Source organism: Streptomyces sp. HPF1205, from assembly GCF_020400825.1.
GTDB lineage: Bacteria > Actinomycetota > Actinomycetes > Streptomycetales > Streptomycetaceae > Actinacidiphila.
The window spans coordinates 1-114,439 of record NZ_JAINVH010000004.1; the positions used below are offsets into that span (position 1 = coordinate 1).

General features: G+C 73.3%; 98 protein-coding genes, 7 tRNA genes and 2 pseudogenes (1 of these 107 cut by a window edge). 29 read left to right on the forward strand and 78 right to left on the reverse strand.

The annotated features are described in order from the left end of the window. From K7G61_RS36865 to pyrR, 13 genes are all read right to left on the reverse strand, one after another. The coding region (locus K7G61_RS36865) for an S-adenosylmethionine synthetase N-terminal domain-containing protein (protein WP_225845865.1) at positions 1-79 on the reverse strand (79 nt) is incomplete at its 3' end. A 271-nt stretch (positions 80-350) separates the two neighbouring features. After that, the gene (gene coaBC / locus K7G61_RS05895; RefSeq protein ID WP_225845590.1) at positions 351-1,553 is read right to left on the reverse strand and encodes a bifunctional phosphopantothenoylcysteine decarboxylase/phosphopantothenate--cysteine ligase CoaBC; all 1,203 of its coding nucleotides are present in this window, start codon (positions 1,551-1,553) and stop codon (positions 351-353) included. Positions 1,554-1,709: 156 nt separating this feature from the next. Further along, positions 1,710-1,985, reverse strand: a complete 276-nt coding sequence (gene rpoZ, locus K7G61_RS05900; protein WP_225845591.1) for a DNA-directed RNA polymerase subunit omega — start codon at positions 1,983-1,985, stop codon at positions 1,710-1,712. 60 nt (positions 1,986-2,045) lie between these two features. Further along, on the reverse strand, positions 2,046-2,669 hold the full coding sequence (gmk, locus tag K7G61_RS05905; RefSeq protein ID WP_225845592.1) for a guanylate kinase: 624 nt from the start codon (positions 2,667-2,669) through the stop codon (positions 2,046-2,048). A gap of 61 nt (positions 2,670-2,730) precedes the next feature. Continuing rightward, positions 2,731-3,054, reverse strand: coding sequence for an integration host factor (locus tag K7G61_RS05910; RefSeq protein WP_031515413.1), 324 nt, complete (start codon positions 3,052-3,054; stop codon positions 2,731-2,733). A gap of 269 nt (positions 3,055-3,323) precedes the next feature. Further along, positions 3,324-4,238: an orotidine-5'-phosphate decarboxylase gene (gene pyrF, locus K7G61_RS05915; RefSeq protein ID WP_225845593.1), complete on the reverse strand. Its 915-nt coding sequence runs from the start codon at positions 4,236-4,238 to the stop codon at positions 3,324-3,326. Continuing rightward, positions 4,235-5,344, reverse strand: coding sequence for a quinone-dependent dihydroorotate dehydrogenase (locus K7G61_RS05920; RefSeq protein WP_225845594.1), 1,110 nt, complete (start codon positions 5,342-5,344; stop codon positions 4,235-4,237). The genes pyrF and K7G61_RS05920 overlap by 4 nt, the downstream gene beginning before the upstream one ends. A 1-nt stretch (position 5,345) precedes the next feature. Beyond that, positions 5,346-8,666, reverse strand: a complete 3,321-nt coding sequence (carB, locus tag K7G61_RS05925) for a carbamoyl-phosphate synthase large subunit (RefSeq protein WP_225845595.1) — start codon at positions 8,664-8,666, stop codon at positions 5,346-5,348. Further along, a complete protein-coding gene (carA, locus tag K7G61_RS05930) occupies positions 8,659-9,801 on the reverse strand; it encodes a glutamine-hydrolyzing carbamoyl-phosphate synthase small subunit (RefSeq protein WP_225845596.1) in 1,143 nt (380 codons plus the stop codon). The genes carB and carA overlap by 8 nt, the downstream gene beginning before the upstream one ends. Next, positions 9,798-10,490, reverse strand: coding sequence for a hypothetical protein (locus K7G61_RS05935; RefSeq protein WP_308190593.1), 693 nt, complete (start codon positions 10,488-10,490; stop codon positions 9,798-9,800). Before K7G61_RS05935 ends, carA begins: the two co-directional genes overlap by 4 nt. After that, a complete protein-coding gene (locus tag K7G61_RS05940; protein ID WP_225845597.1) occupies positions 10,487-11,779 on the reverse strand; it encodes a dihydroorotase in 1,293 nt (430 codons plus the stop codon). The genes K7G61_RS05935 and K7G61_RS05940 overlap by 4 nt, the downstream gene beginning before the upstream one ends. After that, the gene (locus K7G61_RS05945) at positions 11,776-12,813 is read right to left on the reverse strand and encodes an aspartate carbamoyltransferase catalytic subunit (protein ID WP_225845598.1); all 1,038 of its coding nucleotides are present in this window, start codon (positions 12,811-12,813) and stop codon (positions 11,776-11,778) included. Before K7G61_RS05945 ends, K7G61_RS05940 begins: the two co-directional genes overlap by 4 nt. A 103-nt stretch (positions 12,814-12,916) precedes the next feature. Next, positions 12,917-13,573, reverse strand: a complete 657-nt coding sequence (pyrR, locus tag K7G61_RS05950; RefSeq protein ID WP_225845599.1) for a bifunctional pyr operon transcriptional regulator/uracil phosphoribosyltransferase PyrR — start codon at positions 13,571-13,573, stop codon at positions 12,917-12,919. 197 nt (positions 13,574-13,770) lie between these two features. On the opposite strand from pyrR, the gene bldD reads away from it, so the two are divergent. Both bldD and K7G61_RS36870 read left to right on the forward strand, forming a co-directional pair. Further along, the gene (gene bldD, locus K7G61_RS05955) at positions 13,771-14,277 is read left to right on the forward strand and encodes a transcriptional regulator BldD (RefSeq protein WP_225845600.1); all 507 of its coding nucleotides are present in this window, start codon (positions 13,771-13,773) and stop codon (positions 14,275-14,277) included. Between the two features lie 180 nt (positions 14,278-14,457). Continuing rightward, complete coding sequence (locus K7G61_RS36870) at positions 14,458-15,357, forward strand: nucleic acid/nucleotide deaminase domain-containing protein (protein ID WP_225845601.1); 900 nt, start codon at positions 14,458-14,460, stop codon at positions 15,355-15,357. Between the two features lie 80 nt (positions 15,358-15,437). On the opposite strand, the gene nusB is transcribed toward K7G61_RS36870, so the two are convergent. The 19 genes from nusB to K7G61_RS06055 all read right to left on the reverse strand — a co-directional run bounded on the left by nusB (position 15,438) and on the right by K7G61_RS06055 (position 34,045). Beyond that, a complete protein-coding gene (gene nusB, locus K7G61_RS05965; protein WP_225845602.1) occupies positions 15,438-15,863 on the reverse strand; it encodes a transcription antitermination factor NusB in 426 nt (141 codons plus the stop codon). Positions 15,864-15,865: 2 nt separating this feature from the next. Continuing rightward, on the reverse strand, positions 15,866-16,432 hold the full coding sequence (gene efp, locus K7G61_RS05970) for an elongation factor P (protein WP_225845603.1): 567 nt from the start codon (positions 16,430-16,432) through the stop codon (positions 15,866-15,868). A 52-nt stretch (positions 16,433-16,484) separates the two neighbouring features. Further along, positions 16,485-17,594 carry an aminopeptidase P family protein gene (locus K7G61_RS05975; protein WP_225845604.1) on the reverse strand — a complete coding sequence of 370 codons (1,110 nt, stop codon included), beginning with the start codon at positions 17,592-17,594 and terminating at the stop codon, positions 16,485-16,487. A 64-nt stretch (positions 17,595-17,658) separates the two neighbouring features. Continuing rightward, positions 17,659-18,468, reverse strand: coding sequence for an AAA family ATPase (locus K7G61_RS05980; protein WP_374204076.1), 810 nt, complete (start codon positions 18,466-18,468; stop codon positions 17,659-17,661). A 43-nt stretch (positions 18,469-18,511) separates the two neighbouring features. Beyond that, a complete protein-coding gene (aroQ, locus tag K7G61_RS05985; RefSeq protein ID WP_225845605.1) occupies positions 18,512-18,952 on the reverse strand; it encodes a type II 3-dehydroquinate dehydratase in 441 nt (146 codons plus the stop codon). Continuing rightward, on the reverse strand, positions 18,949-20,076 hold the full coding sequence (gene aroB, locus K7G61_RS05990; protein WP_225845606.1) for a 3-dehydroquinate synthase: 1,128 nt from the start codon (positions 20,074-20,076) through the stop codon (positions 18,949-18,951). Before aroB ends, aroQ begins: the two co-directional genes overlap by 4 nt. Further along, complete coding sequence (locus K7G61_RS05995) at positions 20,073-20,615, reverse strand: shikimate kinase (protein ID WP_225845607.1); 543 nt, start codon at positions 20,613-20,615, stop codon at positions 20,073-20,075. Before K7G61_RS05995 ends, aroB begins: the two co-directional genes overlap by 4 nt. Then, on the reverse strand, positions 20,612-21,796 hold the full coding sequence (gene aroC / locus K7G61_RS06000) for a chorismate synthase (RefSeq protein WP_225845608.1): 1,185 nt from the start codon (positions 21,794-21,796) through the stop codon (positions 20,612-20,614). The genes K7G61_RS05995 and aroC overlap by 4 nt, the downstream gene beginning before the upstream one ends. Before the next feature lie 112 nt (positions 21,797-21,908). Further along, positions 21,909-22,760: a shikimate dehydrogenase gene (locus tag K7G61_RS06005; protein ID WP_225845609.1), complete on the reverse strand. Its 852-nt coding sequence runs from the start codon at positions 22,758-22,760 to the stop codon at positions 21,909-21,911. Continuing rightward, the gene (gene mltG, locus K7G61_RS06010) at positions 22,757-24,691 is read right to left on the reverse strand and encodes an endolytic transglycosylase MltG (RefSeq protein ID WP_225845610.1); all 1,935 of its coding nucleotides are present in this window, start codon (positions 24,689-24,691) and stop codon (positions 22,757-22,759) included. Before mltG ends, K7G61_RS06005 begins: the two co-directional genes overlap by 4 nt. 101 nt (positions 24,692-24,792) lie before the next feature. Then, positions 24,793-25,257, reverse strand: coding sequence for a Holliday junction resolvase RuvX (gene ruvX, locus K7G61_RS06015; RefSeq protein ID WP_225845611.1), 465 nt, complete (start codon positions 25,255-25,257; stop codon positions 24,793-24,795). A 23-nt stretch (positions 25,258-25,280) separates the two neighbouring features. Further along, the gene (alaS, locus tag K7G61_RS06020; RefSeq protein WP_225845612.1) at positions 25,281-27,950 is read right to left on the reverse strand and encodes an alanine--tRNA ligase; all 2,670 of its coding nucleotides are present in this window, start codon (positions 27,948-27,950) and stop codon (positions 25,281-25,283) included. Beyond that, positions 27,950-28,321: a DUF6167 family protein gene (locus K7G61_RS06025; RefSeq protein ID WP_225845613.1), complete on the reverse strand. Its 372-nt coding sequence runs from the start codon at positions 28,319-28,321 to the stop codon at positions 27,950-27,952. The genes alaS and K7G61_RS06025 overlap by 1 nt, the downstream gene beginning before the upstream one ends. Before the next feature lie 5 nt (positions 28,322-28,326). Further along, the gene (locus K7G61_RS06030; protein WP_225845614.1) at positions 28,327-28,767 is read right to left on the reverse strand and encodes a DUF948 domain-containing protein; all 441 of its coding nucleotides are present in this window, start codon (positions 28,765-28,767) and stop codon (positions 28,327-28,329) included. Positions 28,768-28,901: 134 nt separating this feature from the next. Continuing rightward, positions 28,902-29,513, reverse strand: coding sequence for a 30S ribosomal protein S4 (rpsD, locus tag K7G61_RS06035; protein ID WP_225845615.1), 612 nt, complete (start codon positions 29,511-29,513; stop codon positions 28,902-28,904). Between the two features lie 336 nt (positions 29,514-29,849). Beyond that, positions 29,850-31,205 (reverse strand): replication-associated recombination protein A, encoded by a 1,356-nt coding sequence (locus K7G61_RS06040; RefSeq protein WP_225845616.1) that lies wholly within the window; start codon positions 31,203-31,205, stop codon positions 29,850-29,852. 66 nt (positions 31,206-31,271) lie between these two features. Then, positions 31,272-31,931 carry a vitamin K epoxide reductase family protein gene (locus tag K7G61_RS06045; RefSeq protein ID WP_225845617.1) on the reverse strand — a complete coding sequence of 220 codons (660 nt, stop codon included), beginning with the start codon at positions 31,929-31,931 and terminating at the stop codon, positions 31,272-31,274. Positions 31,932-32,060: 129 nt separating this feature from the next. Further along, positions 32,061-33,323 (reverse strand): histidine--tRNA ligase, encoded by a 1,263-nt coding sequence (hisS, locus tag K7G61_RS06050; RefSeq protein WP_225845618.1) that lies wholly within the window; start codon positions 33,321-33,323, stop codon positions 32,061-32,063. 11 nt (positions 33,324-33,334) lie between these two features. Then, the gene (locus tag K7G61_RS06055) at positions 33,335-34,045 is read right to left on the reverse strand and encodes an MBL fold metallo-hydrolase (RefSeq protein ID WP_225845619.1); all 711 of its coding nucleotides are present in this window, start codon (positions 34,043-34,045) and stop codon (positions 33,335-33,337) included. 401 nt (positions 34,046-34,446) lie between these two features. Between K7G61_RS06055 and K7G61_RS06060 the strand changes: the two genes are divergently transcribed. Together K7G61_RS06060 and K7G61_RS06065 are read left to right on the forward strand one after the other, a co-directional pair. Further along, the gene (locus K7G61_RS06060; RefSeq protein ID WP_225845620.1) at positions 34,447-35,304 is read left to right on the forward strand and encodes a peptidylprolyl isomerase; all 858 of its coding nucleotides are present in this window, start codon (positions 34,447-34,449) and stop codon (positions 35,302-35,304) included. Positions 35,305-35,507: 203 nt separating this feature from the next. Further along, positions 35,508-36,737 (forward strand): DUF349 domain-containing protein, encoded by a 1,230-nt coding sequence (locus K7G61_RS06065; RefSeq protein ID WP_225845621.1) that lies wholly within the window; start codon positions 35,508-35,510, stop codon positions 36,735-36,737. Positions 36,738-36,864: 127 nt separating this feature from the next. Here the strand turns inward: K7G61_RS06065 and K7G61_RS06070 are convergent, their stop codons facing one another. The 15 genes from K7G61_RS06070 to pgsA all read right to left on the reverse strand — a co-directional run bounded on the left by K7G61_RS06070 (position 36,865) and on the right by pgsA (position 52,501). Further along, the gene (locus K7G61_RS06070; RefSeq protein ID WP_263983969.1) at positions 36,865-39,330 is read right to left on the reverse strand and encodes a bifunctional (p)ppGpp synthetase/guanosine-3',5'-bis(diphosphate) 3'-pyrophosphohydrolase; all 2,466 of its coding nucleotides are present in this window, start codon (positions 39,328-39,330) and stop codon (positions 36,865-36,867) included. A 204-nt stretch (positions 39,331-39,534) separates the two neighbouring features. Next, complete coding sequence (locus tag K7G61_RS06075; RefSeq protein WP_225845622.1) at positions 39,535-40,095, reverse strand: adenine phosphoribosyltransferase; 561 nt, start codon at positions 40,093-40,095, stop codon at positions 39,535-39,537. 140 nt (positions 40,096-40,235) lie between these two features. Continuing rightward, complete coding sequence (gene secF / locus K7G61_RS06080; protein WP_225845623.1) at positions 40,236-41,423, reverse strand: protein translocase subunit SecF; 1,188 nt, start codon at positions 41,421-41,423, stop codon at positions 40,236-40,238. Beyond that, positions 41,423-43,213, reverse strand: coding sequence for a protein translocase subunit SecD (gene secD / locus K7G61_RS06085; protein ID WP_225845624.1), 1,791 nt, complete (start codon positions 43,211-43,213; stop codon positions 41,423-41,425). The genes secF and secD overlap by 1 nt, the downstream gene beginning before the upstream one ends. A gap of 77 nt (positions 43,214-43,290) precedes the next feature. Then, positions 43,291-43,800, reverse strand: a complete 510-nt coding sequence (gene yajC / locus K7G61_RS06090; RefSeq protein ID WP_225845625.1) for a preprotein translocase subunit YajC — start codon at positions 43,798-43,800, stop codon at positions 43,291-43,293. Positions 43,801-43,962: 162 nt separating this feature from the next. Next, positions 43,963-45,048 carry a Holliday junction branch migration DNA helicase RuvB gene (gene ruvB, locus K7G61_RS06095; RefSeq protein WP_225845626.1) on the reverse strand — a complete coding sequence of 362 codons (1,086 nt, stop codon included), beginning with the start codon at positions 45,046-45,048 and terminating at the stop codon, positions 43,963-43,965. A 176-nt stretch (positions 45,049-45,224) separates the two neighbouring features. Continuing rightward, positions 45,225-45,839, reverse strand: a complete 615-nt coding sequence (ruvA, locus tag K7G61_RS06100) for a Holliday junction branch migration protein RuvA (RefSeq protein WP_225845627.1) — start codon at positions 45,837-45,839, stop codon at positions 45,225-45,227. Continuing rightward, entirely contained in the window at positions 45,836-46,381 is a 546-nt protein-coding gene (ruvC, locus tag K7G61_RS06105) for a crossover junction endodeoxyribonuclease RuvC (RefSeq protein WP_225845628.1), read from the reverse strand. The genes ruvA and ruvC overlap by 4 nt, the downstream gene beginning before the upstream one ends. Positions 46,382-46,508: 127 nt before the next feature. Further along, entirely contained in the window at positions 46,509-47,264 is a 756-nt protein-coding gene (locus K7G61_RS06110; protein ID WP_225845629.1) for a YebC/PmpR family DNA-binding transcriptional regulator, read from the reverse strand. Between the two features lie 69 nt (positions 47,265-47,333). Continuing rightward, complete coding sequence (pdxT, locus tag K7G61_RS06115) at positions 47,334-47,927, reverse strand: pyridoxal 5'-phosphate synthase glutaminase subunit PdxT (RefSeq protein WP_225845630.1); 594 nt, start codon at positions 47,925-47,927, stop codon at positions 47,334-47,336. 4 nt (positions 47,928-47,931) lie between these two features. Beyond that, entirely contained in the window at positions 47,932-48,843 is a 912-nt protein-coding gene (gene pdxS, locus K7G61_RS06120; RefSeq protein ID WP_225845631.1) for a pyridoxal 5'-phosphate synthase lyase subunit PdxS, read from the reverse strand. Between the two features lie 172 nt (positions 48,844-49,015). Beyond that, positions 49,016-49,579, reverse strand: coding sequence for a hypothetical protein (locus K7G61_RS06125; RefSeq protein ID WP_225845632.1), 564 nt, complete (start codon positions 49,577-49,579; stop codon positions 49,016-49,018). Positions 49,580-49,668: 89 nt separating this feature from the next. After that, entirely contained in the window at positions 49,669-50,829 is a 1,161-nt protein-coding gene (locus tag K7G61_RS06130; protein ID WP_225845633.1) for a glycosyltransferase family 4 protein, read from the reverse strand. Continuing rightward, a complete protein-coding gene (locus K7G61_RS06135) occupies positions 50,826-51,806 on the reverse strand; it encodes a phosphatidylinositol mannoside acyltransferase (protein ID WP_263983995.1) in 981 nt (326 codons plus the stop codon). Before K7G61_RS06135 ends, K7G61_RS06130 begins: the two co-directional genes overlap by 4 nt. Before the next feature lie 20 nt (positions 51,807-51,826). Then, positions 51,827-52,501, reverse strand: coding sequence for a phosphatidylinositol phosphate synthase (pgsA, locus tag K7G61_RS06140; RefSeq protein WP_225845635.1), 675 nt, complete (start codon positions 52,499-52,501; stop codon positions 51,827-51,829). A 292-nt stretch (positions 52,502-52,793) separates the two neighbouring features. On the opposite strand from pgsA, the gene K7G61_RS06145 reads away from it, so the two are divergent. Next, positions 52,794-55,025 (forward strand): elongation factor G-like protein EF-G2, encoded by a 2,232-nt coding sequence (locus tag K7G61_RS06145; RefSeq protein WP_225845636.1) that lies wholly within the window; start codon positions 52,794-52,796, stop codon positions 55,023-55,025. 224 nt (positions 55,026-55,249) lie between these two features. Beyond that, positions 55,250-56,899, forward strand: a complete 1,650-nt coding sequence (locus K7G61_RS06150; RefSeq protein WP_225845637.1) for a hypothetical protein — start codon at positions 55,250-55,252, stop codon at positions 56,897-56,899. Between the two features lie 37 nt (positions 56,900-56,936). Here the strand turns inward: K7G61_RS06150 and K7G61_RS06155 are convergent, their stop codons facing one another. Then, positions 56,937-57,494, reverse strand: a complete 558-nt coding sequence (locus tag K7G61_RS06155) for an HIT domain-containing protein (protein WP_225845638.1) — start codon at positions 57,492-57,494, stop codon at positions 56,937-56,939. Between the two features lie 66 nt (positions 57,495-57,560). Between K7G61_RS06155 and K7G61_RS06160 the strand changes: the two genes are divergently transcribed. Continuing rightward, positions 57,561-58,223 carry a potassium channel family protein gene (locus K7G61_RS06160; RefSeq protein ID WP_225845639.1) on the forward strand — a complete coding sequence of 221 codons (663 nt, stop codon included), beginning with the start codon at positions 57,561-57,563 and terminating at the stop codon, positions 58,221-58,223. A 47-nt stretch (positions 58,224-58,270) separates the two neighbouring features. Here K7G61_RS06160 and thrS read toward each other — a convergent pair whose 3' ends face one another. Beyond that, positions 58,271-60,253, reverse strand: a complete 1,983-nt coding sequence (gene thrS, locus K7G61_RS06165; protein ID WP_225845640.1) for a threonine--tRNA ligase — start codon at positions 60,251-60,253, stop codon at positions 58,271-58,273. A 563-nt stretch (positions 60,254-60,816) separates the two neighbouring features. On the opposite strand from thrS, the gene K7G61_RS06170 reads away from it, so the two are divergent. Beyond that, the gene (locus K7G61_RS06170; protein ID WP_225845641.1) at positions 60,817-61,548 is read left to right on the forward strand and encodes an exonuclease domain-containing protein; all 732 of its coding nucleotides are present in this window, start codon (positions 60,817-60,819) and stop codon (positions 61,546-61,548) included. Between the two features lie 97 nt (positions 61,549-61,645). On the opposite strand, the gene K7G61_RS06175 is transcribed toward K7G61_RS06170, so the two are convergent. The 3 genes from K7G61_RS06175 to K7G61_RS06185 all read right to left on the reverse strand — a co-directional run bounded on the left by K7G61_RS06175 (position 61,646) and on the right by K7G61_RS06185 (position 62,431). Further along, positions 61,646-61,717: transfer RNA gene (locus K7G61_RS06175), tRNA-Val, on the reverse strand. A gap of 37 nt (positions 61,718-61,754) precedes the next feature. Continuing rightward, on the reverse strand, positions 61,755-62,306 hold the full coding sequence (locus tag K7G61_RS06180; protein WP_225845642.1) for an SRPBCC family protein: 552 nt from the start codon (positions 62,304-62,306) through the stop codon (positions 61,755-61,757). A 50-nt stretch (positions 62,307-62,356) separates the two neighbouring features. Further along, positions 62,357-62,431: transfer RNA gene (locus K7G61_RS06185), tRNA-Val, on the reverse strand. 381 nt (positions 62,432-62,812) lie between these two features. Here K7G61_RS06185 and K7G61_RS06190 point away from each other — a divergent pair. Continuing rightward, positions 62,813-63,226 carry an SsgA family sporulation/cell division regulator gene (locus K7G61_RS06190; protein WP_003959770.1) on the forward strand — a complete coding sequence of 138 codons (414 nt, stop codon included), beginning with the start codon at positions 62,813-62,815 and terminating at the stop codon, positions 63,224-63,226. Between the two features lie 228 nt (positions 63,227-63,454). After that, a complete protein-coding gene (locus K7G61_RS06195) occupies positions 63,455-64,012 on the forward strand; it encodes a CGNR zinc finger domain-containing protein (RefSeq protein WP_225845643.1) in 558 nt (185 codons plus the stop codon). Between the two features lie 100 nt (positions 64,013-64,112). On the opposite strand, the gene K7G61_RS06200 is transcribed toward K7G61_RS06195, so the two are convergent. Both K7G61_RS06200 and K7G61_RS06205 read right to left on the reverse strand, forming a co-directional pair. Beyond that, positions 64,113-64,481, reverse strand: a complete 369-nt coding sequence (locus K7G61_RS06200; RefSeq protein WP_225845895.1) for a hypothetical protein — start codon at positions 64,479-64,481, stop codon at positions 64,113-64,115. A gap of 241 nt (positions 64,482-64,722) precedes the next feature. Further along, complete coding sequence (locus K7G61_RS06205; RefSeq protein ID WP_225845644.1) at positions 64,723-65,190, reverse strand: hypothetical protein; 468 nt, start codon at positions 65,188-65,190, stop codon at positions 64,723-64,725. A 265-nt stretch (positions 65,191-65,455) separates the two neighbouring features. On the opposite strand from K7G61_RS06205, the gene K7G61_RS06210 reads away from it, so the two are divergent. Continuing rightward, positions 65,456-65,965, forward strand: a complete 510-nt coding sequence (locus tag K7G61_RS06210) for a DsbA family protein (protein ID WP_225845645.1) — start codon at positions 65,456-65,458, stop codon at positions 65,963-65,965. 72 nt (positions 65,966-66,037) lie between these two features. On the opposite strand, the gene K7G61_RS06215 is transcribed toward K7G61_RS06210, so the two are convergent. The 3 genes from K7G61_RS06215 to K7G61_RS06225 form a co-directional block, all read right to left on the reverse strand. Beyond that, positions 66,038-66,859 carry a GNAT family N-acetyltransferase gene (locus tag K7G61_RS06215; protein WP_225845646.1) on the reverse strand — a complete coding sequence of 274 codons (822 nt, stop codon included), beginning with the start codon at positions 66,857-66,859 and terminating at the stop codon, positions 66,038-66,040. 141 nt (positions 66,860-67,000) lie between these two features. Further along, positions 67,001-67,822 carry an aminotransferase class IV gene (locus tag K7G61_RS06220; RefSeq protein ID WP_225845647.1) on the reverse strand — a complete coding sequence of 274 codons (822 nt, stop codon included), beginning with the start codon at positions 67,820-67,822 and terminating at the stop codon, positions 67,001-67,003. Next, positions 67,819-68,961, reverse strand: a complete 1,143-nt coding sequence (locus K7G61_RS06225; RefSeq protein WP_263984000.1) for a chorismate-binding protein — start codon at positions 68,959-68,961, stop codon at positions 67,819-67,821. Before K7G61_RS06225 ends, K7G61_RS06220 begins: the two co-directional genes overlap by 4 nt. Positions 68,962-69,170: 209 nt before the next feature. Here K7G61_RS06225 and K7G61_RS06230 point away from each other — a divergent pair. From K7G61_RS06230 to K7G61_RS06250, 5 genes are all read left to right on the forward strand, one after another. After that, positions 69,171-69,243: transfer RNA gene (locus K7G61_RS06230), tRNA-Gly, on the forward strand. 36 nt (positions 69,244-69,279) lie between these two features. After that, a tRNA-Cys gene (locus K7G61_RS06235) sits at positions 69,280-69,353 on the forward strand. 1 nt (position 69,354) lies between these two features. Further along, positions 69,355-69,426 (forward strand) — tRNA-Val (locus K7G61_RS06240). Between the two features lie 53 nt (positions 69,427-69,479). Next, positions 69,480-69,551, forward strand: a tRNA-Val gene (locus tag K7G61_RS06245). Positions 69,552-69,592: 41 nt separating this feature from the next. Further along, positions 69,593-69,664 (forward strand) — tRNA-Val (locus tag K7G61_RS06250). Positions 69,665-70,136: 472 nt separating this feature from the next. Here K7G61_RS06250 and K7G61_RS06255 read toward each other — a convergent pair. Next, entirely contained in the window at positions 70,137-70,445 is a 309-nt protein-coding gene (locus tag K7G61_RS06255) for a hypothetical protein (RefSeq protein WP_225845649.1), read from the reverse strand. Positions 70,446-70,659: 214 nt separating this feature from the next. Between K7G61_RS06255 and K7G61_RS06260 the strand changes: the two genes are divergently transcribed. From K7G61_RS06260 to K7G61_RS06275, 4 genes are all read left to right on the forward strand, one after another. Beyond that, the gene (locus K7G61_RS06260; RefSeq protein WP_225845650.1) at positions 70,660-72,024 is read left to right on the forward strand and encodes a serine/threonine-protein kinase; all 1,365 of its coding nucleotides are present in this window, start codon (positions 70,660-70,662) and stop codon (positions 72,022-72,024) included. 185 nt (positions 72,025-72,209) lie between these two features. After that, on the forward strand, positions 72,210-73,430 hold the full coding sequence (locus tag K7G61_RS06265) for an acyl-CoA dehydrogenase family protein (RefSeq protein ID WP_225845651.1): 1,221 nt from the start codon (positions 72,210-72,212) through the stop codon (positions 73,428-73,430). Next, the gene (locus tag K7G61_RS06270; protein ID WP_225845652.1) at positions 73,427-74,566 is read left to right on the forward strand and encodes an acyl-CoA dehydrogenase family protein; all 1,140 of its coding nucleotides are present in this window, start codon (positions 73,427-73,429) and stop codon (positions 74,564-74,566) included. Before K7G61_RS06265 ends, K7G61_RS06270 begins: the two co-directional genes overlap by 4 nt. Positions 74,567-74,656: 90 nt before the next feature. Then, positions 74,657-75,238: a dienelactone hydrolase family protein gene (locus K7G61_RS06275; RefSeq protein WP_225845653.1), complete on the forward strand. Its 582-nt coding sequence runs from the start codon at positions 74,657-74,659 to the stop codon at positions 75,236-75,238. A gap of 4 nt (positions 75,239-75,242) precedes the next feature. Here the strand turns inward: K7G61_RS06275 and K7G61_RS06280 are convergent, their stop codons facing one another. From K7G61_RS06280 to K7G61_RS06300, 5 genes are all read right to left on the reverse strand, one after another. Next, the gene (locus K7G61_RS06280) at positions 75,243-76,049 is read right to left on the reverse strand and encodes an RNA methyltransferase (RefSeq protein WP_225845654.1); all 807 of its coding nucleotides are present in this window, start codon (positions 76,047-76,049) and stop codon (positions 75,243-75,245) included. Further along, entirely contained in the window at positions 76,042-77,274 is a 1,233-nt protein-coding gene (cobA, locus tag K7G61_RS06285; protein ID WP_225845655.1) for a uroporphyrinogen-III C-methyltransferase, read from the reverse strand. Before cobA ends, K7G61_RS06280 begins: the two co-directional genes overlap by 8 nt. A 273-nt stretch (positions 77,275-77,547) precedes the next feature. Further along, positions 77,548-81,411 (reverse strand): nicotinate-nucleotide--dimethylbenzimidazole phosphoribosyltransferase, encoded by a 3,864-nt coding sequence (gene cobT / locus K7G61_RS06290; protein ID WP_225845656.1) that lies wholly within the window; start codon positions 81,409-81,411, stop codon positions 77,548-77,550. A gap of 527 nt (positions 81,412-81,938) precedes the next feature. Next, the gene (cbiE, locus tag K7G61_RS06295) at positions 81,939-83,165 is read right to left on the reverse strand and encodes a precorrin-6y C5,15-methyltransferase (decarboxylating) subunit CbiE (protein WP_225845868.1); all 1,227 of its coding nucleotides are present in this window, start codon (positions 83,163-83,165) and stop codon (positions 81,939-81,941) included. Between the two features lie 160 nt (positions 83,166-83,325). Further along, a complete protein-coding gene (locus K7G61_RS06300; protein WP_225845657.1) occupies positions 83,326-83,985 on the reverse strand; it encodes a GNAT family N-acetyltransferase in 660 nt (219 codons plus the stop codon). Between the two features lie 208 nt (positions 83,986-84,193). Here K7G61_RS06300 and K7G61_RS06305 point away from each other — a divergent pair, with 208 nt between their 5' ends. The 3 genes from K7G61_RS06305 (at position 84,194) to K7G61_RS06315 (ending at position 86,019) form a co-directional block, all read left to right on the forward strand. Next, entirely contained in the window at positions 84,194-84,991 is a 798-nt protein-coding gene (locus tag K7G61_RS06305; protein ID WP_225845658.1) for a class I SAM-dependent methyltransferase, read from the forward strand. Between the two features lie 175 nt (positions 84,992-85,166). Further along, complete coding sequence (locus K7G61_RS06310) at positions 85,167-85,535, forward strand: hypothetical protein (protein WP_225845659.1); 369 nt, start codon at positions 85,167-85,169, stop codon at positions 85,533-85,535. Next, on the forward strand, positions 85,528-86,019 hold the full coding sequence (locus tag K7G61_RS06315; RefSeq protein WP_225845660.1) for a hypothetical protein: 492 nt from the start codon (positions 85,528-85,530) through the stop codon (positions 86,017-86,019). Before K7G61_RS06310 ends, K7G61_RS06315 begins: the two co-directional genes overlap by 8 nt. A gap of 78 nt (positions 86,020-86,097) precedes the next feature. Here K7G61_RS06315 and K7G61_RS06320 read toward each other — a convergent pair whose 3' ends face one another. Both K7G61_RS06320 and K7G61_RS06325 read right to left on the reverse strand, forming a co-directional pair. After that, complete coding sequence (locus K7G61_RS06320; protein WP_225845661.1) at positions 86,098-86,601, reverse strand: GNAT family N-acetyltransferase; 504 nt, start codon at positions 86,599-86,601, stop codon at positions 86,098-86,100. A gap of 203 nt (positions 86,602-86,804) precedes the next feature. Next, a complete protein-coding gene (locus K7G61_RS06325; RefSeq protein ID WP_308190594.1) occupies positions 86,805-87,470 on the reverse strand; it encodes a sigma-70 family RNA polymerase sigma factor in 666 nt (221 codons plus the stop codon). A gap of 258 nt (positions 87,471-87,728) precedes the next feature. On the opposite strand from K7G61_RS06325, the gene K7G61_RS06330 reads away from it, so the two are divergent. Together K7G61_RS06330 and K7G61_RS06335 are read left to right on the forward strand one after the other, a co-directional pair. Beyond that, the gene (locus K7G61_RS06330; protein WP_225845662.1) at positions 87,729-88,400 is read left to right on the forward strand and encodes a 1-acyl-sn-glycerol-3-phosphate acyltransferase; all 672 of its coding nucleotides are present in this window, start codon (positions 87,729-87,731) and stop codon (positions 88,398-88,400) included. A 99-nt stretch (positions 88,401-88,499) separates the two neighbouring features. Further along, positions 88,500-89,522 carry a glutamate ABC transporter substrate-binding protein gene (locus K7G61_RS06335; RefSeq protein ID WP_225845663.1) on the forward strand — a complete coding sequence of 341 codons (1,023 nt, stop codon included), beginning with the start codon at positions 88,500-88,502 and terminating at the stop codon, positions 89,520-89,522. 112 nt (positions 89,523-89,634) lie between these two features. Here the strand turns inward: K7G61_RS06335 and argH are convergent, their stop codons facing one another. The 7 genes and pseudogenes from argH to K7G61_RS06370 form a co-directional block, all read right to left on the reverse strand. Next, a complete protein-coding gene (gene argH / locus K7G61_RS06340) occupies positions 89,635-91,083 on the reverse strand; it encodes an argininosuccinate lyase (protein ID WP_225845664.1) in 1,449 nt (482 codons plus the stop codon). Positions 91,084-91,232: 149 nt separating this feature from the next. Beyond that, a complete protein-coding gene (locus K7G61_RS06345) occupies positions 91,233-91,763 on the reverse strand; it encodes an arginine repressor (protein WP_225845870.1) in 531 nt (176 codons plus the stop codon). A 20-nt stretch (positions 91,764-91,783) separates the two neighbouring features. After that, positions 91,784-92,947 carry an acetylornithine transaminase gene (locus K7G61_RS06350; RefSeq protein WP_263984004.1) on the reverse strand — a complete coding sequence of 388 codons (1,164 nt, stop codon included), beginning with the start codon at positions 92,945-92,947 and terminating at the stop codon, positions 91,784-91,786. A gap of 173 nt (positions 92,948-93,120) precedes the next feature. Beyond that, positions 93,121-94,041, reverse strand: a pseudogene (gene argB, locus K7G61_RS06355) (acetylglutamate kinase); the annotation flags it as partial. Beyond that, positions 94,038-95,210 carry a bifunctional glutamate N-acetyltransferase/amino-acid acetyltransferase ArgJ gene (gene argJ / locus K7G61_RS06360; protein WP_225845665.1) on the reverse strand — a complete coding sequence of 391 codons (1,173 nt, stop codon included), beginning with the start codon at positions 95,208-95,210 and terminating at the stop codon, positions 94,038-94,040. The gene argJ and the pseudogene argB, both read right to left, overlap by 4 nt. Next, positions 95,207-96,235: an N-acetyl-gamma-glutamyl-phosphate reductase gene (gene argC / locus K7G61_RS06365; RefSeq protein ID WP_225845666.1), complete on the reverse strand. Its 1,029-nt coding sequence runs from the start codon at positions 96,233-96,235 to the stop codon at positions 95,207-95,209. The genes argJ and argC overlap by 4 nt, the downstream gene beginning before the upstream one ends. Positions 96,236-96,365: 130 nt before the next feature. Then, entirely contained in the window at positions 96,366-97,559 is a 1,194-nt protein-coding gene (locus K7G61_RS06370; protein WP_225845667.1) for a methyltransferase, read from the reverse strand. 64 nt (positions 97,560-97,623) lie between these two features. Between K7G61_RS06370 and K7G61_RS06375 the strand changes: the two genes are divergently transcribed. After that, a complete protein-coding gene (locus K7G61_RS06375; RefSeq protein ID WP_225845668.1) occupies positions 97,624-98,568 on the forward strand; it encodes a LysR family transcriptional regulator in 945 nt (314 codons plus the stop codon). Between the two features lie 95 nt (positions 98,569-98,663). Here K7G61_RS06375 and K7G61_RS06380 read toward each other — a convergent pair. Continuing rightward, positions 98,664-100,084: pseudogene (locus K7G61_RS06380) on the reverse strand (arabinofuranosidase catalytic domain-containing protein). A gap of 797 nt (positions 100,085-100,881) precedes the next feature. Here K7G61_RS06380 and K7G61_RS06385 point away from each other — a divergent pair. Continuing rightward, entirely contained in the window at positions 100,882-102,972 is a 2,091-nt protein-coding gene (locus tag K7G61_RS06385) for a cellulose binding domain-containing protein (RefSeq protein ID WP_225845669.1), read from the forward strand. A 95-nt stretch (positions 102,973-103,067) separates the two neighbouring features. Here the strand turns inward: K7G61_RS06385 and K7G61_RS06390 are convergent, their stop codons facing one another. Then, a complete protein-coding gene (locus K7G61_RS06390; RefSeq protein ID WP_225845872.1) occupies positions 103,068-104,348 on the reverse strand; it encodes a glycoside hydrolase family 10 protein in 1,281 nt (426 codons plus the stop codon). Positions 104,349-104,621: 273 nt separating this feature from the next. Between K7G61_RS06390 and K7G61_RS06395 the strand changes: the two genes are divergently transcribed. Both K7G61_RS06395 and K7G61_RS06400 read left to right on the forward strand, forming a co-directional pair. Beyond that, positions 104,622-107,393: a cellulose binding domain-containing protein gene (locus K7G61_RS06395; RefSeq protein WP_225845670.1), complete on the forward strand. Its 2,772-nt coding sequence runs from the start codon at positions 104,622-104,624 to the stop codon at positions 107,391-107,393. Between the two features lie 178 nt (positions 107,394-107,571). Next, positions 107,572-108,429, forward strand: a complete 858-nt coding sequence (locus tag K7G61_RS06400) for a 3-hydroxybutyryl-CoA dehydrogenase (protein ID WP_225845671.1) — start codon at positions 107,572-107,574, stop codon at positions 108,427-108,429. Between the two features lie 116 nt (positions 108,430-108,545). On the opposite strand, the gene K7G61_RS06405 is transcribed toward K7G61_RS06400, so the two are convergent. From K7G61_RS06405 to pheS, 4 genes are all read right to left on the reverse strand, one after another. Continuing rightward, on the reverse strand, positions 108,546-109,352 hold the full coding sequence (locus K7G61_RS06405; protein ID WP_225845873.1) for an ABC transporter ATP-binding protein: 807 nt from the start codon (positions 109,350-109,352) through the stop codon (positions 108,546-108,548). Positions 109,353-109,766: 414 nt separating this feature from the next. Further along, entirely contained in the window at positions 109,767-110,987 is a 1,221-nt protein-coding gene (locus K7G61_RS06410) for a PP2C family protein-serine/threonine phosphatase (RefSeq protein ID WP_225845672.1), read from the reverse strand. Positions 110,988-111,282: 295 nt separating this feature from the next. After that, positions 111,283-113,817: a phenylalanine--tRNA ligase subunit beta gene (pheT, locus tag K7G61_RS06415; protein ID WP_225845673.1), complete on the reverse strand. Its 2,535-nt coding sequence runs from the start codon at positions 113,815-113,817 to the stop codon at positions 111,283-111,285. After that, positions 113,817-114,439: the 3' portion of a phenylalanine--tRNA ligase subunit alpha gene (pheS, locus tag K7G61_RS06420; RefSeq protein WP_225845674.1), read on the reverse strand. The gene runs 499 nt beyond the window's last position; 623 of the gene's 1,122 nt are visible here — the last part of the coding sequence; its start codon lies off the right edge, out of view — the gene reads right to left on this strand; the stop codon is at positions 113,817-113,819. The genes pheT and pheS overlap by 1 nt, the downstream gene beginning before the upstream one ends.

Consider the following 114,439-nt stretch of genomic DNA (forward strand, 5'->3'; position numbering starts at 1 on the left):
TGGTGTCGCTGATCTGGTCGGCGATCTTGTCTGGGTGTCCCTCGGTGACGGACTCCGAGGTGAACAGGCGGCGGGACACATCGCTCCCTGGGGTCGCAGCGGCTGCTGACTGATTCTGGGTGGGGTGCGTGGGGCTGCGCCCAGCACTCCGCGGTTAGTTTATCGTTCGCGCCGATCGGGCGGAGGGGACATCTCGCTCCTTGGATGGCCCATGACGTGCGTCACTCGGCTCCCGGGCCCTGTCGTCAACCCCGGCAGGGCCCGGCGATGTCCCACTTCCGGGTGGTATTCGCGTGCGGGCGGAGACCATTCGTCAGCGTGTCGACGAGTTGACTCCATTTCGGGTGAATTTAGGTCAACCGAGTGACGACCAGGTCCCAGACGCGGTCGGCGAGGGCCTCCTTGGGTCCGTACGGCACCGAGGTCTCGCTGCCGTCGGCGGCCAGGATCACCGCCTCGTTCTCCTCGCTGCCGAACGCCTTGCGCTCCCCCACCTCGTTGACGACCAGCAGGTCGCAGCCCTTGCGGGCGAGCTTTGCCCGGCCGTTGGCGAGGACGTCGTCGGTCTCGGCGGCGAAGCCGACCACCAGTTGCCCGGGGCGCGGGCGGCTCGCCGACAGCTCGGCGAGGATGTCCGGGTTGCGGACCAGGGCCACGGGCGCCGGGTCCTCGCCGTCCCTCTTCTTGATCTTGCCGGGCGCGTACGCGGCGGGGCGGAAGTCGGCGACGGCCGCCGCCATCACCACGGCGTCGGCGTCGGCCGCCGCCTTGAGGACGGCCTCCCGCAGCTGCTCGGCGGTGCCCGCGGTCACCACGTCGGCGCCCGCAGGATCGGGCAGGGCGGTGTTCGCGGCGACAAGGGTGACTCGCGCGCCGCGGGCGACAGCGGTACGTGCCAGCGCGTAGCCCTGCTTGCCGGACGAGCGGTTGCCGAGGTAGCGCACCGGGTCCAGCGGCTCGCGGGTGCCGCCGGCGCTGATCACCACGTGGCGGCCGCGCAGGTCGGGCGGCAGGACGCCGCGGGCCAGCACCCGGCGGCAGACCTCGTGGATCTCGGCGGGCTCCGGCAGCCGGCCCTTGCCGGTGTCGGCGCCGGTGAGCCGCCCGACGGCGGGCTCGACGACGACGCAGCCGCGGCGGCGCAGGGTGGCCACGTTCTCCTGGGTGGCGGGGTGCTCCCACATCTCGGTGTGCATGGCGGGGGCGAAAACCACCGGGCAGCGCGCGGTGAGCAGGGTGTTGGTCAGCAGGTCGCCGGCGAGGCCGTGGGCGGCCCTGGCGAGCACGTCGGCGGTGGCGGGGGCCACCACGACCAGTTCCGCGCCCTGGCCGATGCGCACGTGCGGCACCTGGTGGACGTCGTCCCAGACCCGGGTGGACACGGGGTTGCCGGACAGCGCGGACCACGTGGCCTCGCCCACGAAGTGCAGCGCCGAGTCCGTGGGCACCACACGCACGTCGTGCCCGGACTCGGTGAGCCGCCGCAGCAGCTCGCACGCCTTGTAGGCGGCGATGCCGCCGCTCACCCCCAGGACGACCTGTGGCCTGGCCATCGTCTCTCCCGCCGCCGTCGGACCTTCCTCATCCATGACACACCCATGACACACCACGGGGCCCGGCGGACGAACCGCCGGGCCCCGATCGGTGTGGTGCCGGGTGCTCCGCCGTGAGCGCGGCCGCCCGGACCCCGCGTCAGTGCGCGGGCGGGGTCAGTGCGTGGGCGGGGCGTCGACCGCCTCGGAGGTCAGCAGGCCCGCGTTGATCTCGCGCAGGGCGATGGACAGCGGCTTCTCGTGCACGTGGGTGTCCACCAGCGGGCCGACGTACTCCAGCAGGCCCTCGCCGAGCTGGGAGTAGTAGGCGTTGATCTGGCGGGCGCGCTTGGCCGCGTAGATCACCAGGCTGTACTTGGAGTCCGTGGCCTCCAGCAGCTCGTCGATCGGAGGGTTGATGATGCCCTCGGGTGTGGTGATGGAAGAGGACACGCTCTGCCTACCCCTACTTCTGGACGATTTGTGGACGACCGGGATTGCGGAACAGTCACCTCAGTCGATTGCCATCAAGGCTAGCAGTTCGTGCGCCACAGCCTCGACGGAGGTGTTGACGAGGGTCCGGTCGAACTCGGACTCGGCCGCCAGCTCGACCTTGGCGGTGGCCAGCCGCCGCTCGATCACCTCGGGCGACTCGGTACCCCGGCCGGTGAGCCTGCGGACGAGTTCGTCCCAGCTCGGCGGGGCGAGGAAGACCAGGTGGGCCTCCGGCATCGACTCCCGGACCTGCCGGGCGCCCTGGAGGTCGATCTCCAGCAGTACCGGCTCGCCCGCCGCGATCCGGTCGAGGACGGCGCGGCGCGGCGTCCCGTACCGGTTCCCGGCGAACTCCGCCCATTCGAGGAGTTCACCGTTGGCGACGAGCTTGTCGAACTCGTCGTCGTCGACGAAGAAGTACTGGACGCCGTGCTTCTCGCCGGGGCGCGGCCTGCGGGTCGTGCAGGACACCGAGAGCCAGACCTCGGGGTGCACGGTGCGCAGGTGGGCGACCACCGTGCTCTTCCCGACCCCGGAGGGTCCGGAGAGCACGGTCAGCCGCGGATGTCTGTCCGGGTGGGCCGGTGAGGCCCCCTGCGGTGCGAGGGGACGGGCCGCCCCCCGGGAGACTGCAGAGCTCATGGAGCGATTATCCCCGGTTCTCCGGTGTGCCGGGACCGCTGCCCCGGCACACCGGTGGGGGTCAGGCGGCGGTGCCGCCGAACTCGCGCTCCAGGGACGCGATCTGGTTCGAACCCAGGCCGCGCACTCGGCGGCTCTCGGAGATGCCGAGCCGCTCCATGATCTGCTTGGCGCGCACCTTGCCGACACCGGGGAGGGACTCGAGGAGGGCGGAGACCTTCATCTTGCCGATGACATCGTTCTCCTGGCCCTGCTTGATGACCTCGTGCAGGGAGGCGCCGGAGTGCTTGAGCCGGTTCTTGACCTCGGCGCGCTCCCGGCGAGCCGCGGCGGCCTTTTCGAGCGCGGCAGCGCGCTGTTCAGGGGTAAGGGGCGGAAGAGCCACGCCTACGTCACCTCGGAAGTAGAGCAATCGGATATGGACCGTGTGGAACTTGACGCCGCCCCGTGGTCACGGAGCGGCGAGCGGCGCCTGTGGAGGGCCCCGCTCTTGTCGGAGACTAGCGGTCCGAACGGCTCAAGTCAGCGAGAACAGACGAAAAGTCCTGGTCAGCCTTGATCCGAGGGGATATATAGGGCAAAGCGGAACAGGTTTGGCGGCCAATGGGGCCGATGGTTGAATCCGGCCCTTTTTTGCGCCGTTTTTCGCTCGCATTACCGAAGGACATTGCCGTCGGCTTTCCCCGCCCCGGCGAGCGCCTCCGCCAGCCGCTCCGCATATGCCGCCGCCGCATTCCGCAAGGCCGCGGCGTCCGGGCCGTGCCGCAGCACGTCCCGGCTGACGCTCGGCACGACGTCGCCGGCCGCGGCGCCGAACAGCCCCGGGAGGTCCTCGGGGGTCGCTCCCTGGGCGCCGATGCCGGGGGCCAGCAGCGGCCCGCCCACGGCCAGGTCCGCGCCGGCCCGGCCGAGCGTGGCGCCGACCACCGCGCCGACCGACCCCAGCGGCCGCGCGCCCGCGGTCCCGGCAGCGATTTCGCCGGCGTTCTCGGCCGCGATGTGGTCGAGCACCACCTGCGCCACCGACCGCCCGTCGGCGCCGGCCGCCCGCTGCACCTCGGCGCCCTCGGGGTTCGAGGTCAGCGCGAGGACGAACACCCCGGCGCCGGAGATCCGCGCCGCGTCCAGGGCGGGCCGCAGCGACCCGAAGCCCAGGAAGGGGCTGAGGGTGACCGCGTCGGAGAACAGCGGGGAGTCCTTGTCCAGGTACGTGGCGGCGTAGGCGGCCATGGTGGAGCCGATGTCGCCGCGCTTGGCGTCCATCAGCACCAGGGCGCCCGCCTGCCGGGCGGCGGCGACGGCCCGCTCCAGTACGGCGACGCCGCGCGACCCGAACCGCTCGAAGAACGCGGACTGCGGTTTGAGCACCGCGACCCGCTCCCCCAGCGCCTCCACCACGGTCATGGCGAACCGCTCCAGGCCCGCCACGTCGTCGCCCAGCCCCCAGGCGGCCAGCAGAGAGGCGTGCGGGTCGATGCCGACGGACAGCGGCCCGCGCGTGTCCATGGCGCGGCGCAGCCTTGCGCCGAAGGGCTCCGGGGCGTCGCCGCCCGTTCCAGGTGTGGTCATGCCGCTGCCCTCCGCAGGTCGGCGCCGACCGCGTCGGCCAGCGTGGCGTACGGACTCGCGGCGAGGCGCGCCGCCAGCCCCTTGTGCACCGCGCGCGGCCACAGCGGCCCGCGGTAGATGAAGGCGCTGTAGCCCTGGACGAGGGTGGCCCCGGCCAGGATCCGCCGCCAGGCGTCCTCGGCGTCCTCGACCCCGCCGACGCCGACGAGCGTGACCCGGTCGCCGACCCGCGCGTACAGCCGCCGCAGCACCTCCAGCGACCGCTCCTTCAGCGGCGCCCCGGACAGCCCGCCCGTCTCCTGGACCGCGGCGGGGTCGGAGCGCAGGCCCAGGCCCTCGCGGGCGACGGTCGTGTTGGTGGCGATGATGCCGTCGAGGCCCAGTTCCAGGGCCAGGTCGGCCACCGCGTCCACGTCCTCGTCGGCCAGGTCGGGCGCGATCTTGACCAGCAGCGGCACCCGGCGGCCGGCCACCGTCCGGTCGGCGGCCTCGCGCACCGCGGTCAGCAGCGGACGCAGCGCCGAGGTCGCCTGCAGGTCGCGCAGGCCGGGGGTGTTCGGCGACGACACGTTCACGACCAGGTAGTCGGCGTACGGGGCCAGCCGCTCGGTGGACGTCACGTAGTCGGCGACGGCCTCGGCCTCCGGTACGGCCTTGGTCTTGCCGATGTTGACGCCGACGGTGACCGGGAACACCGCGCGGCGGTCCGCGAGCCGCCGCGCGACGGCCGCGGAGCCGTCGTTGTTGAATCCCATCCGGTTGATCAGGGCGCGGTCGGCGACCAGCCGGAACAGCCGCTCGGGCGGGTTGCCCGGCTGGCCCCGCCCGGTCACGGTGCCGACCTCGACGTGGTCGAAGCCGAGCATCGCCAGCCCGTCGATCCCCGCCGCGTTCTTGTCGAACCCGGCGGCCAGGCCGAACGGACCCGGCATGCGCAGGCCCAGCGCCTCGGTGCGCAGCTCCTCGTACCGGGGCGCGAGGAAGGCCGCGGCCAGCGTCCGCAGGCCGGGGACGCGGGCGGCCAGCCGGATCCAGCCGAAGGCCAGGCGGTGCGCCCGCTCCGGGTCCATCCGCGCGAACAGCAGCCGGAAGAGCAGCCCGTACACGTCACCCCTCCCGCGCGGCGATGAGGTGGCCGGCGTGCTCCTGCAGCGACCGCACGCCGATCTCGCCGCGGCCGAGGGCGTCGATGCCCTGGACCGCCGCGGCCAGAGCCTGGACGGTGGTCAGGCAGGGGATGCCGCGGGCGACGGCGGCGGTGCGGATGTCGTAGCCGTCCAGGCGCCCGCTGGTGCCGAAGGGCGTGTTGACGATCAGGTCGACCTCGCCCTCGTGGATGAGGGTGACCACGGTGGGCTCGCCGTCCGGGCCGACGCCCTCGCTGTTCTTGCGGACCACCCGGGCGGGGATGCCGTTGCGGCGCAGGACCTCGGCGGTGCCGGACGTGGCCAGCAGCTCGAAGCCGTGCTCGGTCAGGGCGCGCGCGGGGAAGATCAGGGCCCGCTTGTCGCGGTTGGCCACCGACACGAACGCCCGGCCCTTTGTGGGCAGCGCGCCGTAGGCCCCGGCCTGGGACTTGGCGTAGGCGGTGCCGAAGACCGCGTCGATGCCCATCACCTCGCCCGTGGAGCGCATCTCCGGGCCGAGGATGGTGTCGACGCCGCGGCCCTGCGGGTCGCGGAACCGCGACCAGGGCAGGACGGCCTCCTTGACGGAGATCGGCGCGTCCATGGGCAGGGTCCCGCCGTCACCGGTGGCCGGCAGTATCCCCTCGGCCCGCAGCTCGGCGATGGTGGCGCCCAGCGAGATGCGGGCGGCGGCCTTCGCCAGGGGCACGGCGGTCGCCTTGGAGGTGAACGGCACGGTCCGCGAGGCGCGCGGGTTGGCCTCCAGGACGTACAGGATGTCCCCGGCCAGCGCGAACTGGATGTTGATCAGGCCGCGCACGCCGACCCCGCGGGCGATCGCCTCGGTGGAGGCGCGCAGCCTCTTGACGTCGTGGCCGCCCAGCGTGATGGGCGGCAGGGCGCACGCGGAGTCGCCGGAGTGGATGCCGGCCTCCTCGATGTGCTCCATCACGCCGCCCAGGTACAGCTCGTGGCCGTCGTAGAGGGCGTCCACGTCGATCTCGATGGCGTCGTCGAGGAACCGGTCGACCAGCACCGGCCGGGTCGGGCTGATCTCGGTGGACTCGGCGATGTACGCGGCCAGGCGCGTCTCGTCGTAGACGATCTCCATGCCGCGGCCGCCCAGCACGTACGAGGGGCGGACCAGGACGGGGTAGCCGATCTCGTCGGCGATGGCCTTCGCGGCGGGGAAGGAGGTGGCGGTGCCGTGCTTGGGGGCGGGCAGGCCGGCCCGGTCCAGCACCCGGCCGAAGGCGCCGCGGTCCTCGGCCAGGTGGATGGCCTCCGGCGAGGTGCCGACGATCGGCACCCCGTTGTCCTTCAGTGCCTGGGCCAGGCCCAGCGGGGTCTGGCCGCCGAGCTGCACGATGACCCCGGCGACGGGGCCGGCCTTGGTCTCGGCGTGCACGATCTCCAGGACGTCCTCAAGGGTGAGCGGCTCGAAGTACAGCCGGTCGGAGGTGTCGTAGTCGGTGGAGACCGTCTCGGGGTTGCAGTTGACCATCACCGTCTCGTACCCGGCCTCGTGCAGCGCGAAGGAGGCGTGCACGCACGAGTAGTCGAACTCGATGCCCTGCCCGATCCGGTTGGGCCCGGAACCGAGGATGATCACCGCCGGCTTCTCGCGGGGGGCGACCTCGCTCTCCTCGTCGTAGGAGGAGTAGAAGTACGGGGTGCGGGCCGCGAACTCGGCCGCGCAGGTGTCCACGGTCTTGTAGACCGGCCGGACCCCCAGCGCGTGCCGCACCTCGCGCACCACGTCCTCGCGCAAGCCCCGGATGCCGGCGATCTGCGCGTCGGAGAAGCCGTGCCGCTTGGCCTCGGCCAGCAGGCCGGCGTCCAGCCGGTCCGCGGCGGCCAGTTCGTCCGCGTACTCCTTGATCAGGAAGAGCTGGTCGACGAACCACGGGTCGATCCTGGTGGCGGCGAAGACCTCCTCGGGGCCGGCGCCGGCGCGGATGGCGGCCATGACGGTGTTGATCCGGCCGTCGGTGGGGACGGCCGCCTTCGCCAGCAGCTCGTCCTTGGTGCCCAGTTCGGCGACGGGCGTGGCGAAGTCGAACTGCGAGCCCTTCTTCTCCAGCGACCGCAGCGCCTTCTGCAGCGCCTCGGTGAAGTTGCGGCCGATGGCCATCGCCTCGCCGACCGACTTCATGGTGGTGGTGAGGGTCGCGTCGGCGGCCGGGAACTTCTCGAAGGCGAACCTCGGCACCTTGACCACGACGTAGTCGAGCGTGGGCTCGAAGGATGCCGGGGTCTGCTCGGTGATGTCGTTGGGGATCTCGTCGAGGGTGTAGCCCACGGCCAGGCGGGCCGCGATCTTCGCGATGGGGAAGCCGGTGGCCTTGGACGCCAGCGCGGAGGACCGCGACACCCGCGGGTTCATCTCGATCACGATCACCCGCCCGTCGGCCGGGTTGACCGCGAACTGGATGTTGCATCCGCCGGTGTCGACACCCACCTCGCGGATCACCGCGATCCCGATGTCCCGCAGGATCTGGTACTCGCGGTCGGTCAGCGTCATCGAGGGCGCGACGGTGATGGAGTCACCGGTGTGCACGCCCATGGGGTCGAGGTTCTCGATGGAGCAGACGACGACCACGTTGTCGTGCCGGTCGCGCATCAGCTCCAGTTCGTACTCCTTCCAGCCCAGGATGGACTCCTCCAGGAGCACCTCGGTGGTGGGCGACAGGGCCAGTCCCTGGCCGGCGATGCGGCGCAGTTCCTCCTCGTCGTGGGCGAAGCCCGAACCCGCGCCGCCCATGGTGAAGGAGGGCCGGACGACCACCGGGTAGCCGCCCAGCGTGTCCACGCCCGCGAGCACCTCGTCCATGGAGTGGCAGATCACCGACCGGGCGGACTCGCCGTACCCGATCTTGCGGCGCACCTCCTCCACGACGGCCTTGAACTGGTCGCGGTCCTCGCCCTTGTGGATGGCCTCGACGTTGGCGCCGATCAGCTCGACGCCGTACTCGGCGAGCACCCCGCCCTCGTGCAGGGCGATGGCGGTGTTGAGCGCGGTCTGGCCGCCGAGGGTGGCGAGCAGCGCGTCGGGCCGCTCCTTGGCGATGATCCTCTCCACGAACTCCGGGGTGATCGGCTCCACGTACGTGGCGTCGGCGATCTCGGGGTCCGTCATGATCGTGGCCGGGTTGGAGTTGACCAGGATCACCCGCAGGCCTTCGGCCTTCAGCACCCGGCACGCCTGGGTGCCGGAGTAGTCGAACTCGGCGGCCTGACCGATCACGATCGGGCCCGAGCCGATCACGAGAACCGACTGGATATCGGTGCGCTTAGGCACGCTGGGCTCCTTGTTCTGCCATGAGCTGGACGAAGCGGTCGAACAGGTACGCGGCGTCGTGCGGGCCCGCCGCCGCCTCGGGGTGGTACTGGACGCTGAACGCCGGCCGGTCGAGCAGCCGCAGGCCCTCGACCACGTCGTCGTTCAGGCAGACGTGGCTGACCTCGGCGCGGCCGTAGGGGGTGTCGCTCACCCGGTCGAGCGGCGCGTCGACGGCGAAGCCGTGGTTGTGCGCGGTGACCTCGACCTTGCCGGTGGCCCGGTCCTGGACCGGCTGGTTGATGCCGCGGTGGCCGTACTTGAGCTTGTACGTGCCGAAGCCCAGGGCGCGGCCGAGCAGTTGGTTGCCGAAGCAGATGCCGAACAGCGGGGTGCCGCGCTCCAGCGCCGCCCGGATGACGGTGAGGTCGGCGGTGGCCGGGTCGCCGGGGCCGTTGGACAGGAAGACCCCGTCGGGGTCCACCGCGTACACGTCCTCGACGGTCGCGGTGGCGGGCAGGACGTGCACCTCGATGCCGCGCTCGGCCATGCGGTGCGGGGTCATGCCCTTGATGCCGAGGTCGAGCGCGGCCACGGTGAACCGCTTGGCGCCGATCGCGGGCACCACGTACGGCCGCTCGGTGGCGACCTGCGCGGACAGGTCGGCGCCGGTCATCTGGGGGGCCTGCCGTACCCGCGCGAGGAGGGTGCCGTCGTCGGCCAGCGCGTCGCCGGAGAAGATGCCGACCCGCATCGCGCCGCGTTCGCGCAGGTGCCTGGTCAGGGCGCGGGTGTCGATCCCGCTGATGCCGACCACGCCCTGGGCGGCCAGCTCCTCGTCGAGGGAGCGGCGGGAGCGCCAGCTGGAGGGGACGCGGGCGGGGTCGCGCACGACGTATCCGGCGACCCAGATCCGGGAGGACTCGGGGTCCTCGTCGTTGACGCCGGTGTTGCCGACGTGCGGGGCGGTCATGACGACCACCTGGCGGTGGTACGAGGGGTCGGTGAGGGTCTCCTGGTAGCCGGTCATCCCGGTGGAGAACACGGCCTCGCCGAAGGTCTCCCCGACGCTCCCGTAGGCGCGGCCGCGGAAGGTGCGGCCGTCCTCCAGGACGAGTACGGCGGGCGCGGTGGCCGCCCGGGCGGAGGTCGTCATTGTGCGCCTTCCTTGTCGTGCTGCTGGGGGTGCGGGGTCCGCGGACCGCGCGGGCCGGCCTCGCCGGACCCGTCGCGCCGCGGGTCGGGAACGGGGGCGGGGGCGGCGCCCGCGGGGGCCGGGGCGTCCCGCCGTCCGCCGAGTTCGTTGATGAGGGCCACCCAGCGCGGGTGCTCGGCGGCGTGGTCGGAGCGGAAGCCGGAGTCGAGGAGGGTCCCGCCGTGCTCCCAGGTGACGACGAGCAGGCCGCCCTCGGGGAGCACCTTTCCCGCGATGGCCCGGTCGAGCCGGGCGCCGCGCAGGGCCGCGGCCGGCACCAGGAAGCCGGGGGCGCCGACGCGGTCGACCACCAGCCCCTCCTCGGCGAGCGACAGCCGGACCCTGCTGCGTACGCCCAGGCCGTGCGCCACGATGCGGTCGAGCCACTGGCCCGCGGTGGTGCTGCCGTGGTAGCGGCCGTCGGACTCCAGCAGGGCGGGGCCGGGCCGCTCGGGGATCGGGGGGAGGGCGGGCAGGCCGCCCTGGAGGGTGCGCCGCCACTGCCAGCCCTGCCGCATCAGCCAGTAGACGAGCGCGACCACCAGAAGGAGGCCGATGATCCAGCCGATCCGGTCGGTCCAGTCGGTGACCTTCGCGGAGTGCTTGCCGCCCTGCGCGGTGACCGCCGCCAGAAGTGTCTCAGGTGTCATGCGAGCTTCCCGTCCATGACCGTGGCACGGCCCCGCAGGAAGGTGGCGACCACCCGGCCCGGCAGCTCACGGCCCGCGTAGGGCGTGTTGCGGCTGCGGGAGGCCATCTCCGCGGGGTTGACCACCCCACGGTATGCGGGATCGACCAGGACGAGGTTGGCGGGCTCGCCGGGGGCCACCGGCCGTCCGTGGCCGGACAGGCGTCCGATGGCCGCGGGCCGCGCCGACATGCGGTCGGCGACGCCCGCCCAGTCCAGCAGCCCGGTGTCGACCATGGTGTGCTGCACCACGGACAGCGCGGTCTCCAGGCCGATCATGCCCATGGCGGCCGCGGCCCACTCGCAGTCCTTGTCCTCGTACGGGTGCGGGGCGTGGTCGGTGGCGACGCAGTCGATGGTCCCGTCGGCCAGCGCCTCGCGCAGCGCCATGACGTCGGCCTCGGTGCGCAGCGGCGGGTTGACCTTGTAGACCGGGTTGTAGGAGCGGACCAGCTCGTCGGTGAGGAGCAGGTGGTGCGGGGTGACCTCGGCGGTGACCGCCCAGCCCTTGGACTTGGCCCACCGTACGATCTCCACCGAGCCGGCCGTGGACAGGTGGCAGATGTGCACCCGGGAGCCGACGTGCGCGGCCAGCAGCACGTCGCGGGCGATGACCGACTCCTCGGCGACGGCGGGCCAGCCGGTGAGGCCGAGCTCGCCGGAGACCGTGCCCTCGTTCATCTGTGCGCCCGCGGTCAGCCGCGGCTCCTGGGCGTGCTGGGCGACGACGCCGTCGAACGCCTTCACGTACTCCAGCGCCCTGCGCATGATCACCGCGTCGTCCACGCACTTGCCGTCGTCGGAGAACACCCGCACGTGGGCTGCGGAGTCGGCCATCGCGCCCAGCTCGGCGAGCTGCTTGCCCTCCAGCCCGACGGTGACCGCGCCGACCGGCTGGACGTCGCAGTAGCCGGACTCCTTGCCGAGCCGCCACACCTGTTCGACCACGCCGGCGGTGTCGGCGACGGGGAAGGTGTTGGCCATCGCGTGCACGGCCGTGTAGCCGCCGGCCGCGGCGGCGCGGGTGCCGGTCAGCACGGTCTCGGAGTCCTCGCGGCCGGGCTCGCGCAGGTGGGTGTGCAGGTCGACCAGGCCGGGCAGCAGGACCAGCCCCTCGGCCTCGACGACGGCCGCTCCCGCCGGGTCGAGCCCGGGCCCGACCGCCTCGACGGTCCCGCCGCCGATCAGGACGTCCACCGGGTCGCCGCCGAGGAGCCTCGCCCCGCGGATGAGCGTCTTGCTGCTGGTCACTTGGTCTCCTCGCTACGGGGGCGGTCGGCGTCACGGGTACGGGGGTCGTCGCTGCGGGGCTCGTCGCTGCCGGGCTCGTCCGTACGGGCGGCGGACAGGGCGGGCTCGGAGCCGCCGAGCATCAGGTAGAGGACGGCCATGCGGGTGCTGACGCCGTTGGCGACCTGCTCGACCGCGGTGCAGCGCGGCGAGTCGGCGACCTCGGCGGTGATCTCCATGCCGCGGTTCATCGGTCCGGGGTGCATGACGATGGCGTGCCCGGGCAGTGCGGCCATCCGGATCGCGTCCAGGCCGTAGCGGCGGGCGTACTCGCGCTCGGTGGGGAAGAACGCGGCGTTCATCCGCTCGCGCTGCACCCGCAGCATCATCACGGCGTCGGTCTTGGCGAGGACCGCGTCCAGGTCGTAGGAGACCTCGCACGGCCACCGCTCGACGCCGATGGGCAGCAGGGTGGGCGGGGCGACGAGGGTGACGCGCGCGCCGAGGGTGGCCAGCAGCAGCACGTTGGAGCGGGCGACCCGGCTGTGCAGCACGTCACCGACGATCGTGACGTGCCGGCCGGACAGGTCGCGGCCGGGTCCCGACAGGTGGCGGCGCATGGTGAAGGCGTCCAGCAGGGCCTGGGTGGGGTGCTCGTGGGTGCCGTCGCCGGCGTTGACCACCGAGGCGTTGATCCAGCCGGAGGTGGCCAGCCGGTGCGGGGCGCCGGAGGAGTGGTGGCGGACCACCACCGCGTCGGCGCCCATCGCCTCCAGGGTGAGCGCGGTGTCCTTCAGCGACTCGCCCTTGGAGACCGAGGAGCCCTTGGCGGAGAAGTTGATGACGTCGGCGGACAGCCGCTTGGCGGCGGCCTCGAAGGAGATGCGGGTCCTGGTCGAGTCCTCGAAGAAGAGGTTGACGACGGTACGGCCGCGCAGGGTGGGCAGCTTCTTGATCGGCCGGTCCGCGACCCGGGCCATCTCCTCGGCGGTGTCGAGTACGAGGAGTGCGTCGTCGCGGGTGAGGTCGGCGGCCGAGATCAGGTGGCGCTTCATGCGGTCACTTCCGGGAGGGCGTGGGCGGGCGCGGGCGCGCGGGAGGGCAGGCGGCAGCGCCGGGCGGGTACGCGGGGGGCGTACGGACCGGCGTGCGGGGGCGCTACTCGTCCGGCTGGGAGTCCGTGTGCCGGGCCCGGCCGTCGGCCGCGCGGCCGGCGGCGGAGCCGAGCAGGACGCTGTCGCGGCCGTCCTCCTCGGTCAGCAGGACCTTGACGGTCTCGCGCAGCGACGTGGGCAGGTTCTTGCCGACGTAGTCGGCCCTGATCGGCAGCTCCCGGTGGCCGCGGTCGACCAGGACGGCGAGCTGCACGGCGCGCGGGCGGCCGATGTCGTTCAGCGCGTCGAGCGCGGCGCGGATGGTGCGGCCGGAGAAGAGCACGTCGTCCACGAGGACGACCAGGCGGCCGTCGATGCCGTCACCGGGGATCTCGGTGCGGGCGAGCGCCCGCGGCGGGTGCAGCCGCAGGTCGTCGCGGTACATGGTGATGTCCAGGGAGCCGACCGGGGCGGAGCGTCCGGTGATCCCGGCGAGCTTGTCGGCCAGCCGGCGGGCGAGGAAGACCCCGCGGGTGGGGATGCCGAGCAGGACCACGTCGTCGGCGCCCTTGGCGCGTTCGACGATCTCGTGGGCGATACGGGTCAGCACCCGGGCGATGTCCGGGGCCTCCAGCACCGGACGGGCGTCCGCCGGCGCGGTGGACGCGGACGGCTGTGCGGACGGCGGCGGTGCCGCCACGGTGTCGCGGTCGTCGACCATGGGTCGGGGACCTCCTTCCCCGCCTCACGGGACGGGCATTAAAGGACGTCTGGGGTACCCCGCCACCGTACCAGGTGACGTACCAGGTGACAGCGACGGCCCAGGTCAGGGACCGGTCGGACCTTTTCGGCTTGACGAGGGCGGATTACGCTGCGTAACCTCACAGTGAGTCACCGAGTTTCCGTCCGGGGAGCCATATGTCCAGCGATTACGCCAAACAGCTCGGAGCCAAGCTCCGGGCCATCCGCACGCAGCAGGGCCTTTCCCTGCACGGCGTCGAGGAGAAGTCCCAGGGCCGCTGGAAGGCAGTGGTCGTGGGCTCCTACGAGCGCGGCGACCGCGCCGTGACCGTGCAGCGTCTCGCCGAGCTCGCCGACTTCTACGGGGTGCCGGTGCAGGAGCTGCTGCCGGGGACGACGCCCGGCGGCGCCGCCGAGCCCCCGCCGAAGCTGGTCCTCGACCTGGAGCGCCTGTCGCAGGTCCCGCCGGAGAAGGCGGGCCCCCTGCAGCGGTACGCGGCGACGATCCAGAGCCAGCGCGGCGACTACAACGGCAAGGTGCTCTCCATCCGCCAGGACGACCTGCGCACCCTCGCCGTGATCTACGACCAGTCGCCGTCCGTCCTCACCGAGCACCTCATCTCGTGGGGCGTGCTCGACGCGGACGCCCGCCGCGCGGTCCAGCAGCACGAGGAATCCGCCTGACGACCGTCCCGGACCAGCAGAAACGTCCCGCCGCCCGTGGCACCTCCCGTCGGGGGGCCGCGGGCGGCGGTGTGCGTGCGGCGGGTGTCCGCGCGGGGAGGCGCGCGGCCGGGTCCGGGCACCGCATACCTTAGAGCTCCGAACAGATACGCAATCCACCGCGCGAGGAGCGCCCACCCGGTGACTGACGACGGACTCTCGCGGACCTTCGGACCGGCAACCGCCGCCGAGGACACCGCAGGAACGGCCGCACCCCAGACCGCATCCCCCTCGGAACCCCCGGCATCCGGTCCGTCCGCCTCCGACGCCCCGGCCGTGCGGCGCCTGGCGGGGCTGAAGGTGCCCCGGCAGGTGGGGCCGTACTTCGCCACCGCGCCCGAGGACCCGGTGCCGCTGGGCGACTTCGCCGCCGCGAGCGGGCGGCGGGTGGCACGGGCGCGGTGCGCGCACTGGGCCCGGCTCGGCGGCGACAGCGGTTACGAACTGTGCGCCGACGAGGAGGGCACCGTCCGGGCGGTGCTGCTGGACTTCGACGAGGACGAGCGGTTCGTGAGCTCCTCCCCGGAGGCGTTCGCCGCGGGTCTGAGGGAGCTGGACCGGGCGCTGCGCGCCATCGTCGGCACCGACCGGCCGCAGGCCGCGGCGGCGGCCCACGACCGCCTCGCGGAGCGGCTGCGGGCCGCGGACCCGGCGGCGTTCGCCGACGACGAGCACTGGTGGCCGCTGGTCCTCGACGACATCCGCGACACCGCGAGCGCCGAGAACTACGCGGCCTTCGAGTACGTCGACCCGGTCGAGGGCAAGCGGATCGTCACCCGCGCCGGCGCCGTCGCCCTGCACCCCGAGGAGCGGCTGTGGGCGAGCCTGCGGGCCGCCGGCGTCGAACCGGAGCAGGTGCTGCGCGTCCACACCGACCTGGAGCCGTGCTTCCTGCCCGGCCACTACTGCTCGATGTGGCTCGCCCAGGTCTTCCCGGACGCCGAGATGACGCACAGCTTCCCGTACGGCGAGACGGCCGCCTCCCGCGCCGAGGGCGTCCGGCAGCTGCGCGAGTACGCCGAGCGGTCCGCGGACGCCTGAGGAACGCGCGGGGCCCGGCGGCGCAGGATCCCCTCCTGTGCCGCCGGGCCCGGCGCGTGCCGCGTCGCGGCGCGCTGCCGTCAGCGCTTCAGCGTCGGCTTCAGCTCCAGCAGCCGGCCGAGCAGCCCGTTGACGAAGGACGGCGACTCGTCGGTGGAGAACTCCTTGGCGAGCTGCACGGCCTCGTCCAGGGCGACCGCGTCGGGGACGTCGTCCTCCCAGATCAGCTCGTACGCGCCCAGCCGCAGCACATTGCGGTCCACGACCGGCATACGGTCCAGGGTCCAGCCCACCGCGTAGCCGGACAGCAACTCGTCGATCCGCTCGGCGTGCGCCGCGCAGCCCTCCACGAGCTGCATCGTGTACTCGGTGACGGGGGGCTGCCGGTCGTCGGTCCTGGCGAGCCGGATCCAGTCCGCCATGACGGTCAGCGGGTCGGCGCCCCGCTGATCCGCTTCGAACAGGATCTGGAAGGCCCGTTTCCGGGCCTTGTTGCGGGCAGCCACGGTTAGCTGTTCACCCGGCCGAGGTAGTCGCCCGTACGAGTGTCGACCTTGACCTTCTCACCCGTGGTGATGAACAGCGGGACGCCGATCTCGTGGCCGGTCTCCAGCCGGGCCGGCTTGGTGCCGCCGGTGGAGCGGTCGCCCTGCACGCCGGGCTCGGTGTACTCGATGACCAGCTCGACGGAGGCGGGCAGTTCGATGTACAGGGGCGCGCCCTCGTACATCGCCACGACGGCGTCGTTGCCCTCCAGCAGGTAGTGGGCGGCGTCGCCGACGACCTCGGGGGTGATGGTGATCTGGTCGTACGTCTCGGTGTCCATGAAGACGAAGTCGGCGCCGTCCTTGTAGGAGAACTGCATGCCGCGCTTGTCGACATTGGCGGTCTCGACCTTCAAGCCCGCGTTGAAGGTCTTGTCGACGACCTTCCCGGACAGCACGTGCTTCAGCTTGGTGCGCACGAAGGCGGGGCCTTTGCCGGGCTTGACGTGCTGGAACTCGACGACGGTCCAGAGCTGGTCGCCGTCGAGCTTGAGCACGAGGCCGTTCTTGAGGTCGTTCGTGGTGGCCACGGTTGCGGAATCTCCTGAAAGTGCTGCTTGGGGACCAGGGAAGGGGCGCCGGTCACAGCGCGAGCAGTTCCTTGGTCGTGATGGTGAGTAGCTCGGGCCCGCCGTCCGCCGTGGGACGTACGACGAGTGTGTCGTCGATGCGGACACCGCCGCGGCCCGGAAGGTGGACCCCCGGCTCGACGGTGACCGGCACGCAAGCGTCCAGTTTACCCATGGCCGCCGGCGACAACTGCGGGTCCTCGTCGATTTCGAGGCCCACCCCGTGCCCGCTCCAGGGGGCCAGCCCCTCGGTGTGGCCGGCCGCGGTCAGCGGCTGCCGGGTCGCCCGGTCCACGTCCCGGCAGGCGACGCCGGGCGCGAGGGCCTCCCGGCCGGCCCGCTGGGCGTCGAAGACCAGCTCGTACAGCTCGATCTGCCAGGGCGCGGGAGCGGTGCCGATGACGAAGGTGCGGCCCACCTCGCAGCGGTAGCCGCGGTAGCAGGCGCCGAGCCGGACGGTCAGGAAGTCCCCCTCCTCGACGCGGCGGTCGGTCGGCACGTGGCGGGCGGTGCCCGAGTGCGGGCCGGTGCCGACGGAGGTGGGGAAGGCGGGTCCCTCAGCGCCGTGGTCGACGAGGCGGCGCTCCAGCTCCAGGGCCAGGTGCCGCTCGGTGCGGCCGACCAGGATGGACTCCAGCAGCTCGCCGAGGGCCTGGTCGGTGATCTCGGCGGCGATGCGCAGGGCGCCGATCTCGTGCTCGTCCTTGATCAGGCGCAGTTGTTCCACGGCGCCGCCGAGGTCGGACAGCCGCAGCCCGTCGGCGACCGAGGAGACGGCGCGGTGCCGGCTGACGGTCAGGTGGTGCTCCTCCACGGCGAGCGAGTCCGCGTGCCGCTCCCGGGCGAGCTCGGCGGCGGCGACGGCGGCGTCGCCCTCCGGGGAGGGCAGCACGAGCGAGCGCAGGTCGTCGGGCGGCCCCGCCTCGTTCCCGTCGTCGGGCGGCGGCCGCAGGTGCACCAGGACGTCCTCGCCGGCCGGTCCGATCAGGAGCGCCGCGCCGGCGGGCGCGCTGCCGGTCAGGTAGCGCACGTTGGCCGGGCGGGTCACCAGGGCAGCGCCGATCCCGGCCGCGGTACACCGGTCGCGCAGCCGTTCCCTGCGGATCGCATGCACTTGCGCCATGCCGCGAGCTTAGGTCGGGAAGCGGTCCGGCGCCCCTTTTAGGCGTCCGCCGGCGACGGGCGCCTCACCGGACGGGCGGGCCCTGGACGCTGCGGGCCACCACCCGGTCCAGCGCGGCGGCCGCGGCGGGCACGTCGAGCTGGGAGTTGTCGATGATGGGCAGTCCGGAGCCGTACCAGCCGGCCATGCGCCCGTGGATGCGGGCGACCTCCTCGTCGGACAGTCTGCGGTTGCCGCTGCGCTCGGCGTTGCGGGTCAGCACGACGTCCAGGCCGGGCAGCAGGACGACCGGGAGCAGGCCGGGGCCGACGTGCCGCTTCCAGCCGCCGAGGCCGACGGCGGGCCGGTCGGGGAAGACGGCGTCGTCGATGATGCAGGACACGCCGTTGGCCAGGAAGTTGCGGGCGGCGAAGCCGCAGGTGCGCCGGGCCAGGCGGTACTGCGCCTCGGAGTGCTCGTTCCATCCCGCCTGCGGGTCGGCGAAGCCCGCGCGGACCCATTCGCGCACGTCGTCGAGGCTGATGTGCGCGGTCGGGGAGCCGCGGTGGTCGGCCCAGTACCGGGCGATGGTGGTCTTCCCTGCGCCCGCCGCGCCGATCAGCAGGACCGCGACGGGGCCGTGGGCGGCGCCGGACAGTGAGCCGCCGCCGGGAGGCGCGGGCACCTGTACGGGGCCGGGTGCGGGCAGCGGGAACTGCCCCGTGTTGCTGCCCGGCCCCGAGCCGGGTCCCGGCTGCGGCGCCCCCACAGCGTGCGGCGTCAAGGTCCACTCCAAGGTTCGCGTCGCGACCGGCGGGTAGCTGGCCGTTCGAGGGAACGGTACCCGATCGCCGTCCTCGGGGTGGGTGGCGGTTCGCCGTCGCGGGCAAGGCAGTTCACCCGGTGGCGCGCCAAGTCGCGACCCGGACGCGGCCGGCCTAGGCGGGACCGTCCTGCGCCACGGCGCGCAGCGCGAGGTGGTAGGAGGCGAGACCGAAGCCCGCGATGGTGCCGGAGGCGACGGAGGCGATGACGGAGGTGTGCCGGAAGTCCTCGCGGGCGTACGGGTTGGAGATGTGGACCTCGATGAGGGGGGCCGTGCGCTGGGCGGCGGCGTCGCGCAGTCCGTACGAGTAGTGGGTGAAGGCACCGGGGTTGAGGACGACGGGCAGGCCGCCGTCGGCGGCCTCGTGGAGCCAGCGGATGAGCTCGCCCTCGTCGTTGGTCTCGCGGACCTCGACGTCGAGGCCGAGTTCGGCGCCGAGCTTCGTGCACGACTCGACCAGGCCGGCGTAGGAGGTGGAGCCGTAGACGTCCGGTTCGCGGGAGCCGAGGCGGCCGAGGTTGGGGCCGTTCAGGACGAGCACGCGGCGGGTCACGCGGACACCTCCCCGTATGCGGCGAGCAGGACGGCGGGGTCGGGGCTCTCCAGGACGGCGGGCTTGGCCAGGCCGTCGAGGACGATGAAGCGGAGCCGGTCGCCGCGGGACTTCTTGTCCACCTTCATGGTCTCCAGCAGCTTCGGCCACTGGTCGCCGCGGTAGGTGAGCGGGAGGCCGACGGATTCCAGGACGGCGCGGTGGCGGTCGGCGGTGGCGTCGTCCAGCCGGCCCGCGAGGCGGCCGAGTTCCGCGGCGAAGACCATGCCCACGGAGACGGCGGCACCGTGCCGCCAGTTGTAGCGCTCGTTCTTCTCGATGGCGTGCGCGAGGGTGTGGCCGTAGTTGAGGATCTCGCGCAGTCCCGATTCCTTCAGGTCGGCGGAGACGACGTCGGCCTTGACGCGGATGGCGCGCTCGACGAGTTCGGCGGTGTGCGGCCCGCCCGGGGTGCGGGCGGCGGCCGGGTCGGCCTCGACGAGGTCGAGGATGACCGGGTCGGCGATGAAACCGGCCTTGATGACCTCGGCGAGCCCGCTGACGTAGTCGTTGACCGGCACGGTTTCGAGGGCGCCGAGGTCGCACAGGACGCCGGCCGGCGGGTGGAAGGCTCCGACGAGGTTCTTGCCCTCGGCGGTGTTGATGCCGGTCTTGCCGCCGACGGCCGCGTCGACCATGCCGAGCAGCGTGGTGGGCACGGCGATCCACCGCACCCCGCGCAGCCAGGTGGCGGCCACGAACCCGGCGACGTCCGTGGTGGCGCCGCCGCCGACGCCCACGACGACGTCGGTGCGGGTGAACCCGCTCTGTCCCAGCGCCTTCCAGCAGTAGGCGGCGACCTCGGCGGTCTTGGCCTCCTCGGCGTTGGGCAGCTGGATCGCGATGGCCTGGTACCCCTGCTCGGCCAGGTCCTCGCGGATCGCCTCGCCGGTCCCGGCGAGCGCCTCCGGGTGCAGTACGGCCACCCGGCACCGCTCCCCCGCCTGCCCGCCGATCAGCCCGGGCAGCTCGCCGAGGAGCTGGTGGCCGACGAGCACGTCGTACGGGGCGGTGCCCGCGGTTCCGCCGACGCGGATGCGGGTCGGGGGTGTGTCCGCGGTCCAGGACTGGGAGTTCTCGCTCATGCGTCCTTCAGTTGGAGTGCGTCGAGTACGGCGTCGGCCACGGCCTCGGGGGTGCGGTCGTCGGTGCCGACCACGGCCCGGGCGACCTCGGTGTAGAGCGGCCTGCGCTTGTCCATCAGCTCGCGCCAGCTCTGCCGGGGGTTGACGGCGAGCAGCGGGCGCGGCGCGTCCAGCCCCACCCGGTGGACGGCCTGCTGCAGCCCGACGTCGAGGAAGACCACGGGCAGCCCGGCGAGCAGGGCCCGGGTGCCGGCGTCCATGATCGAGCCGCCGCCGAGCGAGAGGACCCCGGCGTGTCCCGCGACGGCCGCGCGCACCGCGTCCCGTTCCAGCTCGCGGAAGTAGGGCTCGCCCTCGTCGATGAAGATCTCCGGGACGGTCTTGCCGGCCGTCTCCTCGATGTCGGCGTCGGTGTCGCGGTACGTGGTGCCCAGCCGCTCGGCGAGCAGCCGGCCGATGGTCGACTTGCCGGCCCCGGGGGGGCCGACGAGGACGACGGCGGGCGGTCCGCCGGCGGCGGCGCCGTCCCGGGCGCTCACCGGATCCCCAGGTTGTCGAGGAAGCCGCGGACGTTGCGCCGGGTCTCGGTGACCGAGTCGCCGCCGAACTTCTCGGCGACGGCGTCGGCGAGCACCAGGGCGACCATGGCCTCGGCGACGATGCCGGCGGCGGGGACCGCGCAGACGTCGGAGCGCTGGTGGTGGGCCTGGGCGGGTTCGCCGGTGGTCACGTCGACGGTGGCCAGCGCGCGCGGCACGGTGGCGATGGGCTTCATGGCGGCCCGCACGCGCAGCGTCTCGCCGGTGCTGATGCCGCCCTCGGTGCCGCCGGAGCGGCCGGAGGCGCGCCGGATGCCCTCGGCGGTGGGCAGGATCTCGTCGTGCGCCTGAGAGCCGGGCACGCGGGCGAGTTCGAAGCCGTCGCCGACCTCGACGCCCTTGATGGCCTGGATGCCCATGAGGGCGCCGGCCAGCCTGGCGTCGAGCCGCCGGTCCCAGTGCACGTGCGAGCCCAGGCCCACCGGCACCCCGTAGGCGAGCACCTCGACGACGCCGCCGAGGGTGTCGCCGTCCTTGTGGGCCTGGTCGATCTCGGCGACCATCGCCTCGCTCGCGTCGGCGTCGAGGCAGCGCACCGGGTCGGCGTCCAGCCCCTCCTCGTCGCCGGGCACGGGTACGACGCCTCGGGGCGCGCTCGCGCGGCCGAGTTCCACCACGTGCGAGACGATCTCGATGCCCGCCGTCTCCTTGAGGTAGGAGCGGGCGACCGCGCCGAGCGCGACCCGGGCCGCCGTCTCACGGGCGCTGGCCCGCTCCAGCACCGGGCGGGCCTCGTCGAGGCCGTACTTCTGCATGCCGGCCAGGTCGGCGTGACCGGGGCGGGGGCGGGTCAGCGGGGCGTTGCGGGCCAGGCCGGCCAGGATCCGCGGGTCCACCGGGTCGGCGGCCATGACCTGCTCCCACTTGGGCCACTCGGTGTTGCCGACCATGATCGCCACCGGGCTGCCCATGGTGAGGCCGTGCCGTACCCCGCCGATGAAGGTGACCTCGTCGCGCTCGAACTTCATCCGCGCGCCGCGTCCGTAGCCGAGCCGCCGCCGGGCGAGCGCGTCGGCGACCAGATCCGTGGTCACGGGCACGCCCGCGGGCAGCCCCTCCAGCGTCGCGACGAGTGCGGGGCCGTGCGACTCCCCCGCGGTCAGCCAGCGCAACCTGCTCAACGGTGCTCCCTCGTTCTCCGCCGGGGTACGTACGGTCCGGCGACGCGTGCTCCGATCCTGCCACGAACGGCGGGCCGGGCCGGCCCGCGTCCAGCGTGCGGACCGCGCCTCCTCACGGCTCCCGGGGGGCCGCCGGGCGCAGGGCTGCCTCGCCCGCGGCGCGCATCGCGGCAAGGGGTGCCGGGGCGCGGCCGGTGTGCTGTTCGACCTGGAGAACGGCCTGGTGGACCAGCAGGTCGAGGCCGCCGACGACGGGGGCGCCGCGGCCGGCCCAGGCGGCGGCCAGGGCGGTGGGCCAGGGGTCGTAGAGGACGTCGAACAGAGTGCCGGGGGCGGCGGGCACGGCGGCGGCCAGGTGGTCGGTGGCACCGGCCGGGGTGGTGGCCACGACCAGGGGGGCGGTCAGGGCGTGGGCCGCGTCGGCCCAGTCGGCGGTGCGTACGCTCACCCCGAGCCGCTCGCCCCACTGCCGCATCTCGGCGGCGCGGGCGGGTCCGCGTACGTAGGCCGTGACGTCGCCCGGGCAGAGCCGGGACAGGGCGGCCAGGGCGGAGGAGGCGGTGGCGCCGGCGCCGAGGATCGCCGCGGCGGGCACGGAGGTGATGCCGCGCTCGCGCAGGGCGGCGAGCATGCCGGGGATGTCGGTGTTGTCGCCGGTACGTGTGCCGTCGGGCCGGAACACCACGGTGTTGACGGCCTCCACCGAGGCGGCGGTCGCACTGACCTCGTCCAGCAGCGGGATGACGGCCCGCTTGAGGGGCATGGTCAGCGACAGCCCCGCCCATTGCGCCGGATCGAGCTTGTCGACGAAGCCGGGCAGCGCCTCCTCGTCCACCTCGAACCGGTCGTACCGCCAGTCGTCGAGCCCGAGCGCGGCATAGGCGGCGCGGTGCAGCACGGGCGAGAGCGAGTGCGCGATGGGCGAGCCGAGCACGGCCGCCCGGTGCGCGCCGCGGGGGGTCATCCGCCGTGCTCCCTCTGGTACGCGTTGAACGCCTGGACGTTCTTCTGGTGCTCGGCGTAGCTGTTCGTGAAGCGCGTGTCGCCGGGTTTGACGGTGACGAAGTACAGCCAGTTGCCCGCGGTGGGGTTGAGCGCGGCCTCGATGGCCTGGTGACCGGGGTTGTCGATGGGGCCGGGCGGCAGACCCTTGTGCAGGTAGGTGTTGTACGGCGAGGCGTACTGCGTGTCCTTGTTCGTCGTGTTCAGCGTCGAGCGGCCCATGGCGTAGTTGAGCGTGGAGTCGAAGCCGAGCGCCATGTTCTGGTCGAGCCGGTTGTATATCACCCGGGAGACCTTGCCGAAGTCGGCGGCCTCCTGCGCCTCGGCCTGCACCAGGCTCGCGATCTTCAGGATGTCCTCCGGCGACTTCCCGAGCTTGGTCGCGCTGTTCTCCAGACCGTCCTTCGTGTACTCGGCGTTGGCCTGGTTGACCATCTGCCGGACGACGTCGGCCGGTTTCATCGACTGGGCGATGCTGTACTTGGCCGGGAAGAGGAATCCCTCCAGGTTCCCGTGCGCCCACGACGGCAGCCCCACGTTCGCGCCCTTGACCGCCGATGCGGTGGTACCCGCCTTGACGTGGAGCTTGGCGTCGATCGCCTGGTAGATGCGGGTGGCTCGCCAGCCCTCGGGGATGATCATCGCGTTCTGCGACTTCGGATCGAGCATCATCGTCACGGCGTCGGCGGCCGACATCTGGCGGTGCAGGACGTAGATCCCGGCCTGGATCGTGCGGCCCTTGGGGTTCTTGCCGGCGGCGGACGTGAAGGCCTCCACGCTTTTGACGACGTCGGCCTTCTTGAGGATGTTGCCCATGGTGGTCAGCGTGGAGCCCGTGGGGATGTCCACCTGGACGTCGCCTGTGCCCTGGCCGGAGTAGTCGGGGGCGGGGCCGAAGTGGTTCTCGTAGAAGTGGTAGCCGAAGTACGCGGCGCCGCCGAGGCCGCCGGCCAGGACGACGGCCACCACCAGGCAGGCGCAGCCACTGCGGCGCTTCTTGCCCTTCTGCGGGGCCGCGCCCGCGCGCCGCCCGGTTCCGGCCGAGGGGGAGTCGTCGTCATGGTCGTCCTCGTCGCGATCGGCGAAGAACGCGTGCTCGCGCGGGTTCTCCTCGTGCTCGGGTTCCCAGGAGCCGGTCTCCTCGGGCGCCGCGCGCAGCGGTCCCGCCCCGGCTTCCTGCGGGTGGCCCATGCCGTGCCCGGGGTCCTGGCCGGGGCCGGGACGGCCGGCGTCCTGCCGGCGGCCGGGGCCCATGCCCTGCCCCATGTTCTGACCCTGGCCCTGGCCCATGTCCTGGCCCGGGCCCATGCCCTGCCCCATGTTCTGGCCCGGGCCCATGCCCTGGCCGGGCCCGGTTCCCATCGGCCCCTGGCCGGGGCCCTGCCCCATGCCCTGCCGCCGGAACTGCGGCTGCTGCGGGGGCGGGTAGCCGCCCTGCCCGTAGAAGTCGTGCCCGCCGGTGGCGTACGGGTCCTGCGGCTGCTGCCCGCCGTAGGGGTCCTGGTGGCCGAAGGCGCCGGTCCGGTGCGATCCCGTGTCGTAGCCGTCGTAGTGCCCCTGCGGGTACTGCTGCTGGTGCTGCTGTTGGTGCTGCTGCTGGTGCTGCTGGGGGTACGGCTGCTGCTGAGGCTGCTGTTGCTGCTGCGGCTGCTGGGGATACGCCTGCTGCTGGGGGTACTGCTGCTGCGGGTACTGCTCCTGGGGGTAGCCCTGCTGCGGGTAGGGCTGCTGCCGGCCGGTGGCGTACGGGTCCTGCCAGCCGTCCTGCTGCTGGGGGTACGGCTGCTGCTGCGGTGGCTGCTGGTATCCCTGGCCCTGGTCGTACACGTCACCGAAGAGCGGGTCCTCGGGGTGCCACGGTTCCGAGCCGGAGCCCCGGCCATAGTCAGTCATCGGTCCCCTTGGTACGCGGCCGGCAGCCGGCCTGCCGACCTTGCGAAACGGGCGGCGCCCCAGGGCGCCGCCGTGTCGCGCGGAACGTTACCGTACCGCGATCAGGTGGCCACTTCGACGGTCTCGCCCGGAGCTTTGCCGGACACCCGTTCGGCCTCCAGCGCGCTCTGGAGGATGATGACGGCCGCCGCCTGGTCCACTACGGAGCGTCCCTTCTTCGCCTTGACGCCGGATGCCCGCAGGCCCTGAGTGGCCGTCACGGTGGTCATCCGCTCGTCGACGAGGCGGACCGGGACCGGTGCGATGACTTTCGCCACATTCCCCGCGAAGGTCCGGGCCTTGGCCGCCGCCGGGCCCTCGGAGCCGTTCAGCGACCGCGGCAGCCCGACGACGACCTCAAGGGGCTCGTACTCCGCCACGAGGGCGGCGAGGCGGCGCAGCGCGGCGGGCACGTCCCGCCCGGGCACGGTCTCCACGGGTGTGGCCAGGATCCCGTCGGGGTCGCACGAGGCCACCCCGATCCGGGCTTCCCCGACGTCCACGGCGAGCCGCCGTCCGCGCCGCATCGTTCCTCCCTCGCCCCCTCGCGTCACGCCTTGTCCGCCACCAGGCGCTGGACGGCCTCGATCGCCTCCGGTACGGCAGCCGCGTTCTGGCCGCCGCCCTGGGCGACGTCGTCCTTGCCGCCGCCTCCGCCGCCGAGGGTCTTGGCGGCGGTACGGACCAGCTCACCGGCCTTGATGCCGCGGTCGCGGGCGGCCTCGTTGGTGGCCACGACGGTCAGCGGACGCCCGCCCGACACCGTGAACAGGGCGACCACGGCGGGGCGGCCGCCGGTGATGCGCCCGCGGACGTCCAGGACCAGCTTGCGCAGGTCGTCGGCGCTCGTACCGTCCGGCACCGCGCCGGTGACGAGCGCGACGCCCTTGACGTCGGCGGCGGATCCGGCGAGCCCGGCGGCGGCCTGGAGCACCTTCTCGGCGCGGAACTGCTCGATCTCCTTCTCGGCGTCCTTGAGCCTGGTCAGCATCCCGGCGATCTTCTCGGGCAGTTCCTCGGGGCGGCCCTTGACGAGGTCGGTCAGCCGGGAGACGAGGGTGTGCTCGCGGGCCAGGAAGGAGTAGGCGTCGACGCCGACCAGGGCCTCGACCCGGCGCACGCCGGAGCCGATGGAGGACTCGCCGAGCAGCTTGACCAGCCCGAGCTGGGCGGTGTTGTGCACGTGGGTGCCGCCGCACAGCTCCTTGGAGTAGTCGCCGATGGTGACCACCCGCACCCGGTCGCCGTACTTCTCGCCGAACTCGGCGATCGCGCCCTGCTTCTTGGCCTCGGCGATCGGCATCACCTCGGCGGTCACGTCGAGTTCGCGGGCCAGCACCTCGTTGATCTTCTGCTCGACGTCGGTGAGGACCGTGCCGGGGACGGCGGTCGGCGAGCCGAAGTCGAAGCGGAAGCGGCCGGGCGAGTTCTCGGAGCCGGCCTGGGCCGCGGTGGGGCCGAGCGCGTCGCGCAGCGCCTGGTGGGTGAGGTGGGTGGCGCTGTGGGCGCGGGCGATGGCCCGGCGGCGCACCAGGTCGATCTGCGCCAGGACGTTCGCGCCCACGGTGACCTCGCCGACCTGGACGACGCCCTTGTGGACGCTCAGCCCGGACACCGGCTGCTGGACGTCGCGGACCTCGACGACGGCGCCGCCCTCCACCCTGATCCGGCCGGTGTCGGCGAGCTGGCCGCCGCCCTCGGCGTAGAAGGGGGTGCGGTCCAGCACGACCTCGACCTCGTCGCCCTCGGTGGCGGCGGGCGAGGGCACGCCGTCGACCAGCAGGCCGACGACGGTGGCCTCGTTGCTGTCGCGGGTGTAGCCGGTGAACTCGGTGGTGCCCGACCGGTCGGCGACCTCACGGTAGGCGGACATGTCGGCGTGGCCGGTCTTCTTGGCGCGCGCGTCGGCCTTGGCGCGGTCGCGCTGTTCCTTCATCAGCCGGCGGAAGCCGTCCTCGTCCACGGACAGGCCCTGCTCGGCGGCCATCTCCAGGGTGAGGTCGATGGGGAAGCCCCAGGTGTCGTGGAGCAGGAACGCCTGCTCGCCGGGGAGCACGCGGGAGCCGGCCGACTTCGTCTCGGTGACGGCGGTGTCCAGGATGTTGGTGCCGGCGGCCAGCGTCTTCAGGAAGCGGGCCTCCTCGGCGAGCGCCACGGACTCGATGCGCTTGCGGTCGGTGAGCAGTTCCGGGTACTGCTCGCCCATGGTGGTCAGGACCACGTCGATGAGTTCGGCGGCCACCGCCTCGTGCGCGCCCAGCAGCCGCATGTTGCGGATGGCGCGGCGCATGATGCGGCGCAGGACGTAGCCGCGGCCCTCGTTGCCGGGCACGACGCCGTCGCCGATGAGCATCATGGCGGTGCGCATGTGGTCGGCGACGACGCGCAGCGAGACGTCGCTGTCGTGGGCTTCGCCGTAGCGCACGCCGGTCAGTTCCGTGGCCTTGTCGATGACGACCCGCAGGGTGTCCGTCTCGTACATGTTGTGCACGCCCTGCAGGATCATCGCGAGGCGTTCCAGGCCGAGACCGGTGTCGATGTTCTTGGCGGGCAGGTCGCCGAGGATCGGGAAGTCCTCCTTGCCCTCCCCCGGCCCGCGCTCGTACTGCATGAAGACCAGGTTCCAGATCTCCACGTACCGCTCGTCGTTGACGGCCGGGCCGCCCTCGGGGCCGAACTCCGGGCCGCGGTCGTAGTTGATCTCGGAGCAGGGGCCGCAGGGGCCGGGCACGCCCATGGACCAGAAGTTGGGGCCCATGCCGAGGCGCTGGATCCGCTCGGCGGGCACGCCGATGACGTCGCGCCAGATCTGCTCGGCCTCGTCGTCCTGTTCGTAGACGGTGATCCAGAGCCGGTCCGGCTCCAGTCCGTAGCCACCCTTGTCCTGGGGCGTGGTCAGCAGCTCCCAGGCGTACTTGATGGCGCCTTCCTTGAAGTAGTCGCCGAAGGAGAAGTTGCCGCACATCTGGAAGAACGTGCCGTGCCTGGTGGTCTTGCCGACCTCGTCGATGTCCGGGGTGCGCACGCACTTCTGGACGCTGGTGGCGCGGTCGAAGGGCGGCTTGACCTCGCCGAGGAAGTACGGCTTGAAGGGGACCATGCCCGCGGGAACCAGGAGCAGCGTCGGGTCGTCGGCGATGAGCGACGCCGACGGCACGACGGTGTGCCCGCGCTCCTCGAAGAAGCGCAGCCAGCGGCGGCGGATTTCTGCCGACTCCATCAGTGTTCGTCCTTCCGGTTCTCGTACCCGTCGTACGTCAGGCCCCGGCGCTGCGCCGGGAGGTCGCCGTCCCGGGCGGGCAGGCCCGGGCCGTGGTCGGGGGCGGTCAGGCCCTTGGGTTCCGCGCCGCCCGGGAGGGCGGCGCCGGTGCGCAGGCCCAGCGCGTCGTGCAGTTCGCCCTCCCGCTGCGCCATGCCGGCCCGCACGTCCTGGGCGAACAGCCGCAGCCGCGCGCCGGTCTCCAGGGCGCGGTCGGCGGCGGTCGCGGCGAGGCTGTCCGGGCTGAGCCGGCGCATCGCGCGGCGCACCTTGGCGGTGGCCCACACTCCGGTGGCGGCGCCGGTGAGGAACCAGAACAGGCGGCGGAACATGGGCCTCAGTCCTTGGAGCGGTTGCGTCGGCCGCCGCGCCTGCTGGCGGGCAGCGTTTTGCCTGCCGCGGCGGTGCCGGTCCCGGCCCGGCCCGCGTCGCCGGTCCGCAGGCCCACCGCGCGCCGCACCCCGTAGCCGAACGCGGCGACCTTCACCAGGGGGCCGCCGAACGCCGTTGCGACCGTGGACGACAGCGCGGAGGCGTTGGCGGTCACCTCGGCCACCTCCGCGGTGATGGTGTCCACCCGGTCCAGCTGGGTGTGCGCCTCGCGCAGCGCGGCGCTCGCCTCGCCGAGCAGCGGGACCGCCTGCTCGGTGATCCCGGCGACCAGCTCGGTGGTGCGCCTGAGCGTCTGGGCGAGCCGTACCAGCGCGACGGCCAGGAACGACACCAGGATCGCCCAGAACACCGCAACGATGAGGCCGGCCACCTCTCCACCGGACACGCGCCGCTCTCCCTCGCCTTCGAGACCCGCCGACAGGACTCCGACCCTATCGCGCCGGACCTGCGCACCCGTACCGCATTGCCGCCCCGTTCCCTCGGGGGCCCGGCGGAGCGGCGGTCGTGACCCGGCGAAGGTCAGCGGGCGTAGAACTCGACGACCAGCTGCTCGTCGCAGACGACCGGGACCTCGTGGCGGTTGGGGTCGCGGTCGAGGCGGAAGGCGAGCAGCGGCAGGTTGACCTGCAGGTAACGGGGGGTCTCGCCGTCACCGGCCCAGCCGCCCTCGCGGGCCACCAGGAACGGGGTCTTCTCGCGGGACCGCTCGCGGACCTGGACGACGTCCTCGGGGCGCACCCGGTAGGACGGCTTGTCGACCTTGCGGCCGTTGACCTCGATGTGGCCGTGCACGACCATCTGCCGCGACTGGTAGATGGTGCGGGCCAGCCCGGCGCGCAGCACCAGCGCGTCCAGCCGGCGCTCCAGCTCGACGATCAGCGCCTCACCGGTCTTGCCCTGGACCTTCTTGGCGCGCTCGTACGCGCGCAGCATCTGCCGCTCGCTGATGTCGTACTGCGCCCGCAGCCGCTGCTTCTCCAGCAGGCGGGTCTTGTAGTCGCTGGTCTGCTTGCGGCCGCGGCCGTGCTCGCCCGGCGGGTAGGGACGGGCCTCGAAGTACCTGACCGCCTTGGGGGTGAGCGCGATGCCGAGCGCCCGCGACTTCTTGACCTTGGGACGCGACTGATTCACGTGCGTCGAACCTCCGTGTAATTAGGTAAGGCTTACCTTAGCCGAAGAGGGTGCGTGGTTCGGCCCGGGAACCCCATGCCCGACGTGCGGGCCCTGGTCAGCCGCGTCCCGTAGCTGAGGAAACGCCGCGCCGGCCCTCGGCCGCGCGGCGTGCGCACACTCCTTGACCACAGTAACCCGCCTCCCGCGCCGGCCATTCCCGGCCGCGGGGCGGCCGACCGCCGTGCCGGGCGGCCGGCGCGGGCTCACCGCCCGGGCCCACTCGGCGCGCTCATTCCTCGGGTCCACTCCGCGCGCTCACTGCACGGGTCCACGGCACGGGCCCGCTCCGCGCGCTCATTCCTCGGTGCCGGCCAGCCGCTCGCGCACCCGCTCCAGCACGTCGGCGTACCGCGCCTCCGCGCCGTAGCGCGTCGGCTCGTAGTACTGACGGCCGGCGAGTTCCTCGGGGAGGTAGCGCTGGGCGGCGATGGCCCCGGGCACGTCGTGCGGGTAGACGTACCCCTGGGCGTGGCCGAGTTTCGCCGCGCCCTTGTAGTGGCCGTCGCGCAGGTGCGGCGGCACGGGGCCCGCCTTGCCGTCGCGTACGTCGGCGAGCGCGGCGCCGATCGCCGTGGTGGCGGCGTTGGACTTGGGGGCCAGGGCGAGGGCGATGGTGGCGTGGCTGAGGATCAGCGACGCCTCGGGGAAGCCGATCATCGCCACGGCCTGCGCGGCGGCCACGGCGGTGGGCAGCGCGGTCGGGTCGGCCAGCCCGATGTCCTCGCTGGCGGAGATCATCAGCCGCCGGGCGATGAAGCGCGGGTCCTCGCCCGCGACGATCATCCGCGCCAGGTAGTGCAGCGCGGCGTCCACGTCCGAGCCCCGGATGGACTTGATCAGGGCGCTCGCCACGTCGTAGTGCTGGTCGCCGTCCCGGTCGTAGGCGACCGCGGCCCGGTCGACCGACTCCTCCAGGGTCGCCAGGGTGATGGTGGTCGCGCCCTTGGCCAGCGCCGCTCCCGCGCCGGCCTCCAGGGCGGTCAGCGCGCGGCGGGCGTCACCGCCGGCGATCCGCAGCAGGTGCGCCTCGGCGTCCTCCGGCAGCGTCACCGCCCCGCCGAGGCCCCGCTCCTCGCTCAGCGCCCGGCGCACCACGTCGCGCACGGCGTCCTCGCCGAGCGGTTCGAGGGTCAGCAGCAGCGAGCGGGACAGCAGCGGGGAGATCACCGAGAAGTACGGGTTCTCGGTGGTGGCCGCGATCAGCGTCACCCAGCGGTTCTCGACGGCGGGCAGCAGGGAGTCCTGCTGGGCCTTGCTGAAGCGGTGGATCTCGTCCAGGAACAGCACGGTCTCCCGCCCGTAGCCGCCGGACTCGCGCTTGGCGCTCTCGATGACCGCCCGGACCTCCTTGACCCCGGCGGTGATCGCGGACAGTTCCACGAAGCGCTTGTTGGTGGCCTTGCTGACCACGTACGCCAGGGTGGTCTTGCCCGTGCCCGGCGGACCCCACAGGATCACCGACGAGGGGCCGGCGGGACCACCGCCGCCCTCCCCCACCAGGCGCCGCAGCGGCGAACCCGGGCGCAGCAGGTGCTGCTGCCCCACGACCTCGTCCAGCGTGCGCGGACGCATCCGGACGGCGAGCGGGCTGGCCCCGGGATCACGCTCCTGACGGGCTTCGGCGGCGGCGGTGAACAGGTCTGGCTCCACGTACTGCAGCGTAAGCCACACCTGTGACAGCCCGGCCGGGCCGCCGGGCCCGCGGGGGACGGCCGGTCAGACCAGCGTCTTCCAGTACGACCACCAGCGGGCCAGGATCAGCGTGGCAATGATCCCGTACCACAGCACGGGGACCACCCAGTGGAACTCCAGCACCAGCGCGCGGGCGCCGGCCGGGATCTTGATGACGCGGTGCTTGATGTTGTGGACCAGCGTGTACCAGAAGACGGCGATGGTGACGACCCACGCCAGGCTGCACCACAGGCACAGGGAGCCGATGTTGTACAGCGTCTGGTACTGCAGCCAGGAGCAGAAGACGACGCCGAACAGGCCGCCGGCCTGCAGGCCCAGCCAGTACCACGTCTTGTAGCGGGCTCCGGCGAAGGCGCCCATGGCGACGGCGATCACCACGGGGAAGGCGACCAGGCCGATGATCGGGTTCTGGAACCCGAAGACGTGGGCCTGCGGGCTCTGCATGACGTTGCCGCAGGAGATGATCGGGTTCAGGCTGCACGCGGGGGTGTAGGTCTTGCCCTCGACCTTGGCCTGCAACAACTTGAACTTGTCGTCGGTGATCACGAAGGACGCGACGAGGCCCAGGGCGCCGCAGATCAGAAGCAGCCAGGTGTAGGCGCGTCCTGCCGCGATCCCCTCCGGCTCGTGCTGCTCGCTGCCGCCGTCCGTTCGTGTCTCGTCGTCAAGCGCGGATGTCGTCATGGCCGCCGTTCTTCTCGGTCCGTGGGGGTGAGCGGGCTTCCCCAATTGTGCACGAGCACCCTGTGGACGCTATAAGGCCGAAAGGCCCCCGTACACGTACGAGAGCCCTTCTCTACCCGTTCGAGCGGATCAGCGCAGCCGTTCCTTGACGGTGGCGACGAGCTCGTCGAGCCGGACCGGCGTCTGCTCCCCGCTGTCGAGGTCCTTGAGCTGGACCACGCCGTCGGCCAGGTCGCGTTCGCCGGCCACCAGGGCGAACCGGGCACCGGAGCGGTTGGCGGACTTCATGGCGTTCTTCATGCCGCGGCCGCCGTACGCGAGGTCGGCGGCGACCCCGTCCCGGCGCAGCGCGGTGACCGCGGTGAACAGGGCGCGGCGGGCCTCCTCGCCCAGCGGCACCGCGTAGACGTCGGTGGCCCGGGGCAGCGGCAGCTCCACGCCCTCCGCCTTGAGCGCGAGGACCGTGCGGTCCACGCCCAGCGCCCAGCCGACCGAGGGCAGCTCGGGGCCGCCGATCATCTCCGACAGCCCGTCGTAGCGCCCGCCGCCGCCCACCGCGGACTGCGAGCCGAGCCCGTCGTGCACGAACTCGAAGGTGGTGCGGGTGTAGTAGTCGAGCCCGCGGACCAGGTGCGGGTCGTCCTCGTACCGGACCCCGGCCGCGGTGAGCTGCTCGCGCACCTGCTCGTGGTACGCCTTGCACTCCTCGCACAGGTGGTCGGCGATCCGCGGAGCGCCCGTGAGCTGGGCACGTACCGCCGCGCGCTTGTCGTCCAGCACCCGCAGCGGGTTGATCTCGATCCGCTTGCGGGTGTCCTCGTCCAGGTCGAGGCCGCGCAGGAAGTCCTGAAGGGCGGCCCGGTAGGCCGGGCGGCACGTCTTGTCGCCGAGGGTGTTCAGCAGCAGCCGGAAGTCGCTGAGGCCCAGCGACCGGTAGGCGTCGACGGCCAGCACGATCAGCTCGGCGTCCAGCAGCGGGTCCTCGGCGCCGATCGCCTCGGCGCCGACCTGGGAGAAGTGGCGGTAGCGGCCGGCCTGCGGGCGCTCGTAGCGGTAGTAGGAGCCGCTGTACCACAGCTTGACCGGCAGGTTCCCGGCCTTGTGCAGGTTGGCCTCCAGGGCCGCGCGCAGGACGGACGCGGTGCCCTCGGGCCGCAGGGCGAGCCGGGTGCCGCCCTTGGTGGTGAAGGTGTACATCTCCTTGGTCACGATGTCGGTCGACTCGCCGACGCCGCGGGAGAAGAGTTCGACGTTCTCGAAGCCGGGGGTCTCCACGTAGCCGTATCCGGCGCGGCGCAGCGGGGCGGCGATCGCCTCGCGCACCGCGAGATAGACGGCGGAGTCGGGCGGCAGCAGGTCGTAGGTGCCCTTGGGGGCCTGGAACGTGCTCACGGCAGGTCTCGTCACAATCCTCGTCGTGGAGCCGCGTCGGCGGCTCCCGCGCCGCGGGCCGCCTCCGCCAGGTAGGGGTTGGCGGCGCGTTCGCGGCCGATGGTGGTCTGGGGTCCGTGGCCGGACAGCACGACGGTCGAGTCGTCGAGCGGCAGGCACACGCGGGCCAGCGACTCGTACAGCTCGGCCGTGGAGCCGCCGGGCAGATCGGTGCGTCCGACGGAGCCGGCGAACAGCAGGTCGCCGGAGAACAGCACCGACGGGATGTCGGCGGCCTCGGGCAGCCTGTACGTCACCGACCCCTTGGTATGGCCGGGCGCGTGGGAGACCTCGAACTCCAGGCCCGCCAGGGACAGGCGGGCGCCGTCCGTCAGCTCCCTGAGGTCGTCGGGCTCGCCGACGGTCAGGTCGCCCAGGAGCTGCTGCCCGACCGCGCGGCCGAGCCCCTTGGCCGGGTCGGTGAGCATGTCCCGGTCCCCGGGGTGGATCCAGGCGGGCACGCCGTGGGCGCCGCACACCGGGATCACCGAGGCGACGTGGTCCAGGTGGCCGTGGGAAAGGATGACGGCGACGGGCTTGAGTCGGTGCTTGGCGAGCATGTCCTCGACGCCCTGGGCCGCGAGGTGGCCCGGGTCGACGATCACGCACTCCTCACCGGCGGCGGGGGCGACCACGTAGCAGTTGGTGCCCCAGGCCCCGGCGGGGAACCCGGCGATCAGCACGTTCGTCCTTCGGTAGTCCTGGTCCGGGGCGGTGGCCCCGGGGGCGGTGTCGGCAGGTCGAAAGCCTACCGGCGGGCGTGCGGCGGCGGCGAACCCGTATCGCGCACAGCCGCGCCTCGTATCGTGCGGTGCGGCGGGCTGGACGGCACGCGCGCGGGACGCGAAGATCTGCGCACACGGCGCGTCGGCCCCGCACGGCACGTGCCCGGCCACGGGGCACGGCCGACGGCAACGAAAACAGTGGCAGCAACGACAGCACTGGCGAGCAGTGGCAAGCACTGACAGCACCGACAGCACTGGCAAGCACCGGCAACAGCGACAGCACTGACGGCGAACGACAGCAGCAACACCAACGGCAACGACATCACCGGCATCAACGATTCAACGACGGAGACGGCGAAGTGGTCACCAAGGAACAGCGGCGGCGGCAGCTCGCCCGGGAGAAGTTCGAGCGGCAGCAGCAGCGCAGGCTGGAGCAGCGGCGCAAGGCCCGGGTGCGCAATTCGGTGATCGCCGCCGTGGTGGCGGTCGCCGTGGCGGGCACGGGCGCGGCCTTCGCGGCAGGGGCGTTCAAGAGCGACAAGAAGAAGAGCGGCGACAACGCGGCCGCCACCCCGTCGGCCTCCACCTCCCCGTCCGCCTCGGCCGGCGCGAAGGCGCCCGACCCGTGCGCCAAGCCCGCCAAGGGCGCCCCGGGGACCCAGCAGTGGCACTCCGCGCCGGCCCTGTCGATCGACAAGTCCGCCACGTACACGTTCACGCTGCGGACGACCTGCGGCACGATCCCGCTGACGCTGGACGCGGCGAAGGCGCCGCAGACCGTCAACTCGTTCGCCTTCCTGGCCGGCCAGGGCTTCTTCGACCACACCAAGTGCCACCGGCTGACCACGGACCACATCTACGTCCTGCAGTGCGGCGACCCGAAGGGGGACGGCAGCGGCGGCCCCGGCTACACCATCCCCGACGAGAACCTGTCGGCGTTCGGCAAGGCGTCCGCCGACGGCAAGGTGGTCTACCCGGCGGGCACCGTCGCGATGGCGAACACGGGCGCGCCCCACTCCGGCGGCAGCCAGTTCTTCCTGGTCTACAAGGACAGCCGGCTGGCGCCCTCGTACACCCCGTTCGGCACCATCGGCGCGGACGGCATGAAGGTGCTGGACAAGATCGCCAAGGCGGGCGAGAACGACAGCAGCGGCCCCGGCGACGGCGCCCCGAACGCCACCGTGGTGATCGACAAGGCGACCGTGACCAAGTCCTGACCGCCGCCGCCCACCGCCCCGGCCTCCCGCAAGGTCGCTGATCGGCACCAATTCCGATTGGGGCGGTATCGGATGCGGACAGCCGGGTCACTGGTCGCCTATGTTGGCGGTTGGACCGGTCGGGGCCGTCGGCCAGACCGGAGGAAACTGTGGACGATGCCCGCCGGGCGCGCTTCGGCGGGGCATCACGTGGAGGAGGCGCTGTGAGCAGCGACCCGTGGGGCCGCGTCGATGAGACGGGGACCGTGTACGTGCGTACGGCCGACGGCGAGAAGGAGGTCGGCTCGTGGCAGGCGGGCGCTCCTGAGGAGGCCCTGGCCTACTTCGAGCGCAAGTACGAGGGGCTCGTCGTGGAGATCGGCCTCCTGGAACGGCGGGTGCGGACCACCGATCTCGCGCCCAAGGAAGCCCTGACGGCCATCGAGCACCTGCGGGCCGCGGTGGCCGAGGGCCACGCGGTCGGCGACCTGGCGGCGCTGGACGCACGGCTGGACGCGCTGGTGGCGCTGGTGGACAGCCGGCGTGAGGAGCGCAAGGCGGCCAGGGCCAAGCAGCACGAGGAGGCCAGGACCGCCAAGGAGCAACTGGTCGCCGAGGCCGAGCAGCTCGCGGAGAGCGAGCAGTGGCGGTCCGCGGGCGAGCGGCTGCGCGCGCTGGTGGACACCTGGAAGGGCCTGCCGCGCCTGGACCGCAAGGCCGACGACGAGCTGTGGCACCGCTTCAGCCACGCCCGCTCGGTGTTCTCCAAGCGGCGCAAGGCGCACTTCGCGTCGCTGGACGCGCAGCGCGAGGAGGCGCGGCGGACCAAGGAGAAGCTGGTCGCCGAGGCGCAGGCGCTGTCGGACTCCACGGACTGGGGGCCGACCGCAGCCCGCTACCGCGAGCTGATGGCGGAGTGGAAGGCCGCGGGCCGCGCCCAGCGCGAGGCCGAGGACGATCTGTGGAACCGCTTCCGCGGCGCCCAGGACGTGTTCTTCGCCGCCCGCTCGGCGGTGTTCGCCGAGCGGGACAGCGAGCAGCGCGACAACCTGGCCGCCAAGGAGGAACTGGTCGCCGAGGCGGAGAAGCTGCTGCCGGTGACGGACCTGAAGTCGGCCCGGGCCGCGTTCCGTTCGATCAACGAGCGCTGGGAGGCGATCGGCCACGTGCCGCGCGACGCCCGGCCGCGGATCGAGGGGCGGATGCACGCCGTCGAGCGGGCCCTGCAGGAGGTCGAGGAGAACGAGTGGCGGCGCACCAACCCGGAGGTACGGGCCCGTGCCGCCGGGCTGACCGGCCAGCTCCAGGCCGCGGTCGACAAGCTGCGGGCACAGATCGACGCGGCGCGCGCGGCCGGCAACAACGCCAAGGCCGACAAGCTCCAGTCCGAGCTGGATGGCCGGCAGGCGCTGCTGGACCAGGCGCTCAAGGGGATGCGGGAGTTCGGCGGCTGATCCGGTCGACCGGCTGACGGCCCGCGCCGGTCCGGGGTCCGCCCCGGGCCGGCGTCCGCGCGAGACGCCGGACGGACCTTCGTGGCCCGTCCGGCGTTTTCCGTGCGTTCGCCGTGCGCCGCGGCGCCTACCGCTGCTGCTGCCGGCCCGAGGTGACCCGGTAGACGTCGTACACGCCCTCCACTCCCCGTACCGCCTTCAGGACGTGGCCCAGGTGTTTGGGGTCGCCCATCTCGAAGGTGAAGCGGGAGGTGGCGACCCGGTCGCGGGAGGTCTGGACGGCCGCGGACAGGATGTTGACGTGCTGGTCGGACAGCACCCGCGTGACGTCGGACAGCAGGCGGGAGCGGTCGAGGGCCTCGACCTGTATCGCGACGAGGAACACCGAGGACTGGGTCGGCGCCCACTCGACGTCGATGATCCGCTCCGGCTGCTGGGACAGCGACTCGACGTTGACGCAGTCGGCGCGGTGCACCGAGACGCCGTTGCCGCGGGTGATGAAGCCGATGATGGGGTCGCCCGGTACGGGGGTGCAGCACCGGGAGAGCTTGACCCACACGTCGCTCTCGCCCTTGACGATGACGCCGGGGTCGGCGGTGGCCCGCCGCTTGCTGCGGCCGGGCGAGGGGGTGGTGATCTCCGCGATGTCCTCGGTGGCGCCGTCCTCGCCGCCGAGCGCGTCCACCAGTTTCTGCACGACGGACTGCGCGGTGATGTGGCCCTCGCCTATCGCCGCGTAGAGCGCGGAGATGTCGGGGTAGCGCATCTCGTGCGCGAGGGTGACCAGCGAGTCGCCGGTCAGCACCCGCTGGATGGGCAGGTTCTGCTTGCGCATCGCGCGGGCGATGGCGTCCTTGCCCTGCTCGACGGCCTCCTCGCGGCGCTCCTTGGAGAACCAGGCACGGATCTTGTTGCGGGCCCGCGGCGACTTGACGAAGCCCAGCCAGTCCCGGGAGGGTCCGGCGCCGGGCGCCTTGGAGGTGAAGACCTCCACGGTGTCGCCGTTGTCGAGGGTCGACTCCAGCGGTACGAGACGGCCGTTGACGCGGGCGCCTATCGTGCGGTGGCCCACCTCGGTGTGCACGGCGTACGCGAAGTCCACCGGGGTGGCGCCCGCGGGCAGCGCTATGACGTCGCCCTTGGGCGTGAAGACGAAGACCTCGCTCTGCGACAGGTCGAACCGCAGCGACTCCAGGAACTCGCCGGGGTCCTCGGTCTCCTTCTGCCAGTCCAGCAGCTGCCGCAGCCACGCCATGTCGTTGACCGCGTCGTCCTTCTTGTCCGAACGCGGGCTGTCGGTGCGCACCTTGGAGGCCCCGGCGACGGCCTCCTGCTTGTACTTCCAGTGCGCGGCGATGCCGTACTCCGCGCGGCGGTGCATGTCGAAGGTGCGGATCTGCAGCTCGACCGGCTTGCCGCTGGGCCCGATCACCGTGGTGTGCAGCGACTGGTACATGTTGAACTTCGGCATCGCGATGTAGTCCTTGAACCGGCCGGGGACCGGGTTCCACCGCGCGTGGATGGTGCCGAGCGCCGCGTAGCAGTCCCGGACGGTGTCGACCAGGACGCGGATGCCCACCAGGTCGTAGATCTCCGCGAAGTCGCGGCCGCGGACGATCATCTTCTGGTAGACGCTGTAGTAGTGCTTCGGGCGGCCGGTGACGGTGGCCTTGATCCTGGCCGCGCGCAGGTCCTGCTGCACCTGGTCGGTGACGACGGCCAGGTACTCGTCGCGCTTGGGGGCGCGCTCGGCGACCAGGCGGACGATCTCGTCGTACATCTTGGGGTAGAGGATCGCGAAGGCGAGGTCCTCCAGTTCCCACTTGATGGTGTTCATGCCCAGCCGGTGGGCCAGCGGGGCGTAGATCTCCAGGGTCTCGCGGGCCTTCTTCTCCTGCTTCTCGCGCTTGAGGTAGCGCATGGTCCGCATGTTGTGCAGCCGGTCGGCGAGCTTGATGACCAGGACCCGGGGGTCCTTGGCCATCGCGACGACCATCTTGCGCACCGTCTCGGCCTGCGCGGCCTCGCCGAACTTGACCTTGTCCAGCTTGGTGACCCCGTCGACCAGCAGCGCCACCTGGTCGCCGAAGTCACGCCGCAACTGGTCCAGGCCGTACTCGGTGTCCTCGACCGTGTCGTGCAGCAGCCCCGCCATCAAGGTGGCCGGGTCCATGCCCAGCTCGGCGAGGATGGTGGTGACGGCCAGCGGGTGGGTGATGTACGGGTCGCCGCTCTTGCGCTTCTGCCCGCGGTGCCAGCGCTCGGCGACCTGGTACGCCCGCTCGATCTGCCGCAACTGGGCGCTGTCGCCCTTGGGGTCGTTGCCCCGCACGATCCGCAGCAGCGGTTCCAGTACGGGGTTGTACGGGGTGGAGCGCTGCACACCGAGCCGGGCCAGGCGGGCGCGCACCCGGGAGGAGGAGGCTCCGGGGCGGGTGGGCGCGACACTGCCCGGCGTGCGCACCGGCCGGACGGCGGGCGGCGCGGGTTTCGCGGCGGACTGCCCGCTCTCCGCCGGGACGTCCGCCGCCCCGGCCACGGCGGCGGGCTCCGTCGCGCCGGCGGCGTCGAGTCGCTGGACCTCGTCTGGCAAGAGCACTCCTCACGCGAGGGGGGAGTCCCATGGTATCGACCTGCGGCGCGAGACGGGCGCCCGGAGCGTACGGGCATCCGCCGCGGGAGCCGTACGCCCCCGTACACGCCCCTGGCGCCGCTCCGGGGGCCCGGCGTCGCCCCGGGAGCGGGCAGAGGCCGTCAGGGGCTCTCAGGGCGTCCAGGGGCGCCCTGGGAGTGGCGGTCAGACGGCCACGAGGGAGTCGAGCGGGGCTCCGTCCAGTGCCGGGGCGAGCCGCTCGCGGCCGCCCAGGAAGCCGAGCTCCAGCAGCACCGCGACCCCCGCGACGGTGGCGCCGCAGCGGCGCACCAGTTCCAGGGACGCCTCGGCGGTGCCGCCGGTCGCCAGCACGTCGTCGATGACCAGCACCCGGTCCTGCGGGGTGAAGGCGTCGGTGTGCACCTCGATCTCGGCGGAGCCGTACTCCAGCTCGTACGACTGCGCCAGCGTGGCGCCGGGCAGCTTGCCCGCCTTGCGGACCGGGACGAAGCCGAGCCGGGCACGGGCGGCCGCGGGAGCGGCGAGGATGAAGCCGCGGGCCTCCAGGCCGACGACCTTCGTGGCCGCGTGCCGGGCGCACAGCCCGGCCAGGGCGTCCACCAGGGCGTTGAAGGCCACCGGGTCGGCGAGCAGCGGGGTGATGTCCTTGAAGACCACCCCGGGCGTGGGGTAGTCGGGCACGTCCCGGATGCGGGTGATCAGCAGGTCCCGCAGCTCGGCGGAGGCGGCTTCCGTCGTGGTCATCTCACTGCTTTCGTTCGGTTCGTCTCGTACAACGTACCCGGCGCGCCCGGCCGGCCCGTGACAGCCGTCGCCGCCCGGACCTGGTGGTGGTCCGGGCGGCGACGGGATGCGTCAGCGGTGCTCGCCGGCGGGGCCGGCGCTCAGCGGCGCTTGCCGGAGGGGCGGTTGCGGCCGCGGCCGGCCCGGCTGGGCTGGCTGCGGGTCGTGCGGCTCACCGACGACGGGCCCTGGGCGCCCGCGCCCGCCGCGGCGGGGGCGGCGTCCGCGTCGACATCGCCGTCGTCGTCGGACGCGGCGTCCGCGAGGTCGCCGTCCTCCGCCTCGTCCTGCCCGGCCGGGCCCTCGGCGGCCTTGCGCGCGTCGGCCGCCCGCTTGGCCAGGACCCGCTTGCGCAGCGCCTTGATCTGCGGCTCGCGCTCCTTGAACTCCGCGACGATCGGGGTCGCGATGAAGATCGAGGAGTAGGCACCGGCGGTCAGGCCGACGAACAGCGCGAGGGCGATGTCGTTGAGCATGCCGGCGCCGAGGATGCCGCCGCCGATGAACAGCAGCGCGGCGACCGGCAGCAGGGCCACCACCGTGGTGTTGATGGACCGCACCAGGGTGCTGTTCAGGCTGCGGTTGGCGACGTCGCTGTACGTGAAGCGGTTCTGCTTGGTGATGTCCTTGCTGGCTTCCTTCAGACCGTCGAAGACGACGACGGTGTCGTAGAGGGAGTAACCGAGGATCGTGAGCAGACCGATGACCGTACCGGGCGAGACCTCGAAGCCGACGATGGCGTACACGCCGGTGGTGATCGTGAGGTCGTGCAGCAGCGCGATGAGCGCGGCCGCCGCCATGCGCCACTCGAAGGCGATGCCGAGGTAGATCACCACCAGGACCAGGAAGATGATCAGGCCTTCGACGGCCTTCCTGGTGATCTCCTTGCCCCAGCTCGGGCCGACGATCTCCGCGTCGATCTTCGACGGGGTGAAGCCGAGGTCCTTGGCGATGTCCCGCTGGACCGTCTTGGACTCGTCGGTGGTCAGCCCGCTGATCTGGATGCGCAGGCTGCCGTTGCCGAGCTTCTGGACGGTGGCGGTGCGGCCGCCGGTGTCGCCGGCGATCCGGTGCTGGGCGTCGCTGACCGAGATCGACGTCTTGGGCGTGTTCAGGACGGCGCCGCCGGAGAAGTCGATGCTCTCCTTGAGGCCGTTCACGGCCAGGCCGATGATCGCGACGATCGTGACCAGGATCGAGAACGAGTACCAGATTTTCCGCTTCCCGACGAAGTCGTAGCTGACCTCGCCGCGGTGCAGGCGGTGACCGAGAGTGCCGAGCTTGGACATCAGGCTTCCTTCGTCTCGGTGTGCTGGCGGCGGACGCGGCGCAGCGGCGCCTTGACGCCCAGGCTCTCCGGGTTGAGCCCGGACCACTTGTGGCCCTGGGCGTAGAAGGGGCGCCTGGACAGGATCTTCATCAGCGGCAGGGTGAACAGGAAGACCACGGCGACGTCGAGCACTGTGGTCAGGCCGAGGGTGAAGGCGAAGCCCCGGACCTTGCCGACCGACACCACGTACAGGACGGCGGCTGCCAGGAAGGACACGAAGTCGGACACCAGGATGGTGCGCCTGGCGCGCGGCCAGCCGCGGGCCACCGCGGGCTGCAGCGACCTGCCCTCCCGCAGCCCGTCTCTGATGCGTTCGAAGAACACGATGAACGAGTCCGCGGTGATACCGATGGCCACGATCGCGCCGCAGACGGCCGGCAGGTTGAGCGCGAAGCCGATCGCCGAGCCGAGCAGGCACATGATCGTGTAGGTCAGCGCGGCCGACACCATCAGGCTGAGGACCGCGACGAAGCTCAGGCCGCGGTAGTACAGCAGCAGGTAGAGCACCACCAGCGCCAGGCCGACCGCACCGGCGATCATGCCGCCGCGCAGCTGCTCGTTGCCGAGGGCCGGGGAGACGGTGGTCTTGTCGGAGACGCCGAAGGCCACCGGCAGCGAACCGTACTTCAGCACGTTGGCCAGGTCCTGGGCGGACTTCTGGGTGAAGCTGCCGGAGATCTGGGCGCTGCCGCCGGGCAGGGCCTGCGAGACGCGGGGCGCCGAGACGACGTCACCGTCGAGGTCGATGGCGAACTGGTTGTTCGGCTGCTGCTGGGAGGCCAGGTCGCCGGTGACCTTGGTGAACTGGCCGGCGCCCTTGCTGTCGAAGGTCAGGTTGACCACCCAGCCGTTGCCGCCCTGAGTGTCGAAGGCCGCGTTGGCGCCGGAGACCCGCTTGCCGTCGATCAGGGTGGGGCCGAGCACGTACTTGTACCAGTGGCCGCCCTCCTGGCCGCAGGTGACGACCTTGTCCTTGGGGCCGTTCGCCGCGCGGGCCTTGCCCAGCGCGATGGAGTTCGTGCAGTCCAGTGCGGCGAACTTCTGCTGCAGGGCCGCGGGGATCGACAGGTCGCCGGTGGCGCCCGTGGCGCCGGGGCTCGTCGGCGCCGACGGGCTGCCGGTGGGCAGCGGGGTGGGGGCCTTGGCGGGTGCCTTGTCCGCGGCGGACTTCAGCGCGTCGGTGACCGCCCGGCCCTGCGGGGAGGAGCTCGACGTCGGGGTGGACGTGGCCTTCGAGCCGGCCTTCGGGGATGCGGAGGAACCGGGCGCCGTGGTCGCGGACTTCGAAGGCGTCGGGCTCGGGCTGCCGCTCGGCGAGGAGCTCGGGGAGGCCTTCGCGGGCTGGCCGTCCTGCACGGCGAGCACCTGGCGGAAGTCCAGCCGGGCGGTGGTGCCGACCTGCTGCTCGGCCTGGTCGGCGTTGGTGCCCTTGGGGATGTTGACGATGATGTTGTCGGATCCCTCGGTCTGCACCTCCGCCTCGGAGACACCGAGACCGTTGACACGGCGGTTGATGATGTCAACCGCCGTGTTCATGTTGGCCTTGGTGACCGCGTTGCCCTGATGGGGCTTCGCGGTGAGCGTGATGCTGACACCACCGGCGAGGTCGATGCCGAGGCGGGGCGTCCGCTGGCCGGAGATGAAGATGCCTCCGGTCAGTGCCACCAGGGCGACGAGGATCACGGCCAGAGCACGCCCGGGGTATCCCTGGCTCCCCGAGGACCTGCGGCCCTTGTTGGCTGCTGCCACCTTCTTGTTTCTCCCTGTTGTACCGCCCCGAGCCGAGCGCTCACGGGGTGGGGTCGAGTTGAGTGAGAGCCCGCCGCCTACTTCGAGTCGGCGCCGGCTCCGGTGCCGGCTCCGGAGCCGTTGTGCTCCGCGGCCTCCCCGGTCTTCTTCAGGTCGACGTGCTCGTCGTGCTCGCTGTGCTCGTCCTTCGCGCCCGCGGCGGTCCCCGTCCCGTCGTCGTGCGCGCCGCCGGCGGCGTCCCGGGCCGCGTCGGCGGTGTCCTCCCGCGTGCCCTCGGCGCCTTCGGCGTCCTCGGGCTCCTCCGGCTCGATGCCGTGCACGATCCGGTTGAACTCGTCCTCCGACAGCACGGTCCCGATGGCGTTCTTGGCGAAGTGCACGTGCACGCCGTCCGTGAGCTCCAGGAGAACCGTCTCCTCGTTGACCTCCTTCACCACCGCGTAGATGCCGCCGATGGTGCGGACACCGGAGCCCGGCTCCATCTTGTTGCGCATTTCCAAGGCCTGGCGCTGCTTGTTCCTGGCCGAACGGGTCATGAGGAACATGACGCCGATCATGACGATGAAGATGAGGATCAGGGGACTCACGGTCTGGACGTTCCTTCGCGCGGCCGGCTTGCGCCGGCCTGGGTCTCGGGATGTGGTTGCCGCTCCGGAGGAAGGGCGTCGGCGGAGTTTAAGCGCTGACTCGCCGTTGGAACAACGCCAAGCATGGCACTGGGGTTCCTCAACAAGCGAGTCCCCGCCAGGTCACGGCCCGAACAGCCCGGTCTGTCCCGGTCCGGCGGCACCTTGACCCGCTCCGCCGCCTCCTTGCGGGGGTACGAGGCCCAGGTGCGCCCAGGCCGCGGGGGTCGCCACCCGTCCTCGCGGAGTACGGGCCAGCAGGCCCTCACGGACGAGGAACGGCTCGGCGACCTCCTCCACAGTCTCACGTTCCTCCCCCACCGCGACGGACAATGTGGACAAACCCACAGGACCGCCTCCGAAAAGCTTCAGAAGGGCGTGCAGCACGGCCCGGTCCAGGCGGTCCAGACCGCGGGCGTCGACCTCGTAGACCTCCAGGGCGCGGGCGGCGACCTCGCGGGTGATCACTCCGTCGGCCCGCACCTGGGCGTAGTCCCGGACCCGGCGCAGCAGCCGGTTGGCGATGCGGGGGGTGCCGCGGGAGCGCCCGGCGATCTCCACGGCGCCGTCCGCGGCCACGGGGACGTCCAGCAGCCCGGCCGAGCGGTGGATGACCCGCTCCAGTTCGGCGGGCTCGTAGAACTCCATGTGGCCGGTGAAGCCGAAGCGGTCGCGCAGCGGCGGCGGCAGCAGGCCGGCCCTGGTGGTGGCGCCGACCAGGGTGAACGCGGGCAGCTCCAGCGGGATCGCGGTGGCGCCCGGCCCCTTGCCGACGACCACGTCGACCCGGAAGTCCTCCATGGCCATGTAGAGCATCTCCTCGGCGGGCCGCGACATCCGGTGGATCTCGTCGAGGAAGAGCACCTCGCCCTCCTGGAGGGAGGACAGGATGGCGGCCAGGTCGCCGGCGTGCTGGATGGCCGGGCCGGAGGTGATGCGGATCGGGGCGCCCATCTCCGCGGCGATGATCATCGACAGGGTGGTCTTGCCGAGCCCGGGCGCACCCGAGAGCAATACGTGGTCGGCGGTGCCGCCGCGCTTGCGGGCGGCCTTGAGCACGAGGTCCAGCTGCTGCCGCACCCGCTCCTGCCCGATGAACTCGTCCAGGTCCTTGGGGCGCAGTGCCGCCTCCACCGCCTGCTCCTCGCGGTCGGCGTCGGCGGCGACCAGTCGCTCGGCCGCTGCGTCGGGGGCGTCGTCCCAGTTCATGATGGTCTTCCGGGTCGGGGGCGGTTCTCGGTAACAGGTGGTTCTCGGTACGGGTGGTTCTCGGTGCGGGAAGGTTCGGTACGGGTGGGCGGTGCGGGGTGCCGGTGCCGGGCCCGCCGCGTCGCGGGTGCGGCCCGGCGGGGCGGGGACCGGCGGGCCCGTGCGCGGGCCGCGGGTCAGCGGGTGCGGTTCAGGCTCTGCAGGGCGGCCCGCAGCAGTGTGCCGACGTCGGGCCGCCGGTCGGCCTCGGCCTGCGGGGTGACGGCCGCCAGCGCCTCGTCGGCCTCCCGGGTGCCGTAGCCGAGCCCCAGCAGAGCGGCGTGCACCTGCTCGCGCCAGGAGGCGCCGACCGGGCTGCCGACGCCCCGGTCGGCTCCGGGCCCGCCCGCGGGCTCGCCCAGCCGGTCCTTCAGCTCCAGCAGCAGCCGCTGGGCGCCCTTCTTGCCGATGCCGGGGACGGCCGTCAGCGCCTTCTCGTCGCCCGCGGCCACCGCCGCCCGCAGCGCGTCCGGCGAGTGCACGGCCAGCATCGTCTGCGCCAGCCGCGGGCCGACACCGCTGACGGTCTGCAGCAGCTCGAAGACCAGCTTCTCGTCGTCGTCCGCGAAGCCGTACAGCGTCAGGGAGTCCTCGCGGACCACCAGGGAGGTGGCGAGCCGGGCGGGCCGGCCGACCCGGAGGTCCGCGAGGGTGCCGGGCGCGCACTGGACGGCCACGCCGATGCCGCCGACCTCGATCACCGCGGTGTCGGGGGCGAGCGCGGCGACCGGGCCGCTGACGAAGGCGATCATGTGGCGGGCTCCTGGGCTGGTCCGGCGGTCTTGCGGTGGGCGGCGACCGCGCGCTGAAGGCGGCTGTCGGCGGTGCCGCGCCATATGTGGCAGATGGCCAGGGCGAGGGCGTCGGCGGCGTCGGCCGGCTTGGGCGGGGCGTCCAGCCGCAGCAGCCGGGTGACCATCGCGCCGACCTGCGCCTTGCCGGCCCGGCCGCTGCCGGTGACGGCGGCCTTGACCTCGCTGGGCGTGTGGAGGTGTACGGGCAGCCCCCGCCGGGCGGCGCAGAGCACGGCGACCGCGCTGGCCTGGGCGGTGCCCATCACCGTACGCACGTTGTGCTGGCTGAAGACGCGCTCGACGGCGACCGCCTCGGGACGGTGCTCGTCCAGCCACGCCTCGACGCCGCGCTCGATCTGCACCAGCCGGGTGCCGATGTCCGCCTCGGCGGGCGTGCGCACCACCCCGACGCCCACCAGTGCCAGCGGACGGCCCGCGGCCCCCTCGACCACGCCGATCCCGCACCGGGTCAGCCCCGGGTCCACCCCCAGCACCCGCACCGCGCTCCCCTCCCTCCCGCTCGCCCGATCCTGCCTGCTCCCGCAGGCTATCGGTTGGCACCGACAATCGGCGCGAACGCGGGAGGGGCCGGCCGGGGATGTCCCGGCCGGCCCCTCCCGACGCGCCTCAGGCGTCGACCTTCTCCATGATCTCGTCGGAGACGTCGAAGTTCGCGAAGACGTTCTGCACGTCGTCGCTGTCCTCAAGGGCGTCGATCAGCTTGAAGATCTTCCGGGCGCCCTCCTCGTCCAGCTCCACCTGCATGGTGGGGACGAAGTTGGCGTCCGCCGAGTCGTAGTCGATGCTGGCCTGCTGCAGGGCCGTGCGGACCGGCACCAGGTCGGTGGCCTCGCTGATCACCTCGAAGGAGTCGCCGAGGTCGTTGACCTCCTCGGCGCCCGCGTCGAGGACCGCGCCGAGCACCTCGTCCTCGGTGAGATCGCCGCTCTTGGGGACGATCACCACGCCCTTGCGGTTGAACAGGTACGACACCGAGCCGGGGTCGGCCATCGAGCCGCCGTTGCGCGTCATGGCCACGCGGACGTCCGAGGCGGCGCGGTTGCGGTTGTCGGTGAGGCACTCGATCAGCACCGCGACACCGTTGGGCCCGTACCCCTCGTACATGATCGTCTGGTAGTCGGCGCCGCCGGCCTCCAGACCCGCGCCGCGCTTGACGGCGCTGTCGATGTTCTTGTTCGGGACCGACTGCTTCTTGGCCTTCTGGATCGCGTCGAAGAGCGTGGGGTTGCCGTCCGGGTCGGCGCCCCCGACCCGGGCCGCGACCTCGATGTTCTTGATCAGCTTCGCGAAGAGCTTGCCGCGCTTGGCATCGATCACGGCCTTCTTGTGCTTCGTCGTCGCCCATTTAGAGTGGCCGGACATCCGACAGTCTCCTTCGCGTCACCAAAACTCGCCGTACTTCGTCGCTCGGTCGATCCTACCGGGACACGGTCAGCTCTCGGTGCGCACCATGTGCACGAAGAGTTCGTGCACCCGGTGGTCACCGGTCAGTTCCGGATGGAACGAGGTGGCCAGCACCCTTGCCTGGCGGACGGCCACGATGTGGCCGTCGTGCTCGGCCAGGACGTCGGCCCGCGCGCCGACCGACTCCACCCAGGGCGCGCGGATGAAGACGCCCTCCACGGGCCCGCCGGCGACGCCGGCGACGTCCACCAGCGCCTCGAAGGACTCGTTCTGCCGGCCGAAGGCATTGCGGCGGACGATCATGTCGATGCCGCCGAAGGTCTCCTGGCCCGAGCGCGGGTCGAGGATCTTGTCGGCGAGCATGATCATGCCGGCGCAGGTGCCGTAGACCGGCAGGCCGTCGCGGATGGCGGCGCGCAGCGGCCCCATCAGCCCGAACAGCACGGCCAGCTTGGAGATGGTGGTGGACTCGCCGCCGGGCAGCACCAGGCCCTGCAGGCCGGCGAGTTCCTCGGGGCGGCGCACCTGCCTGGCCGCGGCGCCCGCCGCGGCCAGGGCCGCCAGGTGCTCCCGCACGTCGCCCTGCAGCGCCAGGACGCCGATGGTGGGCTGGACGGTCACGGGCTCACCAGCCCCGGTTGGCGTAGCGGTCGGCCTCGGGCAGGACGTCGATGTTGATGCCGACCATGGCCTCGCCCAGGTTGCGGGAGGCGTCCGCGATGACCTTCGGGTCGTCGAAGAAGGTGGTCGCGCGGACGATGGCGGCGGCGCGCTTGGCCGGGTCGCCGGACTTGAAGATGCCCGAGCCCACGAACACGCCCTCGGCGCCGAGCTGGCGCATCAGCGCGGCATCCGCGGGGGTGGCCACGCCGCCGGCCGAGAAGAGCACGACCGGCAGCTTGCCCAGCTCGGCGACCTCCTTGACCAGCTCGTACGGGGCGCGCAGCTCCTTGGCGGCGGCGTACAGCTCGTTGTTGTCCAGGCCGCGCAGGCGGGAGATCTCGCCCTTGATCTGCCGCAGGTGGCGGACCGCCTCGACGACGTTCCCGGTGCCGGCCTCGCCCTTGGAGCGGATCATGGCCGCGCCTTCCGCGATGCGGCGCAGGGCCTCGCCGAGGTTGGTGGCACCGCAGACGAAGGGGGTGGTGAAGGCCCACTTGTCGGAGTGGTTCACCTCGTCGGCCGGGGTGAGGACCTCGGACTCGTCGATGTAGTCGACGCCGAGCGCCTGGAGGACCTGGGCCTCGACGAAGTGGCCGATGCGGGACTTGGCCATCACCGGGATCGAGACGGCGTTGATGATCCCCTCGATCATGTCCGGGTCGGACATCCGGGCCACGCCGCCGTCCTTGCGGATGTCGGCGGGCACCCGCTCCAGGGCCATGACGGCCACGGCGCCGGCGTCCTCGGCGATCTTCGCCTGCTCGGGGGTGACGACGTCCATGATCACGCCGCCCTTGAGCTGCTCGGCCATGCCGCGCTTGACGCGCGCGGTGCCGGTCGCCGGGGTCGGTTCGGTGGACGGGGTGGTGGACACGGTGACCTCACTCCTGACGAAAGGGGCTTTTCCGTTATCGTCCAGCGGCCGATCGACGGCCGGAAAGGGCCAATTCCGCTCAGGTGGCTCCTCCGGACGCCACCGCGGTCCCGCGCGTCCCGCAGCTCCCCCGCCGTCCCGTACGCCCGCGCGTCCCGCCGCTCCCCCGGCGTCACAGCGCCGAGGCGCCGCCCTCCGCGGTGAGCGCGGCCGGCGGCTCGTCGTCCATCTCGAAGGCGAGCGGGAAGGGGGCGTGGCCGGCCAGGCGGAACCAGCGCACCACGCGGTGCTCGCGGACGGCGCGGGCGGCGCGCACCGCGTCGTTGTGGAAGCGCCGGGCCATCGGTACCCGCCGCACCGCCTGCGTGAGCTCGCCGATGGCCGCCGTGCCGCCGGGGGCCTGCCGTACCGCCGTGACGGTGTCGGTCTCGGCGAGCACCGCCCGCAGCGCCTGGCTCAGTTCGCTCTCGGCGACCTCGCGCTGCTCCGGCTCGGCGGAGCGGGCGGCGTGCGCGGACTCGTACAGCACGATCGAGGCCGCGGGGTCCAGTACGCCGGCGGTGGCCAGTTCCTGCGCGACCGACGCCCGCCGCAGCAACTGGGCGTCCAGCGCGGCCCGCGCCGCGTCGATACGCGCGTGCAGCCGGTCCAGACGGCCGGCCGTCCAGCTCAGGTACAGGCCGACGGCGACCAGGGCGACGGCGATCAGGATGATGGTGGTGGTCACGGGCGGCAAGGCTACCGGCGCGGGCGGTGCCCCGTTCGGGCCGGTTCACAACGGTCGTACCAGCGGGAGGCGGGTGACGGCGGGTGGACGCGGGTGGATCAGTCCCGGGCGAGCCAGAACCGCCCGCGCAGCCCGGTGCGTTCGTCGGCCGCCACGCTCGCCGCGCCGTCGGTGACCGTCTCGTAGACGGCGAGGATGTCGCCGCCGACGACGGACCAGTCGAAGCGGCGCACATGGGCGCTGCCGCGGGCGCGCAGTTCGGCGCGGCGGGCGGGGTCGGACAGCAACCGGACCGCGGCGGCGGCGAGTTCGTCCGCGTCCTCGTTGGCGAACAGTTCGCCGGCCGCGCCCTGGTCGAGCACCTGGGCGAAGGCGTCCAGGTCGCTGGCGAGCACGGGCGCGCCCGCGGACATGGCCTCGACCAGGATGATGCCGAAGGACTCGCCACCGGTGTTGGGCGCGACGTAGAGGTCGACGCTGCGCAGCAGCCGCGCCTTGTCCTCGTCGCTGACCATGCCGAGGAACTCCACCCGGTCCCGTACCGGCGCGGGCAGCGACCCGAGTGCCTCCTCGGCGTCGCCCCGCCCGGCCACCAGCAGGCGGGCGCCCGGGTGTTCGGCGAGGATCGCGGGCAGCGCCCTCATCAGGACGGGCAGGCCCTTGCGGGGTTCGTCGATCCGGCCGATGAAGCCGATCGTCTGCCCCTGCCACTCCGGCTTCGGCTCCGCCCGCGCGAAGAAGTCGACGTCCACGCCGTTGGGGATGACCACCGCGTCCCCGCCGAGGTGCTCGACCAGGGTGCGCCTCGCGTACTCGCTGACCGCGATCCGGGCCCGGATCTTCTCCAGCGCGGGCTGCAGGATCGGGTACGCGGCGATCATCGCGCGCGAGCGCGGGTTGGAGGTGTGGAAGGTGGCCACGATGGGGCCCTGCGCGGCCCAGCACGACAGCAGGCCGAGCGAGGGGGAGGCGGGTTCGTGGATGTGGATGACGTCGAAGCGGCCCTCGTGCAGCCAGCGGCGCACCCGCGCCGCGGACAGGAAGCCGAAGTTGAGCCGGGCCACCGAGCCGTTGTACGGCACGGGCACGGCCCGCCCGGCCGAGACCACGTAGTCCGGAAGCGGGGTCTCGTCGTCGGCGGGCGCGAGGACGGAGACCTCGTGGCCCAGTGCGATGAGATGCTCGGCAAGGTCCCTGATGTGGAACTGGACGCCGCCGGGCACGTCCCACGAGTACGGGCAGACGATCCCGATCCTCACGTCGTCTCCGTCTCCGTCTCGGTTTCCGTCGCCGTCCCGGTTTCCGTCGCCGTCTTCGGGTCGCGCGGGGCGGGGGGCCGCCCGGACGCCGGACCGGCGTCGGGCCGGGGGTCCCGGGCGGGCAGGTCCGCCAGCCACAGCCGCTGCAGCATGTGCCAGTCCTCGGGGTGCGCGGCGATCCCCGAGGCGTAGGCGTCGGCGAGGGCCTGGGTCATCACGCCGGTGCGCACGGCCCGCTCGTCGCTGGGCGGGACCGGCACCGGCGGGTGCACCCGGCCCCGCATGACGGGCGAGTCGTCGTACCAGAGGGTGACGGGCAGCAGCAGGGCGCCGGTCTGCTGGGCGAGCGCCGCGGGTCCGGCCGGCATGCGCGTCTTCTCTCCGAAGAAGTCGACCTCGACGCCCCGCGCGGACAGGTCCCGCTCGGCCACCAGGCAGACCAGGCCGCCGGCCCGCAGCCGCCGGGCGAGCGTGCCGAAGGCGGCGGCGCCGGTGTGCGGCAGCACCTCCATGCCCAGGCCCTCGCGGTAGGCGACGAAGCGGTGGTAGAGGCTCTCGGGCTTGAGCACCTCGGCGACCGTGGTGAAGGGCGTCTCCAGCGCGGTGGTGACCCAGGCGCCGGCCAGGTCCCAGTTGGCCATGTGCGGGAGGGCGAGGATGACGCCGTTGCCCGCGGCCAGCCCGTCGGTCAGGTGGTGCACGTCCTCGGGGTCGAAGCCGCCGCGGATGCGGTCCTTGCTCCAGGCGGGCAGCCGGAAGGACTCCATCCAGTAGCGCAGGTACGAGCGCATGCCCGCCCTGGACAGCTCGCGCAGCCGCTCGGGACCGGCGTCCGGCACCACGCGGGCCAGGTTCGACTCCAGGCGGCGCACCCCCTTGCCGCGCTGCCGCCAGGCCGTGTCGGCGATGGTGCGGCCCAGCGCGCGGGCGGCGGGCTCGGGCAGCGCCTTGACGGCGCTCCAGCCGAGCCCGTACATGCCGTCGGTGAGGCGTTCCTTCACACGCCGCTCCGGTGCTCGGCGGCCCGCAGCGCGTCGGCCGCGTCGGCCTCGGCGGCCTCGCGGCGCACGGTGACCACCCGCTGGACGAGCGTGACCAGGCTGCCCGCGGCCACCACCCACAGGGCGATCGGCAGCAGCCACTGGATGCCGGGCACCCCGAAGGTGCGGTGGAAGCCGGACAGGCCGCACAGCACCAGGGTGATCACCAGGCGCTCGGAGCGCTCCACCAGGCCGTTGACGTCGACCGGCAGTCCGATCGCCTCGCCGCGCGCCTTGGTGTACGACACCACCTGGCCGCTGGCCAGGCAGAAGATCGTGACCGCGCAGAGCACCAAGTCGTCGCCCTTGCCCGCGTACCACATGGCCAGGCCGCCGAAGACGGCCCCGTCGGCGACACGGTCGAGGGTGGAGTCCAGGAAGGCGCCCCAGCGGCTCTTGCGGCCGGCCTGGCGGGCCATGTTCCCGTCGATCAGGTCCGAGAAGACGAACAGGGTGATGACCACCGTGCCCCAGAAGAACTGCCCCCTGGGGTAGAAGGCCAGCGCGCCCGCCACGACCCCGGTTGTCCCGATCAGGGTCACCGCGTCGGGGCTGACCCCCTTGCGCAGCAAAAACGCGGCGAACGGCGTGAGAACACGCGTGAAGAACGCACGCGCGTACTTGTTCAGCATGGCCTTCCCGACTGGCTCGGTGGTTCGGTGACGTCACGGGGGTGACGTCTGAGCTGACATCTGAGCTGACATCGAACACGGCGGCCGGATCGGCCACCGGGATGGCCCATCGTAGCCAGCCGCCGGGCCCCGGACGCGCGGGGCGTTGCCCGGACGGCCGACCCTACCGGCAGATGTGCGACGTATGGACGCACCGTGACCGTCGTGGGAAGGTCGAAAGACCGCAGGCGTCGATGAGGAGGCCTGACCGGGTCTCCCCATCGCGCTCCCCTGGACCGGGAGGCGAGAGCACATGGGTGGTGCATCCGACAGGAGAGACGTACAGCCGGGAGCCGCCGGAAGGGCACCGGCGGCCGACCGCCCCGAGACGGTACGGAACGTGGTGCTGGTCGGCCACAGCGGAGCCGGAAAGACGACACTCGTGGAGGCCCTGGCGCTGGCCGCCGGGGCGGTCAACCGGGCCGGCCGCGTCGAGGACGGCGGCTCGGTCTCCGACCACGACGAGATCGAGCAGCGGCAGCAGCGCTCGGTCCAGCTCTCCCTCGTCCCGGTGGAATGGGGCGGCATCAAGGTCAACCTGCTGGACACGCCGGGCTACGCGGACTTCGTCGGGGAGCTGCGGGCCGGGCTGCGGGCGGCGGACGCGGCGCTGTTCGTGGTCTCGGCCGCGCAGGACGGCGAGGGCATCGGCGGCGCGACCCGGATGGTGTGGGAGGAGTGCGCGGCCGTCGGGATGCCGCGCGCGGTGGTCGTCACGCACCTGGAGTCGGCGCGGGCCGGCTTCGAGGAGACGGCCGCGCAGTGCGCCGCGGAGCTAGGCGGCGACGACCCCGACGCGGTGCTGCCGCTGTACCTGCCCGTGCACGGCCCGGCGGGGCCCGACGGCCACGCCCCGGTCACCGGCCTGGCGGGGCTGCTGTCGCGGAAGGTGTACGACTACGCCTCCGGCGAGCGCCGCGAGGCCGAGCCCGGCCCCGGTCTGCTCCCGGAGCTGACGCAGGCGCGCAACCGGCTCATCGAGGGCATCATCGCCGAGAGCGAGGACGAGACCCTCATGGACCGCTACCTCGGCGGCGAGGAGATCGACGTCAAGACGCTGATCACGGATCTGGAGCGGGCGGTGGCCCGCGGCACCTTTTACCCGGTGCTGCCCGCCGCGCCCGCCGCCGACGGCGCCCGGCACGGCCTGGGCACCCTCGAACTGCTGGAACTGGTCACCGGGGGCTTCCCCACCCCGCTGGAACGCGAGGTCCCCGCGGTGACCAGCCCCGACGGCGGCAGCGAGCCCGGCCTGGCCTGCGACCCGGCCGGCCCGCTGGCCGCCGAGGTGGTGAAGACGTCCTCGGACCCGTACGTCGGCCGGATCAGCCTGGTCCGGGTGTTCTCCGGCACCCTGCGGCCCGACGAGACGGTGCACGTCTCGGGGCACGGCATGGAGGACCGCGGGCACGAGGACCACGACGTGGAGGAGCGGGTGGGCGCGCTGTCCTCGCCGTTCGGCAAGCTGCAGCGGCCGGTGCCGTCGGCGGCGGCCGGCGACCTGGTGTGCGTGGCCAAGCTGAGCCGCGCCGAGACGGGTGACACGCTGTCCGCCAAGGACCACCCGCTGCTGATGGAGCCCTGGCAGATGCCCGATCCGCTGCTGCCGGTCGCGATCGAGGCGCACAGCAAGGCCGACGAGGACAAGCTGTCCCAGGGCCTGTCGCGGCTGGTGGCCGAGGATCCGACGATGCGGCTGGAGCAGAACCAGGACACCCGCCAGGTCGTCCTGTGGTGCATGGGCGAGGCGCACGCCGACGTGGCGCTGGAGCGGCTGCGCGGCCGCTACGGCGTGCGGGTGGACACCGTGCCGTACAAGGTGCCGCTGCGCGAGACCTTCGGCGCCTCCGCGGCCGCCCGCGGCCGGCACGTCAAGCAGTCCGGCGGCCACGGCCAGTTCGCGATCTGCGACATCGAGGTCGAGCCGCTGCCGGTGGGCTCGGGCATCGAGTTCGTGGACAAGGTGATCGGCGGCGCCGTGCCGCGCCAGTTCATCCCCTCGGTCGAGAAGGGCGTACGCGCCCAGGCCGCGCGCGGGGTGGCGCTCGGGTTCCCCGTGGTCGACATCCGGGTCACCCTGGTCGACGGCAAGGCGCATTCGGTGGACTCCTCCGACGCGGCCTTCCAGACCGCGGGCGCGCTCGCGCTGCGCGAGGCCGCCGCGGGCGCCCGCATCCACCTGCTGGAACCCGTCGCGGAGGTCACCGTCATGGTGCCGGACGCGTACGTGGGGCCCGTCATGAGCGACCTGTCCGGCAGGCGTGGCCGGGTGCTGGGCACCGAGCAGGCACCCGGCGGCCGTTCCCTGATCCGCGCGGAGGTGCCCGAGATCGAGATCGGCCGCTACGCGGTGGACCTCCGGTCGCTGTCGCACGGCACCGGTCGGTTCGGCCGCCGCTACGCGCGGCACGAGCCGATGCCGCCGCAGCTCGCGGCGAAGCTGCGCGAGCAGCAGGACGAGGAGGCGCACGCGCACGCCCGATGAGCCAGGGTGAGCGTGAGAGCGTCCGGTTGACGGTGACGTCGTGTCAGTTGTCCCCGGATCGAGGCCAATCGGCGGCTCGCGCCCCCACCGCGGGCCGCCCCGCCGCTAATGTGGACAGTGCTCCGAACGTGTGACGTGGGCGTCGGCGGGGAACGGTCCGGTCGGAGCGGTGGACGTGAGGCGTGTCGTGCCGTGCCGTGCGGACGGCGGAGTGGGGGCTTGCGGTGACGGACGGGTTCGACTTCAGCCCGGGGGCGCAGGTGCCGCTCCTGGGCTCCGACGGGGAGACGGGCGCGACCCAGGCGCTGGCCTCGGCCGCCTACCGGGACTCCGCTGTGACCGCGCTCGTCGACATCAACGACAGCGCGTCGGTCACCGCCCCCCGGCTGCGGCTGTTCGAGCCCAACCTCGGCGAGGCGTGGGGACGGGCGGTCCAGGTCAGGATGCTCGGCGGTGGGCGCGAGCAGGTGGTGCAGTCCTTCGGGATCGAGCCGCAGACCGTGGTCGAGCACTGCCTGGCGGCCAACCGCATCCGGCAGGAGCGCGACATCCGGCTGACCGTCATCATGGTCGTCTCGGGGCTGCTGTTCCTGCCCGGCGTGCTGCTGTGGCTGGGCGCCTTCCAGCTCCGCAGGTCGCTGGTCTCGCTGCGGGAGAAGGGCAGCAGGGCGGGGGCGCTGGGCGGCGTCGTGATCGCCGTGGCGGTCGCCTTCACCGCCTTGATGGCGATCAGGCCGCCCTTCAGCGGCTTCTGGCAGCTCTACTGCCGGGTGGTGATGATCGCCCCGGTGATCGGGTGGTACGTGGCCAAGCGGATCTGCGAGAGCACCGCGAAGGACCTGCGGGCCCGCTGGGCCGACCTGGCCGGCGGCAGCGGGATCGGCGCGAAGATCCCCGAGGCGGTCCCCCGCAACCCCGGCCAGGTGCGCGCCGAGACCCTGCGGCAGAGCTTCGCCAAGCTGGCCGCCGAGCAGAACAGCAACGTGGTCTTCTACGCCGGCCCCAAGGGAATACTGGGCATGGGCACCCGCTGGGCGAGCTGGCAGATGGCCGAGGAGCTGATCCCCGTCGAGGGGCTGAAGGAGATCAACCCGTTCCGGAGCTGGGACGTCGTCCGCGCCATCCACGACCGGCTGCGGATGCTGGAGCGCGGCCCGCTGCACACCGGCGGCTTCCCCAAGCCGTCCATACGGCACTGGATCGTGGTCCCGATAGGCGAGAAGGCGGGCAAGATCAGCCGCCCGACCGGTTCCGACGTCGAGGGCTACACCGTCAAGGACTTCGAGATCCAGCGGATCTGCAACGAGCAGCAGTTCGGCAAGGGCAACCGGCACTACCTGGGCACGCAGTTCACCCTGTGGGACGGCAACCTGGTGATCACCCTCATGGTGACCGTCACGGTCCTGGCCAGCACCCTGCGGGTGGAGGTCACCGGCCACGCGCTCGGCCCCGTCAACGGCCTGTTCACCTCCGGCCCGCCGGCCAAGGAGAAGACGGTCAGCAAGACGGTGCGGTTCTGGGAGACCAAGAAGGTCGCCCTGCCGCTGATCGAGCCGGCCGAGGTGGTGCGCCTGGCCGCCCGCGCCCCGCTCACCTGGTTCCCGCCGGTCCTGGACTACCTCGGCGGCACCCTGAAGCTGCCCGAGCCGTTCGGCCTGCGCCACACCTGGGCCGACAAGCCCTGGGCGCACCGCTTCATGGCCGACGACGCGCTGCGGGCCGCCACGCCCGTGCTGCGGGCCGTGCACGCCGCCGCCATCCAGGTCATGCAGGAGAACGGGGTGGACACCTCGCACTTCACCAGCCGCTCGATGGTCCTCAGCGGGCTGGTCCAGGGCGTCGAGCCCTCGAAGGCGGACCTCTACGACGCCTGAGCCGGCGGTCGCGTCGTGACCGCCGGCACGGCGGCGGTCACGACGGCCAGATGTCGGCGAGCATCTTGCGGGTGTCCTGGAGGAGCTGCGGCAGGACCTTCGTGTGGCCGACGACGGGCATGAAGTTCACGTCGCCGCCCCAGCGCGGCACCACGTGCTGGTGGAGGTGCGCCGCGATACCCGCGCCGGCCACCGAGCCCTGGTTCATGCCGATGTTGAAGCCCTGCGCGCCCGACGCGGTGCGCAGGGCGGTCATCGCGCGCTTGGTCTGCGCGGCCAGTTCCCGCGTCTCGGCCTCGTCCAGGTCGGTGTAGTCGGCCACGTGCCGGTACGGCACCACCATGAGGTGCCCGCTGTTGTACGGGTACAGGTTGAGCACCACGTACACGTGCTCGCCCCGCGCGATGATCAGTCCGTCCTCGTCGGACTCGGCCGGGACCGCGCAGAACGGGCATCCGTCTCCGGCACCGGGGCCGGTGGGCTTGTTCTCGCCCTGGATGTACGCCATCCGGTGCGGGGTCCACAGCCGCTCGAACGCGTCCGGCACCCCCGCCCCGGGCTGCTGCTCCGGCTCACTCGTCATGCGGATCAGCATAGGACTTCCGGCCCCGGTCGCGTGTCGCCGGGCCCGTCACCCCCACCGCCCGGCGATCCTGGCCGGATGGACGCCGACACCCGCCTGACCCGGTGGGAGAACCGCAGCGAGATCCCCCTGTTCTTCGCGTCGCTGCTGTTCCTCGCCGCCTACGCCGTCCACGTCCTCGACCCCGGGCTGCCCGCGGCGGTGCACATGGCGCTCAAGTCGGTCGTCGTCGCCACCTGGGGGTACTTCCTGCTGGACTACGTGGTCCGCTGGCGGCTCAGCGGCCGGCGCTTCGGCCCCGCGTACGTCCGCGACAACCTGCTCGACACGGTGGTGCTGTTCCTGCCCCTGCTGCGCCCGCTGCGCATCGTCGACCTCTACCAGGTGCTCCAGCGCCGCCGCGCGCAACCCCGGCTGAGCCTGTACGGCCGCGTCATCTCGTACGCCGGCCTGAGCGCCCTCCTGCTCGGTTTCGCCGCCGCGCTGTCGGTCTATCAGGCGGAGCGGTACGCCAAGGGCGCCAACATCCGTACCTTCGGCGACTCGGTGTGGTGGGCCTGCTCCACGATCACCACCGTCGGCTACGGCGACGCCACCCCCGTCACCACCCGCGGCCGCGTCGTCGCGGGACTGCTGATGTTCCTGGGCCTGGCGCTGCTGGGCGCGGTGACCGGCTCGTTCTCCTCGTGGCTGCTGCAGGTGTTCACGCGGGAGGACGAGAAGAGGCCCCCGGCGCCTTGAACGCGCCGGGGGGCCGCCCTCAGAAGTCCGCCGACAGGAGTCCGCGGTCACACCTGGACGCGGCGCTCGACCACGTCGACGATCTTGCGCAGGGCCAGGTCGCGGGGGACCCCGTTCTCCTGGGAGCCGTCGCGGTAGCGGAAGGACACCGTGCCGTTGGACATGTCCTCGTCGCCCACGATGATCATGAACGGCACCTTCTGCTTCTGCCAGGTCCTGATCTTCTTCTGCATGCGGTCCGACGACGCGTCCACCTCGACCCGCAGCCCCTCGCGCTTGGCCTCGGCCGCGAATTCCTGCAGGTAGGACACGTGCGCGTCGCCCACGGGGATGCCGACCGCCTGGACGGGCGCGAGCCAGGCCGGGAAGGCGCCCGCGTAGTGCTCCAGCAGGACCGCGAAGAACCTCTCGATGCTGCCGAACAGCGCCCGGTGGATCATGACCGGCCGCTGCCGCGAGCCGTCCGCCGCGGTGTACTCCAGGCCCATGCGCTCCGGCATGTTGAAGTCGAGCTGGATGGTGGACATCTGCCAGTTCCGCCCGATGGCGTCCCGGGTCTGCACCGAGATCTTCGGCCCGTAGAAGGCCGCGCCGCCCGGGTCGGGCACCAGCGGCAGTCCCTGCTTCTCGGCCACCTTCCGCAGGGTCTCCGTGGCCTCCTCCCAGACCTCGTCGCTGCCGACGAACTTGGTCTCGTCCTTGGTGGACAGCTCCAGGTAGAAGTCGGTGAGCCCGTAGTCCCGCAGCAGGTTGAGCACGAAGGTCAGCGTCGAGTCCAGCTCGTCGGCCATCTGCTCGCGGGTGCAGTAGATGTGCGCGTCGTCCTGGGTGAAGCCGCGCGCCCGGGTCAGGCCGTGCACCACGCCCGACTTCTCGTACCGGTACACGGTCCCGAACTCGAAGAAGCGCAGCGGCAGTTCACGGTACGACCGGCCGCGCGCACCGAAGATCAGGTTGTGCATCGGGCAGTTCATGGGCTTGAGGTAGTAGTCCGTGCCCTCGTCGAGCTGCATGGGCGGGTACATGGCGTCCGCGTACCAGTCCAGGTGCCCGGAGATCTCGTACAGCTTCCCCTTGGTGGCGTGCGGGGTGTAGACGAAGTCGTACCCCTCCTCCTCGTGCCGCCTGCGCGAGTAGTCCTCCATCACCCGGCGGACGATGCCGCCCTTGGGGTGGAAGACGGCCAGGCCGGAGCCGATCGGCTCGGGGACGGAGAACAGGTCGAGCTCGGTGCCCAGCTTGCGGTGGTCGCGCTTGGCGGCCTCCTCCAGGAAGTCCAGGTGGGCCTTGAGCTCGTCCTTGGTGGGCCAGGCGGTGCCGTAGATGCGCTGCAGCATGGGGTTGGCCTCGCTGCCGCGCCAGTACGCGGCCGCGTTGCGCATCAGCTTGAACGCCGGGATCAGCCGGGTGCTGGGCAGGTGCGGGCCGCGGCACAGGTCCTTCCAGCACAGCTCGCCGGTCTTGGCGTCGAGGTTGTCGTAGATGGTCAGCTCGCCGCCGCCCACCTCGACGTCCGCGCCCTCGCCGGCGGTCGCGGAGGAGCCCTTGAGGCCGATCAGCTCCAGCTTGTACGGCTCGCCGGCCAGTTCCGCGCGGGCCTCGTCCTCGGTGACGACGCGGCGGGAGAAGCGCTGGCCGCGCTTGACGATCTCCTGCATCTTCTTCTCGACGGCCTTGAGGTCGTCGGGGTGGAAGGGCTTGTCGACGTCGAAGTCGTAGTAGAAGCCGTCCTTGATCGGCGGGCCGATGCCCAGCTTGGCCTCGGGGAAGATCTCCTGCACGGCCTGGGCCATGACGTGCGCGGTGGAATGGCGCAGGATGTTCAGGCCGTCCTGGCTGGTGATCTCCACGGGCTCGACCCGGTCGCCGTCGGCGAGGACGTGACCGAGGTCCTTCAGCTCGCCGCCGACCCTGGCCGCGACCACCGAGCGCTCGCCCGGGAACAGGTCGGCCGCCGTCGTCCCCGTCGTGACCAGCCGCTCTTCCGGTTCGGCGGAATCGCGTGTGATGATCACTCGGAGGTCTGACACGGGTCTGCTCCTGACTGAGGTCCGTGATACGGGTCGGTACGGTCGGTACGGGTCGTCGTGCGGATGGTACGGGGGCCCCGCCCGCGTGACGCCGTCGCGCGGCGAGGGGCCGCACCGGTGAATCGTACCGAGACCGGAGGCGTGCCCGCGAAGGCATACGGCACGCGGGGGCCGAGCGGCACCCGGGGCCCCGCGGCGGGCGGTGCGGGCGGTGCACCGGGCCCGTGGCGGGCGCACGGCGTCCGGCGCCTTCTTGCGGGGGTTGCCGGGGTTGCCGGGCGGGGCACCGCCTGGCGGAGGCCGGCGCCGGGCGGGACGCCGGGCGGGTGCCGAGCAGGCCCCGCGGCCGGGTCCCCGGAGCGCGGGGAACGAGTCCGCTCGTGCGTACAACAGTGCGTGACTCGTACGTTTTCTCCCTCGTATTGGCCTTCCGACCTGCGCAAACTCGCGAAGTATCCCGGTTCGTCGACGTCCCGTCATGGGTACACCATTGGTGGGGAGTTGCCGTACTCCTCCCGAACATCCCCTGGAAATCCTTTATTCATGCACTTGGGGAGCACGCCATGCCGCGCTGGTACGAGGGTCCGCTGGCCGCCTTCGCCACCGAGACGACGGGGGTGGACGTGGAGACGGACCGGATCGTCTCCGCCGCGCTGGTCGTCGAACCGGGCGCGGACCGGTCGGCCGAAGTGGTCCGATGGCTGGTGGATCCGGGTGTTCCCGTGCCGCGGGCGGCGAGGGCGGTGCACGGCCTGTCCGAGGAGTTCCTGCGGTTGTACGGGCGGCCGCCCGGCCCGGTGCTGGAGGAGGTGGCCGGGGAGCTGGCCCGGGTCAGCGCCGCCGGCGTGCCCCTGGTGGTGATGGACGCGCCCTTCGGTCTGACGGTGCTGGACCGGGAGTTGACCCGGCACCGGAACACCTCGCTGCGGTCGTACGTCGCCGGTTCCGGCTGGCACGTGCTCGACCCGCGGGTGCTGGACAAGCACCTGGACAGGTACCGCGAGGGCCGCCGCGCCCTCGCCGACCTCTGCGAGCATTACCAGGTCCCGCCGACCGGCGCCCATGACGCGGCGGCCGACGCGACCGCGTCCCTGGCCCTCGTACGGGCCATCGGCCGGCGCTACGCCGACCGCCTCGCCCCGATGACCACCGCCGAGCTCCACGCGCGTCAGGCGGTCTGGCACGCCGCCCAGTCCCCCGGCATCGAGTCCCGGCCCGCCCGCGACGGCTCCCCGGAACACCGCGACCCCGCCTGGCCCCTGCGCCCGGCCCCCACTTCCCCGGCCGCGGCCTGAGCGCGCCGCGGACGCCCCGGGACGACGGCGGCACGTGGCACACGGAAAAGGCGGGGCACATCCGCGTTCTCGCGGACATGCCCCGCCTTCTTTCCGGTGGGCGATACTGGGATCGAACCAGTGACCCCTTCGGTGTGAACGAAGTGCTCTCCCGCTGAGCTAATCGCCCGGGACGTCAGAACCATACAGGCGAAGGGCGGTGCGCTTCAAACCACATGGTCCGCGCCGCCCGCGCCGCCCGGCAGCGGCCCCGGGCCGTCGTCGGCCGCCGCGGGCGGTCCAGCGGCCGGGGACGGCGGATCGGCCGGGTCGGCGGCGAGGCAGGCCCGCAGGCCGTCGCGGCCGGCGCGCATCATCAGGGCGTGGTTGGCGCGGAAGAAGGGGCGGCCGGGGACGGCGAGCAGGCGCATGAGGAACTTGCGGACCACGACCTCCTGCTCGAACAGCAGCCGGGTCGCGGCGGGGCGCCCGCCGGCCAGGACGGTCCAGCGGACCCACCCCTCCAGATCGCCGGTCATGGCGACCTCGAGGACGCGCCCCGCCGGATCCTGCCGGGTGGAGCGGGCCGTGACCACCAGGTCGTACGGGAGCAGGGAGCGGAACCGGAGCACCCCGCTGGTCTCGCCGGTCTGCCGGACCTCGCGGACCTGCGGCCACCACCGGGGGTAGAAGTCGGGACGTTCGAGGACGCGGTAGACCGCGTCGGGCTCGGCGTCGAGGTGCCACACACTGCGGAAGCGGTAGTGACTCCAGTCCATGGGACCAGTGTGCGCATCCGCCCGCGTCCGGGGGCGGGAAACGGCGGGGTTGGTGCGCGATACTGGGATCGAACCAGTGACCTCTTCGGTGTGAACGAAGCGCTCTCCCGCTGAGCTAATCGCGCCTGCGCCAGCAAGATTACCCCACCCGGAGGGTGCTCCCGACCACCCGGCGGCGGCCCCCCGGGGCCGCCGCCGGCGCTTCCCGCCAACCGCCCGTCACCCCGCCCGTCCCCTCGGCCGTCACCCCGCCCGTCTTTCGTCCGCGTCAGGGTGCCGGGGCCGCGCGACCCCCATCCGCTACCGAGCGTAGTCGCGGAGCCAAACGTACGACTTTTGCCGCACCCCCGCGACGGCCCTCCGGCAGGTCCGCGGGCTGGGCCGGACGAGGTACCAGAAGCCTCACAAACCGCTCAGAGGGGTTTACAACGTCCCCGCAGGTGGCATGTCGATTTCGCCGACGTGCGAATCCCCGAGCGCACACTGAGCGAAAGGCCTTGGCGCTTATGAACACCACGGTCAGCTGCGAGCTGCACCTGCGCCTCGTTGTGTCGAGCGAATCCTCACTGCCCGTGCCCGCGGGCTTGCGGTACGACACGGCCGATCCGTATGCCGTGCACGCCACCTTCCACACCGGTGCCGAAGAGACGGTCGAATGGGTGTTCGCCCGCGACCTGCTCGCCGAGGGGCTGCACCGCCCCACCGGCACCGGCGACGTCCGGGTCTGGCCGTCCCGCAGCCACGGTCAGGGCGTCGTGTGCATCGCCCTCAGCTCCCCGGAGGGCGAAGCCCTGCTCGAAGCCCCGGCGCGGGCCCTGGAGTCCTTCCTGAAGCGGACGGACGCCGCGGTGCCGCCGGGCACCGAGCACCGCCATTTCGATCTGGACACGGAGCTCTCGCACATCCTCGCGGAGAGCTGAGCCCCGTACCCGGTCCGCGGCCGTCCTACTCGGGGGGACGCCCGGACACCAGCAGTAGCGCCGGACCCGGGGGCGGCAACGCTCCCCGGACACGGGGTCGTACCGCGGCCCCGCGCCCGCCGTCCGCCGTGACAGCCGCGGCCGCGGCGCCCTCGGGCACCCGGCCGGGGCCGTCGCGCGCTAAAGTCACCCGGAACCGCAGCCGTCCGACCACGGCAGGAGCGTTCCGTGCTGATCAACCATGACACCAGGTGCGCGCTGGACAGCGTGGTGGACCTGGTCAACACCCAGCCCTCGATCGAGGGGCGCGAGGCGCTCGGCGATGTCGCCGGCTTGCGCGGGTTCGTGGAGCGCAACCGGGTCAGCGAGGTGGGCCGGCTCGACCAGGACGACGTGACCGCCGTGCACGCGATGCGCGCGAGGTTCACCGAGGTCTTCCGGGCGACCGACGACAACCGGGCGTCGGCCATGCTCAACGCCATGATCGCCGAGGCCGGCACCACCCCCCGGCTGACCGACCACGACGGCTACGACTGGCACGTGCATTACTTCGCCCCGGGTGCCTCGCTGGCCGACCACCTGGGCGCGGACTGCGGGATGGCGCTCGCGTTCCTGATCGTCGCGGGCGAACGGGAGCGGCTGCGCTGGTGCGACGCGCCCGACTGCCGGCGCGCCTTCGTGGACCTGTCGCGCAACCGTTCGCGCCGCTACTGCGACAGCCGCACCTGCGGCAACCGGCTGCACGTGGCGGCGTACCGGGCCCGCCGCCGGGAGACGGCAGTCTGAGGCGCCGCGCCCTGCGCGGGGACGTCCGGGGGCCTGCGGGCCGCGTCCACGGCGCCGGCCCGCACAGCACCGGCACCGGCACCGGCACCGGCACCGGCACTCACAGGACCAGCAGGTCCCAGGCGGCGCCCGCGCCCAGCAGCGCGCCGATGACGCACAGGAAGAGCATCAGCGGCGGCTGGGAGAGCGCGTAGAGGCATCCCTTCGGCTCCTCGGCCGGGGAGGCGGCCACGGGCGTGCGGACCACGGCCGCCACGGCGGTCGTCGAACGACGCGCGGAAGGCGGCGCGGACGGGGATGCGTGCGGGGATGCGTGCGGGGATGCGGAAGGAGACGCGGAACCGGCCGGGGAACGGGCGGCGGAGCCGACCGGAGAGCCGGCCGAGGCGTCGGCGGCGAAGCCGGCCGGATCGTCGGCCGGGGGCCGGGCCGCGGGGTCGGCGAGGTCTTCTGCGGGGGGCGGCAGCACAGCGAGATGATCGCGCAGTCCATGATCGCCCGGGGCCCAACACGCGGACTTTACAACGCTGTTTACCTGGGGTCTCGCATCCCGGAACTCACATGCCGAGACAGCTCGTCCCGGATAATGTGCGTCGGTTCGCCTCTCGGACGAGCGCGGAGGGCGCCGGGTGAGCGGGCGGAACCGGGCGGAACCAGGGGGGACCAGGGGAAGCGGGCAGAGTCGGCCGGAACCGGGTGGAAGTGGCCGGTCAGATGCCGCGGCGCCTGAGGATCTCCTCGACATCGGCGAAGTCCGACAGCCCGCTGTCACCGGAGCCGCGGCGCTTGGACCGCGACGGGCCGCTGCTCGGGGGCAGCGCCGGCGCCGGGGCGCCGGGCACGGCGGACGCGGCCGTCTCCCGGCCGTGCTCCCCGTCCCGGCCGCCCGCCCCGCGGCCGCCGATCAGCCGGGTGATCCCGTAGAGCAGCGCGGAACAGGCGAGGACGGCGAAACCGGTCCACACCGTGGGCTTGAGGACGAGGTCCGCGGCCCAGTCGCCGACAGCGGTGCCCACCCTGCGGCCGAGGGTCACGAGACCGGCCAGGGCCAGGCCGACGGGCAGCAGGGAGGCGGCGGCGATTCTGGTGGCGCGCAGGAAGCGGCGGCGGTACGCGGTCTGCAGCGCGACGGCCAGGCCCGCCGCGGACGGGGCGGCGCACAGTGTCGTGGTCAGCATCCTGCGGCTCCCAGGGGCAGTGCGGCGGCCCGCCGCGGGGCCGGGCGCGGGTCCCGGCGGGCACTCGTCCCTCCATCGTGCCTCGCGGCCCGCGCCACCGGCCACGGTCCGGGCCCCGGCTCAGGGAATTCTCGGGGGCGTCTCCTCCTCCGGTGCCGGGCGGACCTCCTCCGCGGGACGGTGACGGTCCCGCCTCGGAGGGACGGTCCCGGCGCTCGGGAGCACCCTCGCGCGGGTGCTCCCGCCGTGGTGGGAGACTGACCGCATGACTCACCCCGCCTCCCCCGTCGTCCTCGAAGTGTGGTGCGAGCTGCAGTGCCCGGACTGCCGCGCGGCCCTCGCCGACCTGCGCGCGCTGCGCGAGCGGTACGGCGACGCGCTGGACATCCAGCTCCGGCACTTCCCGCTGGACAAGCACCGCCACTCACTCGCGGCGGCGCAGGCGTTCGAGGAGGCGTACGCGCAAGGGCGCGCCTGGCCGTACGCGGAGGCGGTGCTCGCCCGGGTCGAGGAGCTGGCCGAGCGCGGCGAGCCGCTTCTGGTCGAGGTGGCCGCGGAGCTCGGGCTGGACGCGGGCGAGCTGGACACCGCGCTCATCGACGGCCGCCACATGCTGCTGGTCGACTCCGACCAGGCCGAGGGCACGGCGATCGGCGTGACCGGCACGCCCACCTACGTGATCGGCGGTGAACTGCTCGACGGTTCCAAGAGCCAGGAGGGCCTGCGCGAGCGGATCATCGAGATCGCCGACCGGCTGCTGTCCGGGCGGGGCTGAACGGGCCGAGCGGGCCGCAGAGGGCGCGCGCCGCTCGGCGCCGGCGCGGCCCGGCACGGCCCGTTCGGTGCCTCAGCACAGCGGTTTGGTGAAGTGGCGGTCGACGGTCGCGTAGCCGAGCGACTCGTACAGCCGCAGGGCCGTGGTGTTGGTGGCGAACACGTTGAGGCCGACGGTCCGGGTCCCGGCCGCCCGGCACAGGTTCTCCGCGACGAGCATCATGGAGCGGCCGTGGCCGCGGCCGCGATGGGCGGCGTCGACCTCGACCTGGAGGACCCAGGCGGGTTCCGCGGTGCGCAGCCACAGTCCGGCGACGCGTTCCCCGTCGTGCTCCAGGGCGACGAGGTCGGTGCCCGGCGCGGGGGCACCGGCCGGGAGGAGGTCCTCGACCGACCGGGCCGCGCGGTACTCGGCCTGGTCGCGCGGTACTCCCATGCCGGCGAGCTTCGCGACGTACTCCTCGTGGCCGCGGGCCAGCCACGGCTCGTACTCGCCGCGCGCCATCGGCCGCGCGGAGCTGCCCGGCGGCAGCGGCCGGGGCCGGCCGGTGATCTTCTTGGCCATGGTGCGGTTGCGTTCCGTGTAGCCCAGGGACGCGGCCATGCGCAGCGCGTAGGGGGCGTCGGCGGGTACGGCGGCCTCGACGAGGCGGCAGCCCCACGAGCGCAGCACCTCCTCGCCGGCCAGCGCGGCCACCGTGCCGCGGCCCCGGTGGCGTCCGGCCCTGTCGATCGCGAGGCCGGCGATGCGTCCGACGTCCGGCCCGTGGCGCCCGCCGCGGCTCAGCTCGACCTCGCCGACCGGGCGCCCGTTGACGCACACGTGGTACGTGCGCGAGCGGGCGCCGTCCGGTCCTGGGCGCTCGGGTTCCGCCGGTCTCAGGGTCGTCGTCATGGTCGCGCTCCCGGAGTCGTCGCCGCGCTGGTCATGTGCCGTTCTACCGCGCCGGGGCGGGGCGGGGCAGCGATCTTCGCCTCCTGCCCGCGGAACGCGACGCGGCGTCCCTCAGCGGCCTTCCGGCCGGGCCGCGGTGCGCTACGGGTTCGGGTGGGCCGCCGCGCGCTCGGCGAAGACGCGCTGCGCCTTGGCGGTGACCGGGCCGGGCGACGGGGACAGGTCGCGGTCGTCGACCCGGCGTACGGCCTGGATGTCGCGGGTGGAGGAGGTCAGGAAGATCTCCTCGGCCTCGGCGAGCACGCCGAGCGGCAGGTCGGCCTCCTCGCCCCCCGCCCACTCCAGGACCAGTTCGCGGGTGATGCCGGCCAGGCAGCCGGAGCTCAGCGGCGGGGTCAGCAGCCGCCCGCCGACCACGACGAAGACGTTGGAGCCGGTGCCCTCGCACAGCCGGCCCCGGGTGTTGGCGAACAGGGCCTCGGTCGCGCCCTGCTCGCGGGCGCGGGCGAGCGCGACCACGTTCTCGCCGTAGGAGGTGGTCTTCAGGCCGGTGAGGGCGCCGCGCTCGTTGCGGGTCCAGGGCACCGTGACGACCGCGGTGGGGCCGGCCCCGAGGGTGACGGGGGCGACGGCGACGACGAGGGTGGCGGGCGCGTCGCCGCGTTCGGAACCGAGCGGGGAGGGACCGCCGGTGTAGGTGATCCGGAGCCGGGCCGCGGGCATCGGGTTGGCGGCGATCACGGCCTCGCAGGCGCGGGTGATCTCCTCCGGGTCGGGTTCCGGCAGGCCCAGGCCGCGGGCCGACCGGGTCAGCCGGTTCAGGTGGCGGGTCAGGGCGAAGGGGCGGCCGCCTTCGACCTTGACGGTCTCGAAGACGCCGTCGCCGACGGTCAGGCCGTGGTCGAGGACCGAGACCGTCGCGTCCCCGGTGTCCCGCAGCGCCCCGTCAAGCCAGATGGTCACCGCAACATCCCTTCGCTCGTACCGTGCGCGCTCCCGGTGAGCGGCTCCCGGTCCCCGCCGGATCCTGTTCCGGCCCCGCGGGCCGCCCGCGCGGCCCCGCCCGATTCCGACGCTACCGCCAGCAGGCGCGCGGCCTTCAATTCCGTCTCGGCCCACTCGCCGACCGGGTCGGAGCCCCAGGTGATGCCGGCGCCGGCGCCGAAGCGCAGCACGGGGCCGCCGGGGGCGGTCCGGTCGATCCAGAACGTCCTTATGCCGACCGCGAGTTCGGCGGTGCCGCGGTCGGCGTCCACCCAGCCGATGGCGCCGCAATAGGGGCCGCGGGGGGCGTTCTCCAGCTCGTGGATCACCCGCAGCGCGCTGGACTTGGGCGCGCCGGTGACCGAGCCGGGCGGGAAGGCGGCGGCGAACAGTTCCGGCCATCCCGCGTCGGCCCGCAGTTCGCCGCGCACGGTGGAGACCAGGTGGACCAGTCCGGGGTGCGGCTCAACCGCGCACAGGGCCGGCACGGTGACCGAGCCGGTGGCGCAGACGCGGCCCAGGTCGTTGCGGACCAGGTCGACGATCATCACGTTCTCGGCGTGGTCCTTGGGGAGCAGCAGGTCGGCGGTGGGGGCGGTGCCCTTGATGGGGCCGGACTCCACGACGGGCCCGCGGCGCCGCAGGAACAGCTCGGGCGAGGCGGTGGCGATCTCGACGCCGTGCCCGGGCAGCCGGATCGTGCCCGCGTAGGGCGCCGGGTTGCCGCGGGCCAGGACGGCACCCAGCGCGTCGATGTCGGGGCCGTACGGATCGCCGGTGCCGCCGCCGTCGCCCGGCGGCAGCGGGGCCGTCAGCACCCGGCACAGGTTGACCTGGTACACCTCGCCGGTCGCGATGCGCTCGCGGATGGCGCGCACGCCGTTCTCGTACGTCTCGCGGTCCATGGCGGAGGTCCAGGCGGCCGGGTCGGGGCCGTGCCAGGCGGCGGGGTCCGGGGCGGGCGCGGCGCCGGCCGGGCGGACGTCGCCGAAGCGGGCGCAGACCGCGTGCCCGTCGAAGCCCACGGCGACCGCCCAGAAACCGGTGGAGTCCAGGGCACCGAGGTCGTCGGTGACATCCCGCAGGTCGGAGGCGACGAGACCACCGAAACGGGCCATGGGTGCGAGGTGACGCACGGTGCTCCTCCGCTGGGTGTACGAGGGCCGGGGCCGAGTGTAGGCGGGCCGCCGCCGGCGCCCGCGGCGGCGGCCTCGTCGTCGTCTCCCTGTCATTGGCCCGGCACGCTGCGGAAACAAATTTTTGAGCTGGCCCGGGAATCCGCTAGAGTTCAGTCGTCGCCGAGGAACCGAGGTTCAGCGGCGCTTGTGCGGACGTGGCTCAGTTGGTAGAGCATCACCTTGCCAAGGTGAGGGTCGCGAGTTCGAATCTCGTCGTCCGCTCGATGTGGGGGATCGTCCCGGTTCCCCCGCTGTTGTGGTGGAGTGGCCGAGAGGCGAGGCAACGGCCTGCAAAGCCGTCTACACGGGTTCAAATCCCGTCTCCACCTCCATGGACGATTAGCTCAGCGGGAGAGCGCTTCCCTGACACGGAAGAGGTCACTGGTTCAATCCCAGTATCGTCCACGGAGCCCTGCGGGGCTCGGCCCCGCGGGGCCTGTACGATCCTGCACCACCTCGCGCGATTAGCTCAGCGGGAGAGCGCTTCCCTGACACGGAAGAGGTCACTGGTTCAATCCCAGTATCGCGCACGGCCCCTCGTGGGGCTTTGGTACGCCCATTGCGGCGTCCCGGACGATTAGCTCAGCGGGAGAGCGCTTCCCTGACACGGAAGAGGTCACTGGTTCAATCCCAGTATCGTCCACGCATTACGACAGGCGATGTGTGTCCGCGAACCGCGCGGACCGCGTCGCCTGTTGTCGTTTTCCCGGCACACGGGCATGCGGGCGCCACGAGCGCGCCAGGCGGGCACAGGGGAGCGTAATGCCCGGGTATCGGGCGATACCCGGGCAACCGCAGTCGTCCGCCGTACCCCCGTCCCCACGGGGTGGTGCCGGCGAGCCCCGGCCCGGACCGCTCTTCCGGGCCCGGGGCGCCTGAACGCGGCGCCCCGTTCGGGACCGGCTGCGGACGACGTCTGGGCGACCACCTCGGCGGCCGTGGCCGGTGGTCGGGTCCTGCGTGGTCTGCGATGTCGACGGGCGGCGGACGTTTGGCCTCGGGGGACGAGTGCGCGTCCGCCGCTTGACCTCCAATCTAGGTGTGGGCGGGGCCACCGGCGTCCGCCCCTCGTACCGCTTCCCGGGCCTCCGGAAGGATGAGGGCGCGGGGCGCGGCTACTCCCTGGGGTGGAGGCGCGAGCGTCCTTCCCCGGGGTCATCCCTGAGAGGGGTCCTCGTCCGCGGGTCCTGGTCCCCTTCCTGGCCGACCTCCCGCTCCACCGGCTGTTCGACGAGGGCGAGTACGCGGGTGGCCATGAAGCGGGCGGTGCGGACCACCGTGCCGCTGCGCGTCACCTCGCTCACCTCGACCACGCCGCGCCGGATCGCGGTCTCGACCCTGCGCCCGGCCCTGGTGGCCACCACCTCGTAGGCGCGGGTGCTGTCCCCCGCGTCGACGACGATCTCCACTCGGTCACCTTTCACGGCGTCACTCCCCCTCGGCAGACGGTCCGTTGGCGGTGCGGGGCCGCTGGCGGTTCGCTTCCCCATCTCCAGGTTCCCACCGCCCACTGACAATTCACGGCCCGCCGCCTGCGGGCCTTCGGCGCGGATCGGTACCTGAGTCCGTAAGCTGTGGGCGGCCGGAACCGGCCGGTGAGATCGGTGGAGTGGGGCCTCCCCACGGGAGGTAGGGGACATGGCGATGATGCGGCTCCGCCGCGAGGATCCGCGAGTCGTCGGCGTGTACAGGCTGCACCGCCGCCTCGGCGCCGGCGGTATGGGTGTCGTGTACCTGGGCGCGGACAAGCGCGGGCAGCGCGTGGCGCTGAAGGTGATCAGGCCCGAGCTGGCCGAGGACCAGGAGTTCAGGTCGCGGTTCGCGCGTGAGGTGTCGGCGGCGCGGCGCATCCGGGGCGGCTGCACGGCCCGGCTGGTGGCCGCGGACCTGGAGGCCGAACGGCCGTGGTTCGCCACGCAGTACGTGCCTGGTCCCTCGCTGCACGACCGGGTCGCCGAGCACGGGGTGCTGCCCGCCGCCGAGGCGGCCTCCATCGGGGCGGCGCTGGCCGAGGGCCTGGTCGCCGTCCACGAAGCGGGGGTCGTGCACCGGGACCTCAAGCCGTCCAACATCCTGTTGTCGCCCAAGGGTCCGCGGATCATCGACTTCGGCATCGCGTGGGCGACGGGCGCCTCGACGCTGACGCACGTGGGCACGGCGGTGGGTTCGCCCGGCTTCCTCGCGCCGGAGCAGGTGCGGGGGGCGGCGGTCACGCCGGCGACGGACGTGTTCGCGTTCGGCGCCACCCTGGCGTACGCGGCGACCGCGGACTCGCCGTTCGGGCAGGGCAGTTCCGAGGTCATGCTGTACCGGGTGGTGCACGAGGAACCCGACCTGGGCGGCGTCCCGGACTCGCTCGCGCCGCTGGTGTACGCCTGCCTGGCCAAGGATCCGGCGGACCGGCCCAGCACGGTCCAGTTGTCGGAGCGGCTGGCGGAGATCGCGGCCCGGGAGGCGCGCGGGATCGGGGCGCCGCGCCGGGAGGGCATCCCGCGGGCGGCGGGCCCGCGCCCGGAGCGGCCCACCGGCCGCCGGGCGCAGGAGTACGCGCAGCAGCCCACCGAGCGGCGCCCGTCGGCCGGGCCCACGCCCGCGGGGCTCCGGCCCGAGCACGGCGTCCCCTCCGCGCGCCCGCCGGCCGCCCGCAGGCCGCCCGCGCAACAGGACCGGCAGCACGACGGGCGGCAGGACCGCTACCAGGACCGGTCGACGCACCCCTCGCCGCGCACACCCGTCCGTACGTCCGCGGGCCGGCGCCCGGCCACCGCGTCGAGCAGGCTGATGCGGCAGCGGATCTTCGTCTTCGTGATCGTGACGCTGCTCGCGGCCGTCTGCATCGCCGCGCTGCAAGGATGCGACCGCCTCACCGGCGCGGCGCGCCGGCCCGCCGGGACACCGGCGCCGTCGCGGGTGACACCGGTGGCGCCGCCGGTCCGGCCCGCGTCGCCCGCGTCGCCCGCGTCCTATGAGGCGGCGGACGCCGCCCCCGCCTCGGGCCGCTGACCGGGGCCTCGTCACCGGCCCGGTGACCGCCCGGTGCCCACTCGTACCGGCCCCGCAGGCGGGCTGGCGTGGTCGGCCGCTCGTACCGTAGGTTACCAAGCGCTTGCTCAGCTCCCCGGGGAGCTGAGCAACGGGAAGCGGCCGGGGGCAACGGGAATCGGGCAGCCGGAAGGGCGGTGCGGCACATGGCGAGGACCACGGCGGCGGACGACGGCCGGGGGGCGGCCGTCGGCGAGGAGGACCTGCGGCGGGCGGTGCGGGCGCTGCTCGGCGCGCACGATCCGGCGGCGACCGAGCCGCTGGAGTTCCTGCGGGCCAGGTTCGACGCGGGCCTGGCGTGGGTGCACTTCCCCGAGGGCCTCGGCGGTCTCGGCGCCCCGCGGGCCCTGCAGTCGGTGGTGGACGCCGAACTGGCCGCGGCCGGCGCGCCGGACAACGACCCGCGGCGCATCGGTATCGGCCTGGGCATGGCCGCGCCGACCATCCTGCGCTACGGCACGGACGAGCAGAAGCGCCGGTTCCTGCGCCCGCTGTGGACCGGCGAGGAGGTCTGGTGCCAGTTGTTCTCCGAGCCGGACGCGGGCTCGGACCTGGCGGGGCTGCGCACCCGCGCGGTGCGTGACGGCGACGACTGGGTGGTGGACGGCCAGAAGGTGTGGACCTCCGGCGCCCACAACGCCCGCTGGGGCATCCTCATCGCCCGCACCGACCCCGGCGTGCCCAAGCACCGGGGCATCACGTACTTCGTCTGCGACATGACCGACCCCGGCGTCGAGGTGCGGCCGCTGCGGCAGATCACCGGCGAGGCCGAGTTCAACGAGGTGTTCCTGACCGGGGTACGGGTGCCCGACGCGCACCGGCTGGGCGACGTCGGCGACGGCTGGCGCGTCGCCCAGGCCACGCTGATGAACGAACGGGTGGCCATCGGCGGCACCGTGCTGCCCCGCGAGGGCGGCATGATCGGCAGGGTCGCGGCGACCTGGCGGGCGCGCCCGGAGCTGCGCACGCCCGAGCTGCACGAACGGCTGCTGCGCCTGTGGGTGGAGGCGGAGGTGGCGCGGCTGACCGCCGAGCGCGCCCGGCAGCAGCTCGCGGCCGGCGCGCCGGGACCGGAGGGCTCCGGCCTCAAACTGGCCTTCGCCGGCATCAACCAGCGCGCCAGCGGCCTGGAGGTCGAGCTCCTCGGCGAGGAGGGGCTGCGCTACGGCGACTGGACGATGGTCCGCCCGCGGACGGTCGACTTCTACGGCCGCGACGCGGGCTACCGCTACCTGCGGGCCAAGGGCAACTCGATCGAGGGCGGCACGTCCGAGATCCTGCGCAACATCGTCGCCGAGCGGGTGCTCGGGCTGCCCGCCGAGCCCCGTACCGACAAGGACGTCGCCTGGAAGGACCTGCCGCGATGAACCTGCTCTACTCCGAGGTGGAGGACGATCTGCGGGCCGCCGTGCGCGGTGTGCTGGCCGACCGCGGCGCCCCGGCCGCGATGCCGGCGTGGATCGGGACCGGGGCGGCGTACGACGCCGGTCTGTGGCGCGTGCTGGGCACCGATCTGGGGCTCGCGGGGCTGCTGGTGCCGGAGGAGCTGGGCGGGCAGGGCGCGTCCGCCCGCGAGGCCGCGGTGGTGCTGGAGGAGCTGGGGGCGGCGGTGGCGCCGGTGCCGTTCCTCGGCGGTGCGGTGCTGGCCGTGCGCGCGCTGCTGGGCTGCGACCCGGCCGACGACGCGGTGGCGGCCCTGCTGCGGCGGCTCGCCTCGGGCGTGGCGGGGGCGCTCGCCGTGCCGCTGTCCACCGCGCCGGGCGGAAAGTTCCCGTCCGGGGTACGGGCGGACGCCGCGGGTCTGCTGACGGGCCGGGTGACCAGTGTCGCGGACGCCTTGGCGGCTGACGTGCTGGTGGTGCCCGCGCTGGGACCTGCCGGGCCGGGGCTGTACGAGGTGGCGGCAGGGGCCGCCGTGGTGGAGCCGGTGGTGTCGCTGGACCTGACCCGGCCGCTGGCCGACGTGCGGTTCGAGGGAGTGCGGGGGCGACCGCTGGCGGCGCCGGAGCCGGCCGAGGCGCTGGACCGGGCGCTGCTGACGGGCGCGGGACTGCTCGCCTCGGAGCAGCTCGGGATCGCCGGGTGGTGTCTGGACGAGACGGTCCGCCACCTGAAGGAGCGGCGCCAGTTCGGCCGGGTGGTGGGCTCGTACCAGGCGCTCAAGCACCGTCTTGCCGACGTGTGGCTGGAGGTGGTCTCGGCGCGGGCGGCGGCCAGGGCGGCGGCCGACCGGCTCGCGGGCGACGGACTCGTGGGCGGGGGGCGGGCCCCGGCGGAGACCGCCGTGGCGGTCGCGGTGGCGGTCGCGGTGGCGGCCTCGTACGCGTCCACGGCCGCCGTGCACGCCGCCGAGGAGGCGGTGCAGCTCCACGGTGGCATCGGCATGACCTGGGAGCACCCGCTGCACCTGTTCCTGAAGCGGGCCAAGGCCGACGAGATCGCGCTGGGCACGCCCGGCGCCCACCGGGCGGCGCTGGGGCGGCTGGTGGACCTGACGCCGTAGCGGCGGCGCCCGCGGCGCCGTTGTCGGCCCCCCGCGCGATACTCGGACCGGGCGGGGCCGCCGGGGCGCCGCACGGGGAAGGGAGCGGCAATGGCCGAGGTGGTGGTGTTCCATCACGCGCACGGGCTGACCACCGGTGTGCGCGGGTTCGCGGCCGGTCTGGAGAGGGCCGGGCACACCGCGCACGTGCCGGATCTGTACGCGGGGCGCACCTTCGGCACCTTGGAGGAGGGCGTCGGCTTCGCGCGGGAGACCGGTTTCGGCACGCTCCTGGAGCGCGCGCGGGCCGCCGTGGAACCGCTGCCCGAGGAGCTGGTGTACGTCGGGATGTCGCTGGGGGTGCTGCCCGCCCAGATGCTGGCGCAGACCCGGCCGGGCGCGAGGGGCGCGCTGCTGCTGAGCGCCTGCGTGCCGCCGTCCGAGTTCGGCGGCGACTGGCCGCGCGGGGTGCCGGTCCAGGTCCACGGCATGGACGCCGACGAGATATTCACCGGCGAAGGGGACCTGGCCGCGGCGCGCGACCTGGTGGCCGCGGCCGGGCAGGACGCCGAGCTGTTCCTGTACCCGGGCGCCGCCCACTTGTTCGCCGACGCGAGCCTGCCGTCGTACGAGGCGCCGGCCGCCGCGCTGCTGTCCGAGCGGATGCTGTGCTTCCTGGACCGCGTGAAGTAGCCGCTCAGGGCCTGGTCGCGTAGAAGGCGACCGCAGAGGCGGCGGCGACGTTCAGGGAGTCCACTCCGGCCGCCATCGGGATGCTCACCCAGGTGTCGGCGGCACGCAGGGCGCCCGGGGTGAGGCCCTCGCCCTCGGTGCCGAGCAGCAGTGCGAGCCTGCCGTGGCGGCGCGCGGCGAGCTCGTCCAGGGTGACGGCCCGGTCGGACAGGCACAAGGCGGCGGTGACGAAGCCGTGCTCGCGCAGCAGGCCGAGGCCGACGGGCCAGTCGGTGAAGCGGGTCCACGGGACCTGGAAGACCGCGCCCATCGACACCTTCACGGACCGCCGGTACAGGGGGTCGGCGCAGCGGGGGCTGAGCAGGACCGCGTCCACGCCGAGGGCGGCGGCGTTGCGGAAGGCCGCGCCCAGGTTGGCGTGGTCGACCATGTCCTCGAAGACGGCGACGCGGCGGGGCGCGGCGGCCAGCAGCGCGGCGGGGTCGGGCAGCGGGGCGCGTTCCATCGAGGCCAGGGCGCCGCGGTGCACGTGGTAGCCCGTCACCTGCTCGGCCAGCGCCGGCGTGACCGCGTACACCGGCGCCGTCGCCGCCTCGATCACGTCGGCCATCACGCCGAACCACTTGGGGGTCAGCATCATGGACCGCATCGCGTAGCCGGCGGCCACCGCGCGGCGGACGACCTTCTCGCCCTCGGCGATGAACAGTCCCTCGGCCGGTTCGCGGCGGCGGCGCAGTTCGACGTCGGTGAGCGCGGTGTAGTCCGCCAGGCGCGGGTCGTCCGGGTCCTCGACGGCGACCGGCTCAGCCATGGGCGCCGGCTCCCGCGCCGATCGTGACCACGTCGCCGACGACGATCACCGCGGGTGGCCGTACGCCCTGGTCGGCGACGGTCCGCGCCACCGTCGCCAGTGTGGCGTCCACCCGGCGCTGCGACGCCGTGGTGCCCTCCTGGATCACGGCGACCGGTGTGCCGGCCGGCCGGCCGCCCGCGATCAGGGTCTCGGCGATCGGCCCGACACGTTCGACGGCCATCAGCAGCACCAGGGTGCCGCGCAGCCGGGCCAGCGCCCCCCAGTCCACGAGCGAGCGCGGGTCGTCCGGCGCGACGTGGCCGCTGACCACGGTGAACTCATGGGCGACGCCCCGGTGGGTGACCGGGATCCCGGCGGCGGCCGGCACGCTGATCGAGCTGGAGATGCCCGGCACCACCGTGACGGCGATGCCCTCCGCGGCCAGTGCCTCGGCCTCTTCCATGCCGCGCCCGAACACGAAGGGGTCGCCGCCTTTGAGCCGGACCACCGCCTTCCCCGCCTTGGCGTGCTCGATGAGGGCGGCGTTGATGGCGTCCTGGGCCATGGCCCGGCCGTAGGGGATCTTCGCCGCGTCGATCACCTCAACGTGCGGCGGGAGTTCGTCCAGCAGGTCGCGCGGGCCGAGCCGGTCGGCGATCACCACGTCGGCCTCGGACAGCAGGCGGCGGCCGCGCACGGTGATCAGGTCGGGGTCGCCGGGCCCGCCGCCGACCAGGGCGACGCCGGCCGCCTTGGTCCGCTGGTGCGGCGCGACCAGGCTGCCGTCCCGCAGTCCCGCGACCACCGCGTCGCGTACCGCGGCCGAGCGCCTGGGGTCCCGGCCGGTCAGCACGGCCACGGTCACCCCGTCGGTACGGCCCGTCGCCGGGGTCCAGGCGGTCGCCGCCTCGGCGTCGTCGCTGCGTACGCACCAGACACGGCGCGCCTCGGCCTCGGCGGACGCGGCCCGGTTCGCCTCGGCGTCGGTGGTGGCGATCAGCGCGTACCAGGCCTCGGCCAGGTCGCCCTCCTGGTAGCGGCGCCGCTCCCACCGCACCTCCCCCGCCGTCACCATGGCCTCGACGGAGGGGGTCGCGGTCGGTGAGACCAGGACGACGTCCGCGCCCGCCGAGACCAGGGCGGGCAGCCGCCGCTGCGCGACCTGGCCGCCGCCCAGGACCACGACCCGCCTGCCGGCCAGGCGCAGTCCTACGGGGTACGCGGGCGCGTCGTGGGCTTCCATGGCGTTGCGGCTCCTCGGTGCGGCGTCCGGTGACGCGGGTGTGCGGTGGTGTGTCGCGTGGTCCGGTGCTCCGTTGCTCCGGTGGCGGGTTTGAGGGGGTCGTGCGCGTCGAGCGGGCTTGAGCCGGCGTGAAGGGGTTCGCCGGCGGATCGGCTGGTGGCTGGCCGGCGGGTCGGTCGGCGCGCGGGTCGGGGACGGCGTGGCGCCCGGGCCGGCGGGCGCCGGCACCTGGCACCGTCCCGGGCTTGGCGGCTCACGCCCGGGACGTCCACCTTATTGCGCTTGTTCGGTCGTCGTGACGCCCTTCTCCGTCACCCCGGCGGCGTCGAACGTCGCCACCTCGTGCATGACCCGGGCCGCGCTCTGCACCAGCGGCAGGGCGAGCAGCGCGCCCGTGCCCTCGCCGAGGCGCAGGTCGAGGTCGACCAGGGGCCGCAGGCCCAGCGTGGTGAGCGCGGCCATGTGACCGGGCTCGGCGCTGCGGTGGCCGGCGATGCACGCGGCGAGCACCTCGGGTGCGATGGCGCGGGCGACCAGCGCCGCCGCGCCGGCGCTGACGCCGTCGAGGATGACCGGGGTACGCAGGGCGGCGGCGCCCAGCAGCAGGCCGGCCATCGCGGCGTGCTCCAGGCCGCCGACGGCCGCCAGCACGCCGATCGGGTCGCCCGGGTCGGGCCGGTGGAGTTCCAGGGCGCGGCGTACCACGTCGACCTTGCGGGCGTGCATCTCGTCGTTGATGCCGGTGCCGCGGCCGGTGACCTCCGTCGGGTCGGCGCCGGTGAACACCGCGATGAGCGCGGCCGAGGTCGTGGTGTTGGCGATGCCCATCTCACCGGTCAGCAGCGCCTTGTTGCCCGCGGCGACAAGGTCGCGGGCGGTCTCGATGCCGACTTCGAGCGCACGGACCGCCTCCTCGCGGCTCATGGCGGGCCCGGCGGTGAAGTCGGCCGTGCCGGGGCGCACCTTGCGCGGCATCAGCCCGGGGGTGCTGGGCAGTTCGCCGGCGACGCCCACGTCGATGACGCAGACCTCGGCGCCCACCTGGTTGGCGAAGGCGTTGCACACCGCGCCGCCGGCCAGGAAGTTGGCGACCATCTGCGTGGTGACCTCCTGCGGCCACGCGGTGACGCCCTGGGCGTGCACCCCGTGGTCGCCGGCGAAGATCGCCACCGCGGCGGGTTCGGGAACGGGCGGCGGGCACATCCGGGACAGGCCGCACAGCTGCGCGGAGATGATCTCCAGCATGCCGAGCGCGCCGGCCGGCTTGGTCATCCGCTTCTGCCGCTCCCACGCCTCGCCGAGCGCCTTGGCGTCCAGCGGGCGGATGCCGCGGAGCGTCTCCTCCAGCAGGTCGTGCGGCTCCTCGCCGGGCAGCGCCCGGTTGCCGTACTCCTCCTCGTGGACCACCCACGACAGCGGGCGCCGCTGCGACCAGCCGGCCTGCATCAGCTCCGGCTCCTCCGGGAACTCCTCGACGTACCCGACGCACAGGTACGCGACGACCTCCAGGTGCTCGGGCAGGCCGAGTTCCGCGACCATCTGCCGCTCGTCGAAGAAGCTCACCCAGCCGACGCCGAGGCCCTCGGCGCGCGCGGCCAGCCACAGGTTCTCCACGGCCAGCGCGGAGGAGTACGGCGCCATCTGCGGCTGGGTGTGGCGGCCCAGGGTGTGGCGGCCGCCGCGGGTGGGGTCCGCCGTGACCACGATGTTGACCGGGGTGTCGAGGATCGCCTCGATCTTCAGCTCGCGGAACTGCCGGGCGCGGGCCTTGGGCAGTGTCTTGGCGTACGCCTCGCGCTGCCGCATGGCCAGCGCGTGCATCTTCTCCCTGGTCTTCTCCGAGCGGATGACCACGAAGTCCCACGGCTGGGAGTGGCCGACGCTGGGCGCTGTGTGGGCCGCCTCCAGGACGCGCAGCAGCACGTCGTGCGGGATCGGGTCGGGCAGGAAACCGTTGCGGACGTCCCGCCGTTCGCGGATCACGCGGTGCACGGCCTCGCGCACGGCGGGCTCGTACGGTTCCGCGGCCGTCCCTTCCGCTTCGGCGGCGGGGGCCGGTGCCGGGTCGGCCCCGTCCACGGGCTCGGCGGGTTCGCCGGCCGGAACGGAGGGGTCGGCCGCTGCGGCCCCGGCGGGCTCCGGCAGCGCTTCGGCGACCGCCTGGGCGGGCGCGTCCGCCTCCGGCGTCCCGGGCGCGGGCAGGGGGGTTCCGGCGGCGGCCGCGCCGTCGGCCTGGACGGCAGCGACGGCCGGGGCGGCCGCGTCCTCGTCCGTGGAGCCGGGAGCCGCCGCGGGCGTGACGTGACCCGGCGCCGCCTCTCCTTGAGCACCGGCCGGCTCGGCGGGTGCGCTCGGCGCCGGGCCGCCGGCCTCCGCGGCCGGTGCCGTCCCGGACGGCTCGCCGTCCGCCGTGGCGACGGCACTTGGCGCCGCTTCAGGGGCCGCCGCGGCCGGGGTGCCCTCAGCGGCGGCGGTGTCGGGGGCGGTGCCCTCGGGGACCGCCGTCGGCTCGGGCTGCCCGGTGCCGGTGGAACCTTCGCCGGCCGCCTGCGGGGCGGGCTGCGGCGCTTCGGCGGTCACGGGTACGGGCGCGGGCGCGACCGGCCCGCCGGCGTCCGCGGGTCCTGAACCCTCGCCCGCCGCCTGGTCGGCGGGCCGGTCCGGCCCGGGGGCAACGGCGGCGGCGGGGGTCGCGGGGGCGGATTCCGCCTCTGCCGGAGCCGGCGCCTGGTCGGGCTCGGGGGGCTGGACGGACGCGGCCGGCTCGGGAGCGGCGGCCGACGCGGTGGACGCGGCCGGCTCGGGAGCGGCGGCCTCGGCCGGGGTGGGCGCCGGGATCGCGCCGTCGCCCTTACCCGCGTCGGGTACGGGCGCGCCGGCCGCGGCCGGAGCCGGCGCCTGCTCGGCGGCGGGGGCCGGTTCGGGGACCGCGGCGGGCTCGGCGACGGGCACGGGGACCGGGCTCTCCGGGGCCGCATGCCGCCCTGAGGGTGCGGGCGCGTCGGCAGCCGTAGCCTCCGCCGTGACGACGACGGGGGCGCCGGGCGCCTGCACGGCCTCGGTCCGGGCTTCGGGGTGGGGCTCGAAACCGGCGCCGGCCTCGGTTCCGGCCGGGTCCGGGGCCGCCTCCGGAGCCGCGACCGCTCCCTGGGAAACGTCCGCGCCAGGGGCGGCGGCGTCCGGGACGGCGGCGTCCGGGACGGCGGCGTCCGGGACGGCGGGCAGGTCAGGGGCCCCGGCGGGGCTCACGTCCGCAGCCGCGACCGTGACGGGCGCGGCGCTGTCGGCGGGCGCGGCAGCCACGGCCTCGGGGGCGGGGGCGGCCGGCGCGGCTTCTGGGGCGGGGGCGGCCGGCGCGGCATTCCCGGCCGCGGCCGGAACCGCGGCGTGCGTCCGCGCGCCCGGCTGCTCCGCCGTCCCGGCCCGGGCCGGGACCGTGCTGTCCGCGTGCGGGATGAGGGACTGCTGGGACGGCGTGTCGTCCTGCGGGGCCGGCCAGGCGGTGGCGGGCTGGGCCGGGTCCGGGCCGGTCTGCTGGGCGGGGATGCCGACCGCGGCGTCCGCGGGGAGGTCGAGGTATTCCGGACCGGCGGTCTGGGGTCCCTGCGCGTGCACGGCGGGGCCGCGGTCGGCGAGGGAGCGCACGGAGACACCGCCGCTCGGGGTGTCGGTGCCGGGCGGGCCCATGTGCAGCGGACGGCGGGGCGCGGGCGGGACCGCGGCCTGGGCGACGGGGGTGTCCGGAGCGGGGGGCTGCGCCGGGGCGTGGGCCTGGTCGAGGCCGGCCTCGACCGGGAAGCCGTCCGGGGCCTGGACCTGGACGGGCGGCGGGGGCGGCACGGGCTGCGGGTCGCTCCAGTTGCTCTGCGGGCCGGGCATCAGCAGGACGTCGTCCTCGTCGTCGAGCGGGGTGCCGGGCGGAGCCGGGTGGTCGAGGTAGCCGTAGCCGGGGTCGCCCTGGTATCCGGCCGCGTGACCCGCGGGGGTCCCGGCCTGCTGGTCCGCGCCCCAACCCGGCTGCTGCTGCGGTACGCCGTTGCCGGGAAGGCCGGGAACGTCGGTGTGCGGCGGGTGAACCGCTTCTCCGACGCCGCTCCCCGGCAGCCCCTCACCGGGGATCTGACCGGTGTCCGTCATGCGTGCCCCTCGCCCATCGGTTTCGCTCCTTCCAGCCGCTGTGCCCGCCTCCCCCAGCGGTGCCGGGGGACCCGGCGCAACCCCCGCAGACAAGAACGAGCGTGCGGGGCATGCGGCACGTCGGCCCGCCGGACGCCGAGCCGATCCTCGACTGCCCGTCAACGCACGACGACGGCACAACGATCCGTCAGCCTACCCGCACCGAGGTGCCGTGAGCCTCGGGGTCCGCACCTCGGGACGCATCTCACACGGCCCCCGTCCGCACACCCCCGACAGGCGCAAACGCGCTGCGCACCGGCCGGTTCCGCACCGGCGCGGAGCACGGCCCGGGTCACTGTCCTGATCACGCCGCGAGGCGGGGGAAGGGGGCCCGAAGCCCGGTCGGACCCGGCCCGTTCGCCGCCGCTCCGCCGCCCGGTTCCGCCCGGTTCCGGAACGGTCTCCGGCCGGTCTCCGGCCGGACGTCGAACGTCGGCCGGATGCCGGCCGCATGCCGGCCGGTCTCCGGCGGGGTGCGGGTCGCCGCGTCAGCGGCGGGTGCCGCAGAGCGCGAACGCCACCGACCTCTCGCGCTCGACCCATTCGCTGTCGAGTTCGACGGATTGCAGGAGTTGGCGCTCGACGTCGTAACCGCCCTCCTCCAGTGCCCTGCTGACGGCCTCGGCCTCGTCGCGCAGGGCCACCGCGGTGACGATCCGCTCCGGGCGGCGCGCGGCGCAGGCGGCCACGACGGCGGGGTCGGCGCAGCCGAGGCGGACGACGTCGGGCTCGGGAAGGTCCTCCAGGGCCTGCGGCGCGGTGCCGTGCACGACGTGCAGCGGCACCCCGAGGCGGCGGCCGGTGGCGCGGATCCAGTCGCAGGCGTCGGCGTCCCGGTCGACGGCGATCACGGCCGCGCCGAACCTGGCCGCCTCGACGGCCACCGCGCCGTCCGCGGCGCCGATGTCCCACACCAGGTCGCCGGTGCGCGGCCCGAGCCGGGCCAGTTGGTGGGCGCGGATCTGGACCGGCACGTCGCCGCCGTACTCGGAGGCGGGCAGCGCCCAGCCCCGCACCGGGCCGGGGAAGCCGGGGTCGCGGCCGGCGATCCAGCCGCCCTTGCGCTGGGCGGTGGTGCCGCCCGGGCCCGCGGGCTCGGCCGCGGCCGGGGTCGCGCCGCCGACGACCAGGACGACGTTGGGGTCGCGCCAGATGTGGTCGGCGACCTTGTCGGAGGTCAGGACGGTCACCTGCTCCCGCTCGGTGCCCAGTGCCTCGCAGATGACGAAGGTGCGGTGCACTCCGGTGAGCAGCAGCGCGAGTTCGGCGGGGCCCGCCCCCGGCGAGGTGAGCACCGCGACCTTGGGGTAGGCGCGGCAGACGTTGACGGCACGGCGCAAGGTGCGGCCGGTGGCCACGACCACCCGGGCGTCGTCCCAGGGCATGCCGGCCCGCGCGAAGGCACGCGCCACGGACGAGACCCCGGGCAGCACCTCGATCTCCAGGCCGTGCTCGGGTGCCCGCAGCGCGCGGACCACCCCGAAGAAGCCGGGGTCGCCGTCGGCGAGTACGACCGCGCTGCCGCGGTGCCCGGCGATCCGGCGGGCGGCGATGTCGATGCTGCCGAGCACGATCCGCTCGGCGTTCGCGGGGACGTACGGCAGCGCGAGGTGGTGACGGGTGCCGGCCACCAAGGTGGCGGCGCCCAGCGCGGCACGGGCCGGTTCGGACGGGGGTGAGCCGTCCCACCCGATGACGGTGACCCGGTCGGCCATGCTCGTTCGACCCTCCATGGCGTGTCCTGCGTCCTGCGGAGCCCCGCACCGGGCGCGGTGGCGGTCGGCGAGCGCGGGAGCGCGCACGGCCCGGGGTGAGAACCCTAACCCGGCGCAGGGCCCGGTGAGGCCCCCCGGTCGGCCCCGCGTACTCGGCGGATCAGCGCCAGTCGGCGTAGGCGGTGTAGTTGTCGTACGCGTCGTCCCGGTTCGCCCCTCCCGAGGCGCCGTCCGCGGACTCGTCGAGGTCCTCCGGAAGCAGGCTCCACACCAGCAGGTCGGTGCGGATCTCGGCCCAGCGGCCGTCCTCGGTCTGGGTGCGGACGATCCCGGCGTTGCGCAGCACGCCCTCGCTCACGCAGCCGATCTTCTGCGCCACCTGCTGGGAGGCGGTGTTGTCCGCGGCGGTGCGCAGTTCGACGCGTTCGAAGCCCTGGTCGTCGAACAGCCAGCGGCATACCGCGAGCACCGACTCGCAGGCGTAGCCCTCGCCCCGCGCCCAGGCGGCGGTGAGGTAGCCGATCTCGGTTCCGCGGATGCGCCAGTCGGTGTGCTGGAGCTGTACGGTGCCGACCAGCCGCTGGGTGAGCAGCTCGGTGACGGCGAGCACCAGGCCGCGGCCCTCGGCGCGCTCCCTGGCGGCGGTGGCGGTGACGTACTCGCGGGCGTGCCGGTCGGTGTACGGCTGCGGTACGCCCGTCCACGCGGTGACCAGTTCGTCGTTCATCATCTCCACGAGCGCGGGGATGTCCGCCTCCTCGTACGGACGCAGCACCAGCCGCTCCGTACTGAGCGAGATGTCCGGAAAGGTGGAGGTCATTCGCTGCTCCGTAACCAGGGCACGTGTGGATTGCACAGCATGCAGCATCAGGCGCGGCGTGCGCCGGGCAGGGTAGGCGCGGCCGGGAGCGCTGCCCGGGCGGGCGGCGCCGCGGGTGCGGGCCGGCGAACGCCCTTCCAGGGTAGGGGGAATGGCCGTCGGGGCGGGTATCCGTGAACGTCATCCGATGCTGCTACCGTCAGCCCGCGTGACAGTGCACCACGCAGCAGGAGTCGGGTACCAGCGGGCCGCGGGGGTATACGAGCGCTCCCGGCCCTCCTATCCGCTGGCCGCGCTGGCGGCGCTGGCGGACGCGCTGCCGCTTGAGCAGGGCCGGACCGTGGTCGACCTGGGCGCGGGAACGGGCAAGTTCACCCGATTGCTCGCGCTGACCGGCGCCGAGGTGCTCGCGGTGGAGCCGGTGAAGGAGATGCGCGAGCGCCTGGCGGAGCTGCTGCCGGGCGTGGCGGCGACCGGCGGTACCGCGGAGGACACCGGGCTGCCGGGCGGGTGCGCGGACGCGGTGGTGGCCGCGCAGTCCTGGCACTGGTTCGACGCGCGGGCGGCGCTGGCGGAGGTCGAGCGGCTGCTGCGGCCGGGCGGGGCCCTGGCGCTGGTCTGGAACACCTACGACACGTCGGTGCCCTGGGTGCGGGACTTCCAGGACATCTACTTCCGGCTCGCGCCGCGCGATCTGCCGAGCCCGCCGCTGGCCTCGGGTCTGGGCGAGCACCACCCGGGGGCGTGGCGCGAGGCGTTCGCGCACCGGGCGGGCTGGGGGCCGATCGAGGAGCGGCACTGGCCCAACCCGCACAGCACGACGGTCGCGGACGTGGTCGAGCGGATGATGTCCTCCAGCCACATCGCCGTCCTGGACGCGGCCGCGCAGGCGCGGGTGCGCGCCGAGGTGGAGTCCGTGCTGGGCGCGCACGACGCGACCCGCGGCAGCGGGGCGATCGAGATGCCGTACACCACGGACGTGTACTGGACGCGGTACGAGGGCTGAGCGCACGAGGGCCGGCGGGCGGTCGGCGAGGCGCCCGGGCTCGCGCGGCCCGGGACGGCGAACGGCAGGCGGCAGGCGGCAGGCGGCAGGCGGCGCCAGGACGGCCGGCCTGCCGCCGGGGCGTACGGCGGGGGTGGCGGACGGCGGGGGTGCGCGCCCGTAATACAGTCGACGCATGCTCGACGCGGTCATCATCACGGTCTCCGTCACCGCGCTGCTGCTCGCGGCGTGGTGCGGTTTCGCGGCGTACCGCGACTCGCCGACCAAGGACTGGCATTTCGGCGGGATGGCCGTGGTGACGCTGGCCGCACTTGTCCAGTTGGTGGTCTCGATCGCGCAGCTGGCCCGCGGCGACCGGCCCGACCAGGGGATGGCGGTGTTCCTCGCCTACCTCGTGGGCGCGGCCTGCACCATTCCGGCCGCGGCCTTCATGTCCCTGGCCGAGCGGACCCGCTGGGGCTCCGCCATCGTCGCGGCCGGCGGCGTCATCCTGGCCGTGCTCGAACTGAGGCTGCACGAGATCTGGGGAGCCGGCCATGGCTGACCGCACTTCGCCCGCCGAGTCCGCGCCCGCCGCGGAGCACGCCCCGCCCGGGTCCCCTCCCAGGCCCGCAGCCGCCCGGATCGGTACCGGGCCCGGACGGCTGCTGCTGTGGCTGTACGGGATCTTCACGGTGGCCGCGCTGTCCCGGTCGATCGTGCAGATCAGCACGAAGTTCCACCACGCGCCGCTGGCCTACGTGCTCTCCGCGGTGGCCGGGGTGATCTACGCCGCGATCCTGGCCGCCCTGGTCAAGGGCGGCGAGACGGCCCGCCGGGTGGCGCTGGTGTGCTGCTCGGCGGAACTGCTCGGCGTGATCGGGGTGGGGACGTGGACGGTGGTGGACTCCTCGGCGTTCCCGGACCAGACCGTGTGGTCGTACTACGGGGCCGGCTACATCCTGCTGCCCGTGCTGATGCCCGTCACCGGGCTGATGTGGCTGCGCCGGGCCGCGAGGGAAGAGGCCGCGCCCGGCACGGGTGAGTAGTCACGCCCGGCACGGGCGAGTAGTCACGCACGGCCGCCCCGCGCGGACACCGGTCCGCACGGGGCAGCGCGCGCGCCGTCACGCGCTGGCGGCGTAAGGGGTGTCCGCCGACTTCTCCATGGTGACCAGGCTCAGCCGCCTGGTGACCGGCTCGGCCGCGCCCACCTGCTCGTAACCGCGCTTGCGGTACATCCGCAGGTTGACCTCGCTGCGGTGGCCGGTGAGCAGGCGGTACCGCTTGGCCTCGGCCTCGGCGGCGAGCCGGCCCTCCAGGGCGGCCAGCAGCCGTCCGCCCAGGCCGTGCCGCTGCAGACGCGGGTGGACGATCAGTTTGCCGATCCGGGCGGTGCCGTCCACGTCGACGTCGCCGCGCACTGAACCGACGACTTCCTCGCCCAGCCGCGCGACCAGGACCACGGACCGCGCGAGCTCGGCGCGCAGCTCGTCCAGGGTCTGGGTGAGCGGCTCGATGGAGTAGTCGCCGTACAACTCCGCCTCGCCCTGGTAGCAGAGGTACTGGAGTTTCAGGATCTTCTCCGCGTCGCTGTCGAGCGCCGTGGAGATGGTCACGCTCATGCCCATGCGCGCACGCCTCCCCTTCGAATCCGTCCGGGCAGTTGAGGGTGGTGAGCGCCCGGAACGTGTGCCTGAACGGAGTTGGCGCGGGTGTGCGCCGCGTCCGTTGGCGCCGATGATCGCACAAACAATCCGGCCGGGTACCGCCCAGGCGGCGCCCGTCACGGTCTCGTCCGGGCGTGCCGAGGGTGCCCACTGCCGCTGACTGTTTACCGTGCCTTACCCCGCTGGGCCAGGGGTCCAACCCTCGATTTCAAAGCCGCCCGAAGACAGCCGAGACAACGCGAGCGCAGGGGCCCGAGGCTGCCCTGTGAGATTCCCAACTCCCTGGAGATTTCCTGGTAAGTGGGGTCGGAACCGGACATCAGGGCCGCGACGACCTGTGGGCAGCGGCCGGGCAGGGCGCGGACGGCCGCGGCCACGGTCCGGCGCTGGTCGGCGGCGACCACGAGGTCGGCCGTCGCGGAGCCGGGCGGGCCGGCCGGTCCGGTGTCGTCGTCGTAGGGGCGTACGCCGCTGAGGGCGCGTGCCGCGCGGGCCTCGGCACGCACCGCCCCGGCCACCCAGCGGGCCGGCTCGGCGGGCCGGGCGCCGCCGAGCTCCAGCAGCCGCAGCCACACGGCCTGTTCGAGGTCGGCGGGGTCGATCCCGGAGCCGGGCGGCGCGTGTGCGGCGGCCTCGGCGGCCAGCAGCGGCCGCAGCGCGGGGTAGGCAGCGGCGAAGGCGTCGCCCCGCCCGGCGGCCGGGGCGCCGGGCGGGCGCGAGCCCGCCGACGGCGTGCCGGGCGAACGCCGGTCGGACGAGGTCCGCGGGGTCCGCGGGGTCCGCGGGGGGTGCAGGGTCTGCGAGGTCTGCGAGGTGTGCGAGGTCTGCATACCGGCGGCCACGAGACGCCCGCGGCCGGCGGTTGCGGGCCGGGGGCGGCGTTCACCGGGGTGGGTGGCCCGGTTCACCCCGCCGAGGGGCCGGCCTGGGCACGGCGGTTGTCAACACCGTGTAGCCACCGGGTGAGCCCGGCGTGCGAGGGGCCGGTATGCGGAAGTATCGTCCTCATGTACGGCCCGGCCCGCCGCGACGGCGCGGCCGGTCCGCGAGCCGTCGACCGTACGAGACCGGAGGGTCCGTTGTCCCGCATGTCCCGCAGTGTGCTGAAGGCGATTCTGCTGGTCCTGATGCGTGTCCTGTACCACCCCAGGGTCGAGGGCGTGGAGAACATCCCGGACGAGGGTCCGGTGATCGTGGCGGGCAACCACGTCACCTTCATCGACTCGATGTTCCTGGGGCTGGTGGTGAAGCGGCAGGTGTTCTTCATCGGCAAGGACGAGTACGTCACCGGCAAGGGGGTCAAGGGCCGGCTGATGGCCTGGTTCTTCACCACCTGCGGCATGATCCCGGTGGACCGCGACGGCGGGCACGGCGGCGTGGCGGCCCTGATGACGGGCCGGCGCGTGCTGGAAGAGGGCCGGATCTTCGGCATCTACCCCGAGGGCACCCGCTCCCCCGACGGCCGCCTCTACCGCGGCCGTACCGGTATCGCCCGGCTGGCGCTGATGACCGGCGCACCGGTGGTGCCGTTCGCGGTGATCGGTACGGACAAGGTCCAGCCGGGCGGGCGCGGCCGGCCCCACCTGGCCCCGGTGACCATCCGCTTCGGCTCCCCCCTGACCTTCTCCCGCTACGAGGGCATGGACCGCGACCGCTACGTCCTGCGGGCGGTGACCGACGAGGTGATGTCCCACGTGATGCGCCTGTCCGGCCAGGAGTACGTGGACGTCTACGCCACCAAGGCCAAGGCCGCCGCCTGACCCGCCCCGCCGCCCGCCGGCCCCCCGTACCGCTCCGGCGGGAACTGCTCGACCCGACGGGGCGTCAGTTGCGGTAGGGCGTACGGGAAGGGGTCGCGAGTGCGGCGAGCGGTGCGGCGGGCGTTGGTGCGTGGGCTGGGCGCGGGGGTCGTGGCCGGGGCGGTGGTCTCGGCCCTGATGCTGGGCGGGAGCCCGGGCGGCGGCGCGGGCAGCGGACCGCGCGGTGACACGGCCGCACGTGCCGCCGCGCCACGGGCCGAACCGGCCAAAATGCCCGCCGACGACGAGTCGTGCCGGCCGCGGGAGAGCTATCGTCCGCCGTCCGTCATGCCGCAGCCCGGCCACATGCCGGCCGGCTCCACGATGGCGGCGATCGTCAAGCGCGGCCGGCTGATCGCGGGCGTCGACCAGAACTCGTACCTCTTCGGCTACCGCGACCCGCTGACCGGGAACCTGGACGGCTACGAGATCCGCATGCTGCGGCGCATCTCGACGGCGCTGTTCGGCAGGGACGACCGGATCGAGTTCCGTACGATCAGCTCGAACCAGCGGATCCCGGTGCTCAGCCCGGACCGCAAGGTGAACCCGGACCCGGTGGACATCGTGGTCGACTCGATGACCATCAACTGCGACCGGTGGAAGAGCGTGGCCTTCTCCACGGACTACATGAACGCCGGCCAGAAGGTCCTGGTGCCCAAGTCGTCCACCGCGAACTCCATCCGGGACCTCGGCGGCAAGAAGGTCTGCGCGGCCGGCGGCACCACCTCGATCGACACCCTGCGCGCGCTGAAGGACCCCGCGGTGATCCCCTGGCCCGTGAAGGACTGGACGGACTGCCTGATGCTGATGCAGCTCGGCCAGGTCGCCGCGGTCTCCACCGACGACACCATCCTGATCGGCCTGCACAAGCAGGACCCGAACACCAAGCTGATCGGGCCCCGCTTCACCGACGAGCCGCACGGCGTCGCGATGCAGTCGCAAGCGATCGACTTCGTGCGCTTCGTCAACGGCGTGCTGGAGCAGATGCGGCAGGACGGCTCGCTGGCCCGCCTCGGCCAGGACTGGCTGGGGCAGGACTACGGTCCCGACTTCGCGCCGCCCGCCCCGGAGTACCGGGACTGACCGCAGTACCGGGGCCGACAGGGCGGGGGGCCGACCGGGAGGACGGACGGCCCGGTCCGGGCGCGCCCCACGACCGGGCCGGGACCGGGGCCGGGGCCGGGGCCCGCTCCGGTCAGTTCCCCCCGCGCGCCCAGGCGTGCTGCGCCGCCAGGTCCGCCTTGACCTCGGCGAGCTGGACGGCGACCGCGCTCGGCGCCGTACCGCCGCGGCCGTCGCGAGCGGCGAGCGCGCCGGACACGTCGAGCACCGACCGCACCCGCGGGGTGAGGTGCTCGGAGATCTTCGCGAACTGTTCGTCGGTCAGCTGGTGCAGCTCGATGCCCTCGGCCTCGCAGGCCTTGACGCACTCCCCCGCCACCTCGTGCGCGACGCGGAACGGCACGCCCTGCCGTACCAGCCACTCCGCGATGTCGGTGGCCAGCGAGAACCCGGCCGGGGCCAGCTCCTCCAGGCGCTCGCGGTGGACGGTGAGGGTGGCCAGCATCCCGGTGAGCGCGGGCAGCAGGACCTCCAGCTGGTCGCAGGAGTCGAAGACCGGCTCCTTGTCCTCCTGCAGGTCGCGGTTGTACGCCAGCGGGAGCGCCTTGAGCGTCGCCAGCAGCCCGGTCAGGTTGCCGATCAGGCGCCCGGACTTGCCGCGGGCCAGTTCCGCGATGTCCGGGTTCTTCTTCTGCGGCATGATCGAGGAGCCGGTGGAGAAGGCGTCGTGGAGGGTGACGAAGGAGAACTCCTTCGTGTTCCAGATGATGACCTCCTCGGCGATCCGGGAGAGGTTCACGCCGATCATGGCGGTGATGAAGGCGAACTCGGCCGCGAAGTCGCGGGAGGCGGTGCCGTCGATGGAGTTGCCGACGCTGCCCCGCTCGAAGCCGAGGTCGCGGGCGACGGCCTGCGGGTCCAGGCCCAGCGAGGAACCGGCCAGCGCGCCGGACCCGTACGGGGACACGGCGGTGCGCTCGTCCCACTGCCGCAGCCGCTCGGCGTCCCGGGACAGCGCCTGGGCGTGGGCCAGCACGTGGTGGGCGAAGAGCACCGGCTGGGCGTGCTGGAGGTGGGTGCGGCCGGGCATCGCCACGTCGGGGTGCGCCTCGGCGAGGCCGACCAGCGCGTCCTGCAGATCGGCGATCAGGTCGCCGATGATCCGGGCGTGGTCGCGCAGGTACATCCGGAACAGCGTGGCGATCTGGTCGTTGCGGGACCGCCCGGCCCGCAGCTTGCCGCCGAGCTCGGGGCCGACCCGCTCCATCAGGCCGCGTTCGAGGGCGGTGTGCACGTCCTCGTCGGCGATGGTGGCGGTGAACGCCCCGGCCGCCACATCGGCTTCGAGGGTGTCGAGCCCCGCCGTCATCCGGTCGAGTTCGCCCTGGTCGAGCAGTCCGGCCCGGTGCAGCGCGCGGGCGTGCGCCCGGGAGCCGGCGATGTCGTACGGGGCCAGGCGCAGGTCGAAGTGGACGGAGGCGGAGAGCTTCTCCAGCGCGGCGGACGGCCCGTCGGCGAATCGCCCTCCCCACAGCTTGGCGTCCTTGGCGCTCCGGCCGCCGGGTACGACGTGCTCGCTCACGGGTCACTCCTCACGGTTCTTCCACTGCTGAGCATAAGTATGCAGTGGACTGCATGAAACGTCAAAACGCCAGGTCGGCGGGTCGGCGAGGGTGCGGAAAACCGCGGACGGCGGTACGGCGCGGTGGCGTGCGGTACGGCCGGGGCGGCTCAGCCCTCGCCCTGGGCCAGCCGCAGCAGGTGGTCGGCGAGCTTCTGGCCGCCCGCCGGGTCGCGGCTGATGAGCACCACCGTGTCGTCCCCCGCGATGGTGCCGAGGATGTCGTACACCTCGGCCTGGTCGATGGCGGAGGCGAGGAACTGGGCGGCTCCCGGAGGGGTGCGGACCACCACGAGGTTGGCCGACGCCTCGGCGGAGATCAGGAGTTCGCCGGCCAGCCGGCGCATCCGCTGCTCCTTGACCGACTCGCCGAGCGGCGCCTGGGGGGTGCGGAAGCCACCCTCGGAGGGGACGGCGTAGATCAGTTCGCCGTCGTTGGTGCGGATCTTGACGGCGCCGAGTTCGTCGAGGTCCCGGCTGAGCGTCGCCTGGGTGACGCTCAGCCCGTCGTCGGCGAGCAGCTTGGCGAGCTGGCTCTGCGACCGCACCGGCTGCCGGCCGAGGATGTCCACGATCCTGCGGTGCCGTGCCGTACGGGTCTGCGGTACGGCATGGCCGCCGTTCGCCTGCGCCTCGCTCATCGCCTCGTCTTTCTGCGTCGTCACTGCTCCGCGGCCGCGGTCGCCCGGGCCGCCCGGGCCGCCTGATCGAGGACACCGGGCAGCGCCCGCAGCAGCGCGTCGGTCTCGGTGTCGCCGACGATCAGCGGCGGGGCGAGGCGTACGGTGTCGGGCACGGCCGCGTTCACGAGGAAGCCGGCGTCCTGAGCCGCCTTCTGCACAAGGGCGGAGAGCGGCTCGGTGAGCACGATACCCAGCAGCAGGCCCGCACCGCGCACATGATCGACCAGCGGGTGTCGCAGCGCCTCGATGCCCTGCCGCAGCTTCTCCCCCTGCCGCTTGACGTTGTCCAGCAGCCCCTCGGCGGCGATGGTGTCGAGAACGGCGAGCCCGGCGGCGCAGGCGACCGGGTTGCCGCCGAAGGTCGTGCCGTGGGCGCCGGGGGTGAGCAGGTCGGCGGCGGGCCCGAAGGCGAGGGTGGCGCCGATCGGGAGTCCGCCGCCCAGGCCCTTGGCGAGGGTCACCACATCGGGCTCGACGCCCTGCGTCTGGTGCTCGAACCAGTGGCCGGTGCGGCCGATGCCGGTCTGCACCTCGTCGAGTACCAGCAGGGTCCCGGTCGCCTCGGTGATCTCCCGGGCCGCCCGCAGATAACCGGCCGGCGGTACGACCACGCCGTTCTCGCCCTGGATCGGCTCGATGATCACCAGGGCGGTGTCGGTGGTGACGGCTGCCCGCAGCGCGTCGGCGTCGCCGAACGGCACATGGGTGACGTCGCCGGGCAGCGGCTCGAAGGCCGCGCGCTTGGCGGGCTGGCCGGTCAGGGCGAGCGAGCCCATGGTGCGGCCGTGGAAGGCGCCCTGGGTGGCGACCATGCGGGTGCGTCCGGTGAGCCGGCCGATCTTGAACGCGGCCTCGTTGGCCTCGGCGCCGGAGTTGGCGAAGAACACCCGGCCGGGCCGGCCGGTCAGCGCGAGCAGGCGTTCGGCGAGCGTGATCGCGGGTTCGGCGATGAAGAGGTTGGAGACGTGGCCGAGGGTGGAGATCTGCCGGGTGACCGCCTCGACCACCGCGGGGTGGGCGGTGCCCAGGCAGTTCACGGCGATCCCGCCGAGGAAGTCGAGGTACTCCTTGCCGTCGGCGTCCCAGAACCGGGTGCCCTCGCCGCGGACCAGCGGCAGCCTGGGCAGCCCGTAGTTGTCCATCAGCGAGCCCCGCCAGCGTTCCGCCAGCTCCTCGTTGGACACGGTGGTCACTGAACTCCCCCTTCTGCTGTGTGTGGTGTCGCGTCCGAGGCCGGTACGGGGACGGCTCGCGGGCCGGCGGCCGATTCCGGCGCCGGGGCCGGGTCCGAGCGCGGCTCCGATTTCGACGTCGGGTCCGGGTCCGGGTCCGGGACGACCATCGTGCCGATGCCCTCGTCGGTGAAGATCTCCAGCAGGATCGAGTGCTGGACCCGCCCGTCGATGACGCGGGCGGTGCGTACGCCGCCGCGCACGGCGTGCAGGCAGCCCTCCATCTTGGGGACCATGCCGCTGGACAGCTCCGGCAGCAGCTCCTCCAGCTCGCTCGCGGTCAGCCGGCTGATCACCTCGTCGCTGTTCGGCCAGTCCTCGTACAGGCCCTCGACGTCGGTGAGGACCATCAGGGTCTCCGCGCCGAGGGCGGCCGCGAGCGCGGCGGCCGCGGTGTCGGCGTTGACGTTGTAGACGTGGCCGTCGTCGGCGGCCCGGGCGATCGAGGAGACCACCGGGATCCGGCCGTCGTCGAGGAGCGCCTGGATGGCGCCGGGGTCCACCGCGGTGATCTCGCCCACCCGGCCGATGTCGACCGCCTCGCCGTCGATCCGCGGGTAGTGCTTGACGGCGCTGATGGTGTGGGCGTCCTCGCCGGTCAGGCCGACCGCGAGCGGGCCGTGCCGGTTGAGCAGGCCGACGAGTTCGCGCTGCACCTGGCCGGCCAGCACCATGCGGACCACGTCCATGGCCTCGGGCGTGGTGACCCGAAGGCCCGCCTTGAACTCGCTGACCAGTCCGTGCCGGTCGAGCTGGGCGCTGATCTGCGGGCCGCCGCCGTGCACGACGACCGGCCGCAGCCCGGCGTGCCGCAGGAAGACCACGTCCTGGGCGAACGCGGCCTTCAGCTCCTCGTCGACCATGGCGTTGCCGCCGAACTTGATGACGACGATCTTGCCGTGGTGCCGGGTCAGCCAGGGCAGGGCCTCGATGAGGATGCGGGCCTTGGGCAGGGCGGTGTGCTTGCGCGGGGGGACCCCCTGCCGGATGTTGGGGGAACTCATGAGCTGTAGGCGCTGTTCTCGTGGACGTAGTCGGCGGTCAGGTCGTTGGTCCAGATCACGGCGGACGCGTCGCCCGCGGCGAGGTCGGCGGTGACGGTCACCTCGCGGAAGCGCATGTCGACCAGCTCGCGGTCGTCGCCGACGGAGCCGTTCCGGCACACCCACACGCCGTTGATGGCGACGTTGAGCCGGTCGGGGTCGAACTCGGCGCCCGTGGTGCCGATCGCGGACAGCACGCGGCCCCAGTTGGGGTCCTCGCCGTGGATGGCGCACTTGAGCAGGTTGTTGCGGGCGATGGACCGGCCGACCTCGACGGCGTCGTCCTCGCCGGCCGCGTTCACCACCTCGATCCTGATGTCCTTGCTCGCCCCCTCGGCGTCCCCGATGAGCTGCCGGGCCAGGTCGGCGCAGACGCTGTGGACGGCGTCGGCGAAGTCGTCGTAGCCCGGGGCCACCCCCGAGGCGCCGGAGGCCAGCAGCAGCACGGTGTCGTTGGTGGACATGCAGCCGTCGGAGTCGGCCCGGTCGAAGGTGCGCCGGGTCGCGTCCCGCAGCGCCTTGTCGAGGGTGGCGGCGTCCACGTCGGCGTCGGTGGTCAGGACGGCCAGCATGGTGGCCAGGCCCGGGGCGAGCATGCCGGCGCCCTTGGCCATGCCGCCGACGGTCCAGCCCGCGGAGCCGCCGGAGCCGCCGGGGCCTTCCGCGACGGCGGTCTTGTGAACGGTGTCGGTGGTCTTGATGGCGATGGCGGCCTTCTCGCCGCCGTACTCGGACAGTTCGGCGGCGGCCCGCACGATGCCGGGCAGCAGCTTGTCCATCGGCAGGAAGGTGCCGATCAGGCCGGTGGAGGCGACCGCGACCTCGCCGGCGCCGCAGCCGAGTGCCTCGGCCGCCTTCTCGGCGGTGGCGTGGGTGTCCTGGAAGCCCTTGGGGCCGGTGCAGGCGTTGGCGCCGCCGGAGTTGAGGACGACGGCGGTGAGCTCGCCCGCCTTGAGCACCTGCTGCGACCACAGCACGGGGGCGGCCTTCACACGGTTGGAGGTGAAGACGCCCGCGGCGGCGCGGCGCGGCCCGGTGTTGACCACGAGGGCCAGGTCCGGTTGGCCGTTCGCCTTGATCCCGGCGGCGATGCCCGCCGCCGTGAACCCCTTGGGTGCGGTCACGCTCATGGAGCGACTCCGATCGTGGAAAGGCCGGTCGCCTCGGGCAGCCCGAGGGCGATGTTCATGCTCTGCACGGCGCCGCCGGCGGTGCCCTTCGTGAGGTTGTCGATGGCGCTCACGGCGATCACGCGCCGGGCGGCCTCGTCGAAGGCGACCTGGAGGTGGACCGCGTTCGAGCCGTACACGGAAGCGGTCGCGGGCCACTGGCCCTCGGGGAGCAGGCGGACGAACGGCTCGTCGGCGTACGCCTTCTCGTAGGCGGCCCGCACGTCGGCGGCCGTGACGCCGGCCCGCGCCTTGGCACTGCAGGTGGCGAGGATGCCGCGCGGCATGGGCGCGAGGGTGGGGGTGAAGGAGACGGAGACGGGCTCGCCGGCCGCCGCGCCGAGGTTCTGCATCATCTCGGGGGTGTGCCGGTGGACGCCGCCGACGCCGTACGGGGACATCGAACCCATGACCTCGGAGCCGAGCAGGTGCGGCTTGGGCGCCTTGCCCGCGCCCGAGGTGCCGGAGGCCGCGACGACGACCGCCTCGGGTTCGACGAGCGCGGCCCCGTACGCGGGTACGAGCGCGAGCGAGACGGCCGTCGGGTAGCAGCCGGGCACCGCGATCCGCTTGGCGCCGGCCAGCGCGGCCCGCGCCCCGGGCAGTTCGGGCAGCCCGTACGGCCAGGTCCCGGCGTGCGGCGAGCCGTAGAACCGCTCCCAGTCCGCCGGGTTCCGCAGCCGGAAGTCGGCGCCCATGTCCACGACCAGCACGTCGGGGCCGAGCCGTTCGGCGACGGCGGCGGACTGCCCGTGCGGCAGGGCCAGGAAGACCACGTCGTGGCCGTCGAGCACCTCGGGGTCGGTCCCGGCCAGCACCCGCCCGGCCAGCGGACCGAGGTGCGGCTGCAGGGCGCCGAGCTCCCGCCCGGCGTTGCCCGCGGCGGTCAGCGCCCCGATCTCGACGTGCGGGTGCCCCAGAAGCAGCCGCAGCGCCTCCCCGCCCGCGTACCCACTGGCTCCCGCCACCGCAACCCGCAGCACCATCGAACCCTCCTCGCCGATGGCATGACTATACGAGCTGCCGCACTTTTATGCAAAGCCGCCGCGCATATGTGCCCGCCAGGACACCTGGACACGTGGACACCCGGGCACCTGGGGGCCCGCCGGGCGGGCCTCAGTGCTTGGTGGCCCGCAGCACGACGAACTTCGGGGTGGAGGCGACCAGCTCGCAGTCGCCGAACAGGCGGCGCAGCCGGACGTGGTAGCCGAGGTGGCGGTTGCCGACCACCCACAGTTCACCGCCGGGGCGCAGGGCGGCGCGGGCGGTGGCGAACATGCGGCGGGCGGTGGTGTCGGTGGTGGCCCGGTGGGAGTGGAACGGCGGATTGTTCAGGACGAGGTCGGCGCTCTGCGGCGGGAGCGCGGTCAGGGCGTCGGCGACCAGGAACTCGGCCTTCGCCGCGGGGCCGGCGTTGGCGCGGAAGGTGGCCTCGGCCGAGGCCACGGCCTGGTGGGACTCGTCGACGAAAAGGATCTCGCAGGCGGGGGCGGCCAGTGCGGCGGCGGTGCCGACGACGCCGTTGCCGCAGCCGAGGTCCACCACACGCCCGGCGCCGCGCGGTACGGGCAGGTGCTCCAGCAGGACCCGGGTCCCGATGTCGAGGCGGTCGGCGCAGAAGACGCCCGCGTGGCTGGTGACGGCGCGGCCGGACATGGGGCCGATGGCGTCCGGGAGGGTGTACCGCAGCGGCCAGGGGCTCGGCTCGCGGGGCAGCGCGGGGTCGGGGTCGCACAGGATCAGCCGCGCCTTGCGGACGGCGAGGGACGTACGGGTCGGGCCGAGGATCCGCTCGAACAGCCGCAGGGTGGAGGTGTGGATCTCGGTGACCATGCCGGCGCCGACGACCACCGTCCCGGCGTGCACGGCCGGGGCCAGCCGCCGCAACTGGTCCTCCAGCAGCGCCAGGCTCTTGGGCACCCGTACCAGCAGGACGTCGATCCGCTCCGGCGGGGTGTCGCGCGTCGACAGCAGCCGGACCGCGCCGGTCTCCTCGGCCTCCCCGGCCGCCCCAGGCGCGCACCTGCGCAGGTTCTCCGCGGTGGCCCGCTGACCGAGAAAGGAGTCCGAGATCTGGACGTACGGGGCGTGCGGGGCGCGCGGGGCCGGGTGGCGCGCGGCCAGCGCCGTCGTGAGCGCCCCCCACCGGTCGCCGAGCACCACCACCTGGCCGGACAGGTCGGTCCCGGTCCGCGCGAGGTGCCGCAGGACGTAGTCGTCGGCGGCGTCCCAGGCCCGCAGCTGCTCCCGCGGCGCCGCCGGGTACCGGGTCAGGTCGAGGTCGCCCCACGGCGAGCTGAATCGATGCATCGTGGGGCTCAGGCTAACCGCTGCGGCCTGGCCATGCGTCATCCGAATCCCTACGATCCCGCTCATGACCGAACCGCATGACTTCCCCGCCTCCTGGCTGCGGGTCTTCACCGAGGTGGCCCGCCTGGGGTCCTTCACCGCCGCCGGGCGGGCGCTGGGCTACACCCAGTCCGCGGTGTCCCGGCAGATCTCGGCGCTGGAGGGCGAGGCGGGGGTGCCGCTGTTCGACCGCCTGGCGCGCGGGGTGCGGCTGACCGAGGCGGGCGGCACCCTCCTCCCGCACGCCGAGGCCGTGCTGGGGCGGCTCGCCGCGGCCCGCCGCGACCTGGCCGCGCTGCGGGACCTGACGGCGGGGCGGGTCCGGGTCGGGGGGTTCGCCACCGCGCAGGTGTCGCTGCTGCCGCGCGCCGTCACCGCGTACCGCTCCCGCCACCCGAACGTGGCGCTCCGCGTCGAGGAGGGGCTGACCGGCCGCCTCGTGGCCCGGCTGCTGGCCGGGCACCTCGACGTCGCGGTGGTGTCGACCACCGGCTCGGCGCCGTTCGACGGCCTCGACCTCGTGCCGCTCCTCACCGACCACATGGTCGTCGCCCTCCCGGCCTGCCACCCGCTGGCCGGCCGGGACGCGATCGGCCTGGCCGAACTCGCCGACGAGGAGTGGCTCGCGGGCAGCGCGCGACCCGCGGACACGCTGATGTCGCACTGCCTGCGGATGGGGTTCCGCCCCCGGATCAGCCTGGTCGTGTCCGACTGGCTGGCCAAGCAGGGCTTCGTCGCGCAGGGACTCGGGATCACCCTCGTCCCCTCGCTGGCGGTCGCGGCCGTGCGCCCGGACCTCGCCCTCGTCCCCCTCCTGCCCGACCAGGTCCCGGTCCGCCAGGTCTACGCGGCCACCTGCCGCGATCTGCACCGCACGGCGGCGACCGAGGAGTTCCTCGCGGTCCTGCGGGAAACGGCGGCCGCCGCCGCGGCGCAGGCGGCACGGGCCCCCGTGGGCGAACCCGCGTGAGCCGCGCGCCGGTCCGCGCGAGCCGTACGTGAGGCGCGTGCCTCGTGAGCCGCGGGCGCGGGTCCCGTGTCGCGGCGGGGCGTGCCCTCACCCGATCATCCGAGGTTCCATTGCTGGTTGCTGCCGCCGTTGCAGGTCCACAGTTCGACGAGGGCGCCGTCGGCGGTGGATCCTCCGGTCACGTCCAGGCAGAGTCCTGACTGCGCCCCGGTGATGGTGCCGTTGGAGTTGAACTGCCACTGCTGATTGCTCTGGCCGGTGCAGGGCCAGATGATCACCTTGGTGCCGGGGCCGGTGCCCTGCCCGCTGGCGTCCAGGCAGTCCGTCGTGCCGTTGTTGGTCACGGTCAGCTGGTTCGAGGACGTGCGGGTCCAGGTCTGGTTCGCCTGGCCGTTGCAGCCCCAGATCTGCATCTGCGTGCCACCGGTGGTGCTCCCGTACGGGTCGTCCAGGCACTTGCCCGCGCCATCCGCGTGCAGGGCCCCTGTGCTGGTGCCGCCGCCGCTGCCGGGTGCGTATCCGGCGGCGTTGATGTTGGCCTGAACGGCGTTCTCGGTGGCGTCGGAGGGGTAGCCCGCCGTCATCGCGCCCTCGTAGAAGGTGCCGGCGCCGCCGTCGCTGTTGTCGCCGCCGATGCCCAGCAGGATCGCGCCTTCCTTGTGCATCGGGTTGTAACCGGCCGGGCGCGGTCCGCTGTAGAAGGTGGACAGGCTCCCTGACTGGGCGTCGCCGCCGCGGATCGCCCACTGGTTCGACCCGCCCTTGACCATCGCGGTGGTGAACCGGTGGTTGATCGTCGGGTCGCCGGAATTCCGGCTGTTCACGTTGGAACCGGAGAACAGGCCGTTCTCCAGGTCGGCCATGATCCACGGTCCGTTGCCGGCGCCGGTGTCCCAGTAGGAGGCGTTGCCGAAGTAGATGGCCTCCATGGTGCCGTTGCCGTCGTCGTTGTTGCTGGTCTCGGCGTTGCCGTAGTCGAAGCAGCACCCGTTGTCGTAATGGGTGCCGTCGACGATGTCGTATTCATGCCCTCGGGACTGTCCCCGGTGGCGACGCCGCTGGTGCTGTCGTCGCGGTACCCGATGCCGGTCGACGTGTAGACACCGTAGGCCTCGTGTCCACCGATGGTGATGGGCGCGGCGGTGGCATTGGCGGGGCTGTCAGGGGTGTGCACGTACCCGCCGGCGGGCGCCGGAGTCAGGTTGTTGCCCCGCCCGGACTGGTCGTAGATCACCGTGATCACACAGCTCGTGCCCGCGCAGAACGAGTCCTGCGCGGCGGCGTCGGCGACCCCGCCCGCGGAGAGCGGACCGATGTTCGTGGTCGCCCCGTCCGAGGAACGCCGCACCTGGTACAGCGGACCGCCGTACGACGCGTACAGCGCGCGCGTCGTCGAGTGCGCCGCCACACACGGCGTGCCACCGGCCGCGTAGATGTCGCACGGCCCCTGCGACGCGGCGTGCGCCGCACCGGTCGAGGCCGCGGTGCCGACGAACGCGCCGAGGACGAGCACCATCCCGGCTCCGAGGCTTCCGAGTCTGCGTCGACCGCCCCATGCGCTTGCCTTCATGCCTTCTCCCAGCTCCGCGTTGAGCACGACTGACTGTGAGCGCTAACATCAAGCCTCTCTCGATACCTCTACAGTAAAGAAGCTCGACAGTTTCGACAGATGGTGACGCTCCCTCATCCCCCGGCGCCCTGTCAAGGAGGGCGACGACCCGCGCCTGCTCCGCGCGCTTCGCCTCGCCGCCGAACCCGCGCTCGGCGCGGTCAGCCTCGCGGGAGACCGGGCCGGGAGCCCGACGCGACGCCGCGGGGGAAAATGTCTACGCGGTCACGGGCCGCGCGGACGGCCCTCGCGACGCTTCCCGAGACCGCGCATCGCGCGCGGACACCGGACGATCGAGAAACAAAACTCCTAACATGCGCGACAGCTTTCTCGGCCAGGACGCCCTCCCGCAGACGCACCTGGACCGCACCTCGGGCCCGGGCGGCACCGCGCGACCCGGCCGATGGCGCCCTCCGCCCCAGCGGCTGCGACACCGCCTCCTACCTGCGCGAATACGGCCGGGACGCCACACGGCCGCCGGCCGCGCTCCGCATCACGTGATCGATCCCGACGCAACAGTGAACGACGCCGACCGCTGCCGCCGCCCCGGTCCTCGGGGCGCGGCGCCCGGTTCGCAGGCTTGACCGGTATCGCGAACCCGCACCAGGATGGGAGCGCTCCCATAGCTTTTTCGAGTCCGATCCGGCGTCGCCCCATCGGCCTGGAGGCCGGGTGTCGCGCCAGAAACGAGGTTTGGCATGCACATGCCTGTCTTGCGGAAAGGCAAGCGGCTGCGAAGATTCGCGGCGGGCGCCGCGGCGGTCCTGACCATCGCCGCGCTCCCCGTGGCGCGGAGCACGACCGCCCACGCGGCGAGCGCGACGGTCGATGTCACGGTCAACGCCGACGAAGGGTTGGGGACGGTCCCTTCCACCGCTTACGGCGCGAATCAGGCCGTGTGGGACGGCAGCATGAACACGCCGGCAGCCGCGAGCGTGCTGCGTGCGGCGAACGTGGGCATGATGCGCTACCCCGGCGGCTCCTACGGCGACGGCTACCACTGGCAGACCAACACGGTCACAGGCGGCGGATACGTCGCGCCCGGCACCGACTTCGACTCGTTCCAGGGCACGGCCCAGTCCGTCGGCGCGCAGGCCATCCTGATCGCGAACTACGGCTCGGGGACCGCGGACGAAGCCGCCGACTGGGTGAAGTACGCCAACATCACCAAGGGCTACCACGACCAGTACTGGGAGATCGGCAACGAGGTCTACGGCAACGGCCACTACGGCGCCGACTGGGAACTCGACCAGCACGCCGACAAGAGCCCGACCGCCTACGCGACCGGCGTGGTGCAGTACGTGAAGGCGATGAAGGCCGTCGACCCCACCATCAAGGTCGGCGTCGTGCTCACCCTGCCGGACAGCTGGCCCGACGGGGTCGTGGCCTCCGGTGACAGCAAGGACTGGAACCAGACCGTGCTGCCGATCGTCGGCCCCTACGTCGACTTCGCGAGCGTGCACTACTACCCGAATCACACCACCGCCGCCGACATCCTGCAGCAGACCAAACTGCTGCCCGCCGAACTCGCGCAACTGCGCGAGCAGATCGATCAGTACGCCGGGGCGAACGGCCCGGACATCGGCATCGCGGTGACCGAGGCCCAGTCCAACTTCCAGTCCGACACGCAGGTCGGCGCCTTGTTCGACACCGACATGTTCTTCACCGCGCTGGAGAACGGCGCCTTCACCGTGGACTACTGGGACACGCGCAACGGCACGGACTGCAGCAACATCACCACCGCTCCCGACGGAGCCACGGACTACGGCGACGGAGGCCTGCTCTCCAGCGGAGCGTCCTGTGAACCGCCGTGGAACACCCCCTTCCCCTCCTACTACGGGCTGCAGATGCTCAGCGATGTCGCCCAGCCCGGCGACACCCTGGTCAACTCCTCCTCGGACAACGCCCTGCTCTCGGTGCACGCGGCCCGCAACACCAACGGCGACCTGAGCGTCGAACTGGTCAACCAGGACCCGACCAGCGCCTACACCGTCAACCTGAACTACGCCGGCTGGACACCCAGCGGCGCCACCCCGACCGTCTACACCTACGGCGACGAAGCCACCTCGATCACCAGCGCCCGGCAGGGCACGGCCGGCACCCAGGTCGTCCCGCCCTACTCGATCGTGACCGTGAAGCTCACCCCGTCGCCGGACAACCCGGTCGACCGCGCCCTGACCGCGCCCGGCAGCCCGACCGCCTCCTCCGTCGGCGCGGACGGCGCGACGATCTCGTGGCAGCCGTCCACCGGCGGCGACGTGACCCGCTACGAGGTCTACCAGCAGTTCGGCACCAACAGCGTGCTGCTCGGCGAATCGACCTCGACCTCGTTCACCGCGCACAACCTGCGGCCCGGCACCTCCTACACGCTCAACGTGCTGGCCACGGACCAGAAGGGCTACCTCAGCGCGCCCTCCGTACCCGTGACCTTCACCACCGGCACGCCGCACGACAGCACGTGCGCCGTGAGCTACTACCTGAGTACCGGCTGGGACAGCGGCTTCGTCGCGAACATCTCCGTCACCGACACCGGCCCCGCCCCGATCGACGGCTGGACACTGGCCTTCAGCTTCCCCACGACCACCGAGACCGTCTCCGGCAGCACATGGAACGCCACCTACGCCGAGAACGGACAGAACGTGATCGTCACCCCGTCCACCGACAACGCCCACCTGGCCGCGAACAGCGGCAACACCGTCAGCTTCGGATTCGTCGGCAACCAGACCGGCGCCAACCCGCCACCCACCGCGTTCACACTCAACGGCACCGTCTGCACCACCACCTACCTGTCCTGACGCCGGACACGGATCCATGAGAGCCGGCCGGGAGGCACGCGCACCCGCCTCCCGGCCGAGCCGAGCCGACCCGTCCCGGCCCCTCCCCGGCCCGGTCAGGCCGGCCGTACCCGCTTCGGGTAGTGGTCCGCGACCACCCGGCTCATCGCGCCCAGCGGATCGGACCGCACCTGGGTGGCCGAGAAGTAGACGTTGCCGCGCACCTGCGGGAAGTCCGCGTCGAAGGTCAGGTGGCGGGAGAGTTCGGCCGGGTCCTGCCAGGCGGCGGGCTGGCCCGCGGCGCCGACCTTGTACAGGGCCTCGCCGATGAACAGCCGCACCCGCGTGCCGGCGACGACGTCGGACCACCAGGGGACGAGCGTGGCGTAGTCGGCGGCCGCGAAGCCGATGTTCCAGTACACCTGAGGCACAACGTAGTCCAGCCATTCCTCCTTGACCCACTTGCGGGTGTCGGCGTGCAGGTCGTCGTAGGTCTGGACGCCCGCGGCCGTGGCGGAACCGAGCGCGTCGGTGGTGGAGTTGCGCCACACGGCGAACGGGCTGATGCCGAACCGGGTGCGCGGCCGGATCCGTTTGAGGCGCGCGGCCGTCTCGCTGACCAGCAGGTCGATGTTGTTGCGGCGCCAGGCGTCGCGGTCGGGGAAGCCGGCGCCGTAGCGGGCGTAGGCGTCGTCGTCCTGGAAGACCTGGCCGGCCACCGGATAGGGGTAGAAGTAGTCGTCCCAGTGCACGGCGTCGATCGGGTAGCGGCGGACCGCGTCGAGCATCGCGTCCTGGACGAAGCGGCGGACCTCGGGCAGGCCGGGGTTGTAGTAGAGCTTGCCGCCGTAGGCCACCACCCAGTCCGGGTGCACCCGGGCCGGGTGGGTGGGCAGCAGGGCAGCCGGGTCGGCGGTCATGGAGACGCGGTACGGGTTGAACCAGGCGTGCAGTTGCAGGCCGCGGCGGTGCGCCTCCTGGACGGCGGTGCCCAGCGGGTCCCAGCCGGGGTCCTGCCCCTGAGTGCCGGTCAGGTAGCGCGACCAGGGCTCGTACGGGGACGGCCAGAGAGCGTCGGCGGTGGGGCGGACCTGGAGCATCACCGCGTTGAGGCGCCGCTCGACGGCCAGGTCGAGCAGGTCGAGCAGCTCCTGGCGCTGGCGTTCGGCCGGCAGGCCGGGGGCGGAGGGCCAGTCGGTGTTGGCGACGGAGGCGATCCACATGCCGCGCAGTTCGGGCCGCCGTCCCGGCCGGCCGCCGCCCACCGCCACCGGGCCGGTGTCCGGTACGGACCCGGTTCCGCGGCCTGCCGCGGCGGACGCGGGCCCGGGCAGCGCGGCCGAGGCCAGCGCTCCCGCCGCGGCCGCGGTGAGGGTTCTGCGCGAGAGCCGTCCCATCGGGTGTTCCTCCTCCTGATCGCCCGTCATGACCCGCCGATGATGGGCTGTCGCGGGCGTGGCGGCAACCGCCGAATGGTCCATGCCACTGAAGTGCCCCGACCGGCGGGCCCGGTGGCCGTACGGACCCGGCCACGGGCCTTTCTCGGCGGCCGGGCCGGGGGCTAACATCGGACCAATCATGGGAGCGCTCCCATGACTTCGGGCCATGCGCCCCCTTTCCGGGCCCCCACGTCCGGCTTCTCGTCCACCCCCCACCACAGAGGACGCCCTATGCTCCGCAGACCGATCGCCGCGCTGGTCGCGGCGCTCTCCTTGATCGGCGGCGCCGTGACCGTCGCCTCGGCGACCGCGGCCGCCTCCGACGCCGCCGGATCCCGGCAGGCCGCGCCGCGGGCGGTCGCCGACTCGTACACGTGGCAGAACGTGCAGATCGGCGGCGGCGGTTTCGTCCCCGGCATCGTCTTCAACCAGTCGGAGAAGAACCTCGCCTACGCGCGGACCGACATCGGCGGCGCCTACCGGTGGAACGAGGCGGCCAAGTCCTGGATCCCGCTGCTGGACGGGACGGACTGGGACCACTGGGGCCGTACCGGGGTGGTGAGCCTGGCCACGGACGCCCTGGCGCCGGACAAGGTGTACGCGGCGGTCGGCACGTACACCAACTCCTGGGACCCGGGCACGGGAGCGGTCCTGCGCTCCTCCGACCGCGGCGCCACGTGGCAGGCCACCGACCTGCCGTTCAAGCTGGGCGGCAACATGCCCGGCCGCGGCATGGGCGAGCGGCTGGCCATCGACCCCAACAAGGACAGCGTCCTGTACCTGGGCGCGCCCAGCGGCAACGGGCTGTGGCGCAGCACCGACTCGGGCGTCACCTGGTCGAAGGTCGCCTCCTTCCCCAACCCCGGCACCTATGTGGCGGACCCCAACGACACGACCGGCTACCAGAGCGACAACCAGGGCGTCGTGTGGGTGACCTTCGACCCGCGCACCGGCACCAAGGGGTCGGCCACCCAGACGGTGTACGTGGGCGTGGCGGACAAGAGCAACACCGTCTACCGCTCCACGGACGGCGGCGCCACCTGGTCGCGGCTGGCCGGCCAGCCCACCGGTTACATCGCGCACAAGGGCGTCCTCGACCCGGTGAACGGCTACCTGTACCTCACCACCAGCGACACCGGCGGCCCGTACGACGGCTCCAAGGGCCAGGTGTGGCGGTACGCGACAGCCACCGGCACCTGGACGAACATCAGCCCGATGTCCGACTCCGACACGTACTTCGGCTACAGCGGCCTGACCGTCGACCGGCAGCACCCGGGCACCATCATGGCGACCGGCTACAGCTCCTGGTGGCCGGACACGATGATCTTCCGGTCCACCGACAGCGGCGCCACCTGGACCCGGGCCTGGGACTACACCAGCTACCCCGACCGCAGCAACCGCTTCACCATGGACATCTCGTCCGTGCCGTGGCTGACCTTCGGCACGAACCCCTCGCCGCCCGAGCAGACGCCGAAGCTGGGCTGGATGACCGAGTCGCTGGAGATCGACCCGTTCGACTCCGACCGGATGTGGTACGGCACCGGGGCCACCATCTACGGCACCGACGACCTCACCGACTGGGACAAGGCCGGCGGCAAGATCACCATCAAGCCCAACGTCAAGGGCCTGGAGGAGACGGCCGTCAAGGACCTGATCAGCCCGCCGTCCGGCGCGCCGCTGATCAGCGCGCTCGGTGACCTCGGCGGCTTCCGCCACGCCGACTTGAACACGATCCCGTCGACGATGTTCACCCAGCCCACGTTCACCACCACCGACGCCCTGGACTTCGCGCAGGGCACCCCGGCCACGATGGTCCGGGTCGGCGAGGTGGACTCCAGCTCGACCTCGCACCACATCGCCTTCTCCACCGACGACGGCGCCGACTGGTGGCAGGGCGCGGAGCCGTCCGGGGTGAGCGCCGGCGGCACGGTCGCCGCGGCGGCCGACGGCAGCCGCTTCGTGTGGAGCCCGGTCGGCACCGGCGTGAACTACACGGTGGGCTTCGGCAATTCGTGGACGGCCTCGACGGGCATCCCGACCGGCGCGGTGGTCGGCTCGGACCGGGTGAACGCCAAGAAGTTCTACGGCTTCTCGGCCGGGAAGTTCTACGTGTCCACCGACGGCGGCGCGAGCTTCACCGCCACCGCGGCGACCGGGCTGCCGTCGAGCGGGACCGTGCAGTTCAAGGCGCTGCCCGGCACCGAGGGCGACATCTGGCTGGCCGGCGGCGCCACCGGCGGCACGTACGGCCTGTGGCACTCCACCGACTCCGGCGCCTCCTTCACCAAGGTCGCCGCCGTCCAGGAGGCGGACAACATAGGCTTCGGCAAGGCGGCGCCCGGCGCGAGCTACCCCGCCCTCTACACCAGCGCCAAGGTGGGCGGCGTGCGCGGCCTGTTCCGCTCCACCGACGAAGGCGCGACCTGGGTGCGGATCAACGACGACGCCCACCAGTACGGCTGGACCGGCGGCGCCATCACCGGCGACCCCCGGGTCTTCGGCCGGGTCTACGTGGGCACCAACGGCCGCGGGATCGTCTACGGCGACACGACGGACTCCGGTGGCACGTCCACACCCCCGACCACCCCTCCGACCACGCCCCCGACGACGCCGCCCACGACTCCTCCGACGACGCCCCCGACCACACCTCCGACCACCCCGCCCACCACGCCCGCCGGCTCGGGCTGCGCGGTGGCGTACTCCATCACCAACCAGTGGCCCGGCGGCTTCCAGGCCTCGGTGACGATCCACAACACCGGCTCGACGGCGATCGGGAACTGGAAGGTGAGCTGGGACTTCACGGCCGGCGAGACCATCACCTCGCTGTGGAGCGGGACCGCGAGCCAGAGCGGCAGGACCGTCACGGTGACGGCGCCGAGTTGGGCCCCCTCGATACCGCCCGGCGGGACGGCGACCTTCGGCTTCACCGCCACGTCCTCCGGGACCCCCGCGGTGCCGCTGGGCTTCGAACTGAACGGGAACGGCTGCTCGATCATCACATGAGCCGGGCGTCACACGAGTCCGGCATCGCGTGACTGGGCATCGCGTGAGCCGGGCATGACCTGAAAATCGGCGTCACCTGAAGCCGGGACCGGCCCCAGCCGGTCCCGGCTTCTCCGTTCAGCGGTAACGTCTGTCCGGTGGACGAGGCACGACGGGGCACACGGCGAGGGGTTGACGAGTGAGTGACATCCAGCGTGTCGGAGTGGTCGGCGCGGGCCAGATGGGTTCGGGCATCGCCGAGGTGTGCGCGAAGGCCGGGCTCGACGTCCGGGTCGCCGAGACGAACGGCGAGGCGCTGGAGCTGGGCCGTGCCAGGCTGTCGAACTCCCTCGGCAAGGCGGCCGAGCGCGGCAAGATCACCGCCGGGGAGCGGGACACGGCGCTGGAGCGGCTCACCTTCACCACCGATCTGGGCGATTTCGCCGACCGCGACCTGGTCATCGAGGCCGTGGTGGAGAACGAACAGGTGAAGACCGACATCTTCCGGGTCCTCGACCAGGTGGTCACCCGGCCGGACGCCATTCTCGCGTCCAACACCTCCTCCATCCCGCTGGTCCGGCTCGCGGTCGCCACCTCGCGCCCGGACCAGGTGATCGGCATCCACTTCTTCAACCCCGCGCCCGTGCAGCGCCTGGTCGAGCTGATCCCGGCGCTCACCACCGGCAGTGACACGGTCAAGCGCGCGGACCACCTGGTCACCGAGGTGCTGGGCAAGCACGCGATCCGCGCGCAGGACCGGGCCGGCTTCGTGGTGAACGCGCTCCTGGTGCCGTACCTGCTCTCCGCGATCCGGATGTTCGAGTCCGGCATCGCCACGCGCGAGGACATCGACAACGGCATGGAGATGGGCTGCGCCCACCCGATGGGCCCGCTGAAGCTCTCCGACCTGATCGGCCTGGACACGGTCGCGGCGATCGCCGACTCGATGTACGCCGAGTACAAGGAGCCGCTGTACGCGGCGCCGCCGATCCTGCAGCGGATGGTGGACGCCGGGCGGCTGGGCCGCAAGACGGGCGCGGGGTTCTACAGCTACTGAGGTACGGACGGGTCGCGGTACGGACAGGGGTACGAGCGGGCGGGCCGCGGGCAGGCAGCGCGCGGGCCGCAGGCGGCACACGGCACACGGCACACGGCACACGGCACACCGGGGGGTCACTTCCCGCCGCTGTGCTCCTCGTAGGCCGCGACCACGTCCTCGGTGGGGCCGTCCATCAGCAGCTCGCCCCTCTCCAGCCAGATCACCCGGTCGCAGATGTCGCGGATGGAGTTGTTGTTGTGGCTGACGAGGAAGACGGTGCCGGCCTCCTTGCGCAGCTCGCGGATGCGGGACTCCGAGCGCTTCTGGAAGGCGCGGTCGCCGGTGGCCAGCGCCTCGTCGATCATCAGCACGTCGTGCCGCTTGGCGGCGGCGATGGAGAAGCGCAGCCGGGCGGCCATACCGGAGGAGTACGTGCGCATCGGCAGCGAGAGGAAGTCCTCCTTGTCGTTGATGCCCGAGAAGTCCACGATGCCCTGGTAGCGCTCGCGGACCTCCTCCTTGGACATCCCCATGGCGAGGCAGCCGAGGACGACGTTGGTGGCGCCGGTCAGGTCGTTCATCAGCGCCGCGTTGACGCCCAGCAGGGACGGCTGGCCGTCGGTGTAGACCCGGCCGCGCTCCGCCGGGAGCAGGCCCGCGATCGCCTTGAGCAGGGTCGTCTTGCCGGAGCCGTTGGAGCCGATGATGCCGATGGCCTCGCCGCGGTAGGTGGTGAAGCTGACGCCTCTGACGGCGTGGACGGTGTGGACGTTCGGCGAGCCCTGCCGCAGCAGGAGGCGGCGCAGCGCGGCCGTGGCGTTGCCGTGGCCGGTGCCGGCGCCGTGGATGCGGTACACGACGTGCAGTCCGTCGACGACGACGGTGGGTACGCGGGTGGTGGCGCCGGGCCGCCGGTCGTCGGCCGGCCCGGCGCCGTTCACGTGGGCCGTCGGTGCCGCGCCCGTCCCGGCCGGCACGGTCGCGGAGCCGTCGGCGCCCGCGGCGGCGGGGGCCTCGCCGTCGCCGGCCGCCGCAGGGCGTGCGGCGGGCGCGGCGGCCGGTGTGCCCGTGGTCTGTTCAGCCTGCGGTTCAGCCACGTCCGTACTCCTCCTCGGACGACCGAAAGAACATGTACCCAGCGCCTGCGGCCACAGTCGCCCAGATCAGGGCGAGCGGCCACACATGGGGCGGCAGTCGGGCGGCGGTGACGCCGTCGACGAGCGCGTCCGCGCGAGGCTCCCGTGGATCAACGCCGGGTCGGCGCCGGACAGCACGGCGACGGCGCGCGGGACGGGCGACCCGCCGACCGGGCTGCCCGAAGGCTCGCCGGGTGACCCGGCGACCCCGCGGCCGGGTCAGGTCCGCGGGGCCGCGGACAGTACCGCCGTGCGGGGCGGCAGGTCCCGGGAGCGGGCGCGGGCGCCGTCGCGGACCAGGACGAGCAGGGCCATGTCGTCGCGGAGCCGGCCGCCGGCGTGCTGCCGGACGGCCGTGCCGAGGTGGTCGGCGAGTCCCGGTCCTGACAGCGTGCCGTCGCCTGTCGCCTCGTACAGCGCGTCCCGCAGCGGGAAGAAGCGGCCCGACCCGTCGCGGGCGTCCTGCAGGCCGTCGGTGTGCAGCAGCAGCCCCTCCCCCGGCGCGATCCGCCCGGCGCGGACGGGAAGAACCGTACGGGCGGTCTCGAACAGCCCCAGCGGCGGCAGCGGGTCGCCCAGCGGCAGCGGACGGACGGACTGCCCGAGCAGGTACGGCTCGGGGTGGCCGCAGCTGATCACCTGGAAGGCGCCGTCGCCGCCGAGCTGGACGAGCTGGACCGTGGCGAACTCCTCGGCCACCGGGTCCCGCGGAGCGCTCCCGGTCACGGCCGGATGCTCCTCGTGCGCCCGCTCCCTCAGGTGCCGGCGCAGCGCTTCGTCGAGGCGGCGCAGCACGCCGGCCTGGTCGGGCTCCTGGTGCGCGGCCTCGCGGAAGCTGCCGAGCAGCGCGGCCACCATGCCGATCGCGGGCAGGCCGTGTCCGCGGGCGTCGCCGATCAGGGCGCGGACGCCGTAGGGGGTGACGAGCACCTCGTAGAAGTCGCCGCCGATGAGCGCGCCGCGGCTCGCCGACGCATAGGCGCTCGCCACGCTCCAGGGTCCGGTCCTGCGCGGCAGCGGACGCAGCAGTACCTCCTGGGCCGCGGTCGCGATCTCGCGGGCGCGGTCGAGTTCCGCCGACAGCCCGCTGCGGCGGGCCGCCGCCCACATGCCCGCCCCTACGGCGGCGAGCACGGTCGCCGCGCAGCCGAGTGCCGGGCCGGCGCCGGACGGCACCTCGCCCGCGAGCTCGGCGCCGAGCACGGCGAGCGCCACCGCTCCCCCGGCCAGCACTCCGCCAGCCAGGGCCCGCAGCCGCCGCGCCCGGTCGGCCAGCGCCAGCACGGGCGTGACCGCGAGCCCCGGGAGCAGGTCACCGCCGTCCGGCAGCCACCAGGCCAGCGCGCCCAGGGCCACGGCCCAGGCCGCGGGCAGCGCCGCCCAGGGGACCACGGGCCGCGGGATACGGCGCGGCCCGCCGACAGCTCGTGTGAGGATCATCCGGACAGGTCCCCTCGAAGCGGCGGTGGCGATCAGGGTCGGACCGAGTGGCTCGCTCCGCGTCCGACCGATTCTGGCGCGGCGCCACGACCGGACATCGGGGAGACGGCGGTAATCACCCGAAAGAGCGACGAAACCCCCCGGGGGGATACGGAAGGGGTCCGCCGCCCATGCCCGCGCCCCCACGCCCCCCGCACGGGAAACGCCCGAGGGGCGCGTGACCGGCGTTCGGGCCGGTCACGCGCCCCTCGGGGGTAGCTCCGCGCGCATCCCGCTTTCCGCGCGCGTCCCGCTGTCAGGCGCCCCGCAGAACCGCTCCCGTGCGCTCGGCGGCGGCCGAGACGGCCGCGTCCCGGGCGGCGGACGCCTCCTCCGCGGTCAGTGTGCGGTCGGGGGCGCGGAAGCGGAGGGCGTAGGCGAGGGACTTGCGGCCCTCGCCGATCTGGGGCCCGGTGAAGATGTCGAACAGGCGCAGGGACTCCAGGAGTTCACCGGCGCCGTCGCGCAGGGCGGCCTCGACGTCGGCGGCGGGGACACCGTCGTCCACCACCAGGGCGACGTCCTGGGTGGCCACCGGGAAGGCGGACACCCGGGGGCCGGTGACGCGGCCGGCGCTCGCCCGCTCGATCACGTCCAGATCGGCCTCCATGGCGCTGCTGCGCTCGGGGATGCCGAGGGCCTTGGTGACCCGCGGGTGCAGTTCGCCGGCGTACCCGACCAGCAGCTCGGTGCCGTCGGGGGCCGTGGCGTGCAGCGAGGCGCAGCGGCCCGGGTGGAAGGGCGCGTACTGGGCCTGCCGCACGGTGAGGGTGACGGCGGCCTCGCGGGCGACCGTGCGGGCCGCCTCGACGGCGTCGGCCCAGCTGCCGGGGTGGCCCGCGCCCCACCAGCCGGCCCGTTCCCTGGCACCGGCCAGGACGACGGCGACGTGCCGGGGCTGGGCCGGCAGCGCGGCCTCCAGCGCGGCGATCTCGTCGTCGGTAGGACGCCGGTCGACCGGCAGCCGGGGCGGCCGGTGCTGGTCGGGGCGGGGCCGGAAGACCAGGCCGGTCTCGAAGAGGGCCAGGTCGTGGCTGCCGCGGCCGTCGTTGCGGCGCAGGGTGGCCAGCAGCCCGGGCAGCAAGGTGGTGCGCAGCGCGGGCTCGGTGTCGTAGAGGGGGTTGGCGAGCAGGACCGTGCGGCGCCGCTCGTCGTCCTCGTCCAGGCCGAGCTGGTCGAACACCTCCGCGCCCAGGAAGGGGTAGTTGGGCGCCTCGACGTAGCCGGCGCCGGCCAGGGCCCGGCCGACGCGGCGCAGCAGCAGCTGGGAGCCGGTCAGGCCGCGGCCGGAAGGCAGCCGGGGCAGGGTCGAGGGGAGGTTCTCGTAGCCCTCCAGGCGGATGACCTCCTCCGCGAGGTCGTTGGGGTACGCCAGGTCGGGCCGCCAGCTCGGCACGGTGACGATGAGCTCATCAACACCTCCCCCGTGGCCTCCGGCATGGGGGTTCCCCCATACGTCGCAGCCGATCTGCTGGAGCCGGCGGACGACGGTCTCGCGGCCGTACTCGGCGCCTGCCACCCGGTCGGGGTGGTCGGCGGGCATGACCACCGTGTGGGGCGCGGACGGGGAGATGACCTCGGTGACGCCGGGCTCGGCGTGGCCGCCGGCCAGCAGCACCAGCAGGTCGACCGCGCGCTGGGCGGCGGCGGAGGTGGCCAGCGGGTCGGTGCCGCGCTCGAACCGGCGGGACGCCTCGGAGGCCAGCTTGTGGCGGCGGGCGGTACGGGCGATCGAGACCGGCTGGAAGTGCGCGGCCTCGATGACGATCTCGGTGGTGCCGGAGTCCTCGCCGAAGTCGGCGATCTCGGTGTGGGCGCCACCCATGACGCCGGCCAGCCCGATCGGCCCGCTGTCGTCGGTGATGACCAGGTCCTCGGCGTCGAGCACCCGCTCGACGCCGTCGAGGGTGGTGAGCTTCTCGCCGGGCTGGGCGCGCCGCACGCCGATGGAGCCGTTCAGCCGGGACCGGTCGTACGCGTGCAGCGGCTGGCCGACCTCGAACATCACGTAGTTGGTGATGTCCACGGCCAGCGAGATCGGGCGCACGCCGACCTTCTGCAGCCGGCGCTGCAGCCAGATCGGGGAGCGCGCCTCGGGGTTGACGCCGGTGACGGTACGCGCGGTGAAGCGGTCGCAGCCGATGGGGTCGGCGACCTTCACGGGGTGGCCGAAGGCGTTGGGCGCCGGTACGTCGAGCAGCGCCGGGTCGCTGAGCGTCAGCCCGTACGCGATGGCGGTCTCGCGGGCGATGCCGCGCATCGACAGGGCGTAGCCGCGGTCGGGGGTGACGGCGATGTCGAGCACCTCGTCGACCAGTTCCAGCAGGGCGATCGCGTCGGTGCCGGCCTCGTGCTCGGGCGGCAGCACGATGATGCCCTCGTGGTCGTCGCCCATGCCCAGTTCGCGGGCAGAGCAGATCATGCCGTGCGAGGTGCGGCCGTAGGTCTTGCGGGCCGCGATATGGAAGTCGCCGGGCAGGACGGCGCCGGGCAGCACCACGACGACCTTGTCGCCGACCGCGAAGTTGCGGGCGCCGCAGATGATCTCCTGCGGCGCACCGGTGGCGTCGCCGACGTCGACCGTGCAGAAGCGGATGGGCTTCTTGAAGCCCTCCAGCTCCTCGATGGTCAGCACCTGGCCGACGACCAGGGGGCCCTTGAGTCCGGCGCCGAGCTGCTCGACGGTCTCGACCTCGAGGCCGGCGGAAATGAGCTTGGCCTGGACGTCGCGGCCGGTCACCCCGGCGGGCAGGTCGACGTACTCCCGCAGCCAAGAAAGCGGGACCCGCATCAGATCTCCATCCCGAACGGAAGGGTGAAGCGCACGTCACCCTCGACGATGTCTCGCATGTCCTCGACGTTGTGGCGGAACATCATGAGCCGCTCGATGCCGAAGCCGAAGGCGAAACCGCTGTACTTCCGGGGGTCGACCCCGCAGGCGGTGAGCACCTTGGGGTTGACCATGCCGCAGCCGCCCAGCTCGATCCAGCCCTCCGAGGAGCAGGTACGGCAGGGGCGGTCCGGGTTGCCGACCGAGGCGCCGCGGCAGACGTAGCAGAGCATGTCCATCTCGGCGGACGGCTCGGTGAAGGGGAAGAAGTTGGGCCGCAGCCGGGTGGTCATGCCCTCGCCGAACAGCGAGACGACCATGTGGTCGAGGGTGCCCTTGAGGTCGGCCATGGTCAGGCCCTCGTCCACGGCCAGCAGCTCGACCTGCGCGAACACCGGGGTGTGGGTGGCGTCCAGCTCGTCGGAGCGGTAGACCCGGCCGGGGCAGATGACGTAGACCGGCAGCTCGCGGGCGAGCAGGGAGCGGATCTGCACCGGGGAGGTGTGGGTGCGCAGCACCAGGCCGCTGTCGTCGGAGCCGTCGGGTCCCTTGACGAAGAAGGTGTCCTGGGCCTCGCGGGCGG

What these genes read in the sequence shown, in the direction of transcription:
- coaBC (WP_225845590.1), bottom strand. Translation starts at nt 1,553, where the DNA reads ATGGCCAGGCCACAGGTCGTCCTGGGGGTGAGCGGCGGCATCGCCGCC.
- gmk (WP_225845592.1), bottom strand. Translation starts at nt 2,669, where the DNA reads ATGAGCTCTGCAGTCTCCCGGGGGGCGGCCCGTCCCCTCGCACCGCAG.
- pyrF (WP_225845593.1), bottom strand. Translation starts at nt 4,238, where the DNA reads ATGACCACACCTGGAACGGGCGGCGACGCCCCGGAGCCCTTCGGCGCA.
- carA (WP_225845596.1), bottom strand. Translation starts at nt 9,801, where the DNA reads ATGACGACCTCCGCCCGGGCGGCCACCGCGCCCGCCGTACTCGTCCTG.
- K7G61_RS05935 (WP_308190593.1), bottom strand. Translation starts at nt 10,490, where the DNA reads ATGACACCTGAGACACTTCTGGCGGCGGTCACCGCGCAGGGCGGCAAG.
- K7G61_RS05945 (WP_225845598.1), bottom strand. Translation starts at nt 12,813, where the DNA reads ATGAAGCGCCACCTGATCTCGGCCGCCGACCTCACCCGCGACGACGCA.
- pyrR (WP_225845599.1), bottom strand. Translation starts at nt 13,573, where the DNA reads ATGGTCGACGACCGCGACACCGTGGCGGCACCGCCGCCGTCCGCACAG.
- bldD (WP_225845600.1), top strand. Translation starts at nt 13,771, where the DNA reads ATGTCCAGCGATTACGCCAAACAGCTCGGAGCCAAGCTCCGGGCCATC.
- K7G61_RS05975 (WP_225845604.1), bottom strand. Translation starts at nt 17,594, where the DNA reads ATGGCGCAAGTGCATGCGATCCGCAGGGAACGGCTGCGCGACCGGTGT.
- aroB (WP_225845606.1), bottom strand. Translation starts at nt 20,076, where the DNA reads ATGAGCGAGAACTCCCAGTCCTGGACCGCGGACACACCCCCGACCCGC.
- K7G61_RS06005 (WP_225845609.1), bottom strand. Translation starts at nt 22,760, where the DNA reads ATGACCCCCCGCGGCGCGCACCGGGCGGCCGTGCTCGGCTCGCCCATC.
- mltG (WP_225845610.1), bottom strand. Translation starts at nt 24,691, where the DNA reads ATGACTGACTATGGCCGGGGCTCCGGCTCGGAACCGTGGCACCCCGAG.
- ruvX (WP_225845611.1), bottom strand. Translation starts at nt 25,257, where the DNA reads ATGCGGCGCGGACGGCGGCTCGCCGTGGACGTCGGGGAAGCCCGGATC.
- alaS (WP_225845612.1), bottom strand. Translation starts at nt 27,950, where the DNA reads ATGGAGTCGGCAGAAATCCGCCGCCGCTGGCTGCGCTTCTTCGAGGAG.
- K7G61_RS06025 (WP_225845613.1), bottom strand. Translation starts at nt 28,321, where the DNA reads ATGTTCCGCCGCCTGTTCTGGTTCCTCACCGGCGCCGCCACCGGAGTG.
- K7G61_RS06045 (WP_225845617.1), bottom strand. Translation starts at nt 31,931, where the DNA reads ATGACGACATCCGCGCTTGACGACGAGACACGAACGGACGGCGGCAGC.
- K7G61_RS06075 (WP_225845622.1), bottom strand. Translation starts at nt 40,095, where the DNA reads ATGACCACGACGGAAGCCGCCTCCGCCGAGCTGCGGGACCTGCTGATC.
- secF (WP_225845623.1), bottom strand. Translation starts at nt 41,423, where the DNA reads ATGTCCAAGCTCGGCACTCTCGGTCACCGCCTGCACCGCGGCGAGGTC.
- ruvB (WP_225845626.1), bottom strand. Translation starts at nt 45,048, where the DNA reads ATGAACTGGGACGACGCCCCCGACGCAGCGGCCGAGCGACTGGTCGCC.
- ruvA (WP_225845627.1), bottom strand. Translation starts at nt 45,839, where the DNA reads ATGATCGCCTTCGTCAGCGGCCCGGTCGCCGCGCTCGCCCCCGACACC.
- K7G61_RS06110 (WP_225845629.1), bottom strand. Translation starts at nt 47,264, where the DNA reads ATGTCCGGCCACTCTAAATGGGCGACGACGAAGCACAAGAAGGCCGTG.
- K7G61_RS06135 (WP_263983995.1), bottom strand. Translation starts at nt 51,806, where the DNA reads ATGTACGGGCTCGGCTGGAGCGCCGTCAAGGCGCTGCCCGAGCCCGCC.
- pgsA (WP_225845635.1), bottom strand. Translation starts at nt 52,501, where the DNA reads ATGCTGAACAAGTACGCGCGTGCGTTCTTCACGCGTGTTCTCACGCCG.
- K7G61_RS06145 (WP_225845636.1), top strand. Translation starts at nt 52,794, where the DNA reads ATGGGTGGTGCATCCGACAGGAGAGACGTACAGCCGGGAGCCGCCGGA.
- K7G61_RS06155 (WP_225845638.1), bottom strand. Translation starts at nt 57,494, where the DNA reads ATGCTGATCCGCATGACGAGTGAGCCGGAGCAGCAGCCCGGGGCGGGG.
- K7G61_RS06160 (WP_225845639.1), top strand. Translation starts at nt 57,561, where the DNA reads ATGGACGCCGACACCCGCCTGACCCGGTGGGAGAACCGCAGCGAGATC.
- K7G61_RS06170 (WP_225845641.1), top strand. Translation starts at nt 60,817, where the DNA reads ATGCCGCGCTGGTACGAGGGTCCGCTGGCCGCCTTCGCCACCGAGACG.
- K7G61_RS06180 (WP_225845642.1), bottom strand. Translation starts at nt 62,306, where the DNA reads ATGGACTGGAGTCACTACCGCTTCCGCAGTGTGTGGCACCTCGACGCC.
- K7G61_RS06190 (WP_003959770.1), top strand. Translation starts at nt 62,813, where the DNA reads ATGAACACCACGGTCAGCTGCGAGCTGCACCTGCGCCTCGTTGTGTCG.
- K7G61_RS06205 (WP_225845644.1), bottom strand. Translation starts at nt 65,190, where the DNA reads ATGCTGACCACGACACTGTGCGCCGCCCCGTCCGCGGCGGGCCTGGCC.
- K7G61_RS06210 (WP_225845645.1), top strand. Translation starts at nt 65,456, where the DNA reads ATGACTCACCCCGCCTCCCCCGTCGTCCTCGAAGTGTGGTGCGAGCTG.
- K7G61_RS06215 (WP_225845646.1), bottom strand. Translation starts at nt 66,859, where the DNA reads ATGACGACGACCCTGAGACCGGCGGAACCCGAGCGCCCAGGACCGGAC.
- K7G61_RS06225 (WP_263984000.1), bottom strand. Translation starts at nt 68,961, where the DNA reads ATGGCCCGTTTCGGTGGTCTCGTCGCCTCCGACCTGCGGGATGTCACC.
- K7G61_RS06260 (WP_225845650.1), top strand. Translation starts at nt 70,660, where the DNA reads ATGGCGATGATGCGGCTCCGCCGCGAGGATCCGCGAGTCGTCGGCGTG.
- K7G61_RS06265 (WP_225845651.1), top strand. Translation starts at nt 72,210, where the DNA reads ATGGCGAGGACCACGGCGGCGGACGACGGCCGGGGGGCGGCCGTCGGC.
- K7G61_RS06270 (WP_225845652.1), top strand. Translation starts at nt 73,427, where the DNA reads ATGAACCTGCTCTACTCCGAGGTGGAGGACGATCTGCGGGCCGCCGTG.
- K7G61_RS06275 (WP_225845653.1), top strand. Translation starts at nt 74,657, where the DNA reads ATGGCCGAGGTGGTGGTGTTCCATCACGCGCACGGGCTGACCACCGGT.
- K7G61_RS06280 (WP_225845654.1), bottom strand. Translation starts at nt 76,049, where the DNA reads ATGGCTGAGCCGGTCGCCGTCGAGGACCCGGACGACCCGCGCCTGGCG.
- cobA (WP_225845655.1), bottom strand. Translation starts at nt 77,274, where the DNA reads ATGGAAGCCCACGACGCGCCCGCGTACCCCGTAGGACTGCGCCTGGCC.
- cobT (WP_225845656.1), bottom strand. Translation starts at nt 81,411, where the DNA reads ATGACGGACACCGGTCAGATCCCCGGTGAGGGGCTGCCGGGGAGCGGC.
- cbiE (WP_225845868.1), bottom strand. Translation starts at nt 83,165, where the DNA reads ATGGCCGACCGGGTCACCGTCATCGGGTGGGACGGCTCACCCCCGTCC.
- K7G61_RS06300 (WP_225845657.1), bottom strand. Translation starts at nt 83,985, where the DNA reads ATGACCTCCACCTTTCCGGACATCTCGCTCAGTACGGAGCGGCTGGTG.
- K7G61_RS06310 (WP_225845659.1), top strand. Translation starts at nt 85,167, where the DNA reads ATGCTCGACGCGGTCATCATCACGGTCTCCGTCACCGCGCTGCTGCTC.
- K7G61_RS06315 (WP_225845660.1), top strand. Translation starts at nt 85,528, where the DNA reads ATGGCTGACCGCACTTCGCCCGCCGAGTCCGCGCCCGCCGCGGAGCAC.
- K7G61_RS06320 (WP_225845661.1), bottom strand. Translation starts at nt 86,601, where the DNA reads ATGGGCATGAGCGTGACCATCTCCACGGCGCTCGACAGCGACGCGGAG.
- K7G61_RS06325 (WP_308190594.1), bottom strand. Translation starts at nt 87,470, where the DNA reads ATGCAGACCTCGCACACCTCGCAGACCTCGCAGACCCTGCACCCCCCG.
- K7G61_RS06330 (WP_225845662.1), top strand. Translation starts at nt 87,729, where the DNA reads ATGTCCCGCAGTGTGCTGAAGGCGATTCTGCTGGTCCTGATGCGTGTC.
- K7G61_RS06345 (WP_225845870.1), bottom strand. Translation starts at nt 91,763, where the DNA reads ATGAGCGAGGCGCAGGCGAACGGCGGCCATGCCGTACCGCAGACCCGT.
- K7G61_RS06350 (WP_263984004.1), bottom strand. Translation starts at nt 92,947, where the DNA reads ATGGACAACTACGGGCTGCCCAGGCTGCCGCTGGTCCGCGGCGAGGGC.
- argJ (WP_225845665.1), bottom strand. Translation starts at nt 95,210, where the DNA reads ATGAGCGTGACCGCACCCAAGGGGTTCACGGCGGCGGGCATCGCCGCC.
- argC (WP_225845666.1), bottom strand. Translation starts at nt 96,235, where the DNA reads ATGGTGCTGCGGGTTGCGGTGGCGGGAGCCAGTGGGTACGCGGGCGGG.
- K7G61_RS06370 (WP_225845667.1), bottom strand. Translation starts at nt 97,559, where the DNA reads ATGCATCGATTCAGCTCGCCGTGGGGCGACCTCGACCTGACCCGGTAC.
- K7G61_RS06375 (WP_225845668.1), top strand. Translation starts at nt 97,624, where the DNA reads ATGACCGAACCGCATGACTTCCCCGCCTCCTGGCTGCGGGTCTTCACC.
- K7G61_RS06385 (WP_225845669.1), top strand. Translation starts at nt 100,882, where the DNA reads ATGCCTGTCTTGCGGAAAGGCAAGCGGCTGCGAAGATTCGCGGCGGGC.
- K7G61_RS06390 (WP_225845872.1), bottom strand. Translation starts at nt 104,348, where the DNA reads ATGGGACGGCTCTCGCGCAGAACCCTCACCGCGGCCGCGGCGGGAGCG.
- K7G61_RS06395 (WP_225845670.1), top strand. Translation starts at nt 104,622, where the DNA reads ATGCTCCGCAGACCGATCGCCGCGCTGGTCGCGGCGCTCTCCTTGATC.
- K7G61_RS06410 (WP_225845672.1), bottom strand. Translation starts at nt 110,987, where the DNA reads ATGATCCTCACACGAGCTGTCGGCGGGCCGCGCCGTATCCCGCGGCCC.
- pheT (WP_225845673.1), bottom strand. Translation starts at nt 113,817, where the DNA reads ATGCGGGTCCCGCTTTCTTGGCTGCGGGAGTACGTCGACCTGCCCGCC.